A 114851-nucleotide genomic window follows, 5' to 3' on the forward strand; every position below is an offset into this window, starting at 1 on the left:
CGCGTGCAGAGACACGGCCAGCGCTACCGGCAGGTCTTTCGACAGACGGTCCATCATCGGCACCACGCCGGAAGTGGACAGCGTCACGCGGCGGCGCGACAGGCCATACGCGTTATCGTCGAGCATCAGCCGCATGGCCGGCACGACGGCATCGTAGTTCAGCAGCGGCTCGCCCATACCCATCATCACCACGTTGGAGATGACGCGGTCGTCCTTGGGCCCACGGCCCAGCTGTTCGCGCATGGCGAATTCCGCCATCCACAACTGGCCAATGATTTCGCCCGTAGTCAGATTGCGCGAGAAACCCTGCTTGCCGGTCGAGCAGAACCGGCAGTTGACAGCGCACCCCGCCTGCGAGGAGACGCACAGCGTGCCGCGCGTTTCCTCGGGGATGTACACCGTCTCCACCGCGTTGCCGTTACCGACATCGAGCAGCCACTTGCGCGTGCCGTCAGCCGACAGGTTGTCGGTGATGGCGGCCGGCGAACGGATCTCGGCGCGCGTCGCGAGCTTTTCGCGCAGCGACTTGGCGAGGTCCGACATGGCGTCGAAACGGCTGGCACCAAACTGGTGGATCCAGCGTTGCAGCTGCCGCGCACGAAACGGCTTCTCGCCGAGCTCGCCGCAATAGGCAGTGAGCGCGTCCGCATCCAGGTCGAGCAGGTTGACGAGATCGTTCATGACGGCAAACTCAGCTTCCGTGTCTGTCTAGTCTTGGAATTGACCAGACAATCAACGGGTATAAACGTTCATGCCCGGGAAGAAGAAGGCAATTTCCACAGCGGCAGTTTCAGCAGCGTCCGAACCGTGCACGGCGTTCGCGTCGATGCTGTCGGCGAAGTCGGCGCGGATGGTGCCCTTGTCGGCCTTCTTCGGGTCGGTGGCGCCCATCAGGTCGCGGTTCTTGGCGATGGCGCCTTCACCTTCCAGCGCCTGGATCATGACCGGGCCGGAAACCATGAAGTCGACGAGGTCCTTGAAGAACGGACGCTCCTTGTGGACAGCGTAGAACTGCTCGGCTTCGCCGCGCGACAGGTGCACCATCTTGGCAGCAACGATCTTCAGGCCGGCGGCCTCGAAACGGGCGTAGATCTGGCCGATAACGTTCTTGGCCACGGCATCCGGCTTGATAATCGACAGGGTGCGTTCGATCGCCATGAAAAACTCCGAAAAATGAAGGGGTTACAAATGGATTAAACGTGCAATTCTAGCACGAGACGATGACGGTTTCGAGCGCAGCCAGCCTTTCGCGAAAGTGCAGCTGCATGAGCGGAAAACGCCATATCCGGGGCGTCGAAACCGACACCTTCCGTTGACCACACAATGCACGGAACGCAATACATATAAAACCGTCCAACGTGAGCAACAAATCTGGCCTTTACCGCATGGAAGTGGCCCATGCGACACTTTAATCCTCTTGCAATTCCGCAGACGCGGTGCCACATTGGCGTTGCGTCGCTCCGGGTCGCTCCGGCGCCTCACCATTCAGAAACAGGAGTCACCATGGATAACAAGCTGAACACCTACGGTTTCGGCAATGCGTCGACGGTCAGCGATGTCGTCGTGCGTAATCGGGTATTGCGCAACACCTACTGGCTGCTCGCCATTTCGATGATCCCGACCGTGCTCGGCGCATGGATCGGCGTGGCCACGGGCTTCAGCTTCATGGCCGGCAGCCCCGGCTTGTCGCTGATCCTGTTCCTCGGCATCGCATTCGCGTTCTTCTACGGCATCGAGAAGACCAAGAACAGCAGCATGGGCGTGGTCCTGCTGCTCGCCTTCACGTTCTTCATGGGCCTGATGCTGTCGCGCCTGATCGGCGCGGTGCTGCAGTTCTCGAATGGGCCGGCGCTGATCATGTATGCCTTTGGCGGCACAGCGGCGGTGTTTGGCGCCATGGCTACCATTGCGACGGTCAGCAAGCGTGATTTCTCGGGCCTCAGCAAGTTCCTGTTCGTCGGCCTGATCCTGCTGATTCTGGCGAGCGTGGCCAATATCTGGCTGCAACTTCCGTCGCTGATGATCACGGTGTCGGTGATCGCCATCGGCATTTTCTCGGCGTACATCCTGTTCGATGTGCAGCGCGTGGTAAATGGCGGCGAAACCAACTACATCACGGCCACGCTGGCGATCTACCTCGACGTCTACAACGTTTTCACGAACCTGCTGGCCCTGCTGGGCATCTTCGGCGGCAGCCGCGACTGACGCAGTCCTGCGTAAAACAAGAACGCCGGCCACTTGGCCGGCGTTTTTCATTGGGCGCTAGCGTTGTCGCGCGCTCAACGCCGCTCGAAGACGGCAATCGATTCGACGTGCGACGTATGCGGGAACATGTTCACGACGCCCGCCCCTGCCAGGCGATACCCGGCCTCATGCACCAGCAGGCCCGCGTCGCGCGCCAGTGTTGCCGGGCTGCACGACACATAGACGATGCGTTGCGGCAGCACGTCGCTGCCCTGCTGCGACAGCTCGCCCAGCGCCTTGCACACCGCCAGCGCACCTTCGCGCGGCGGGTCGATCAACCAGCGATCGAAGCGGCCCAGCGCGGCGATATCTTCGGCGGTCACTTCGAACAGGTTGCGGCAGGCGAATTCCGTCTTTTCCGCCAGGCCGTTGTAGCCGGCATTCGCCAGCGCCCGGGTCGTCAGCGCCTCGCTGCCTTCAATGCCCATGACCGAGCGGCCCTGCGTGGCGAGTGGCAGCGTGAAGTTGCCGATGCCGCAGAACAGGTCGAGCAGGCGGTCTTGGGGCTGGACGTCCAGCAGGCGCAGTGCGCGGCCGATCAGTACCCTGTTGATGTGGTGGTTGACCTGCGTGAAGTCGGTCGGCTTGAACGGCATACGGATGCCGAACTCGGGCAGCGTATAGGCCAGCTCACGGTCGAGCGGATAGAAGGGCACAACGGTATCCGGGCCCTTGGGCTGGAGCCAGAACTGGACATTGTGCTGGTCCGCGAAGGCGCGCAGCAGGTCCTTGTCCGCGTCGGTCAGCGGTTCGAGGATGCGCAGCACCAGCGCCGTAACCTCATGGCCCACCGCCAGTTCGATCTGCGGCATGCGGTCGCGAATGGACAAGCCCGTCACCAGTTCGCGCAACGGCACCAGCATCGCCGAGATATGTGGCGGAAGGATCTCGCAGCTCGTCATGTCCGCCACGTAGCTGCTCTTGCGCTCGTGGAAACCCACCAGTACCCCACCCTTCTTAGCCACATACCGCACCGTCAGCCGTGCGCGGTAGCGATAGCCCCAGTCCGGCCCGGCGATCGGCCGGAACATCACTTCCGGACGAACCTTCGACAGGTGCCAGAGGTTGTCTTCGAGTACCCGCTGCTTGATCGCAAGCTGCGCGCGCGAGTCCAGGTGCTGCATGGAGCATCCGCCGCACACGCCAAAGTGCTTGCAACCTGGCTTGACACGCATCACCGATTCTCGACGCACTTCCAGCAGATGGGCCTGTTCGTAGCTCGGCTTGCGGCGGAAGCTCTTGTAGCTCACGGTTTCGCCGGGCAACGCACCTTCGACGAAGATGACCTTGCCGGGAGTGCCGTCTTCATTGACCAGGCGCCCGACGCCGCGCGCCTCCATGTCGAGGCTGTCAATGGAAACCACGGGATCGGAACCGGGCGCGACGGCAGCCGGAGAGGCAGATGCCGCACGCGGCGCTGCCGGCATTTCTTGTGGGGAGGACACGGCTTGGGACACCAGACGAAACCTGACGTATTGTTTTGCGAAAGCGCGATTGTAGTCCAGACGCGCGCTCCGACGCCCGGGTAATGGTGCCGCATCGCGCAAAGGAGTGATGCAATGGAACTGATTTCATGGAACATTCAATGGGGCCGCGGCGCTGACGGACGCGTGGACCTGTCCCGCAGCGTGGCCACCATGCGGGCGATGGCCGATGCCGACGTCATCTGCCTGCAGGAAGTCACACGCGGCTTCGGCGAGCTGCGCGGCGCGCCCGGGGCAGACCAGGTGTCCGAACTGTCCGCGCTGTTGCCCGGCTATCGGCTGCTGTTCGCGCCGGGCGTCGACCGCTTCGGCAGCGACGGTGGCCCGCGCCAGTTCGGCAACCTGATTGCCACGCGCCTGCCCGTGCATGAAGTCTTCCGCCACGCGCTGCCGTGGCCGGCGGACCCCGACGTAGCGTCCATGCCCCGCGTCGCGATCGAAGCGACGCTGCAGGCCGGCAGCCGGCCGTTGCGCGTCATCTGCACACACCTGGAATACTACTCGGCGCATCAGCGCGCCGCCCAGGCAAACGCCCTGCGAGACTGGCACGCGGAAGCATGCGGCCATGCGCTGCGTCCCGGGCGCAGTGAATCGACGCCGGGGCCATTCACGCCGGCGGTGCGGCCAACGGAAGCCGTCCTTTGCGGCGACTTTAACAGCAAGCCCGACGACATCGCCTACCGGCGAATGCTCGAACCGTTCGACGACGACACCACGCCGTGGCGCGATGCCTGGATGCACATCCATCCGGGCCAGTCGCATGCGCCGACCTGCGCGATGTACGACAAGGAGCAATGGCCCGAGCCGCCCTTCGCGTGCGATTTCGTCTTTGTCACCGAGAACCTGGCGGAACGCGTCAGGCGTTGCGAAGTCAATGCAGCGACGAAGGACTCGGATCACCAGCCCATCGTGCTGTCACTGGATATATGAAAAGGCCCGCGGGATCGCCGACCGTTCGCCAACTTACTCGATCTCTTCGTCTTCTGGCGTCAGGCGCTTCAGGCGGAATGCACGCAGGTATTCCATCCACTGCTCGCCTGGCAGCTCGGCCAGCGATTCCTGCACGAGTTCCATCTCGAGATCGAACTCGCGCGGCAGCAGGCCGCCGCGCATGAGCTGGAAGCGGCAGTACATCAGGTAGGTGTTGACAACGTCGGTCTCGCAATAGGCGCGGATCGCGTCGAGCTGACCTTCCCGGTACGCCTGCCAGACTTTGCTGCCATCCATCCCCATCTTGCCTGGGAAGCCGCACAGCTTGGCCAGGTCATCCAGCGGCGCGCTTGCGCGCGGCTGGTACATGGCAAGGAGGTCCATCAGGTCCAGATGCCGCATGTGGTAGCGGCTGATGTAGTTGTTCCACTTGAAGTCGCGGCTGTCGTCGTCGCGGCCCTCGCCCATTTCCCAGTATCGCGGCGCGGTCACGCCATGGACCAGGCCACGATAGTGCAGCACGGGCAAGTCGAAGCCGCCACCGTTCCACGACACAAGCTGCGGGCTGTAGCGCGCAATCAGTTCGTAGAACTTCTGGATCAGCGTGGCCTCACCATCCTCGAGCGTTCCCAGCGAGCCGACATGGAACACGGCCGAGCCGTCGCGCTGCGTCCGGCGCAACACGCACGAGATCGCCGCGACGCGCTGCAGATAGTGCGGCAGGAAATCGCTTCCGGTCTTTTCGCGGCGGGCTGAGAACGCTTGCTCGGCGACTTCCTCGTCGCTCATCGATGCGGGATGGTCATGCAAACGGCGCAGGCCGTCGACATCGGGAATGGTCTCGATGTCGAATACCAGCACAGGGGTCATAGAACAGCGTCCTTCCTGACACCTTGCGATGCGAAATGCCGCTTGAGCTTGACCAGGGCTTCCTGTTGGATCTGGCGCACGCGTTCGCGCGTCAGGCCCATCTCTTCGGCCAGCTCTTCAAGCGTGGCCGGTTCGATATGGTTGAGGCCGAAGCGGCGCTCCACCACATAGCGGTGCTTTTCCGACAGGCGGGCCAGCCACAGCTTCATCAGGCCTTCGAGCTCGCGGTGCGCGACTTCCTGGTCCGGGGCGGCGTTGTGCTCGTCGGAAAGGAAGTCCAGCAGGCTGGAGCCCGGGTCCAGGTCAAACGGCGTATCGAGCGAGGTGGTATGTTCGTTAAGCGCCAGCACGTCCTGCACCTCGTCAGGCGTCTTGCCCAGCAGGTGGGCAATGTCTTCGAGACTGGCGTCGCGGCCGTCGGTGCCGCCTTTTTCGAGATGCCGCTTGGCGCGCAGCACCTGGTTGAGTTCACGGATCACGTGGACCGGCAGCCGTACCGTGCGCGCCTGGTTCATGATGGCGCGCTCGATGCTCTGGCGGATCCACCAGGTCGCGTAGGTAGAAAAACGGAAACCGCGTGACGGATCGAATTTCTCGATCGCGTGCATGAGACCAAGGTTGCCTTCCTCGATCAGGTCCAGCAGCGGCACGCCGCGATTGAGATAACCCTTGGCGATGCTCACGACCAGGCGCAGGTTGCGTTCGATCATGACCTGCCGCGCGGAAAAATCGCCGTCCTTGGCCAGCGTCGAGAAATGCAACTCCTCAGGAGCGGACAGCAGCGGCTTGATGCTGATGCGATTCAGATAGTGCTGGACCGTATCGGCAGCCAGCTCGGTATGCAGCACGGTACGGAAGTCGTCATGCTCGGGCGCCGCTTCGGCGACGTTCTCGCTTTCGGATTCCTCTTCCTCCTCTGCCTCATCCTCGTCATCATCGCGCAGCTGACGGTCGTTGTCGTCGCTGAGCAAATCGGCTTCGCGCAGGCCGACCGTTGTCGTGGTCGAGATCGGCTCGTCGGTCGGGGGAATCAGGTCGGCACCGACATCCTTGTCGAATGCATCCAGTTCAACGCGATCGTCGGTTTGGGCCACACCAGCCTTCACTTCCGGCTGCTTGGGACGGCGAGCCCTGCTGACGGTTCCGGAGGAGACAGTTTTCTGGCGTGGCATGAACCCTCACTGTGGTGGCAGATACCGCATCGGATCAACCGGCTTTCCGTTCTTGCGAACTTCGAAGTGAAGCTTTACCCGGTCGGTATCACTATTGCCCATCTCCGCAATCTTCTGCCCCTTTCGGACCGTTGATTGCTCTGCCACGAGCACCTTGTCGTTGTGGCCGTAGGCAGTAAGAAATGTCTCGTTGTGTTTGATGATGACAAGATTCCCGTAGCCGCGCAAGGGGCCAACGTGAATCACCCGACCGTCGTCGGCGGCGAGCACGGCATCGCCTTTCTTGCCCGCAATATCGATGCCTTTATTGCTCTTGTCATCAAATTTACCGACCAGTTGGCCGGTTGCCGGCCAAGCAAGTTTCATCGCGGTGTCCGCAACCGGGCCTGACGTGCCCGCGGACGCTGCGGCACCTGCCGCAGGCGCGGTGGTGGCTGCAGGCGGCGGCACCGGCGTGCCGGCCGGCCGCGCCTGATCGATCGGCTGCGACTGGATCGCGCCCGGCGCCACCGGCGTCGTGGTCACGCCCTGGCCGGCGTTGACGTCGGCGCCTGGCGGCACGACACGCAACAACTGGCCGACCTCGATCTGGTTGGCGTTGCTGATATTGTTCCAGCCCGCGACATCGCGGTACGACTGGCCGTTCTCGAGCGCGATGCGGTAAAGGGTATCGCCTCGCTTGACCCGATAGTACCCAGGGGGTGCCGGCTCCAGCGGGGCTGCAGGGGCAGTGCCGGCAGTGGAAGTCCGGTCCACCACGGGTGCCGGCATCGGCGAGTTGGCGCAGGCTGCCAGCATCGCCACCAGCGTGGAAGCCGCCACAAGCTGGCCTGCGCGTGCAAATTGTTGCGAATTCACGATCTTGTGCATAGTTCGACTCAGATGGTGCCCGATTTTAAGGGCACAAAGAAAACGGCTTCAAGCGCGGTCCGGTGAAAACGATGCCGATTGAGCCGCTCGATCAGCAGCAACTGCTGCGTGACCGTCTGGCCCGATCCGCCCGCTGGCGGAACCACCGCCACGGGCGCGATCAGCCTGCCGCCGATGGCAAGCTGCTCGAGCAGGGCCTGCGGCACCTCCATGCCGGCGGCGGCAAGGATGATGGCCGAAAACGGCGCAGCCTGCGGCAGGCCTAGCCTGCCGTCGCCATAGTGCAGCCGCAGGTTCGGCACACGCAGCGGCCGCAGGTTCGCCTTGGCCTGCTCGTGCAACGGTCGGATGCGCTCGATGGAAAAAACTTCACGCGCCACCAGGCTCAGCACCGCGGCCTGATAACCGCAGCCGGTGCCGATCTCCAGCACGCGCTCGACCGGCGTGTCCGCCGAAAGGCCCTCGCGCAGCAGTTCGATCATGCGCGCCACCACGGAAGGCTTCGAGATCGTCTGCTGATGGCCGATGGGCAGCGCTGCATCTTCATACGCCTGCGATGCCAGCCCGGGCTCGACAAACAGATGGCGCGGCACAGTGCCAATGGCGGCCAGCACGCGTTCGTCGCGGATACCCGAGGCGCGCAGCCGCGCCGCCAGCGCGCCGCGCGCGCGGTCCGATGCCATGCCCCCCCCGCCCGCCGTCGCCGCCGAGGCACGCGCCTCTACGGCGCTGGCCGCAGCCGTGGGCGCCGACGGCTGCTTGTCGCGGGCTTTGGCCTGCGCCTGCGCAGGGCCCGGCGCACCGACCGCGGGCATGCCGGCGGTACGCGCCGGTGCTGGCTTGCGCTGGACTACCGCATCCAGCGGCAGGGGAAACTTGCTGCGAGGGGGTGTGGGACTCATCGGCGCTGAGGCACTGCGGCGGGAATGGCTAGTTCAGCCACTGGGCAAGCGCCTCGAGCTGGCCACGATGTGTGAGGTCGAGTTGCAACGGCGTCAGCGAAACATAGCCTTCGGCGGTCGCGTGGAAATCCGTGCCCTCGCTCGCATCGCGTGCGTCCCCGGCGGCGCCGATCCAGTAATTGAGATCGCCGCGCGGATTGACCTGCGCGATCACCGGCTGCGACGGATGCCGCTTGCCGAGCCGCGTGGCACGATAGCCCTTGATGTGTTCGAACGGCAGGTTCGGGATATTGACGTTCAGCAGGAACGGTTCGACCGGCGGCGTCGCAATCGCGCGTTCGACAATGTCGCGCGCCACGCGGGCGGCGGCGTCGAGATGCTCCCAGCCCTTGTGCAGCTGCGAGAAAGCAATGGAAGGAATGCCGAGCAGGTAGCCTTCGATAGCGGCGGCGACCGTGCCGGAGTACAGCACGTCCTCGCCCATGTTCTGTCCCTGGTTGATGCCGGACACCACCAGGTCGGGTTTTTCGTCGAGCAGGCCGGTCAGCGCGATATGCACGCAGTCGGTCGGCGTGCCGTTGACGAAGCGGAAACCCTTCTGCACGCCTTCCCGCGCTTCATAGATCGAAAGCGGTCGCTGCAGCGTCAGCGAATTAGAAGCACCGCTGTGGTTTTGCTCGGGCGCGATCACCGTAATGCGGCCCAGCGGCGCGAGCGCGGCATGCAGGACGGCCAGTCCCGGCGCGAGATAACCGTCGTCGTTAGCGAGAAGAATGTGCATCCCGCGATTGTACCTGACGACGACTGTGCAAGCGGCCTCTCAAGGCACTGCCAAACCGCTCTGCCAGGCGTCGCCGGCGCGTCGGCAAACTCGCGCAAACGGGTGAAAGCCCATAACAGAACGATCGTGCTATTTGCGTTACACTTGGTCTTGCCGTCTCGCCGCGCGCGGCGGCACACGGCACGATTACCCGCCCATACATATCACCGGAGACATGATGAAAGCCGTACTGTGCAAGGCCTGGGGGCCGCCCGATTCCCTGACCGTCGAAACCCTGCCGGATCCGGTGCCGGATCAGGGCGAAGTGGTCATCGAGGTAAAGGCCGCCGGCGTGAATTTCCCGGATGTGCTCATCATCCAGAACAAATACCAGGCCAAGCCGGAACTGCCGTTCACGCCGGGCTCGGAACTGGCGGGCATCGTGACTGCCGTTGGCGCGGGCGTCACGCACGTCAAGCCCGGCGACAACGTCATTGCGTATCTCGGCAACGGCGCATTCGCTTCGCACGTGAAGGCGCCGGCCAACAAGGTCGTGCCCATGCCGCCCGGCGTGGATTACGAAACCGCGGCAGCATTCACCCTTACCTACGGCACCTCGCACCACGCCGTCGTCGACCGTGGCGAACTCAAGGCCGGACAGACCATGCTGGTGCTCGGCGCAGCTGGCGGCGTGGGGCTTGCCGCGATTGAAATCGGCAAGGCCATCGGCGCGCGCGTCATCGCGGCGGCGTCGACCGATGAAAAGCTCGCAGTTTGCAAGGAACACGGCGCCGATGCGCTGATCAACTACAGCACCGAAGACCTGCGCGAACGCGTCAAGGCGCTGACCGATGGCAACGGTCCGGACGTGATCTACGACCCTGTGGGTGGCGTCTATGCCGAACCGGCGTTCCGCTCGATCGCATGGCGGGGCCGCTATCTGGTGGTGGGCTTCGCCAATGGCGAGATCCCGAAGATTCCGCTGAACCTGGCGCTGCTCAAGGGGGCTTCGCTCGTGGGCGTGTTCTGGGGCGATTTCGTGCGGCGCGAACCGCGTGCGAACCAGGCCAATATGGCGCAAATGCTTGGCTGGATGAAGCAAGGCAAGCTGCGCCCGCACATCTCCGCGCGCTACCCGCTGGAGCAGGCTCCGCAGGCGCTCAAGGACATGGAAGCGCGCAAGGTGACCGGCAAGGTGGTGATCGTTCCCTGAACAGGCGCCACAAAAAATAAGGACGCAGAGCGTGCGGCAACGCTCTGCATCCCCTGCTGGGGCAATACGCCCCAAGCTGTCTTCCACCTTCACGCACACCCCTACTGGCAGCGGAAGACAGTTCCCAATCAGGTCAGCCACTCCAACAGTCGCTGACTCGACATGACACTCTCTGATCAGAAGCGGTGCTGCAGGCCGGCCATCACGCCGGTCTGGCTGTTGGCGTACCCCACGAAATCGCGCGACAGGCTGACGTTCTGGCCGTTGCGGGCCTTGGCATAGCCGGCCGACAGATAGGCCAGCGTGCGCTTCGAGAACGAGTACTGCGCGCGCAGCGAGAACAGGATCGGATCGGCGTCGTTACCGCCCTTGATGTTCTGCTTGTAGACCGCGCCGTACAGCGTGAACGCCGGCGTGAAGTCATAGCTTGCGCCGCCCCAGTACATATCGCTGCGCTCCGACGCCGCGCCGGTGGTCAGCGTGCGCTTGTAGTTGCGGTAGCCGGCAAACAGCGACAGGCTGCCGAAGTCATAGCTCGCGCCCGCGTGGATGCCCTGGATATAGTCCGTGGTATCGGCCGGCGTGGTGCTGCTGCCAGCCCCGTTCTGGCGATCCCAGGTCGCCGCGGCGGCGAACTTGCCCGCGTTGTAGCCGACGCCGAGGGCATACTTGGACGCGGTCTTGAAGTCGCCCGCCACTTCCCCCATGGCCGCGGTCGCGCCCAGCTTCAGGCCGCCAAACTTACCGTCATAGCGGACGGCATTCGATGCACGCGAGAACAGGCCGTCCTTGCGACCGCCGGTCGCCGTGGACGACGTCGCCCACGAATAGTTCGGCGCGTAGCCCATCGGGTCGAACGGCAGCATGAAGTCGTACGTCGTGGTGAACGTGCGGCCCATGACCACCTGGCCATAGTTGCTGCTGAGGCCGACCGTGGCGCGGCGATCGAACAGCGTGCCGCTCGTATCGAGATTGCCGGTGTCGATGGCAATGCCGCTTTCCAGGTTGAACACCGCCTTCAGGCCGCCGCCGAGATCCTCGACGCCGCGCATGCCCCAGCGCGAGGTATTGCGCCCGCCCGAGGTCAGCTTGACCACTGAGCCATTGGGCCCGGCATGGTTGACATACTCGACCCCCGCGTCGACCAGGCCATACATGGTCACGCTCGACTGGGCGCAGACCGAACCGGTGCCCGTCAGACCGATGCAGGCCAGAGCCAATGCCGTACGTTTCATTCTTCTCTCCTTGCTTTGCTTGTTGTGGTTTGTGGTAACAGCCATCGCGTTCGCCTGAGGATCGTGCCCGCCGGTAAAGCCGGCGGCGAATCGCGGTGGCATGACGGCCGCCCCGCGTCGGCCGCAGTACCGGCACGACCGCATGCCGGCACACCCACCACAACCTGTCCCCTGGTCGTTATGGCGCTCCATCCGCTGGCGGTGGAACACTCGAATGAGCGGCATCGTAGGGGACCGGCACTTTCAGTTCGCTTTCGTGCGAAGACGGATTGGCGCGTGATGCACCAACCCGGGGTTGGGAGTTTCCCTAGTTTCAAAGACCGTGCACTTGGCTGTATCTGTCTGGGCCATTCCATCCATTGAATTGCCCCCGGGCTGTGCGCCGTGGCGGGACACGGACATGCACGCCTGGGCGCACGGCTATTGGGCCGGTGCAGCAAGCGCCGCCTTGCCCGTCCCGCAGCGCTGCCTGCCTTGCCGCTTTGAATTACCCCGATGCGTATCCTGCTTGCCGAAGACAACCTGATGCTGGCCAACTCGCTGACCCAGGCCATGACCCAGGCCGGGTTTACCGTCGACTGCATGCACGACGGCCGTAGCGCCGACCACCTGCTGGCCACGCAGGACTATGCGTTGCTGATCCTCGATCTCGGCTTGCCACGGCTGGACGGTCTTGAAGTGCTGCGCCGGCTGCGCCAACGCCGCAACCGCATGCCTGTGCTCATCCTGACCGCGCATGGCTCGGTGGAGGACCGCGTGCGCGGTCTGGACCTGGGCGCCGACGACTACCTGGCCAAGCCCTTTGACCTTTCCGAGCTAGAAGCGCGCGCACGCGCGCTGATCCGCCGCAGCCACGGCCATGAATCCACACAGCTGAGTTGCGGCCCCCTGCACTACGACAGCGTGAGCCGCGCGTTCACGATCGACGGCGAACTGCTGCAACTCACGCGGCGCGAGCGATCGGTGCTCGAAGTGCTGTTGCTGCGTAATGGCAAGGCCGTCAACAAGTCAGCCCTCTCCGAGAAGATCTTCGGCATTGACGAGTCGGTCAATCCGGATGCCATCGAGATCTACATCCACCGCCTGCGCAAGAAGCTCGATGGCAGCGGCGTGGCGATCGTCACGCTGCGTGGGCTCGGCTATCTGATCGAAGCGCGGCCACAGCCTGCGCCATGAACATGTGGGGCAGGACACCGAGCCTGCGCCTGCAACTGTCGCTGTGGCTGCTACTGCCGCTGCTGGGATTGCTGGCGCTCGATGCCTGGCTGACCTATGAGCGCGCCATGTCGGCTGCGCACACGGCGTTCGACCGCACGCTCGAGGCATCGCTGCGCGCCATGCGCGAGGGCATTGCCCTGCGCGACGGCCGGCTCGAGATCGACGTGCCGAACCTGGCACTCGAACTGTTCGACGACAAGGCAGGCCCCCACGTCTTCTATCAGGTGCGCGACGAGCACGGCGAGACGGTCACCGGCTACACCGATCTGCCGGGACCGCCCGGCACGCGCCCGCCGCTCTACCGAACCGTGTTCTACGACACGGTGTTTCGCGAACAGCCATTGCGCATGGCCGCGCAGGCGCTGCCAATCCATGACGTGGGCTCGGCCCGCAGCCAGCTGGTGTGGGTCGTGGTGGGCGAAACCATCGAACCGCGCCAGGCGTTGGCGCGCGAGATCCTGGTGGGCTCGCTGCTGCAGGAACTGGTGCTGGTAGCGCTGGCGCTCGGCATCGTCTGGCTGGGCGTGCGCCGCGGGCTGCGGCCACTGCATCGCTTGTCGGATACGGTGGCGGCGCGCAGCGCGAGCCAGCTCGACCCGATCGAGCATCGTGACCTGCCGTCCGAAATGAAGCCGCTGGTGCGCGCGCTGAACCAGTACGTGGATCGCCTGCACCGCATGCTGCAGGCACGCAAGCGCTTCTTCGCCGATGCCGCGCATCAGCTCAAGACGCCGCTCGCCGTGATCCAGGCCGAATCCGAACTGGCGTTGCGCGAGCCCGATGGCGAGCGCGTGCGCGAACACATGCGCCTGCTGCACGGCACCGTGCGCCATGCAGCCAAGGGGGTGCAGCAATTGCTGTCGCTGTCCAGGCTCGATCCGGACAGCGGCTACGCGCCCACGCTGCGCGACGTGCCGCTCGATGCCGCTGCGCGAGCGGTGGCACTGGAATGGGTGTCGGTCGCACGCCGGCATGGCGTGGACCTGGGATTTGAAGGCGATGACACCGTCACGGTGCAGGGGCAGATGGAACTGCTGCAGGAACTTACCGGCAACCTGATCGACAACGCGATCCGCTATGCGGGCGACGGATCGACTGTCACGGTTCGGGTGGCGCAGGAAGCGGACGGCACCGCCCAGCTGCAGGTGATCGACGACGGTCCCGGCATTGCCTCCGCCGAACGCGAAGACGTTTTCCGACGCTTCTACCGTGGCGAAAGCGGCCAAGGCGTGGAAGGCACCGGGTTAGGGCTGCCGATTGTCAGGGAGATCGCCAGGCTGCATCAGGCCACTGCCGGCCTCGACGACACGCCCGGCGGCGGGCTCACCGTGACGGTGCGCTTTCCCGCGCCGGGTGGCGAGCCGCAGGCCTAGTCCATCTTCAGAGCTTCTCGGTCTCGCCGATCTTCGGCTGCCATTTCATCAGCCGCTTTTCACCGGCGCCGACCATCCAGTCCAGCACCAGCGCAAACGCCGTCAGGACCACGATGCCCGCGAACACGGTGTTGATGTCGAATGTGCCCTCGGCCTGAAGAATCAGGTAGCCCACGCCGCGCGCGGAGCCCAGGTATTCACCGACCACCGCGCCGACAAAGGCCAGGCCGACCGACGTATGCAGCGACGAAAACACCCAGCTCGTCGCGCTCGGCAGATAGACATGGCGCAGCAGTTGCTGGCGATTGGCGCCGAGCATGCGCGCATTGGCCAGCACCACCGGGCTGACTTCCTTCACGCCCTGGTAGACGTTGAAGAACACGATGAAGAACACCAGCGTCACGGCCAGCGCCACCTTGGACCAGATGCCCAGCCCGAACCACACCGCGAAGATCGGCGCCAGGATCACGCGCGGCATCGAGTTCATCGCCTTCACGTAGGGGTCGAGGATCGCCGACGTCAACGGGCTCAGCGCGAGCCAGAGGCCGACACCCAGGCCGGCCACGGTGCCGATGCCGAAAGCCAGCACCGTCTCCAGCAGCGTCACGCCGAGATGCAGGTAGATATCGCGCTCGACGATGAACCAGTTCCAGATGCGCTGCGCCACCATCAGCGGCTCGCCAAAGAAGAAGGCGACCTCCTGCGACCGCGTGGCAAAGTGCCACACGCCGAGGATCACCACGAGGACGAGCAGCTGCCAGACGCGCAGCATGCCCTTGGAGTCAGGACGGAATGCCATGGAAATTCGGATTCGATGTCAGGTTGAACGCAGCAATCAGGCCGCGTTGCGCTGCTGCGCATAGCCCTTCAGGACCTCTTCGCGCAGCACGTCCCAGATCGCGGCGTGCAGTTCGACGAAGCGCGGATGGTTGCGGATCTCGGCTACGTCGCGCGGGCGCGGCAAATCGATCGCGAACTCGCCGATCGGATGCGTGCCCGGCCCTGCCGACAGCACCACCACGCGGTCGCTCATGGCGATCGCCTCATCAAGGTCGTGCGTGATGAACAGCACAGCCTTGCGCTTGGCGGCCCACAGGTCCAGCACCTCGTTCTCCATCAGCTGGCGCGTCTGGATATCGAGCGCGGAGAACGGCTCGTCCATGAGAATGATGTCCGGATCCAGCACCAGCGTCTGTGCCAGGCTCACGCGCTTGCGCATGCCGCCCGAAAGCTGGTGCGGATAGCGGTCGCCGAAGCCGCCCAGGCCTACGCGACGCAGCCACTCCTCACCTTGCTTCACGGCCTCGGCGCGCGGCACGCCGCGGAATTCGAGACCGGCCACGACGTTGTCTAGAGCGCTGCGCCATGGCATCAGCGCCTCGGCCTGGAACATGTAGCCGGCGCGTTGGTTGATGCCGCGCAGCGGCTCACCGAACACGCGGACCTCGCCGCTCGACGGCTCCAGCAGCCCGGCGCCGACATTGAGCAGCGTGGATTTGCCGCAGCCGGTCGGGCCGACCACCGATAGAAACTCGCCCGGCTGGATGGCCAGGGTAACGTCCTTGACCGCCGTATAGCGCTGGCTGCGGTCGTCGCGCGAGACAAAGGTGCAGGTGACCTTGTCGAGGGAAAGTGCGGGAATGCTCATGGGAAACCGTCTCGTTCGCCGCGCCATGGCGCGCATCGAGGGTGATGATGGCCGCCGGCCCCGCAATGCAAAGGCCGGCTGCACACAGCAGCGGGCCCGGGACGCACGCGGCGCAGGCTTACTTGTACTTCGCGTTGGCCTTCTGCACGAACGCGTTGGTGTACGTGTCTTCGAGCTTGACGGACTTGCCCTTCAGCTCGGCGTCAAATTGCTGCAGCATGCTCAGCGCGGTGCGCGGACCATCGGCCGGCATCATGCCGTCCGGCGAGATCGCTTCCTTGACCTTGTCCCACGCAGCCAGGTACAGCGCGCGATCGCCGAGCAGGTAGCTTTCGGGCACGGTCTTGACGATGTCGGACGGGCCAGCCTTCTGCAGCCACTTCAGTGCGCGGACCATCGCGTTGGTCAGTGCCTGGGTGGTGTTGGGGTTCTGCTGGATAAACGCTGCCGACGCGTACAGGCAGCCCGACGGCATATTGCCGCCGAACACGGTCTGCGTGTCCTTGAGCGTGCGGGTATCCGAAGCGATGCGGACCTCGTTCTTCTGCGTCAGCATCGAGATCACCGGATCCAGGTTGGCCATGGCGTCGATCTGGCCCGAACGCATCGCAGCCACCGCGCCGGCGCTCGCGCCCACGCCGATGAACGACACGTCGGACGGCTTGAGCCCGGCCTTGGCCAGCACGAAGTTCGCCATCATATTCGTCGACGAGCCCGGCGCGGTCACGCCGATCTTCTTGCCCTTCAGGTCGGCGATCGATTTGAACCCCGGCATGGTCTTGTTCGAGACCACCAGCACGATTTGCGGCGCCCTGCCCTGCAGCACGAACTCCTGGTAGCGCTGCCCCTTGGCCTGCAAGCCGATGGTGTGTTCGAACGCGCCGGACACCACGTCCGCGCTGCCGCCCACCACGGCCTGCAGCGCCTTGGCACCGCCGGCGAAGTCCACGATCTCGACGTCCAGCCCTTCTTCCTTGAAGTAGCCCAGCCGCTCGGCAATGGTCAGCGGCAGGTAATAGAAAAGGTTCTTGCCGCCGACGGCGATCGTCACCTTGGTTTTCTCGGGCTTGCCCTGAGCCTGTGCCTGACCGAAGGTGAACCACCCGGCCAGAAACAGCGCCAGCGCGATCAGGAACTGTTTCCAGAATTTCTTGTTATACATTCGATTCTCCTACCCGTTGGGATCTGCAAACGGCGTGCCGCGCTGCGGCCCAGTGCGATGCTAGCGGACCTTTCACCGACCCGCATCGGTGCGAATACCTAAAGCCGGCCAGATTGCTGCCGGCTTCAGCATACGCCCCATTGCTTTCGATCGGCTTGCCGTCCGCGCTTATTCGGCGTGGATGTCCGCGGACTTGATCACCTTGCCCCATCGCGCCAGTTCTGCCTTCTGATACTGCGCCAGTTGCTGCGGCCCCATGAAGACAGCCTCGGCACCCAGCTCCTCGGCTTTCTTGCGGAACGCATCGGTGCGCATGATCTTCTCGATCTCGCCGGCCAGCTTGTCGATCACGGGCTTGGGCGTGCCCGCCGGCGCGTACATCGCGAACCACGACGACACGTCGAGGTCGGGATAGCCGGCTTCCGGCGCCGACGGCACGTCCTTCAGGCTTGGCAGACGGGTCTTGCTGGTCACCACCAGCGGACGCAGCTTGCCCGCGGCGATATGGCCCATCAGCGGCGGCGGCGTGGTCATGGTCAGGTCCACATTGCCGCCGAGCAGATCGGTCATGGCCGGGCCGGTGCCCTTGTACGGCACGTGGGTTATGCGGATGCCAGCCATCTGGTTCAGCAACTCCGTCGAGACGTGCTGCAATGAACCGTTGCCCGACGATGCGTAGTTCAACTTATCCGGATGGCTCTTGGCATAGGCCACCAGTTCCTTGAGCGACTTCACCGGCAGCCCCTGGCGGACCACGAGCACCTGCGGAGCGGACAACAGATTGGCGACCGGTGCGAAATCCTTGACCGGATCCCACGGCAGGTTCTTCACCAGCAGCGGCGTGATAACGTGGAAGCCGGAGTACTGCACCAGCAGCGTGTAACCGTCCGGCTTGGCACGCGCGACGACCTGCGCCGCAATGCTGCCGTTGCCGCCGGGGCGGTTGTCCACCACGACGGCCTGGCCCAGCGCCTTGGCCAGCGGCTCCGAAATCATGCGTGCCGCCAGATCGGTGGTGCCGCCAGCCGCGGCCGAGACCACCAGCGTGACAGGTCGAGTCGGGTAGCTGCCGTCCTGCGCAAAGGCGCGCGGCGCAGTGGTGACGATAGCGCCGCCAAGGGCGAGCATGGCTGCGGCCATGAGCTTGCGGCGCGCCGGCCGTAGGGAAAAGGCTTGCTTCATGGAATGTCTCCGGTATCGGTAAAAGTCTTTTTTTGTCGTCGCGCCGCTTGCCCCGGCGCGCGCATGCCTCAGGAACCTAGTCCTGTCCGGCGAAATGCTCTGCCAGCCAGGCTGGCGGCTGATGCGTGCGCAGGCGCGGGCCGGCGCGCAGCAGTTGGCTGCCGATGTCGCGTTCCACCAGCGCGGGAATGCCGGCGACGACATCGAGCAGCGCAGGCAGGTCCACGCCGGTCTGCACGCCCATGCAGGCAAACATGTGCACGAGCTCCTCAGTACTGACATTGCCGCTCGCACCGGGCGCATAGGGGCAGCCACCAAGGCCGCCGGCCGCGGCATCGAAGCGTGTGACGCCGGTTTCCCAGGCTGCCACGGCATTCGCCAAACCCATGCCGCGCGTGTTGTGAAGATGAATGGTCAGGCCCGTATCCGGCAGGCGTTGCTGGAACTGCTCGCACATCTGCGCGACCTGGTTCGGAAAAGCCATGCCGGTGGTATCGCACAGCGTGATGCCTTGCGCGCCGGCCTCCGCAAAGCTGTGAGCCAATGCCATCACGGCGTCAGTGCTCACCTCGCCCTCGAACGGACAACCGAACACCGTCGACAGCGACACGTTGACCGGCACACCGGCCGCGCGGGCCTCAGCGATCATCGCGAGCAACTGCGCCTCCGATTGCGCACGCGTCATGCGCAGGTTCGCGCGGTTGTGGGTTTCGCTGACCGACATCACCAGGTTGACCTCATCGGGCCGGCACGAAAGCGCGCGCTCCAGGCCACGGAGGTTCGGCACCAGCGCGGTATAGCGCACGCCGGGCCGGCGATGCATGCGGTGCATCAGCGCTTCGGCATCCGCAAGCGCCGGGATGGCCTTGGCCGATGTGAACGATGTGGCTTCGATGCGCGCGAAGCCACAGGCGGACAGCGCATCGACAAAGGCGACCTTGGCATCGGTAGGCACCACGACCGGCTCGATCTGCAGGCCGTCGCGAGGCGACACTTCGTTAATCTCGATACGGGCTGGGCCGCGCAAGGCCGGGGAGTTGAATTCGGCGGCGCTCATGCGATTACCTTGCGTGCGCGCAGATCGGCGATGGCTGCCGCGTCAAACCCTGCCTGTTCCAGCACCGTGTCGGTGTGCTCGCCCAGTGTCGGCGCGCGGTCATGGATCGCGCCGGGACTGCCCGACAGTTTCGGCATGATGCCGGGCACTTCCACGGTCAGGCCGCCGGCCGACGTGACGGATTCGATCACGCCACGCGCACGGTAGTGCGGGTCTTCAGCGATGTCCTTGACGGTGTAGATGCGCCCAGACGGTACCTCGGCCTCGCGCAGCACGGCGAGCACAGCTTCCACGCTTTGCGTGCTGGTCCAGGCAGCGATCGCGGCATCGATTTCCTCGACACGCTTCACACGGCCATCGTTCTGCGCGAGCGCCGGGTCCTCGGCCAGGTCGGCGCGGCCGATCGCATGCATCATGCGCTTGAAGATGGCATCGCCGTTGGCCGCCACCAGTACATACTCGCCGCTCTGGCACGGATACGCGTTCGATGGCGCAATGCCGGGCAGCGCGCCGCCGGCTGGCTGGCGCACCGCGCCGAATGCCGAGTATTCCGGCAGCAAGCTTTCACTGAGATTGAACAGCGACTCGTACAGCGCCACGTCGATGACCTGCCCTTCCCCGCCACGCGCATCGCGCTGGTAGAGGGCCAGCAGCACGCCCATCGCACCGTGCAGTCCGGCGATCGTGTCGCCCAGCGACAGGCCGGCACGTACGGGAGCCCGGCCCGGCTCGCCGGTCAGGTGGCGCAGGCCGGCCATGGCTTCGGCCACGGCGGCAAACCCCGGTTCGTCCTTCTTCGGGCCCGTCTGGCCATAGCCAGACACACGCAGCATGATCAGGCGCGGATTGTCGGCGTGCAGCACGTCCCAACCGAGGCCCCACTTTTCCATGGTGCCGGGGCGGAAATTCTCGATCAGCACATCGGCTTCGGCGGCCAGCTTGCGCACCAGCGCCTGGCCTTCGGGCTGGCGCAGGTCGATGCAGACTGATTCTTTATTGCGCGACTGCGCTTCCCACCAGACCGATGTGCCCTCATGCAGCATGCGCCATTTGCGCAGCGGATCGCCCAGGCCCGGCGGCTCGATCTTGACCACGTGGGCGCCGAAGTCGGCCAGGGTCTTGGCGGCAAAAGGGCCGGCAATCAGTTGCCCGAGTTCGAGGACGCGGATGCCCTCGAGAATCTGTTGCGCCATGGTTGTCTCCGTACGGTGCGGCCCGCTGAGCGTTGCGGGCGTGTTTGCGTTTCGACGGAGTTTGCCCCAGCGGCGGGCTGGCCGGAATCGGCAATCGGTGAAGCGGGCTTTCTCCGAATGCGAAAGGCCTGCGGCTTGCAGATGTGATTAGAACGGCGCGCGGTCGCCGCAAAGATGTGAAATGAGCAGCCGCGCCGAAACCGTCAGGCCGGCCGGGTCGCGCATGCCGATCAGCAGCGAGCGCTTCGCCCAGGCATCCTGCAGCGACACCAGCGATAGTCCCATCGACTTCACATGCGGTTCGGCCGCGATGCGCGGCAGCACGCCCACGCCAAGGCCGGCCATCACCATGCGGCACATGGCGTCAAAGCTGCGCACCTGGATGCGCAGCCGGAACGGGCGGTCCAGCCGGCTGCTTTCCTCGAGCAGGCGCGCGGCAAGGGAAGTCACCTGCGGCAGGCTGACAAAGTCGAATTCGAGGGTGTCGGCGTAGCGCACCGGCCCACGCTCGGACAAGGGGTGGCCCGGCGGCGTGACCATGACCAGTTCATCCTGGCGGTACTCCACGGTCACCAGGCCCGCGCACGGCGTGCGATCGGCAAAGATGCCGACGTCGGCGCGATTCTCGACCAGCGCCGCGACGATGTCGCTGCTGTTCTGCTCTTCGAGCTCGATGCGAATGGTCGGATGCAGCCGCATGAAAACCGCCAGGTCGTCAGGCAGAAACTGCGTGATGGCGGAGGTATTGGCGCAGACGCGCACCTGGCCGCGCACGCCGCTTGCATAGTCGGACATCACCCCGGCCATGCGCTCCACGTCCTGTAGGATCGTCAGCGCATGGTGGTAGCAGGCCTGCCCGGCTTCGGTCAGCTGCACGCCCGCGGCATGACGGAAAAACAGCGGGGCGCCCACTGCTGCTTCCAGATCCGAAATGCGCTTGCTTGCGGCGGCCACGGCCAGGTGCGACTGCCTCGCTCCCGCCGAAATGCTGCCCTGCCGGACGACGGCCACGAACAAGCCGAGCGTGACAAGATCGAAGCGGGCCAGGTTCATTGCGGGCAGTGCAGGAGTCGGTTAGCGAGAGGCAGTTCGGAGCAGGTCATGATGCGGAGTGCGCCAGCCTCAGAGATTGCGGCGGTCCATCACCGCGCGGGCAATGGTGCCGGCATCGACGTACTCGAGTTCGCCACCGACCGGCACGCCGCGTGCCAGGCGCGATACCTTGAGGCCGCGCGCCTTGAGCATCTCGCCGATGTAGTGCGCGGTGGCCTCGCCTTCGCTGGTGAAATTGGTCGCGACGATGACTTCGCCCACCGGCCCGCCCATCTCCGTATCGGTGGCTCGCGCGAGCAGGCGGTCCAGATGGATTTCCTTCGGGCCGATGCCGTCAAGCGGCGACAGCCGGCCCATCAGCACGAAATACTTGCCGCGATAGGTCAGCGTCTGCTCGATCATGATCTGGTCCGCCGGGGTTTCCACCACACACAGGATCGAACCGTCGCGCCGGTCATCGAGGCAGGTCTCACAGATTTCCTGCTCGGTGAACGTATTGCAGCGCGCGCAATGGCGGATATGGTCAGCCGCCCCGCGCAGTGCATCGCCGAGTTTGCGCGCGCCCTCGCGGTCGTGTTGCAGCAGGTGGTAGGCCATGCGCTGGGCGGACTTCGGACCCACGCCGGGCAGCACCCGCAGCGCCTCGATCAGCGCCTGCAGCGAGGTGGGCGGCGCAGCCTTCACGGCCGCCCTCCCACGTACCGCATGGACATTGCGCGCGTCTTGATCATGCCGTCGGCGTGCCTCAGAACGGCAGCTTGAAGCCCGGGGGCAGCGGCAGGCCCGAGGTCATCGAGCCCATCTTTTCCTGCGTGGTCGCCTCGGCCTTGCGCACGGCGTCGTTGAACGCGGCGGCAACCAGGTCTTCGAGCAGATCCTTGTCGTCGGCAAGCAGGCTCGGATCGATGGTGACGCGCTTCACGTCGTTCTTGCAGGTCATGACCACCTTCACGAGGCCGGCGCCGGACTGGCCCTCGACCTCGATCTGGGCGAGCTGCTCCTGCATCTTCTTCATGTTTTCCTGCATTTGCTGGGCTTGCTTCATCAGCCCGGCCAGTTGACCTTTCATCATGATGGAATGCTCCTGGATTCGATAGAAAGCGGTTGGAAGGCCGCGCCCCGCGCGGCCCGGAAAATTCAGGCCACGCGCGGCTGGATCGAGCCCGGCACGATCTGGCCGCCAAAGTCACGCAGCAGGCCTTGCACGAACGGGTCGGCTTCGATATTGGCCTCCGCCTCGCGCTGGCGCTCGGCACGGGCCTGCGCATCGGCCGCGGCGGCCGTCTCGGAGACCGCGCCGATTTCGCACTGCACGCGCACCGGCACACCGAAGTGGTCCGACAGCACTTGCTGCAGGCGCTCGGCAACGCCGTTTTCGCCGAGCGCCGCAACTGGAATACGCAGGTTGAAGGTACGCCCGACCACCTGGGTCAGTTCGCTCTGGTAGGCCAACTGCTGCGGCAGGCCCTTGAGCGGCAGGTTGGCGGCCAGCGTAGGCCACTCCCCCGTGAACACCGGCGGCGTACCGTCTTCCGCAGCTGCGGGCGGACGCGGCGGAACAGCCTTTGCCACAGGCCGCGGGCGGGGCGCCTCGGGGGCCGGAGCTTCCGGCTTCGACGCGCGCGCCGGCGCTGCTGCCTTCGTCGGCAGGCTCACGGGCTCGTTGTCATAGGGGCCAAAGACCGGCAGGTCAGGAGGCAGGTCTTCCCACGGAGGGATGTCGCTGCCGCCCGACGCCTCCCACGGCGGGGCACTTTCGGCTTGCGGGGCGGGCTTGCGGGCCGGTGCAGGCGCTGCGGCCGGCGGCACCGGCCTTGCCGTGGGCGCAGGCGCAGGGCGCGACGCGGCGGCGGCGGGTGCCGGCGCGCGCAGCGGCTGGGCCGGCTGGCGTGCGGCACCGCCTGCCGGGGTCGACATCGGCGCCGCGGCAAGCGCCCGGCCGCTACCACTACCACCGCCGCGAGCGGCAGAAGCCTGCCGCGCTGCCGCGAGGGCGGCCCGGGCAGGCGACATCGGTGCATCCCCACCAGCGTCCTGCCTGGCCGGCGCAGCCACCGCAGGGGCCTGCGCTGCCGGAGCGGGCGCAGGGGCAGGCGTCGGCGACGCAGCAGATTCCGCGTAGCGCGCCACGGGTTCAGCCACGACCGGCGCGGACGCTGCCACAGTACGGGCACGCGGCGTAGCGCCACCGCCCTGCCCCGGCGCTGATGCAGGCAGCGGTTCCGGCGTCGACGACGGGCGGAACGCCAGCATACGCAGCAGCGTCATGGTGAAACCAGCGTACTCGTCAGGCGCCAGCGCCAACTCGCTGCGGCCAAGGTTCGCGATCTGGTAGAAGAGCTGGACTTCCTGCGCATCGAACACGCCCGCCAGACGGCGCACATCGCCAGCTTCCGGCCATTCGTCCTGCACCGAAGCCGGTACGGCCTGGGCCAGTGCGATCTTGTGCAGCAGCGAGCCAAGGTCCTGCAGCGCGCCGGCGAACGACAGGCTGCGGTCGGCCATGGCGTCGGCAATGCCGATCAGCGCGGCGCCGTCCTCGGCTGCCAGCGCGTCGAGCAATTGCACGAGATAACCCTGGTCGATTGCGCCGAGCATGCCGCGCACGGCTTCCTCGGACACCTCGCCGGCGCTGTAGGCAATGGCCTGGTCGGTCAGCGACAGCGCGTCGCGCATCGAGCCGTGGGCCGCCTGGGCCAGCAGCCGCAGCGCATTGCCGTCATGGCCGATGCCTTCCTGCCCGAGGATATTGTCCAGGTGGGACACGATCTGCGCGGGCGGCATCTGCTTGAGATTGAACTGCAGGCAGCGCGACAACACCGTGACCGGAATCTTCTGCGGGTCGGTCGTGGCCAGGATGAACTTGACGTGGCCGGGCGGCTCCTCCAGCGTCTTCAGCATCGCGTTGAAGGCGTGGTTGGTCAGCATGTGCACTTCATCGATCATGTAGACCTTGAAGCGCCCCGCCGTCGGCGCGTACACCGCCTTGTCCAGCAGCTGCGCCATTTCGTCGACGCCGCGGTTCGAGGCCGCGTCCATCTCGATATAGTCGACGAAGCGGCCGCTATCGATTTCGGTGCATGCCTTGCACTGGCCGCACGGCTGCGCCGTGATACCGCCGTTGCCGTCAGCACCGGTACAGTTGAGGGCCTTGGCCAGGATCCGGGACAGCGTGGTCTTGCCGACCCCGCGCGTGCCGGTGAACAGGTAGGCGTGGTGGAGCCGTTGCTGTTCCAGCGCGTGCGTGAGCGCGCGGACCACGTGCTCCTGGCCGACCAGCGTGGTGAAATCCCTGGGGCGCCATTTGCGCGCTAGAACTTGATAACTCATGCCGGCGATTGTAGCAAAAGGCGGGGCCGCGACGGCGGCCGCCACGGCAACCGCCGCCCCCGCCAGCCTTGGCGCCGACTGGGCTAGCGCCGGGCCCGGTCAGCCGCACTCGCCCACGTATCCGCAGTTGGCGCACTTGGCGCAGCCGTCCACCTTGTGCAGGGCGTGCGCGCCACACTCCGGGCATGGTTTTCCGGTGCCGAGGGCCGGGTTGACAGGGGCAGCGGCGACCGTGTTGCCCTTCCCGCTCTCCGCCCCGGCGGCGCCATTCTCGCGGCGGGCCAGGCGCGCTGCCAGTTCGGCCACCGGCACCTGGATACCTTCGGCATCAAGAAAGCCGCGCTTGATCAGGATGCGCTGGAGCGCATAGCCGATGGCCGCCACCTCGGAATCATGGAAACGCGGCACCTCGGTGCCGTCCTGCCGCGCCAGCGTACCGTAGCGGACCGTGCCCTTGTCCCATACGACATTGCGCATGTCGGCCAGCGCCTTCGCCACCGAGCCGCCGGAGCGCGCCACCATGGACAACAGGCGCATGGTCGACGTGATCCACTGCTGCCCCTCGCTGCGCTGCCCGGCCGGCATGAAGAACTCGATCGGCCGCTCGATCTCGACCGGCTTGCCGTCCACCATGCCGCTGACCCGCATGAAGTTCACGGTCAGGTAGACGGTCTTGTGCCCCTCGTAGGTCATGTAGTCGAGCTTGGAAGTCACCCCTTCGAGGTCGCCCACGGGGCGGCTGCCATACGGCCGCACCAACGGGTCGTCAACGGTCGTCGCCGTCGAGGAGGCCGCGACAGCCGGCACACTGACCGACAACACTGCACCGAGCACGCTATTGGGCCGATAGGTCGCCAGCCCCTTGAGCCCGGCCTTCCAAGCCTCCAGATAGAGGTTCCGGAACGCCTCGTACGGGTAATCCTCCGGCACGTTGACGGTCTTGCTGATGCTGGTATCGATATACGGCTGCACGGCCTGCAGCATGCGCATATGGTCCAGCGCCGACATCTGCAGCGCCGTGACGAAGGCATCCGGCAACTTGTTCATGTCCGCACCCGTGTGACGGTAGCGCCGCCATGCGTGGTCGGCCACTTCGTACGTGCGGTACGTGTTGTCCGGCATGCGCTTCTTGCGCTGGTACGTCCACGAGAACGCCGGTTCGATGCCATTCGAAGCGTTGTCGGCAAAGGCCAGCGTGATGGTGCCGGTTGGCGCGATCGACAGCAGGTGCGAGTTGCGCAGGCCATTGCGCATAATCGCCTGGCGCACAGGCTCGGGCAGCCGGCTCGCAAAACCGCTTTGCAAATAGGCATCGGCGTCGAACAACGGGAAAGCGCCCTTCTCCGCAGCCAACTCCGTCGATGCAAGGTACGCCTCATCCCGCATGCGTTCGGCGATGCGAGCGGCCACCACCCGCGCCGGCTCGCTGTCGTAGCGCAGGCCAAGCATCACGAGCGCGCTGCCCAGGCCCAGAAAACCCAGCCCCACGCGGCGCTTGGCCTGCGCTTCAGCCTGTTGCTCGGGCAGCGGCCAGAAGGTCACGTCGAGCACGTTGTCCAGCATGCGCGTGGACACCCGGACGACTTCCGCGAACGCGTCGAAGTCGAAATCGCTGTCCGGCGTGAACGGCTGCCGCACGAAGCGCGTCAGGTCGATCGAGCCCAGGCAGCAGCAACCGTATGGCGGCAGCGGCTGCTCGGCACACGGATTGGTCGCTTCGATGGTCTCGCAGTAATAGAGGTTGTTGTCGGCGTTGATGCGGGACAGGAACAGGATGCCGGGCTCGGCATGGTCGTAGGTCGCATGCATGACCTGATCCCAGAGCAGGCGGGCAGGCATGCGCCGGTAGACCCACTGGCCGTCGTCGCGCCGGTAGGCGCCGCCGGCGATCAGGTCGGCACCGGGCTCGGCCTCGTGCACGAGTTCGACTTCCTCGTCACGCTCGACCGCGCGCATGAACTCGTCAGTAACGCCGATCGAAATATTGAAGTTGCTGAGATCGCCCTTGTCCTTGGCGTGAATAAAGCTCTCGATATCGGGGTGGTCGCAACGCAGCACGCCCATCTGCGCGCCGCGCCGTGCGCCGGCCGACTCGACCGTCGCGCACGACGCGTCGAACACCTTCATGAACGACACTGGGCCCGAAGCGCGCGAATGCGTCGCGCGCACCAGCGCACCGGCCGGCCGGATGGCCGAGAAGTCATAGCCGACGCCGCCGCCGCGCCGCATGGTTTCGGCTGCCTGCGCGACCGCCGTATAGATACTGGGCCTGCCACCGCGCGGCTCCGACACCGAATCGCCCACGGGCTGCACAAAGCAATTGATCAGCGTGGCCTGGATGCCGGTGCCCGCGGCCGAGTTGATGCGCCCAGCCGGCACAAAACCGCTCTCCTGCGCCCAAAGAAAACGCGCGGTCCAGCCTTCGCGCTGATCCTCCGTCTCGGCCTGCGCGAGTGCGCGCGCCACGCGCTTGCGCACGTCCGTGACGCTCTGCTCCTCGCCTTTGGCGTATTTCTCCAGCAGGACTTCGGTCGAGATTTCCTGCGGCGCCAGCGCGCCGCGCAGGATCTGGTCGTTTGCGTTCATGTCTTGGCTCACCATTCATGTCCGATTGGGCAGCCGGTATGCTCCAGCCACGGCAGGCAAACGCGCCTGCGCAAGATCAATCCGATGCAAGTTCGACGCAGTGCGCCACTCTGGGGTACAATAGCGGTCGGACGGGCCTCCTCGCATGGTGGCGCGGTCAACCTGGTCAGGTCGGGAACGAAGCAGCCATAGCCGTTTTCCACCAGTGCCGAGGGCCAGGCTCGTCCACCTCATTCCTTCCGCTTCCCCCTGCCTCGGTCCGGCTTCACGGGCTGTCCGGCAAAAAAATCCCCTACTTTTCTCAGGCCTTTCCGATACGTCGTCGATACGTCGTGCGTTCGTCCACGCAGGGCATCCCGTCACTGTAGTACAGCAACGCCACGGGCGCCGTCCTCGCCATTCTGCACCGATTCCGGCGAGATGGGAGGACGCGCCCGGCTCTGCTTTCAGAACAGCGAACCCTGCACTGGCTCCGCTGCCGGCACGGACAGCGCTTCGACGGGGATCCATTCCCCCTTCGCCGTGACCACCCCAGCGTCCACGCGCTTGCCGCGGAACATCGGCGTCACGGCCACCACGTAGCGCATGAGCTGGCTGCGGTAAGCGGCATGTTCCTGCGGCAGCAAACGCAGCTTGTAGTCGATGATGACGACCCTGTCGTCGAACTCCACCAGCCGGTCGATACGCAACAGGCGGCCGCGGCCATCGTACAGTTCGACCTCATTGCGCGCGGACACTGCGTCGGCGCTCCGTAGCAGCGGGAAAAGCGCCTCGGCCGACAGCATCGTGCGCACCGCCTCCACCGCCTCTTCGATCTGCGCCTGCCATGCCTGCTTCGCGCCTGGCGAGCCAGCGCCCGCAAGCGGAAACCAGCGCAGCACGGTTTCCACGTCCGGCACGGCATCAAACGCGTCCGGATAGCGTGTAATCCGCTCCAGCAACGCGTGGATCAGTTCCCCGTGGCGCGCCGCGGCGGCATTGAAGACGATGCCTTCGGTCTCGTCGCCCGATGTCTCAAGCAGCGGCGCGTCCAAGTCGTCCGCATCTTCGGCAAACCGTGCCACGTCAGCCGCATCGCGATAGCGCAAGCGGAAATCCGTGAAGCGCACGGGCTCGCTCGCGCGGGAAACCGCTGGCACGTTGCCCGCTTCCACCGGAGGACGATCGGCCACGGCCTCGCCTACGCCGGCCGCCTGCAGCCTGACATACCAGCTTCCCGAAATCTCGCTGCCCGACTCCGCCTCGGCATTGCGGCTGGCGCGCCCCTTGACGCCGCTGACGAGCAGGCCTTGCTGGGCCCGCGTCATCGCCACGTAAAGCAGATTCCAGTTCTCCCGCTCGCCCAGCGCGGCCTCGGCTTCGAACAGCGGCGCTCGGGCCAGCCCGCGCTCGCTGCGCTTGCCATATGCGGAAAAATGCCGCGGCACCCGCGATTCCGGCGACCAGTCGATCAGGATGCCGCCGCGATCCGGTGCGGGATCGCTATGGTTCGCGTCCAGCAGCACGACGAACGGGGCCTCCAGGCCCTTGGCGGCATGGACGGTCAGGATATGCACCGCATCGAGCCCGGCCTGCGAAGGATCCTCATCAGTTGGCTCGGCATCTTCGGCCATGCCGCCTTCATCCGGGCTCTCCTGCTCGTCGCCGCGTCGGATTTCCTGCAACTCGTCGATGAACTTCGGCAGGCTCGGATAACGGCCGCCGTCGAGATCCAGCGACAGTTTCAGGAAGGCATCGAGGTTCGCCAGCACCTGCTCGCGGATGTCTGGCGGCGCGGCCTCGGCATAGCGCCGTCGCACTTCGCCGCCGTGGAAAATCTGGTCGATAAGATCGTGCACGGGCTGGTGCGGCGCGAGCCGCAACCAATGCCGCAGCCGCGCCACGCCATCGCGCACGGCGTCCGAGCATGATGCCGGAACACCGCTCGCCTCAATGCGCGTCCACCAGCCGCGCTCGCCTTCCAGCTGCGACAGCGCGATCAGGTCATCGTCCGTGGCGCCAACCAGCGGGCTCTTGAGCACGTGGGCGAGGTCCAGGTCCGACTCGGGCGTCATCAGGAATGCCAGCAGCGCCGACAGATCGAGCGCCTCCAGCGTAGCCAGCAGGCCGCCGCGGCGCGGGCTCAGGCACGGGATGCCGGCCTCGCGCAACGCGCGTTCGTAGTCGGCCAGATGGGTTTTGCGCCGGACCAGCAGGTGCATGTCGCTCCAGCGCGCTGGCCGCTGTTCGCGGCCTTCGTGCACGGGGACAGTGTCATGGATGTGCCGCAGCCATGCCGCTACGCGCCGGCCTTCTTCGAGGCGCAGCGAATCGCCCTCCTGCCGCCGCGGTTGCAGCAGCGTGTCGCGGTGGCCGACTTCGGATGTAGCGTCATCTGCCGATTCCGATGCGTTGGCGAGCGCCTCATCTCCTTTGTCCTCGGCCTCCACGAGAGGCAGCAACCAGACCGGCCCGCCCCCTTCCGGCAGCGCCGTGGTCTGCGTTTCGTAGAGCGGATATCGCCCCTCAGCACGCGCAGAGTCAAACACCGCATTGACCCATGCGAGCACTTCCGCGCGATTGCGCCGCGTGCGATTGGTGCGCAGCACAGTAGCGCCGAACTCCGCTTGCAGCATGGTGCTGGCCGCGCCAAACAGGCGCGCGTCGGCACGGCGGAACCGGTAGATCGACTGCTTCGGGTCCCCGACCAGGAACACCGTCGGGCGCTCGCCAAGACCTGCGTACCCGGCAAGCCAGCCTTGCAGGATGCGCCACTGCAGCGGGTTCGTGTCCTGGAATTCGTCGAGCAGCAGATGGCGGTAGCGCGCGTCGAGACGCACCTGCAGATAGGTGGCGGTTTCCTCGTCAGCCATCAGGCAGGCGGCCTGCCATTCGAGGTCGGCGAAATCCATCGCGCGCTGCTCGCTCTTGTACTGCTGGTAGCGTTCCAGCAGCGCATTGCCCAGCCGGTAGAGCGCAAGATTGACAGCCAGCACCGCGGCTTCGCAGCGTCTGGCGCTGATCTCTTCGAGCATCGCGCACAACTCGCCGTGCTCGGCCAACAGTGCATCCGCCTGCGATTCCCCGCCGGCCGACTTGACCAGCGCGCTGGTCCGGCGTAGCGAGCGCGCACTGCCCGCCGCCGTGAAGAACGCTGTGCGCAGCAGCGCAAACGCCTGCTCGCATGGCTTGCCGGACACCGCGCCGGCTTCGCGCCAATTGCCGATGGCGATCAACGCATCCTGGATGCGGCCCGCATGGGTCTGCTCTGTCTTGCCAGCCGTACCGAGCCGCGATGCCAGCGACTGGCACCGCTCCAGCGAGACTTCATCGCACAGGGCCTGCACAAGCACCTCGCCCTGCGCATCTTCTCCGAGGCACTCGGCCAGGGCCTCGGCCGGATCGCCGCCTTCGCGCATGGCCCACCATTCGCTGCGCGCGTGGAACATCGCATCAAGCAGGCCGCGCGCCTGGAATTCGCCGACCGCATCGACCAGCGCTTCATAAGCCTGCCTGAGTTCGGCGTACTTCGGCGTCGCCAGCGAGCGCCAGACTGGCGCCCAGGCTTCACGCTTCATGCGCAGCGCATCTTCGCGCAACGAAGCGCCCGGCACGACACCTGAGGCGAGCGGCGCGCCGCGCAGCAGCGTGCCGAACCAGCCGTGAAACGTGTCGATGGCCATGCGGCCCGGCGCGGCGAGTACCTGAGCGTGCAGGCGACGCGCGCGCGGCAGCGATTCATGGGCGGCCTGCGCGGTCATGCCACGCATGACAAGCGCTTCGACCACGGCCTCGTCGCTGTCGCGCGCGAGTTGTGCGAGCACTTCCAGCAGACGCTCGCGCATTTCCTCCGCGGCCTTGCGCGTGAAGGTAATCGCCAGAATTTCGTGCGGGGCGGCGCCGGCCAGCAGCAGGCGCACCAGACGTGCCACGAGCAGCCAGGTCTTTCCGCTGCCGGCGCAGGCCTCAACCACGACGGAACTGGCGGGATCGCAAGCGGCGCGGGTGAAATCGGCCTCGGCCACCGGCTGGCCGTCGCGCAGGTAGGCGTGAACTGTCATGTTGTCAGCGCTGGCACGGCGGTGGATTCCCAAAAGCCCTTGCGACACAGGCCGCGGGCACTGCAATACATACAGGCGGATGCGTCGCCGAACGCCGGCAGCCGCGCGCCTTCGCGCAGGCGCATGACGTCGTCGCGCAACTGCCGCTCGAGCCACGCAACGGCGGCGTCGAAATCAGGCAGGTCGACTTCGCGCTGCAGGCTGGCGGCGCCGTCGCGCACGCCCTCCAGCGCCACCCAGCTTCCGCCGACCGCATCCGCGCGCAACAGGCCATAGAACGGCAGCTGGCAGTCCTCCTCGACCTCGCTGGTCTTGCGCTTGAGGCGCGCGGCGCTCTGCGTCTTGTAGTCGAGCACGGCATGCGCGCCGCCCGGCCCCTGGTCGAGCCGGTCGATGCGCCCGTTCAAACGGATCGGCTTGCCGTCCGGCATGGGCAGGTCCACGCCGGCGTCGATTTCGCCGCCCCGCCAGAACCATCCTTGCGCTTCGCGCTCGGTCTGCCAGGTCACGTAGGACGGCAGGACTTCACACCAACGCCGGTAGTAACCGATGGCATTGCCGTCCTCGGCCATCAGTGCGCCAAAGACGTCGTCCGAGATTTCGCGCAGCCGGTCAAGGCGCTCCGCCTCCGGCACGGTCTCGCCGCGCTCACGGCGCGCCAGCAGTTCGCGATGGTAGCGCAGCAGCACGCGGTGCAGCAGCTCGCCGATATCGCGTTTCTCGAGATCATCGCTGACAGCGTCAAGCCCGGCCAGGCCCAGCATGCGGCCGGCGAAGAATTGATACGGGCAGCGCCGCAGCATGTTGTAGGCCTGCGCGCTCCAGCGTGCCGGCACCAGCTGGGGTGCAGCCGGTGCGGGCATGCCCTGCGTTTCGGCGAAGGTCTGATGAACCAGCGGTGCCATGCTGGCTTCAATGGCGACACCAGCGCGCGCGCAGCATGCGGAAAGGCGCTCGATCCAGCCGGATACGTGCTTGGGCTCGCCGCGGCCGCCCAGGCGCTGCCAGGTCAGCACCACGTCGTCGTTGTTAAGCAGGACTTCGGCTAGGTCGCGCGCCTGCTGCGCAAAGCGTGACTCGCGGTCCTCGAGCTGCAGTTCGCGGCGCATCTGGTTGGAAAAGAACATCAGTTCCGCCGCACTCGACGGCAGTTGCGCGTCATCGCAGCCCACCACCACCACGCCGTCGAAACGGCGCATGCGTGCGCCGTTCAGCGGCAAGATGGTGATGCGCGCCGCGCTTGCCGCCGATGGCTCCTTGTACGCCACGGACTCCAGCAAGGCCGACAGCATCGCGCGGAACTCGGCCTGGCTCAGCGTGGCGTGCGAACTGGTTTCATCCGAAGGCAAGTCCTGCAAGCGCGCGAGTGCATCGAGCAATTGCCGACCGGCTTCATCGGCAGCGAGCGCGGCGCGCATGCCGAGCGCGTCAAGCGTGCCGTCCAGGCAACCGAGCCACATCGACAACGGATGCTGCGCGAGGCCACGCGGCCAGCGTGCCGCCTCGTCAGCAAGGATGGTGAGCAGCTCGCCCGCACTGCGGCGCACTGCCTCGGCGCGCTTGATTTCGGTGTCGTCAGCATCGGCGTCGGCCAACGCAGCGGGCAATGCGCGCGGCAGATGGCGCAGCCGGTCCCAACCGCCACTGACATTGTCGCGGCGGACCTGGCGCTCGATCAGCGCGATGGCGGCACCGCGGTCCGGGAAATCGGGCAGGCAGAACGGACTTTTCAGCAAGTCGAGCAGCGCGGCGGTGTCGCCATCGCGCACGAGCAGGTCGAACCAGCGCATCAGTGCCGCGGCCGCACGCGTGGTCGACAGCTTCCAGCCGGTCTCGTCCCGCACCGGTGCACCGGCGCGCGCCAGCAAAGCACGCACGCGCCTGGCCACGACGCGGTCGTGTGCGACCAGCGCGATATTGCGGCGCCCGGCGTTGAGCCATTGCACGAGCTGGTCCGCCGCAGCGGCCGCTTCATCCTCGAAACGGGCGGTACCGATGACGCGGATAGCCGGGCGCGCTTCGGGCAATGTGGGCAACGCTGGCGTGAATGCCGGGGCGTCGGCGGCATCGGAGATCCGTGCCTCGGGCCACAGCGAGATCAGAGTGTCATACCAGCCCGGCTCTTGGGCTTCGGCGGCGCCAGACCAGTCGTAGCCGATCTCCAGCACTGGCACGAGCTCGTCGGCATCACGCAGGAAGGCGCCTTCGATAGGCGTCGGCGGCGTCGGGGCGATCCATACGACCGGCCCGGACAGTTGCTGCGCGAGCCGGCGCAGCGCACGCCGGCGCGATGGCAGCGGATCGTCGGGTCCCGACAGCGCCTGCCAGAACGCGAGCACGATGCGCGACTCCTCGCCCAGCATCCGCTCGGACAGGTGCGCATAGGTACGTTCGAGCGCCCCCTGCAGCAGCGCCGCGCGGTCAGTGCCATCCATGGCTTCGCCGTCGCTCACGGCGACGTCTTCGAGCCAGCGCGTATTGAGTTCGTCGCAGATCGACAGCAGCGTCTGCGCGAGGCCCCACGCGGCAGATTCCGTCTGGGCGCCAAACGATCGCCTGAGCCAGTCCTGCGCGCGCACGGCCTGCTGCACGGCCAGCAGCCTCGCGGCATGGCTGCGCACCGGCGCGCCTTCAGGCGGCAGGTCGAGCAGCCAGTGGCCGAGCGTGAGCACGCGCGGCAGCAGCCGCGGCTGGCCGGCGGCGCGCGCTGCAGCATCGAGCGCCATGCGTACGCCGGGGATCTGCGCCGCCGTGGGAACGATCACGTGCGCGCCCGCTTCGGACACACCGCAGCGGTCAAGGAAAAACCAGGCAGCCGCAGCTGCCTGGTCGAGGAAATCCGGGCCGGGACGAAAGCGCAGCGGCGTCATGGGCGCACCTGCCGCGTGCTACGCGGCCTGCGTGGAGAAAAGGGATACGACAACGAAGGAAAAAACAACGGCAATGGCAAAAACAACAAAATCCCCATGGTCCCCGCCGCAAATGTCGGCGGCGGCTCTGTACAAAAGCCCGGGATCTGCGCGGTCGGGTACGGGCTGGCTCAGTGCGGGCCGCCTTCGATCCGCGCTCGGATTTCGCGAGCGGTTTCCAGCAGGCCTTCGTAGCCAGAACGGGCGTGTTCGGGCAGATCCGGGTCGCCGACCAGCGTGCCAAGGGTCTCGATGATGCTGTACACCAGCCCCTTGGCTGCGCCGCTGGCAATGCTGTTGGTCTCGACCGCGCTGCTGATGTGATCCAGCGCGTCGCTCAGGTGTTCCACATCCGGGGACGGCTGTCCGGCGTCGGGCTCTGTGGGCTTGCGGGAATCGGGAGTCATGTCGATGGCCTTGTCGATGGCGCATGGCGCGCAGGAAGTGCTGCCCTTCCATTCTACGCGTGCGGCCTGCGCATCAGGCACATATGCGGGCAAATCCGGCGCCAGCTGTCGATTCTGACATATGCCGTATGAATCACATCTACGATTGACGGAATCTCTTGGCATCATTGAAACAAGCATTCATGTAAATGCGGGATTCAAGGCAGAATATCCCCACGCCGACGATTTTCCGGAAGGTTTTGAGCCCCTTGCAGACGGGCGCTTGAAAATCCGCAAACTGGTACCATATCCGCGAAACAGAGGCGACCGAGGCCCTGCCGAATCCCGCCGGAGTGCCTCAGGCGAATTCGGGGATTCTCGTGTAAGGTAACGGTTCGGCCATTCCCAGCCATTGACAAACTGAGCGAAACCAGAGGTTTTCCGCCATGAGTGAACAAATCAAGTATGTGAGCGACGCCTCGTTCGATGCCGACGTCCTCCAGTCCGACAAGCCGGTCCTGCTCGACTTCTGGGCGGAATGGTGCGGCCCGTGCAAGATGATCGCCCCGATCCTGGACGAAGTGGCCAAGGACTATGGCGACAAGCTGCAGATCGCCAAGATCAACGTCGATGAGAACCAGCAAGTGCCGGCCAAGTTTGGCATCCGCGGCATCCCGACGCTGATCCTGTTCAAGAACGGCGCGGTGGCGGCCCAGAAGGTCGGCGCACTGTCCAAGTCGCAACTGACGGCGTTCCTCGACGGCAACCTGTAAGCGATTGCCTGCCGGAGCCCTGACGACGCGGGCTCCGGGTTTCCCACGATCCGATGTGCGTGCGCCACGTCCTGGCGCGCCGGTCGGATTGTGCTAAGATGCCACCAACAACTTCCCCGAGCGTTCGCTCATTTCTTCCCCCTTCCCTCTAGGTCTCGCCCGTCCGGGCCTTCTGTACCCTTTGTCTATGCACCTGACAGAACTCAAATCGCTTCACGTGTCTGCGCTTCTCGAAATGGCGGCAACGCTCGAGATCGACAACGCACAGCGGATGCGCAAACAGGAACTCATGTTTGCGATCCTGAAGAAGCGCGCCAAGATGGGCGAAACCATCTACGGAGACGGCACCCTGGAAGTTTTGCCAGACGGCTTCGGTTTCCTGCGCTCGCCGGAAACGTCGTACCTGGCCAGCACGGACGATATCTATATCAGCCCGTCGCAGATCCGCCGCTTCAACCTGCATACCGGCGATTCGATCGAAGGTGAAGTCCGCACGCCGAAGGACGGCGAGCGCTACTTCGCACTGGTCAAGGTCGACAAGGTCAACGGCAATCCGCCGGAAGCGGTCAAGAACCGCATCATGTTCGAGAACCTGACGCCGCTGCATCCGAACCGGCCGCTCCAGCTCGAACGCGACATCAAGGCGGAAGAAAACATCACCGGCCGGATCATCGACATGATCGCGCCGATTGGCCGCGGCCAGCGCGCACTGCTAGTGGCCTCGCCGAAGTCCGGCAAGACCGTGATGCTGCAGCATATTGCGCACGCCATTGCCAACAATCATCCGGAAGCCGACCTGTTCGTGCTGCTGATCGACGAGCGCCCGGAAGAAGTGACCGAAATGCAGCGCTCGGTGCGCGGCGAAGTGGTCGCCTCCACGTTCGACGAACCGGCCATCCGCCACGTCCAGGTGGCCGAAATGGTGATCGAGAAGGCCAAGCGCCTGGTCGAACTGAAGCGCGACGTGGTGATCCTGCTGGACTCGATTACGCGTCTGGCCCGCGCCTACAACACCGTGGTGCCGGCCTCCGGCAAGGTGCTGACCGGTGGTGTCGACGCCAACGCGCTGCAACGCCCGAAGCGTTTCTTCGGTGCCGCGCGTAACCTGGAAGAAGGCGGTTCGCTGACCATCATCGCCACCGCGCTAATCGAAACCGGCAGTCGCATGGATGACGTGATCTACGAAGAGTTCAAGGGCACCGGCAATATGGAAGTGCACCTGGAACGCCGACTCGCCGAAAAGCGTGTCTATCCGTCGATCAACCTGAACAAGTCCAGCACGCGCCGCGAAGAACTGCTGATCAAGCCGGACATCCTCCAGAAGATCTGGATCCTGCGCAAGTTCATCTCGGACATGGACGAAGTGCAGGCGATGGAATTCATCCTGGACAAGATGAAAGCGACGAAGAACAACGCAGAGTTTTTCGATATGATGCGCAGAGGCGGCTAAGCCTCGGCATCTTCGCCCTGCGAACAAAAGGCGTGCCGCGGCACGCCTTTTTGTTTTTTGTCGTGTGGCCCGCGGCAACGTTGCCCCCTAGCACCATGCTCGGCAAACTGACCCAATTCCTGCGCACCCGCTCGAAAGCCCGCAAGCTGGAGCACTACGCGATTCCCGATGCGCTGTGGGACCACACCGTGTCGGCACTGCCGTTCGTCCAGCGCTACCCGGAAGATGATCGGCGTGCGCTGCGTGAACTCGCCACGCTCTTCATCGCCGAAAAGGAATATTCGACCGCGCACGAACTGCCGCTGAGCGACGACATGGTCGTCAGTGTCGCCGTGCAGGCATGCGTTCCCATCCTCCGGCTTGGCATCGAGTGGTATCGCGGCTGGCATGGCATCGTGCTGTACCCGGGCGAATTCATCATCCGGCGTACGGTGGAAGACGAGATCGGTCTCGTGCATGGCATCGTCGAAGAGGCGAGCGGCGAAGCCTGGGAACACGGCCCGGTCATCCTGTCCTGGCCCGACGTCGAATCCCCAGGCGGGGGGCTCGATACCGAGCACGACGTTCCCGCAGACACGTACAACGTTGTCATCCATGAATTCGCCCACAAGCTCGACATGCTCGACGGCGAGCCGGACGGCGTGCCGCCGTTCTCGCGGGTGTTGCACCCTGGCGTCGATGCCGAAGCGTGGGCCGAGACATTCCTGACTGAATACGACCGTTTCGCGGAGACCTGGGACCGGCATCCGGTCGAAGCCTGGGAACACCCCGAGCGCTTGCCCGCCGCCTTGCGGCTGATCGACCCGTACGGCTGCGAGGCACCGAGCGAGTTCTTTGCAGTGACGGCCGAAGCATTTTTTGTCGAGCCCGTGGGCCTGAAGCGCCACTGGCCGGTGGTGTACCAATGCCTCGCAACGTTCTTCCGGCAGGACCCGGCTGGAACTTCCGCATAGCCAGCGCCGACGAGCAGGAGACGGTCGGCCGCGAATTGTGGTTGCGCTTCCCCAAGCCATTGTTTTTCTGCCATAATTCCGGTTTGCCCGTAATCGGCAAGTGGTTCGTTGGCCGCCGCGGCATTGTGCCGGCAGCGCGCAGCGGACTGGCTACCCAACCAGTAAGGAATCACCATGAAAGAAGGCATCCACCCGAATTACCGCGAAGTCGTGTTCCAGGACATGTCCTGCGACTTCAGCTTCATTACGCGTTCGACCATCCAGACCAAAGACACGATCGTGAAGGACGGCAAGGAATACCCGCTGGCCAAGATCGAAGTCTCGTCGGAATCGCACCCGTTCTACACCGGCACCCAGAAGATCATGGACACGGCCGGCCGCGTCGAGAAGTTCCGCCAGAAGTTCGGCAGCAAGCTGGGCAAGGTTGCGAAGTAATCGCTCCGGCGAACTTCCGTTTGCGTGGTGCCTGGGGACGGATGTTCCGGTACCGTGCAAACCCGCAAAAGAGGCAGCCGCGGCTGCCTCTTTGCATTTTTACCCTCTGTCATGACAATAGCGCCGCCGTTTCGCTTGCGGCAGCGGCTCGCGCCGCATTGCTGACCCGACCCGCCGATGCGTGAAGCCAAGACTTCCCCCGTCCAGTTGACTGCCGCCGCAACCGGTGCGCTGCCCCGCGTCCTGCTGCTGGCCATCTGTCTCATCTACGGGCTGACCGGCCTGTTCGACCGCGACCCATGGAAGAACGAGGATGCGGCCGGGTTCGGCGTGATGTGGCAGCTTGCAACGGGCGGCGTGCATGACTGGCTGATGCCGAACATCGCCGGGCGCCCGTTCACCGAAGACGGGCCGCTGGTGTTCTGGATCGGTGCCGCAATGATCCGCTTGTTCGGCGGCTGGCTCGGCGCCCCCGATGCGTCGCGCCTGGCCACGGCGCTGTGCTTCTTCGCCACCTGCGCCTTTATCTGGTACACGACTTACCTGCTCGGACGCCGCGACGAGGTCCAGCCCTTTGCTTATGCCTTCGGCGGACAACCGAGCGCGCGCGACTATGGCCGCACGCTCGCCGACGGTGCGCTGCTCGTGTTCCTGGCCTGTGTCGGCCTGGCTGTCCGCGGCCATGAAACGACCGCCCAGGTCGGCCAGGTCGCGCTGATCGCGATGATCCTGTACGCGCTGGTCCGCAGCCTGGACAAGCCCGTGCAGGGCAGCCTGTTGTTCGGCATTGGCCTCGGGGCCCTGACGCTCGCCAGCGGCCCCATCCTGCCGCTGGCCTTGCTGCTTGCGGGCGCGGTCTGCGCGGCGATCTGCGCTCAGCTCTCCTGGCGGCGCCTGGCCGCGATTGGCCTGCCCATGGCGCTCGTGATCGTCGCGGCGTGGTTAGCGGCTGCCTATTTCAGCGTGGCAGACCGGACTGAAGCGGTGAGCTACATCCGCGAGTGGGCACGCTATGACCGCCGCAGCTACGGCGCGCCGAACATGCAGACCTTCGGCTTCAACATGCGCAACTTGTTCCTGTATGCGTGGCCGGTCTGGCCGATCGCAGGCTGGGCCTGGGTTGCCTGGGCCGGCATGCGCCGCGCCCCGCATGTGGCGCTGCCGCTCGCACTGTTGTTGCCGACACTGGTGTTGCTGTTCCTGCAGACCAACGCCAGCGACGTGCAATTCATCCTGCTGCTGCCGCCGATGGCGATTCTCGGTGCCTTTGCGCTGCCGACGCTCGCGCGCGGCGTGATCAACGCGATCGACTGGTTCGCCCTGCTGTTCTTCACCATCTTCGGCGGCACGGTGTGGTTCCTGTGGATCGCCAAGACGACAGGATGGCCGCCGCGCATCGCCCGCAACGTGTTCCGGCAGTTGCCCGGCTTCCAGCACCACTTCACGCTTTCCGCGGTCATCTTCGCGCTGCTCGCGACGGTGGCGTGGGTGCTGGTGGTACGCTGGCGCCTGTCGCGCGCGCCCAAGCAGATCTGGCGCCCCGTCGTGATTTCCGCAGCCGGCACCACGCTGATGTGGGTCATGGCCATGACGCTGTGGCTGCCGTCGATCAATTACGGCAAGACTTACCGTGATGTCGTCGAAGCCGCGTCCATGGCGCTGCCGTCGACCTATGAATGCGTGCAGCCGATCCGCATGGGCAATGCGCAGCTCGCTTCGTTCGCCTACTTTGGACATTTCCGCTTCGGTGGCCCCGAGGATGGCTGCGACATCCTGCTGCGGCACGACAGCGCCGATTACGGCGAGCCGAGCAAGATCTCGCATTTCGAATGGCGGCTGATCTGGGAAGGCCGTCGCCCGGCCGACCGTGACGAACGTTTCCGGATGTATCGCCTGGTCGATACTTCGCACGCCACGCACACACGCCCTGAACTGCCGCGGCGCCGTCTGCCCCAGTAACCCTGAACCCTCCTGTCGGCGGCATGGCTGGCGGCCGCGCCGCCGCTGCCGGCTGACCTATGCGCTCTCTCGCGCTCGTATGAATCCGGCATGAACCTGCTCCACGATCTGCGGCGCATCGCCCATCTTGCCGCACCAGTTTTGGTTGGCCAGCTAGCCGTTATAGCGTTCGGCGTCATGGACACGGTCATGGCCGGTCGCGCGTCGGCCAGCGACCTCGCAGCGGTCGGCCTCGGCGGCTCGATCTATATCACCGTCTACATCAGCCTGATGGGCGTCCTGCAGGCGCTAGCGCCGATTGCCGGCCAGCTATATGGCGCGGGACGCAGCGACGAGATCGGCAGCGAAGTCCGGCAAGCCGCGTGGCTCGGGTTGGCGCTATCCGTCCCTGGCGTCCTGCTGCTCGCCTTCCCGGAACCGCTGCTTGCCTTCGCCAAGGCGCCACCGGAATTGGTCGGCAAGGCGAGCCAGTATCTGCATATCGGCGCGTTCGGCCTGCCCGCCGCGCTGGGCTTTCGCATCTATTCGGCGCTCAACAATGCGCTGTCGCGCCCGGTCATGGTGACAATGCTGCAGATCGTCGGCCTGGCCCTGAAGGTGCCGCTCAATGCGTGGTTTATCAACGGTGGCTTCGGCGTGCCGGCCATGGGCGGCCCCGGCTGCGCGCTCGCTTCGACACTGATCAGCTGGACCTGGTGCATCGCGGGGCTACTGATCCTGCGCTACAGCGCGGTCTATCGGTCCCTGAAGATTTTCTCGGCCTGGAGCTGGCCCGTGGCCACACAGTTGCGGGCACTGTTGCGGCTGGGCGTGCCGATGGGGCTGACTTACCTGATCGAGATCACATCGTTCACGCTGATGTCCATTTTCATCACGCGCATGGGCACCGTCATGCTTGCCGGACACCAGATCATCGCCAACCTGGGTGCCGTGGCCTACATGCTGCCACTTTCGCTGGCCATCGCCACCTCGACGCTGGTTGCCCAGTCGATTGGCGCGCGCGACATGGCTGGCGCCAGCCGCCTCGCGTGGCGCGGCATCTGCCTGGCAGCAGCCTTGGCCATGTTGACCGGCTGCCTGCTATGGCTGCTGAGGGAGACTGTGCTGCACGCTTATACGAAGGATGGTGCTGTCGTGGCCGCGGCACTGCCACTGGTGCTGTTTATCGCCTTCTATCAGGCTTTTGATGCCGTCCAGGTCATGACAGCCTTTATCCTGCGCGCCTACAAAATTGCGCTGATTCCGACGCTGATTTACGCCGGTTCGTTGTGGGGCATCGGAATTGGTGGGGGGTATGTGCTGGGATTCGGGCTGATCGATACCCTGCCCCCGTTCACGCGCGGCGCCTCCGGCTTCTGGATCGCCAACAGCGCGAGCCTGGCAGTGGCCGGCTTTTTCCTGGTTCGGTATTTCATGCGTATCAGTGCAGCGGAACGGCACTGAGCATTATTGGGCGGGTATTGGCTCTCTGCCCGGATGGAGAGTGAATGGCCCGCGCTATTGGCACTGATCCGGTATTTGATATTGAGCCAAGTACAAAAGAAAAAACCCACATGGCATTAACCATGTGGGTTTAGTTTTGGCGGAGTGGACGGGACTCGAACCCGCGACCCCCGGCGTGACAGGCCGGTATTCTAACCGACTGAACTACCACTCCTTAGTCGGCTGCTACCTCGAGCTTCGCTCGACGCAGCATATTCAGGCATTTGATTACGCCCGATGTTATGGCGTCCCCTAGGGGATTCGAACCCCTGTACTCACCGTGAAAGGGTGATGTCCTAGGCCTCTAGACGAAGGGGACAGAAACTTGTCTCTCAACACGTTCCGTCTCGCGCTGATTAGTCCGGTATTCTAACAAACTTCTCTGCGCTTTGGAAGCATCTTTTTTTACTGCGATGCTTCCTGAATTCTGGTGGAGCTAAGCGGGATCGAACCGCTGACCTCTTGCATGCCATGCAAGCGCTCTCCCAGCTGAGCTATAGCCCCGTATTACGGCATTTACTTCGCTACTGCATTTCACCGTCTTCGGTATTAACACCGCGTTCAGCGAATAAAAGGATTATATACAGCTTCGATATAAACCGCAACAGTTATTTGCCATTACGGTGATTATCAGATAATCCTCTCACTTATAAGAAAAAACCCACATGGCATTAACCATGTGGGTTTAGTTTTGGCGGAGTGGACGGGACTCGAACCCGCGACCCCCGGCGTGACAGGCCGGTATTCTAACCGACTGAACTACCACTCCTTAGTCGGCTGCTACCTCGAGCTTCGCTCGACGCAGCATATTCAGGCATTTGATTACGCCCGTTGTTATGGCGTCCCCTAGGGGATTCGAACCCCTGTACTCACCGTGAAAGGGTGATGTCCTAGGCCTCTAGACGAAGGGGACAGAAACTTGTCTTTCGACTTGTTCCGTCTGGGAACATCCAAACTGCAGATAATCCCGAAAATCTTGGTGGAGCTAAGCGGGATCGAACCGCTGACCTCTTGCATGCCATGCAAGCGCTCTCCCAGCTGAGCTATAGCCCCATGGTACTGCCATTTACTACTTTCTGCTCATTCGCCTGAGTCGGCATTAATCCACCGTTTCAAGCGAAGCCGAGATTATATATCAACCTCGATTTTTTGCAAGCACCCAATCTGTCTTTTTCTTGCCTGCTTTTCGCAGTTTTCAGCCTCACGACGCAAGATCTTTTCCAGACCGCCCGCTTGATCACTGACCGCGCTGCAGGGAGAACGAGATTATGGCGAACTCCGGGCCGGAGCGCAAGCCCCTGCCAGGAGTTTTTCGCAGCTTTTTACGCTTCGACGCCCGCGCCGATACGGCGCAGCACAGCTTCCCGGCCGAACAGCTCGAGCACCGCGTCGATGCTCGGCGTCTGCAACTGGCCAGCGACCAGCAGGCGCACTGGCATGGCCAGCTTGGGCATCTTCAGCCCAAACTCCGCAAGCACCGCCTTGAACGTAGCGCTGATGGCTTCGCGCTTCCATTCGGGCAAGGCGCCCAGTTGAGTCGCCAGCGCCTTCAGTGCCGGCTGGATTTCCGGCGTCAGGTGCTCGGCCTTCAGGGCAGCATCAGCCTGTGGCTCGCCGCGGTAGAACAGCAGCGCCGTCTGCGCAACGTCCTTGAGCGTATTAGCCCGGTCCTTGACGAGTGCGATCACCCCAACCAGGTCCGCACCCTCCACCTTGCCGCCGAGCGCCTCGATGAATGGACGCGTCAGCTCGGCCAGGCGCGCATTGTCGCCCACCTTGATGTAGTGGTTGTTCAGCCAGGCCAGCTTTTCCGGGTTGTACTGCGCCGGCGACTTGCCCAGGTGTTCGAGGTCGAACCACTCCACAAACTGCTCGCGGCTGAAGATTTCCGCGTCGCCATGCGCCCAGCCCAGGCGGGCCAGGTAGTTCACCACGGCTTCCGGCAGATAGCCTTCATCGCGATAGCCAGTCACGCTCATGGCGCCATGACGCTTGCTCATCTTCTCGCCGCTCTCGTTGAGCACCGTGGGCAAGTGCGCGTAGACGGGCTGTGTGCCGCCAAGCGCGCGGATGATATTGATCTGACGCGGCGTATTGTTGACGTGGTCGTCACCACGGATCACGTGCGTGATCTTCATGTCGAGATCGTCGACCACCACGCAGAAGTTGTAGGTGGGCGTGCCGTCCGGCCGCGCAATGACGAGGTCGTCCAACTCCTCGTTCGAGATCTCGATACGGCCCTTGACCGCGTCGTCCCAGACTACGCTGCCGTCAAGCGGATTGCGGAAACGCAGCACCGGCTTCACGCCGGCCGGCGGCTGCGGCAAGACCTTGCCCGGCTCGGGGCGCCAGAAACCGTTGTAGCGCGGCTTTTCGCCGCGCTCGCGCTGGGCTTCGCGCAGCGCGTCCAGTTCTTCCGTGCTCATATAGCACGGGTAGGCCAGGCCGCTGTCGACCATCTGGGCCAGCACCTCGCGGTAGCGGTCCATGCGCTGCATCTGGTAGAACGGGCCTTCGTCGATATCCAGGCCGAGCCACGCCATGCCTTCGAGGATCACGTCGACGGCTTCCTGCGAGGAACGCTCGACATCGGTATCTTCGATGCGCAGCACGAAATCGCCCTTCATCCGGCGGGCGAACGCCCACGGATAAAGCGCGGATCGAATATTGCCGAGGTGGATAAAGCCGGTCGGGCTCGGCGCGAAACGGGTGCGGACGCGTTGGGTCATGGCGGTCGGGGAACAAACAAAAAAGCCCGCGCGGACGCGCGCAGGCTGGAATATGTCGGTGCTGCATTATAGCAAGCGAACCCGCTGGCCCACGCCCGCCAGGATGCTCGCCAGCCGACCCGCCACCCTCCCGGACGGAATCATTTATGCTTCGGGCGGTCACAAGAACGGCCAGTGCAAGAATTCCCCATCACTGAGCCGGCCAAGTCACATTTCCGATTCCGCCTGCCTCTGCTTATCCACTGGCACCCGATTCATGCAACGACGTCATTTTCTCGGCGCCTCCGCAGTCGCCTTGCTCTCCGCGTGCTCGTTCGGCCCGCGCCCTTCCACACCGGTTGAGCCCGCTAATCCGGTGGCCACACAGCCAGCGCCACGACCCATCAAGATCGGCCTGGCGCTCGGCGGTGGCGCCGCGCGTGGCTTTGCCCATATCGGCGTGATCAAGGCGCTCGAAGCACAAGGCATCCACCCGGACCTGGTCACGGGCACCAGTGCGGGCTCGGTGGTCGCAGCACTCTATGCCACCGGCATGAGCGGCTTCGAGCTCAACAAGCTCGCCCTGACCATGGATGAAGCCGCCATCGCCGACTGGGCCCTCCCCTTCGGCACCCGCTTTGGCGGCTGGCTCAAGGGGGAGGCCCTGCAGAACTACGTGAACCGGCTGGTTTCGAACCGCCCGATCGAGGCGATGAAGCTGCCGCTGGGCATTGTGGCAACCGACCTCAAGACCGGTGAGCGCATCCTCTTCCGGCGCGGCAATACGGGCCAGGCCGTGCGCGCGTCCAGCAGCGTGCCAGGCGTGTTCCAGCCGGTTTCCATCCAGGGCCGCGATTATGTAGATGGCGGTCTGGTCGAGCCCGTGCCGGTCGATTCGGCGCGCAGCATGGGGGCCGATTTCGTCATCGCCGTCAACATCTCGGCAGACCCGTCCAGCCAGAAGAATGGCGGCCAGAGCGGCGTGTTGCTGCAGACCACGACCATCATGGGCCAGTCGATCAACAAGATGGCACTCGCGCGTGCGGACGTGGTGATCCGCCCTGAACTGCCGGACATGGGCAGCGGCGATTTCAACGCCCGCAACCGCGCCGTACTGGCAGGAGAACAGGCCACGGCGGCGATGATGGCGACCTTGCGCCAGAAGCTGGAACAGGCCCGGCTGCGGCCGGCCGGTACCGTGGCGGCGCAATAGCCGGACTGCCGCACAAAACAAAAGGACTGCCGGGGCAGTCCTTTTGTTTTGGCGCATGGCTGACGATCAGCCGCCGTACAGCGTGCGCGTGCTCGCGTTCGGGTCGAATCGCTTGAGCGTCTCGACCATGTTGCCGAGGCTGTCGCCGCGGCTCGACGACTGGTTGTCGTCGATGCGGCGTGCGCCGTTGTAGCGCGTCACCCAATAGGCGGCGCGCATGTCGTCGACACGGATCTTGCTGCCCGTGGACGGGGCATGCACGAACTTGTTGTCGCCGATATAGATGCCGACGTGCGAAAACGTCTGGCGCATGGTGTTGAAAAACACCAGATCGCCGGGGCGAAGGTCGCTGGCGGCCACGTTGGTGCCGACCTGGCTGATTTCGACGGAACGGCGCGGCAGCATGAAGCCGAAGGTGTCATGGAACACGTAGCGGACAAAGCCGCTGCAGTCCAGGCCGGATTCGGGGCTGTTGCCGCCGAAGCGGTAACGCACGCCGATCAGGCCAAGCGCGTTCATGACCAGGTCACCAGCCTTGCTGGCGACATTGCTGGTGGAAGTCACGACCGACGACAGCAAGCCACGCTTGCCTTCCGCATGCGTGTCCGCGCCCAGTTGGGCCGAAGCGTCGATGCGGGCATCGGGATCCTTGAAGACCGTATCCGCCAGCACTCCATTCGACACAGTCGCACCGCAGGCAATGGCAATCCCTGCGGCAACGCGTGCCAGGGAATGAAGTACCGATCGCTGCATTGGTTCTCCTGATGAATCGTTCGAATCATCCCCATCACGCCGGACGAATACCGCGGCGCGGATGGTGATGCCTGAATCATTGCGGGGATGAACCGAACGCAAGAAGCGCGCCGGTCATATGGGCACAAAAACCGTGCAGGTCTCGCCGCAAAGCGGACGAGCGACCACCCCGAAAAATAGTCCTCGCGGGATGGTATAGGCTTGTCACCCGCCTGTCAAAGTTCGTTACAAATTTGACAGAAAGCGCTTTGCAATCAATGACCTACTTCATTTTTCGCATCTGGATTGTCGTTTTTTTCATCACAAATGCGTGACACCGCCGGGAGGCGGTGTCTTGCTGCACGGCAATGGAGTCAGGCTGCACCAATCTGGGCAGCAGCCATCAGCTTGCGCGTATAGGGATGTTGCGGCGCACCGAGAACGGCCTCGGTCTCCCCTGCCTCCACCACCTCGCCGGCCTTCATGACGATGACCCGGTGGGCCATCGCCCGGATGACCGCAAGATCGTGGCTGATGAACAGATAGCTGAGGTTGTATTTGTGCTGCAACTGGGAAAGGAGACCCAGCACCTGCTGCTGGATCGAGACATCGAGCGCCGATGTGGGCTCGTCGAGCACCAGGATCTGCGGCTTGAGGATGAGCACCCGCGCGATCGCGATGCGCTGGCGTTGTCCGCCCGAGAATTCGTGCGGATAGCGGCCGAGTGCAGTCCGGTCCAGTCCGACCTCGCGCAGCGCTTCGATAACCCGCTCGCGCGTGGTCTCGCGCTTCAGGCCCGGCTGGTGCAACGCCAGCCCTTCCCCGACGATCTGCTCGATCGTCATGCGCGGCGACAGCGACCCGAACGGATCCTGGAACACCACCTGCATGCGCGCGCGCAACTTGCAGCGGTCCTTGCTCGTGGCGTCGTCGAAGCTGCGGCCCAGGAAATGGATCGTGCCCGCGCTCTTGCGCTGCAGCGCCAGCACGGTATGGGCCAGCGTGGTCTTGCCGGAGCCAGATTCCCCGACGATGCCGATGGTTTCGCCTTCGCGCAGCTGAAAATCGACGTCCTTCACCGCAGCGAACTGGTCCTTGCCGAACCAGCCGGCGATGCCCTTGCGCTTGCGCGCGTAGTTGACGCACAGGCCGCGCGCCTCCAGCAGCGTCGGCGCCAGTGGCACGAGCGGCAGCACCTCGCGCCGCGGGCGACTGTCGATCAGCTTGCGCGTGTAGGGATGCTGCGGCGAGGCGAACACCTGCGCGGTCTCGCCGGTCTCGACCAGCACGCCCTTCTCCATGACACCGACACGCTGTGCGAACGAACGCACGAGGTTCAGGTCATGGGTGATCAGCATCACCGCCATGCCGAACTCGGCCTGGAGATCACGCAACAGGTCCACGATCTGCGCGCGAATGGTGACGTCGAGCGCCGTGGTCGGCTCGTCCGCGAGCAGCAGCTTCGGGCGGCAGGCGAGCGCCATGGCGATCATCGCGCGCTGGCGCTGCCCGCCGGAAAGCTGGTGCGGGAAACTGTCGAAGCGGTGTGCCGCATCGCTGATGCCGGTGCGTTCCAGCAGTGCAATCGCGCGTTCGCGCGCAGCGCGCCGGTCGAGCCCTTCGTGGAGCGCCAGCGTCTCGACAATCTGGTTGCCGATCGTATACAGCGGGTTCAGCGCGGTCATCGGCTCCTGGAAGATCATGGCGATCTCCGCACCGCGGATGGCGCGCATGTCACGGTCCGATACGTCGAGCAGGTTGCGGCCCTCGAACCGGATCGCACCCTGGTAGGCAGCGTCCTCGACGAGCCGCAACATGGCAAGCGCGGTGACCGTCTTGCCGGAGCCCGACTCACCCACCAGCGCATAGCGCTCGCCGGCACGCAGGTCGAAGCTGACCTCGCGCACGGCGCGGGTAGCGTCGTCGCCGTGACCAAACGTCACCGACAGCTTGTCCACGCAGATCAGCGTACTGCCCGGCGCCGGGGACGGCGTCGGCTCGAGCGGCATGGCCTCCGCTTCCCGCAGCTTCGGTACCACGTTCATGGCGTCACCCCTGCCGGCGCGCCGGCCGGCACCTTCGGCGCCACGCGGCCGCGCAGCGCAGCCAGGCCCAGGCGCGTATCGAACGCATCGCGCAACGCGTCACCCATGAACGTCAGCAACAGCAAGGTGACCACGAGTACCGTGAAGGTCGACAGCGAGATCCACCAGGCATCGAGGTTGCCCTTGCCCTGCGCGAGCAGCTCGCCAAGGCTCGGCGTAGTCGGCGGCACGCCCAGGCCCAGAAAGTCCAGGCTGGTCAGCGCAAGGATCGCAGCACTCATGCGGAACGGCAGGAACGTGATCACCGGAGTCAGGCTGTTGGGCAGGATATGGCGCCACATGATCTGCACATTGGACAGACCAAGCGCCCGCGCCGCCTTCACATAGTCGAGCGAACGATTGCGGTAGAACTCCGCGCGCACGTAGTCCGACAGGCCCATCCAGCCGAACAACGACAGCAGGATGATCAGCAGCGCCAGGCTCGGCTCGAAGATCGACGCAAAGATGATCAGCAGGTACAGCTCCGGCATGGAACTCCAGATCTCGATGGCCCGCTGAGAGAACAGGTCGAAGCGCCCGCCGAAGAAGCCCATCAGCGCCCCAGTCAGCGTACCGATCAGCACGCCGATCAGCGTGAGCGCAAGCCCGAAGAGCACCGACACGCGGAAGCCATAGAGCAGGCGCGCCAGCACGTCGCGGCCGCGATCGTCGGTGCCAAGCCAGTTCTCGGCCGACGGCGGCGCCGGATTGGGTTCCTTGGCGAAGTAATTGAGCGAATCGTACGAATAGTGGTTCAGCGGGAATACCGCGAAATTGCCGTTGGTGGTGATGCGGTCGCGGATGTACGGATCCAGGTAATCGGCCGGCGTGGCGAAATCACCGTCGAACGCGGTTTCCGGATAGACCTTGACGATCGGGAAATACCACGCGTCCTTGTACCGCACCACCAGCGGGCGATTGCTCGACAGGACTTCCGCGCACAGGCTGAGCACGAAGATCGCGACGAACAGGATCAGGCTCCAGTAGCCCAGGCGATTGCGCCGGAAACGCTGCCAGGCCCGCTGGCGCGGGGACGGCGAATGCGGCAGGCCGTTCGGCACCGATTGCGAGAGGACTTTCATTTGTGCAGGGCCTCGAAGTGGATGCGCGGGTCGACCAGCACGTAGCAAACGTCGGAAATCAGCCGGGTCACCAGGCCGATCAGCGTAAACAGGTAGAGCGTGCCGAGCACGACGGGATAGTCGCGCCGCAATACCGCTTCATAGGACAACAGCCCGAGGCCATCAAGCGAGAAGAGCGTTTCGATCAGCAGCGAGCCCGTGAAGAACGCGCCGATGAACGCAGCCGGAAACCCCGTCACGAGCGGGATCAGCGCATTGCGGAACACATGCTTCCACAGCACGCGGCGCTCCGACAAACCCTTGGCCCTTGCCGTCAGTACATACTGCCGGCGGATCTCGTCCAGGAACGCGTTCTTGGTCAGCATGGTCACCACGGCAAAGCTGCCCACCACCGATGCGGTGATCGGCAGCACCAAGTGCCACAGGTAATCCATGACCTTGCCCATCAGCGAGAGCTGGTCCCAGTTGTCGGAAGTCAGGCCGCGCAGCGGGAACCACTGAACGAAGGTGCCGCCGCCGAACAGCACGAGCAGCAGCACGCCCAGCACGAAACCCGGAATCGCGTAGCCGACCAGCACGATCATGCTGGTCACCACGTCGAAGCGGCTACCCGCCCGGATCGCCTTCGAAATACCGAGCGGCACCGATATCAGGTAAGTCAGGAAGAACGTCCATAGCCCCAGGCTGACCGAAACCGGCAGCTTGGACTTCACCAACTCCCACACACTGCGGTGCTGGAAGTAGCTCTGGCCGAGATCGAACCGCGCAAAGCGCTTGAGCATCAGGAAGTAGCGTTCGAGCGGCGGCTTGTCGAAACCGTACAGCGCCTGGATTTCCTTGATCTTCTCGGGATCGACCCCGCGCCGGCCACGGTACTCGGCACCGCCGCCACTCGCCTCGCCGCTGCCGCCGCCACGCCCCTTCAGTTCCAGCATCATCTGCTCGACGGGGCCACCCGGCACGAACTGGATGACGACAAAGGTCAGCGTGATGACGCCGATCAGCGTCGGGATCATCAGCAAAATGCGCTTGAACAGATAGGCAAGCATCGGCCGTTCCTTTTGCTCAGCGAGCCTTCGGTTGCACGTCGGTGCGCCACCAGTTGCTCAGAATCCAGCCTTCGGCAGTGTAGTAATAAGGCAGCCGGTCCTTGGGATAGCCCAGCTCCTTGCGATACGCGACCCGATGCGACGCACTGTACCAGTTTGGCACGATGTAGTACCCATGCATCAGCACGCGGTCCAGTGCCCTGCCCGCGGTGACGAGTTCTTCACGCGTGTTGGCATGCAGCACGTTATCGACAAGCTGGTCCACCTGCGGCGACTTCAGCCCGAACAGGTTGTCCGAGCCCGGCGTGTCGGCCGCTTCGCTGGAAAACCGGTCGCGCAGTTCGTTGCCGGGGCTCTGCGAATCGGGGAAACGGATCGACACCATGTCGAAATCGAAATCTTCGAGCCGCTTCTGGTACAGCGCGTAGTCGGTGGTGCGCTGGTTCACCTGGATGCCGAGCTTCTCGAGATTTCGGACATAGGTGGTAATCACGCGGCTCATCGCGCCGCCATCATCGAGGAACTCGAACACCATCGGTTCGCCCTTGGCGTTGCGCAGTGCATCATCGGTATAGGTCCAGCCGGCCTGCGCCAGCAGGCGGCGTGCTTCGCGCAGGTTGTCGCGCAGCGTTCGCGGGGGGTTCGTGGACGGCTGCACGACGTCGGGGCCGAAGACTTCGGGCGCCAGCTTTGCGTGCATCGGCTCCAGCAATTTCAGTTCGCTCGGCCCCGGCTTGCCGTCGAACGTGGCGCTGGCCGCCAGTTCGCTATTGGAGAACCAGCTGTCCAGGCGCTTGTATGCGCCATAGAAAAGCTGGCGGTTGAGCCATTCGAAATCCAGCGCGAGGATCAGCGCCTGCCTGACGCGCACGTCCTTGAAGATGGGCTTGCGCATGTTCATGACAAAACCCTGCATGCCCGCGCCGTTGCGGTGCGGGAACTCCGTCTTGATCAGCTCGCCCTTGGTGAACTTCGTGCCCTGGTAGCTCTTGGCCCAGTTCTTGGCACGGTACTCGACGATCGCATCGAACTCGCCCGCCTTGAACGCTTCGAGCTTGGCGGTTTCGTCCTTGTAGAGCCGGTAGATGACGCGGTCGAAATTGAAGGTGCCGCGCCGCACGGCCAGCTTCTTGCCCCAGTAGTTCGGATCACGCTTGAAGATGATGCCGCGGCCCGCGTCATAGCGATCGATGATGTACGGGCCGCTGGTCACCGGTTCTTCGAACGTCAGCTTCTCGAAGGGCACGGCCTGGGTCCATTTCTTCGAGAACACCGGCAACGAGCCGACGATCAGCGGCAGTTCGCGGTTGCGTTGCTTGAAATCAAAGCGCACGCTGCGTTCCCCCGTGACCACGACCGACTTCACGTCCATGCACATGCTGCGGTAGCCCGGGCTGGACGCCTTGCTCATCAGCATGTCGTAGGAATATTTCACGTCCGATGCGAGGACCGGGTCGCCGTTGGCGAAGCGCGCTTCGGGGCGGATATGGAAGACGACTGAAAGCTCGTCCGGCGCCACCGTGACATCGTCAGCCAGCAGCCCGTAGGCGCTCGCGGTTTCGTCGGCGCTGCTGATCAGCAGCGACTCGAACATCAAGGCGTTCAGGCCGGGCGCGGCGGTACCCTTCAGCGTGAACGGATTGAACTTGTCGAAGCTCGTGCGGCGGTCCGGGTTGGCCAGCACCAGCGTGCCGCCGACCGGAGCGTCCGGATTCACGTAATCGAAATACTTGAAATCGGCCGGGTACTTGAGATTCCCGTGCAAGGCAAAGCCATGCGCCGCATTCGCCGTTGCGGGAATGCCCGCAGCGAGCGCCAGCGCCAGCCCAAACCGCAGTACCGTGTCTCGACGGAAGCACTGCCATGCCGCCTGAAGCGGCCAACGTGCTTGTATAGGCATCCCGCTGGATTCCTCCAATATGACGCTGAGGTCCGGCGTTCTGCAGCCGGGCCAAGTTGTGAGACAATTTTACATGCGTCCGGGTAGGCTCCAGCCATCCGGACATTCCCTCTACACGGCGCAATAAAGTGGCCGTCGGACACCGGGGCATGCCCACGGCCGCGTGGCCGCAGCAGGAAGCGTGCCCGATACAACACCTTGGAGAACTTATGGGATTTCTGGCAGGTAAGCGGATCCTCATCACCGGCTTGCTATCGAACCGTTCGATCGCCTATGGCATCGCATCGGCCTGCAAACGCGAAGGCGCCGAACTCGCCTTCACCTACGTCGGCGAACGGTTCAAGGACCGGATCAGCGACTTTGCCAAGGAATTCGGCACCGATCTCGTCTTCGAATGCGACGTCGGCAGCGACGAGCAGATCGCCGCAACCTTCGACGGTCTCGGCAAGCGCTGGGAAAAGCTCGACGGCCTGGTGCACTCGATCGGTTTCGCCCCGCGCGAAGCCATTGCCGGCGATTTCCTGGAAGGCCTGTCGCGCGAAGGCTTCCGCATTGCCCATGACATCTCCGCATACAGCTTCCCGGCGCTGGCCAAGGCCGCGCTGCCGATGCTGTCGGACAAGGCTTCGCTGCTGACGCTGACCTATCTCGGCGCCGAGCGCGTGGTCCCGAACTACAACACCATGGGCCTGGCCAAGGCCGCGCTTGAGGCGAGCGTGCGCTACCTGGCGGCGTCGGTCGGCCCGCGCGGCATCCGCGCGAACGGCATTTCGGCCGGCCCGATCAAGACCCTGGCTGCGTCCGGCATCAAGGACTTCGGCAAGCTGCTCAATGCCTTCGAAAACTCGGCCCCGCTGCGTCGCAACGTGACCATCGAGGAAGTCGGCAATGTCGCGGCCTTCCTGCTGTCCGACCTCGCCAGCGGCGTGACCGGCGAGATTACCTACGTCGACGCCGGCTTCAACATTGTTGGCGCGGGTCTGCCGGAGTAATCAGCGCAAACAGCGCAAGCTCAAACCCGCCAACCGGCCCTGAAGGGGTGCCAGCGCTTGCTGGCACCCCTTTTTCATTGGGTCAGCCCGGGCGCGTCCGCTGGCGTCAGCGTCCCATGCGCCGATCGTAGCGATTCGAGATACGGCCCAGCAGGTTAGGATCGCGCGAATCGCTCGCATCGAACTGCACCCGCACCGAGCCGTCGGCCTGCCGCTGCACACTGGCGCGGACGACCGTGTTGCCGTAGTTCCCCGCGATGGAGCCGCTCGCGTAGTCCTGCACGCTGACGGCCACGCCTTCATCGCGCATGGCGCCCGCCGCGGCATCGAAGGAACGATCGAAACTCGCCGGCGTCCCTGGAGCGGGAACGCCATAGTATGTACACCCGCCCTGCAGGAGCAGCAGGACGACGGCAAACACTGCCAGCACGATGCGTTTCATGGCGCCACCTTCGTCCGGACCGGACCGAGTGATGTTCCCGATACGACCTTAGTGCGTCGCTGCCACATTTTCAATTTCTACTGCAACAACGGGATCTGCCGCGGCGCAAACGACGCGCCGTTCCTACCCAATCCCAGTCGCCGCCGTTTGCCTGCCATGTGCCTTTCCTCTGCCTAATATGGGGAAACACCGGGTCGCCTAACGCTTCGCGACCTTGGCGCCATGGCTCTTTCCGCACGCCTCAGACCGCCGCCGCTCGCGCTCTACGCGTTTTCCCCGACTGTCCCGAGATGCAAACAGGTTGTCCCGCATAGTCAAACCGCGACCCGCCAATCTCCGATACTTCGCCAGTCGCTTCCGAGACCATGTCACGGTCCCGGGCCGCCCGATACCGGCATGACCAAAAGGGCGTTCAAGATTCTCAGGAGAAGCATTCATGCTTGGACATTCTTCCACTCAACCCGCCATGGTGACCGGCACGCAAACCGTGGCCGCATCCCGCTTCTATCCATGGCTGGTTTTCGCGCTCAGCTTTGGCCTGCTGCTGTCGGACTACATGTCGCGCCAGGTGCTCAACGCAGTATTCCCGTTGCTGAAAGCGGAATGGGCACTCTCCGACACCGAACTCGGCGCCCTGGGTGGCATCGTGGCGCTGATGGTCGGCCTGCTGACGTTTCCGCTGTCGATCCTTGCCGACCGCTGGGGCCGCGTCAAAAGCCTGACGCTGATGGCCGCGCTCTGGAGCGTGGCGACGCTAGGCTGCGCGCTGGCCAACAACTTCGGCGAAATGTTCATCGCCCGCCTGTGCGTCGGCATCGGCGAAGCGGCCTACGGCAGCGTGGGCATCGCCGTGGTGCTGTCGGTGTTTCCGCGCCACCTGCGCGCCAGCCTGAGTTCGGCCTTCATCGCTGGCGGCGCGTTCGGCTCCGTGCTTGGCATGGCTGCAGGCGGCACGCTGTCGGCCCAGTTCGGCTGGCGCTGGGCGTTCGCCGGCATGGCCATCTTCGGGCTGGTACTCGTGGTGATCTATCGTGCGCTGATCACGGAGCCGCGCCTGCAGGCACAGCGCCGCGCATTGGGCGAAGACGCGGCACCTGAAGTGCAGCGCGAGAGCATGACCATTCGTCCGCTGCTGTCGGCCCTGTTCTCCGCGCGGTCCATCCTTTGCGCCTACGTAGGCAGCGCCCTGCAACTGCTCGTGATGGGCGCACTGCTCGCGTGGATGCCCAGCTTCCTGTCGCGCTACTACGGTATGGCGACGGACCGTGCAGGCATTACCGCTGCGGCGTTCGTCCTGGCCGCCGGTGCGGGCATGGTGGTGTGCGGCGCGCTGACCGACTGGGTCGCCCGTCATTCCCCGTCGCGCAAGTGGCTGATGGCCATCGGCTACAGCGTCACCTGCTGCGTGCTGCTGGCTGTGGCGTTCCGGCTGCCGGCCGGTACGGCGCAGCTTGCGCTGATCGGTGCAGGCATGCTGCTGGTCGGCGGCACGGCTGGTCCCGCCAGCGCCGTTGTGGCCAATCTGACTCGTCCCGCTATCCACGCGACCGCGTTTGCCACGCTCACGCTGGCCAACAACCTGCTGGGCCTGGCCCCGGGCCCGTTCGTCACCGGTGTGCTTGCCGACCGCATCGGCTTGCTTGGCGCGCTGCAGTGGATTCCGCTGACCGGCCTGCTCGCCGCAGTGTGCTTCATCGCCGGCCGCCGCTACTACACGGCGGATCTGGAGCGCCTGGAGCGCCAGCGCGGCGCAAAGTAAACCACTACCTGACCTACTGGAATTCTGGAACTCCAATGAGCCTTACTACTGACACCACCGTCCTGCTGGTTCCCGGCCTGCGCGACCACGTCGCCGAGCACTGGCAGACCCTGCTCCAGGCGCAACTGCCGAACGCCCGCTCCGTGGCGCCGCTGGAACATGACAAGCTGAGCCGGGATGCGCGCGTGGCCGCCCTGGACGCCGCGCTCGCACAGATCGACGGCCCCGTGGTCCTGGTTGCGCATAGCGCCGGCGTGATGATCACCGTGCATTGGGCCGCGCAGCACCACCGCAAGATCCGCGGTGCACTGCTAGCGACGCCCGCCGATCTCGAAACCCCGATGCCGGCCGGCTATCCGCAGCCCGAGGCACTCGCCGACCACGGCTGGCTGCCTGTGCCGCGCAAGCCGCTGCCCTTCCCGAGCATCCTCGCGGCCAGCCGCAATGATCCGCTGGCGAAGTACGAACGCGCCGTGCAGCTGGCAAGCGACTGGGGCAGCGAACTGGTCGACCTTGGCGAAGTCGGCCACCTCAATCCGGCCGCCGGCTTCGGGCCGTGGCCGCGCGCCACCGCGCTGATCGATCAGCTGCTCCGCAAGAACTGAAGCCGGCGCGCAACACGCCGGCTGCAGACCGCAGGGGCCGCTCCGGCCCCGCAAGCTCCCATGCAATCCCCAGCAGTACCCAGCAGTACCCATTTCGACGGGCAGTTCCGCCTTGCAACCCCATCCCCAAAGGAAAAGAAGGAGATTTACCCCATGAAGCTCAGGAGCATGGCCCTGGCCACCTTGCTTGCCTGTTCTGGTAGTGCATTCGCGCAGTCGACAGTGACGCTCTATGGCGTCGCTGACATCAACATCGAGTATGTGAACCACGTCGGCGCCATTCCGACGGCAGCCAACCAGTTCAATCCGGGCGCGGCCCACAGCGTGTTCCGCATGGACTCGGGCGGCGTTTCCGGATCCCGCTGGGGCCTGCGCGGCACCGAGGATCTCGGCAACGGCGTGAAGGCGCTGTTCGTGCTGGAAAACGGCTTCAGCCTGGATTCGGGCGCGCTGCAGCAGCAAAGCCGCCTGTTCGGCCGCCAGGCGTACGTCGGCGTGCAGAGCAGCAGCCTTGGCCAGATTACGCTCGGCCGCCAGTACACCTCGATCTTCGAAGCGCTCGCCAACTTCGTGCCGGGCGCTTATGCCACGCAGTACGAGCCCGCAGCACTGCTGACGGGCGCGAACTTCCGTGAAGACAACACGGTCAAGTACACCGGCCAGTTCGGTCCGGTCACGGCGCTGGCGCACTACTCGTTCGGCACCGGCCTGGCACTGCCGGCCTTTGTCGGCGTGGCAACGCCGATCGGCGGCAACGGCGAAGTCCCGGGCCAGGCCCGGCGCGACAGCGCGTACGGCGCTGCACTGGCCTACACGCAAGGTCCCTTCGGCGTGACCGCAGGCTATGACCAGTGGAATCCGACCATTGGCACCAGCAGTGGTACCGCCAAGAAGGCTGTCATCGCCGCCAGCTACACCTACGGTCCCGCCAAGGTCATGGGCGGCTACCGTTGGGGGCAGAGCAAGAATGCGGCAGACGTCCTGATCGGGCGTGACGACTTCTACTGGATCGGCGCCGCCTATCAGGTGACGCCCGCCGTCGCCCTGTCGCTCGAGTACGACTACGACAACCTCAAGAATCAGTTCGGAAATACAAGCCTCGCCAACCCCTGGCAGGTTGCGTTTATCGCGAACTACGCATTCTCCAAGCGTACCGATGTGTACCTGAGCACGGCTTACGCCAAGAACGCCGGCCTCGCGCTCGATTCGGCGTCCAACTTCTATGCCACCAGCCTTGCCACGGGCAACAGCTACGCGCTGCCCAATGGCAAGAACTCGATGCTGGGTGCGGCTGTAGGCGTGCGCCACAAGTTCTGAGCGCACAAGGATTCAACTGATGCTCGTTTGGCCATGCCAGGGAAACCTGGCATGGCGTTTTTTTTTGGACCTCGCGGAATTGCGAGGGATCAGCCGACACGCGCTACATCTTCTCCGGCATGGCCGACGAGTGATGACTCGTAATCAGCCACTGCGTGCCATCCCACCGATACGTGTATGTATAGCGTGCCTTGACCACAGCCCCCGTCCGCGCGAAGGTGAACGTGTAGAGGCCGGCGTCCACGGCAGAGTTGCATCCGATTTCGATGGTGCGGAAGTCGATCTTCCCGGATGGCCTGTCTTGCAGGAAGTGATGGAAGTAGTCTTCCTTCTCCGCGACCGTCACGCGGGGCTTGTTCGATACCGTGGGAAGAAGAATGGAGCGCTCTGCATAGTTGGCTGCGACCTTGCGCGGGTCGCCTGTCTGCAATGAGCGGTTCCATCGATCAAACAGCGCCGAAATCTCCTGCTCCGATGTCGCCTTGCAGCTTTCCGTGCGCGACGCCTGCGTACTCCCTGTCGCGCCTGTAGTAGCGGTGGTACCTGCGGTGCCTGGCGTGCCCTGGTTCATGGCACATCCCGCGAGTACCAGCGTCAACGCTGCAATGCGATTGGGGTTCATGACAGAGCTCCTCAATTTCAGTTCTTGGTATTGAGAATGGAGCCTGGGCTCAACGCATGGAGTATGGTACATCCCGACAGCGTTAGCCATTTCCATCTGCCGTCCGCAACGCCAGCCGCCCGCAATGGGGTCTGAGCACCACTCCGGATGAACCGTGCAGATTGGGAGCGAAATTTTTCGCTTGCCGGCATTGCGGCGCACCGCCCCCTCGCTACCGGGCCTGAAAGCGAAAACGCCCCGTCATGGACGGGGCGCATGGACGGGGCGCCGTGTCAGCGGCCTTCTCGCAGGAACTCTCCCACCACCCGCGCCGATTCGCGTGCCGCGGTCAGAAGAAAGAGATGGCCATCGTCGTGGAACACATGCAGAGCCGAGTCCGGAATGCAACCGGACAGGATCTTTGCGTTGATCAGCGGCACGATCGGGTCATCGCTGCCATGCAAGACCAGCGTGCGCTGCTTCAGCGCCCGCAACCACGGCAGGCTGCTCCAGCCCCATGCGGCCAGCAGTTGATACAGGTAGCCGCGCCCGCGCGGCGGACGCATATGCCCCCCATGGACATCGAGCAATGACGGGTCGTCGCGAAAGGCGCCGCCGTAGATGTCCCCACCGACTCGCCGCAGGTACTCCGCATCGGTGTAACGTCGAATGCCGATCATCTTGGTGAGGACGGATGGGCTGCCCGGCACCATGAGCACGCCAGGCGATGTGGCAGCCAGCACCAGGCGGCGGCAGCGCTGCGGATACAGCCGCGCGAATTCCTGTGCCAGTGCGCCGCCCCATGAAACGCCGAGCGTATCGACCGGTCCGGCATAGCCGAGGTGCGACAGCAGCTTGTCTGCCATCACGCAAAGATTGGAGAAACGATAGGGGAACAGGGGCGCCGGAGAGCCGCCGGCACCGGGGATGTCGAAGATGATCACTTCCACATCCGGCAGCGCATCGACGAAGGGTTCGACGAGTTCAAGGTTTGCGCCGATGCCATTGAACATAAGCAGCGGCGGGAGATCGCCGCTGCCGGGCCGGATGCCGACCCTGAGTACCTGCCCGTCTAGGTCTACCGTACGGGTCTGCATGATATGTCCAGCTTCGGGGCTGGCATTGTTAGTTGTCATCAAGTCGTCCCGGAGAGGTTGGCGGTGAAGCATGGCCACCGGGGCCATGCTTCCTTGCGCTTACTGCCTGGGACGCAGGATCCCTTTTGCCTCTTCGACGTTTTCCGCCAGTCGCTTGCCGACCGTGGCAATGCTGTCCGCCTGGACCTTGTACACGGTGTCCGTCACGTTGCGCAGGCCATCGACGGCCTTCTGCAGCGAACGCGGCAGCACTTCCGACACCTTGACGGCCTGGCCTTCTGCGCCCTGGTCGCGACGGGCGAGCGATTGCAGCTCGGCAGCGGTGTCAGTCAGGAACGCAGCCTGCTGGCGAACCAGCGATTGCAGGCCGCCGAGCAGCGCAGCGTTGATGCTGGCGATTGCCTCGATATCCTTGCGGCGCGATTCCAGGATCGCGGCCGGATCCAGGCGGTTCTGCTTGACGAAGTCGAACAGCTTGCGGGACGCAGCGGCTGCGGCATTGGTGGCTTCCATTTTTTACTCTCCTTACAGATTACAGTTGGCGTTACAGAAATCGGTGGCCGGGCTTACGCCTCGGTCACATAGCGTCCCGGCGCGTCGGCGCATGGCGCATGGCGGTCGCTGCCCAGGCGGGACGGCGCGGCGTTCAGGGGGCCAGAACGCGTTTTCAGCCACTCGCTCCAGTGCTCCCACCAGGACGACGGGGTGACCGTGGCACCCTCGAGCCACGCTTCCGGGTCCGCCATCTGCGCGTCGTTCAGGAAGAACTTCGCCTTGGCATTTCCCGGCGGGTTGATGAGGCTCTGCACATGACCGCTGGAGCTGAGCACGAACTCGGTCTTGCCGCCGAACGCGCGCACCGAGCGGTACACGCCCTTCCACGGCGTGATGTGGTCGGTCATGCCGGCAAGCACATACTTGTCGCAATCAACAGCCGAAAGGTCGATCGGCTGGCCAAGCACGCGCAGCGCGCCCGGTGTCGACAGCTGGTTCAGCGTCAGCATGTCCAGCAACTGGCCGTGCAGGCCGGCGGGCAGGCGCGTGGTGTCGTTGTTCCAGTAGAGGATGTCGAACGCCGGCGGCGCCTTGCCCAGCAGGTAGTTGTTGACCCAGTAGTTCCACACCAGGTCATTGGGCCGCATCCAGGCGAACACGCGCCCGAGTTCCCCGCCATCCAGCACACCGCGCGCCTGGCTGCCCTGCCGCGCGGCATCGATGGCTTCCGGCGTGGCAAACAGTCCGAGCTGGGACTGCGAGTCGAGGCCGAACACGGACACCATCAGCGTGGCGGCATTCACGAGCTTTTCGCCGCGCGCTGCGCAGTACCCCATGAGCGCGGACATCGTCATCGCGCCCGAGCACGCGCCATGCAGGTTCACGTCGGGGCTGCCAGTGATGTCGCGGATCGCGTGGATCGCTTCGATCAGCGCACCGACATAGGTGTCGAGGTTCCAGTCGCGGTGCAACGTGGTGGGATTGCGCCAGCTCACCATGAACACCTGCATCTCATTGCGCACCAGGTACTCGACCATGCTCTTGCCCTGCGACAGGTCAAACACATAGAACTTGTTGACCTGCGGCGGCACGATGAGCTGCGGACGGGCATGCACGTTTGCCGTGGTCGGCGTGTACTGGATCAGCTCCAGGACATCGTTGCGGAAAACCACCGCGCCTGGCGTGGCGGCCAGATCCTTGCCGATACGGAACGCGCTCTTGTCCACCTGGGACGGCATGCCCTGGTTCGTCAGCGTATCGGTCAACAGGTTGACCAGGCCGCTGACCAGGTTCAGACCACCCGACTCGAACGTCTTCCGCAATGCAGCCGGATTCCCCAGTAGCGTATTGGTCGGCGCCACGGCGTCGATCAGCAGGTCGGTGAAGTACTGCGCGCGTTCCTTGCTGCGACCGTCCATGACCGAGCCGGTGACGAAGCCGGTCAGCGCATCGCGCCAGGCCTGATATCCCTGCAGGGCCATGCGATAGACCGGGTTATCCTGCCATGCCGGATCGCCGAAGCGGCGGTCACGCGTGCACGGCGGCGGCGCCGAGCCGTCCACGACCGCGAACAGGTCCTGCGCGAGCTTGGTCTGCTGCTGCAGCAGCAAGGTCGGTTCCTGCACGCACTGCGCGCCGATCTGCTGCGCGGTGCTGACCATATCTTCGGGGCGCAGCCCCACGAACGGGTTCGGTCCCGTCATGGCCGGCGCGCTGTCAAAAATTGCCTCCGGAGCGACAGCACTGGCTGCCGGCTTCTTCGCCTTCTTTGTCGTCTTCGCCAGCGTTCTCGTACCCACGGCTGTTGTCATGCTACTACCCTCGTCTTCTTGTTCGTACCTTGTTTGATCCTCAGGCGACCAGCAGCGCAAGCGCTTCAGCCACCAGCGCGGGCTTGCCCTCGCCTTCGATTTCCACCGTGCACTGCGTCCTGACCAGCACGCGGCCATCGCCCTTGCTGTCGGCAGCCAGCAGGACCACGCGGTTGCGCACGCGCGCACCGGCCTTCACCGGCGTCAGGAAACGCGTCTTCTCCAATCCGTAGTTCACCGCAGCGCTTGCGTCATGCGGGACCACACCCATTTCGGTGAGCTGGCTCGCCACGAGCGAAAGCGTCAGGTAGCCGTGAGCGATGGTGCCGCCGAACGGGCTTTCCCGCCGGGCACGCTCCACGTCCACGTGAATCCACTGGTGGTCGCCGGTGCACTGCGCGAATGCGTCGATGCGCGCCTGGTCGATGTCTTCCCACGCCGATACGCCGAGTTCCTTGCCAACGAACGCGCCGAGCGTGGCCATGTTGTAGCCTTCGATTGCCATCTTTATTCCTTCCTGATCTTGTGTGCCGAGCGCTGCGTCAGAAGCAGGCTTCGTCCAGACCCAGGAACCCGTCCTGGCCAGTCGTGCTGATGACGGCTGCTTCGAACGCCGAGGCGCGCGGCAGGACGTGGTTGGCGAAGAACTCGGCCGTCGCGATCTTTGCGCCGTAGAACGCTTCGTCTTCACCGCGTTTCTGCATGGCGACGACCAGCGCCCGCGCCATTTGCCAGCCCGTCAGCACGATGCCAGTCAGCTTGAGATAGGCAACGCTGGCGCCGAACACCGCATTCGGGTCCTTGCGGCCCTTTTCGACTACGTGATCCACCGCATTGCCGAGTGCCAGACGTGCAACACCAAGGCGCATGAGCATGGCGCTGCACGCGCCGTTGCGGCAGCCGTCGGCGTATTCCTTGAGTGCCTCGAGCGTCTTGTCGATGTCCGCGAGGACGGCTTGCGCTGCCGCGCCGCCGTCGCGCATGGTCTTGCGGCCGATCAGGTCATTCGCCTGGATCGCCGTCGTGCCTTCGTAGATCGGCAGGATGCGCGCATCGCGGTAATGCTGGGCCGCGCCGGTCTCTTCGATGAAGCCCATGCCGCCGTGCACCTGCACACCAAGGCTCGTCACCTCCAGCGACATCTCGGTGCTCCAACCCTTGATGACGGGCACCAGGTATTCGTACGCGGCACCATAGTGGGCGCGAGTCTCGGCATCCGGTGACTGGTGCGCCAGATCGGAATAGCCCGCCGCCACCAGTGCCAGTGCGCGTGCGCCTTCCGTCAGCGCACGCATCTCGATCAGCATGCGGCGCACGTCGGGATGCTGGATGATCGTCACAGCGTCCTTCGACGAGCCGTCCACCGGGCGGCTCTGCACGCGCTCCTTCGCATAGGCGACAGCCTGCTGATAGGCGCGGTCCGAGATGGCGATGCCCTGCACGCCTACGCCGAAGCGCGCAGCGTTCATCATCACGAACATGTACTCGAGGCCACGGTTCTCTTCACCGATCAGGTAGCCGATGGCACCGCCGTTGTCGCCGAACTGCAGCACCGCGGTCGGGCTCGCCTTGATGCCGAGCTTGTGCTCGATCGACACGCACTCGACGTCGTTGCGCGCGCCCAGCGAACCGTCGTCGTTGACCAGGAACTTCGGCACCAGGAACAGCGAGATGCCCTTCACGCCTTCGGGCGCGTCCGGCGTGCGCGCCAGCACCAGGTGCACGATGTTCTCCGCCATATCGTGCTCGCCGTAGGTGATGAAGATCTTGGTGCCGGACACCTTGTAGGAACCGTCCGCCTGACGCTCGGCGCGGCTGCGCACCAGTGCCAGGTCCGAGCCGGCCTGCGGCTCGGTGAGGTTCATGGTGCCGGTCCACTCGCCGGCGATCAGATGCGGCAGGTAACGCTGCTTGAGTTCGTCCGAGCCCGCCGTGAGCAGCGCTTCGATGGCGCCATCGGTCAGCAGCGGGCACAGCGCGAACGACATATTGGCCGCGTTCATCATCTCGATGCACGGCGTCGCCACCAGCTTGGGCAGGCCCTGGCCGCCAAACTCGGCCGGATGGACGATTCCCTGCCAGCCGCCTTCGCCGAACTGGCGGAAGGCATCGCGGAAGCCCGCGGTGGTGGTGACCTGGCCATCGTGCCAGTTGCTGGGCTGCCGGTCGCCGGCAGCGTTCAGCGGAGCCAGCACCTCGCCGTGGAATTTCGCAGCTTCCTCCAACACGGCCTCGACCGTCTCGGGGGTGGCGTCTTCGTAGCCGGGCAGCGTGGCAATCTTTGTCAGTCCGGCCAGTTCGCGCATGGCGAACAGCATGTCCTTGGTGGGCGCGGTATAGCTCATCTCATTCCTTTCGCGGAGATGCAGCGTCGGCTCCGGCTTCATGCCCTGCGGCGCTGCGACATCATTGATGGTCCTGATCGTAAGGGTCATCAACGCGAAAGCTATTACCCAAACCCGCCCTTTGAATGACAAATCTTGCCGCATTGCACCATGCCACGGCCGACGCACGTTAAGTGCGGCGTTACAGGCGCTTGATGTGGCAGGATTTGTCAGTCGGCGGCCAGCCTTGCCAGCCGCCTTACACGCTTACAACGCGCGTCGGTAGGCGTTTGGCGTGCTGCCGGTCCAGTGCCGGAAGGCGCGATGGAAGGCGGTGGGATTGTCGAAACCCACATCGAACGCAATGGCAGCGATGGGGTCTTCGGAGCGCGTGAGGCGCCGGATGGCGATATCGCGCCGGACTTCGTCCTTGATGGCCTGGAAGGTGGTGCCTTCGGCCGAAAGCCGGCGGCACAGCGTGCGCACCGAATGGTGCAGCGCCTGCGCCACCTCTTCGATGGTCGGCGATGCCGGCAGGCAATCGGCCACGTGTTGGCGGACCCGGTGGCAGGTCATCTCCTCGGCGAACGAGACGAAGATCCAGTCCTCCGGTGCGCGCGCGAGGAACTTCTCGAGATCGGGCTTGCGCTGCCGGACCGGCAGATCGAGATAGGCGACATCAAAGACGATGCGCGTGTGCTGCCGATCGAAATGGACGGGTCCCGGAAACAGGTAAAGATGGTCGCTGGCGAGCGCCGGCCGCGTATCGGGCAACTCGACCGCCTGCAGCGGTATGCGCTGGCGGATCAGCCACGATGCCACGCCATGCACGAGCTTGAGCATCAGCTCGCGCCCCAGCATGCTCGCGGCCGGTCCGGCCGGGTTGTCCACCAGTTCGACGATGCCGCTCGCACCATCGCGCCGGGATTCCATGCGGAAATCGTCGAGGATCAGGTGGAAGAACTGCCCGAAGCGGCGCAGCGCGACTTCCAGTCTTGGCGCGTCGAGCAGGCTCAGGCACAGGTACTTGAGCACGCCATTGCGCAAGGGCCGGCTGAAGATGCCGGGCATTTCGTCGTCCAGTTCCTTCGCGAGCAGGCGATAAAGCGTCGAGAACTGTTCCTGCGTGACCCGTGCGGCTGGCTCTGCCAGCAATTCGGAGGCAATGCCGGAGCACTCGGCAAGCCGTGCCATGGCCGCAGGATCGGCCCCGGACAAAAAACCGTTGACGACGGAGATGGGGACGGTCGCAGAAAAGTCGTTCACGTCATTCACACGGGACTCTGGCAATGCGTGCGATGAAAAGGTGGCGGCTGGTGCATTCTGTCACAGCCGCCGCGCGGTGAGAATCCGTCAGCGGATCCCTCAACTATGCGGTGTTCCTCCCCTGGCCCTCATGCTGCAAGCGCCATTTCGACACGCTGCAGCCGAACTGGCCGCCGAACCAGCGCGAAAACGCGCTCAGCGACGAGAAGCCCAGCAATGTGGCCACTTCCGACAGCGGCCGCTCACGGTTGTCGATATAGCGCACGACCAGGCTCGCACGCGCTGCGTTGACGATATCGGAATAACTCGTGTTCTCCTGCGCCAGCCGACGGTGTACCGTGCGGCGGTCCACACCAAGATGCTGCGCCACGCGGTCGACCGAGCACATGCCGGACGGCAGCAGCACGTGGACGAGTTCGCGCACCTTGTCAGGCAACGTGGTGTTTGCTTGCGCCAGCAAGGTACCGAGATAGCGCTTGACCTGATGCGCCATGACCGGATCATACGAAGGCAGCGGCGCTTCAAGGTCCGCAGCCACACAGACAATGCCGTCGAAGTCCTGGTTGAACACGCACGGCATGCCGAACACGCGCTGAAAAGTCGCCTGGCTGGCGGGCGCCGCGTGCGTGAAGCAGATGCTGCGCGGTCGCCACGATGCCCCCAGACACACGCTCAGCAGGCGGTAAACCACGCCGACCGCAAGGTCCGTGGCCTGGCGTAACGTACCCGGTTGGTCGTTGAGGATATGCAGCCGAATCATCAGCAATCCTTCGGACTCCTCCATGCGCATCGCCAGCGCTTCATTCTGGACGCCCATGTATCGCACCATCGACTCCAGCGCGCGCCGCAACGTCGGCTGCTCGCGCACGACGAAAGCGAGCGGCCCGAGGTTGGAGACCTGGCGCAGTTCCGCCATGCGCAGGCCGAAATCATCCACGTGTGCAGCGCGCGCGGAGTCGTCCAGCAGGCGGCCGACCTTCTTGGCCGGTATGCGGATATCAGGATCGAGCAGCACATCGCGGCTGATCTTCGCCGCGCGCAGAAACTGATGCGGATCCAGGCCCACGGCGCGGGCCACTTCCACGTAATTGGTAAGGCTGGCACTGCGAAGGTAGTAGGACATCGCGTTTTCCCTGACTGTCCCGAAATGTAAATCGTGCGTCCCGGATCGTCAAATTTCCCTACACCATTCGCCGATACTTTGACCATCGGAACAACGGTTCCCACGACAAGGCAAAAACGGCAGCATACATAGCCGGCAGCCAACACATTCAGGAGCAACGCAATGCAATTTCTCGACGATTCCCTGCACCCCGAGAACCAGGACAAAGTGGTCATCACCGTGGCCCCGTACGGCCCCGAGTGGATGCCGCAGGACTTCCCGGAAGACATTCCGGTGACCATGGAAGAACAGGTGCAGAAGGCCGTGGATTGCTACAACGCGGGCGCCACCGTGCTGCACCTGCATGTGCGCGAACTGGATGGCAAGGGCTCGAAGCGGCTGTCGAAGTTCAACGAACTGATTGCCGGCGTGCGCGCTGCCGTGCCCGACATGATCATCCAGGTCGGCGGTTCGATCTCGTTCGCACCGGAAGATGACGGCCAGGCCGCCAAGTGGCTGTCGGACGACACTCGGCACATGCTGGCCGACCTCGACCCGAAGCCGGACCAGGTCACGGTGGCGATCAACACCACGCAGATGAACATCATGGAACTGCTGTACCCCGAATACCTCGAGGGTACGTCGCTGTCCCATCCGGCCTACGTCGAGGCCTATCGCGAGATGACCGTGCCGGCCGGCCCGGGCTGGGTCGAAGAGCACCTGCGCCGCCTGAGCAACGCTGGCATCCAGCCGCACTTCCAGCTTACCGGCATCCATGCGATGGAAACGCTGGAGCGCATGGTTCGCGCCGGCAAGTACAAGGGTCCGCTGAACCTGACCTGGATCGGCATCGGCGGCGGCTTCGATGGTCCCAATCCGTTCAATTTCGTCAACTTCGTGCATCGCGCACCGGACGGCTGCACGCTGACCGCAGAGTCGCTGCTGAAAAACGTGCTGCCGTTCAACATGATGGCGATGGCCATGGGCCTGCACCCCCGCTGCGGCATCGAAGACACCATCATCGACCAGCACGGCAACCGCATGACCTCGGTGCAGCAGATCGAGCAGTGCGTGCGCGTGGCCAGGGAACTGGGCCGCGAGATCGCCTCCGGCAAGGAAGCGCGCGAGATCTACCGCATTGGCACGTGGTACGACAGCGCCGAAGAAACACTGGAAGCGCACGGCATGGCGCCGAACCGCAAGGCCGGCCAGAAGAACCTTCCGCTGCGCAAGGCAGCCTGACGCGCACAGACTGTGCCGACCTGGGGCACATCGCCCCGGGTCGGCCTTTTGCCGCAAACGGCGTCTCACGCAAAGGACATCATGAACCCATCTACTTCCGTCGCGAACCCCTGCATCAACATCTGCCGTATGGACCAGGCGGGCAAGTATTGCCAGGGTTGCGGCAGGACCCTGGTCGAAATCGGCCGCTGGGAGCAGATGACCGAACCCGAGCGTGCCGAGGTGATGGCCGCGGTGTCGGCGCGTCGCCCACGGCGCAGCGCCCCGGTGTCCTGCGCCTGAGCGCCGCGCGCACATTTCCCTGCGCCATCCCGCAGTAGCCATGACCCATTCCAATATTCTCTCGGTCGAAGCGTATTTCGACCTGATCTGTCCGTGGTGCCTGATCGGCAAGCGGCATCTTGAAACCGCCATCGACCTGCTCGCGCGCGAACGCCCCGACGTTACCGTGCAGCTGGAGTGGCGCTCTTACCCGTTGATTCCTGCCACACCGCCGGATGGCATTCCTTACCGCGATTTCTACGTAGCCCGACTCGGCAGTCCGCAAGCCGTGGCTGTGCGCCAGGCGCAGGTCATTGCCGCGGCACGCGAAGCCGGCCTCACGCTCGCACTGGACCGCATCGAGACCTTCCCCAACACCATGCTGGCCCATCGCCTGGTACGCTTCGTGCGCGAACAGGACGGCGCTGCCGCGGCTGCCACGCTGGTCGACAACCTGTTCATGCGCTACTTCATGCGCGGTGCGAACATCGGGGATGGACAGGTGCTCCGGGAAGCGCTGACCGAGTGTGGCATTCCGTCCCCGCTGGAACAAGGTACGCCCGTGCAGCACGACATGGACTGGCTGCCGCCGCTGAACGGCCCTGATGATCCGCCACCGCGCGCCGGTCTCGGCGTACCGCATTTCATCTTCAACGGCACGCATAGCGTGTCGGGTTCGCGGCCGCCTGCGGCGCTGCTTGAAGCCATGCTGCGTGCGCTCGCACGGGCCAAGCAAATCGCCACGCGGGCGGTTGCCTGAGTCGCTTCCACGGGGACAGGACCACGTCCGCCCTGCTTCCTGCATCGATCGATTCCGGAGTACCCTGCGCTCGCCTGTCATAACGGCGGGGACATTGAAATCGCCCTCCAATGTGGAGGGCGATTTCGTTGGGGCTTCTGGGTGCGGGTGTCTATCGCGCGTATCTATCGCTCGTAGCAAGCGCCGATGTTTTCGCCGGTGTAGCCCGCGCGGGTTTTGTGGTCGGGATTAAGGCGTCGCTCTTGGCATGCGCCGCTGTTTCGCCGGCGTAGCCGGCGACCTACTTTTGTCCGAGCGACAAGAAGTAGGCAAGAAGCGCGTCGCCTGGCGGCTGGCCATCAACGATGCGCTTCTTGTGTTCAAGCGGCCTTGGTCTCGCGAGACGTGATCGACGTTCGACCCGGCTCACGCTATGTGAGTCAGAACCTGTGCCTGGCGCGGCACGGCTTTTGAACGATCCCCAAGTTGGACTCGGGTACAGCGTTTCAACAACGTCAGTGGTGGGACGCCTTCGGCTGCGCTGGGCGCGTCCTAGTCTGGGTGCAAGCTCATCAACGTCGCTCGCGCCCGTGGTTCGTTCCGAAGCCCCTTTCCTCGACTTCGCGCATGCAATGCGCGGGCCTCGTCACTGAGGCGGACGAACTCTGAAGCCCATACCCGTACAACACCCTCAGCCCACTACGATCAATATTCGCCCGTTAGGGCAAGCCTGACGCGCTTTTGCCTACTTTTGCCGCTCGGGCAAAAGTAGGTCGCCGGCTACGCCGGCGAAACAGCGGCGCTCGCCAAGAGCGACATCCCCTCAAAAACCCCAGACCTCTAAATCCAAACCAAAAAAAAGCGCTGACTCCCCCTTCAAAGAGCCAGCGCACAATCCCTTCCTACCTTTGCCTTCAGGCTGCCTTTTCCCGCAGCTGCTTCTTATTGATCTTCCCGACACTGGTCTTCGGTATCTCCGCCACGAAGGCGATACGTTCCGCTTCGGGCACCGCGTATTTGCTGATGCGACGCGAATCGACATGTCCCAGCAGCTTTTCGCGGATGCTGTCCGCACCGACTTCCGCGCCGGCCTTGCGGACGACGAAGGCCATCGGCCGCTCGCCCCACTTGTCATCCGGTACGCCGATCACCGCGCATTCCTGAACGCCCGGCACTTCGGAAATGAGATTCTCGACTTCGATCGACGACACCCATTCGCCACCGGTCTTGATGACGTCCTTGATGCGATCGACGATCTGCACGAAGCCGTCTTCGCCCATGACCGCGACGTCCTGCGTATGCAGATAGCCGCCCGCCCACAACTCTTCCGAAGCGCCAGGCTTCTTGAAGTACGACTGGGTCAGGTAAGGCGCACGCAGCACGATCTCGCCACGGTTCTTGCCGTCGCGCGGCAGGTCCTGCATGTCTTCGCTGACGATGCGGAAGTCCGCCATCACCACCGGTCGGCCCGTGGAGCAGCGCATGCGAACTTCGTCGGCGCGATTTGCCGGCTTCACATTGGGCGGCAGCTGTGCCAGCGAGACGATGGGGCCGGTCTCGGACATGCCATATCCGGCGAAGATGTCGATGCCGCGATCAAGCGCTGCTTCGCACAGTGACGGCGGCAGTGCGGAGCCACCGATGATGATCTTCCAGCCGGAGAGATCTTGCCCACTGTCCTGCGAGGACTGCAGCAGCATCTGCAGGATAGTCGGCACGCAGTGCGAGAACGTGACCTTTTCCGCTTCACGCAGCTTCAGCAGCACGTCCGGCGCGTAGCGGCCAGGCAGCACGGTGCGCAAACCCAGCGTGACGGCCAGGTACGGTATGCCCCAGGCCAGCACGTGGAACATCGGCGTGATCGGCATGTACACGTCTTCGCGATGCATGCGCTGCCCGTCGCGCGGCGAGCAGAGGCTGGCCGACGTGGACAACGTGTGCAGCACGATGTCGCGATGACTGTAGCAAACGCCCTTCGGGTCGCCGGTGGTACCGGTGGTGTAGAACGTTGCCGCCTTGGTGTTCTCGTCGAACTCGGGAAAGTCGAAATCCGGCGAGGCATCTGCCAGCAGCGCTTCATACTCGCCCGCGAACTGCAGTTCCGTCTGCGGCGCAGCGTGGCCGTCGGCCAGCAGCACGAAGCGCGGATTGCAGGTGAGCTCGTTGCGGATCTGGTCGAGCACCGGAACGAAATCCGGATGGACCAGCACGATGTCCGCGTCAGCATCGTTGAGCGTGTACAGGATCTGCTGCGGCGACAGGCGCACGTTCACGGTGAACAGCGTCGCGCCCATCATCGGCACGCCGAAGTAGCACTCGAGATAGCGATGGCTGTCCCAGTCCATCACGGCCACCGTGGAACCATGCTTGGCGCCGAGCGATGCGAGCGTCGAGGCAAGCTGGCCGACGCGACGACGGAAATCGCGGTACGTGTAGCGCATTTCGCCGCGGTAGCTGATTTCCTGGTCGCCATAGAGGCTCATCGAGTGAATCAGCAGCTGCTTGACCAGCAGCGGATACGAGTACGCCGAGGGCGTCGATACGATCAGGTTTTGCTGCATATTGTTTTCCTCTGGCGTTCGGTCAGTACGGCTTGCTGCCGATGATGCCGGCACGCTCCATCTTGCGGTGGCAAGGCGGGTAATCCATCACGGCGTAGTGCTGCGTGGCGGTGTTGTCCCAAATTGCCATGCTGTTGGGTTCCCAGCGCCAGCGCACCTGGTACTCGGGGATATACGCCTGGCTGATCAGGTAGCGCAGCAGGTCGGGCGCGCCCGGGTTCGCGTCCTGGCCGAAACGCACGCGATTGGCCGTATGGAAATTGGTGAAATGCGTCGTGAACGCGTTCACGTAAAGGATCTTCTCGCCGGTCTCCGGATGCGTGCGCACCACCGGGTGCTCGGCATCGGGATACTGTGCCTTCAGGGCCAGGCGCTTTTCGATCGGCATGGCTGCGCCAAAGCTTGCCTCGATGCTGTGGCGGGCGCGCAAGTCGGCAATCTGTGCCTTGATGTGTTCGGGCAGGCGCTCATAGGCCAGCGCCATGTTCGCCCACATGGTGTCGCCGCCTACCGGCGGACATTCCACGCAGCGCAGCACGGCACCGAACTGCGGCGCCTCGCGCCACGTGGTGTCAGAGTGCCACGCGTTCTCGTAGCGGTCGTTGGGCTGGTCGGGCGTCTTGTAGATGCGAACCAGACCCGGGTGCTCCGGATCGCTGCCGGCAACGGGGTGGTCTTCGAGTTCACCGAAACGGCGCGCGAACGCGACGTGATCGGCACGGCTGATGTTCTGGTCGCGCAGGAACAGCACGCGGTGCTGCAGCAGCAATGCGCGGATTTCCGCGAACAGGCCATCGTCCCTGACGGCGTCAGCGAGGTTCACGCCGACCAGTTCCGCACCCAGCGAGCAGGTGATTTGCTTGACTTGCATGACGCGCTCCCTCAGATGACAAAGATCGACGAACCGGTGGTCTTGCGCGACTCCAGGTCCCGATGGGCTTGCACCGCGTCCTCCAGGGCATAGCGCTGGTTAATCTCGATCTTGATCCGGCCTGCGCCGACATGGCCGAAGATCTCGCCGGCCAGCTCGGCCTTCTCGGCGGGATCCGCGATGTAGTCGGCCAGGGCCGGGCGCGTCAGGAACAGGGAGCCCTTCATTGCCAGCAAAACGGGATCGAACGGCGGGATCGGGCCCGAGGCCGTGCCCACGCAAACCAGGGTGCCGCGGCGCTTGAGCGAATCCAGCGACGCCATGAAGGTGTTCTTGCCCACGCTGTCAAAGACGACCGACACGCCGACGCCGTCGGTCAGTTCACGCACGCGCTTGGCCACGTCTTCGTGGCTGTAGTTGATGATGTAGTCGCAGCCATGGGCACGCGCCACTTCAGCCTTGGCTTCGCTCGATACCGTGCCGATCACCGTCAGGCCGAGCAGCTTCGCCCATTGCGACACGATCAGGCCGACGCCGCCGGCGGCAGCATGCAGCAGGATGGTATCGCCCGCCTTGAAGTTGTAGATGCGGCGCATCAGGTACGCCGAGGTCAGTCCGCGCATGGTCATGGCGGCAGCAGTCTCGAAGCCGATGGTCTCCGGCAGCCGGATCAGTGGCGCGGCCGGCACCAGGCGTTCGGTGCTGTATGCCCCCAGCGTGTTGATGAAGCCGGTATAGGTCACGCGGTCGCCCACGGCAACATTGGTGACGCCCGGCCCGATGGCCTGTACCACGCCGGCCGCTTCCACGCCCATGCCGGCAGGCAGCGGCACCGGATACGTGCCATTCCGGAAGTAAGTGTCTGCGTAATTCAGGCCGACCGCCACATGGCGGATCCGAACCTGTCCCGGCCCCGGCTCGCCAACGTCCATGTCCTCATAGCGAAGGACTTCCGGGCCACCGGTTTCATACATGCGCACGACTTTTGCCATCTTACTTGTCTCCGAAATCTGTGTCGGCGCGAAGGGGCGCCGCTCATGCAGTGAAATGTAGGTGGTGCCGGAACGCACCGCTTTGCATTGGCTTCCGCCAACTTTGCATTTCATGCCACGGCCGCCTATCATGCGGCTGCATGGGACAAAGCAGGCGCAACGCAACGGCGCGCGCTGCACAAAGAACGAGATGGAGACATGCCTTGGACACACTGGTGCGCGCGGGCGCGCTGACCAATTTCTTTGAAGTCGCCCGGGACCTGGGTCTCAACCCACAGCCATTGCTGAGCGAGGTCCGTCTGAGCCGCGCACTGCTCGGCGATCCGGACCAACGCGTGTCGGTCAATGCCTGCGCCAGGCTGCTCGAACGTGCGGCGCAAGCGGCGAACTGCGAGACCTTCGGCCTGCGCATGGCCGAATCGCGCCAGCTGTCCGACTTCGGCGTGATGAGCCTGCTGATCAGCCAGCAGCCGACGCTGCGCGCGGCGCTGGCCACGATCATCCGCTACCGGCACCTGGTCAACGAGTCTCTTGCGATCCTTCTCGAAGAGACGGGCAAGATCGTCACCATCCGCCAGGAAGTGGTGCTCGATACGCCTTCGCGCCAGGCCAGCGAGCTGGCGGTCGGCGTGGCGTTCCGCCTGTGCCGCGCGCTGCTTGGGCCGCACTGGCACCCCCTCAATGTCAATTTCACGCACGCGCCGCCGGCAGACCTGCAGGTCCACCGGCGCCTGTTCGGCTGTCCAATTGAGTTCGAAAGCGAGTTCAACGGGATTTCCTGTCTCGCGGCGGACCTTGATGCCGCCATCCCGACTGCAGACCCTGGCATGGCTCGCTATGCGCAGCGCTTCGTCGACACGCTACCGCGCGTCAATGCGCCGTCGATCGGACGCGACGTGCGCAGTGCCGTCTACCTGATGCTGCCCATGGGGCGCGCCACTTGCGAAGGCGTGGCTCAAGGCCTCGGCCTGAGCCTGCGCACCATGCAGCGACAGCTTGACGATGCCGGCGAAACCTTTACCGACATCCTCAACGAAGTCCGACGCGAGCTGGCGCAGCGCTATGTGGAGAACCCGCAGTATTCCTTGCTGCGCGTGGCCGAATTACTGGGCTACGGCTCGGCAAGTTCGTTCACGCGGTGGTTCTCCGCCCAGTTCGGCGAAGCGCCGCTGGTCTGGCGGCGCCGGCATGACAGCCGCGCTCCGCAGGGAGCGCAGCCGGCGCACGGCACGCTGTAACGCCGGCAGGCGCCGAGCGTCAGCGGCTGGCCTTGGGTGTCACGGAAACAGCCAGCGCTTCGGTGTAGACGGCCTGCACCTGGTCACCCTTGCGGATGCCCTTCAGTTGAGCGGGATCGTCGACATGCAGGTCCACCGTCTTGCCCTTAGGGCCCTTCAGGGTGACCTTGCCGGTCTTCTGGTTCACGGCGACGACATCGGCCGTGACGGTCACTTCGCGCCCGACCATGCCGCCGGGCTTGGCGCCCGGCGCGGCCCGGTCCTCAATCTGCCGCTCGGTGCTGGACCGCACGCCGGTCTGCTTGCTCAGGTTGACCGACAGGGCCTCCTTGTATTCGGCCGTGACCACGTCGCCAACCCGCAGCTGGTCGAAGTTGCGCACCTCGTCGCCGACCTGCAGATCCGTCACCTTGCCCTGCTTGTTCTTGAGCGACACCGTGCGCGTGGCGGCATCGATCGCGGTAATGGTCGCCGTGGATTTGACGGTGCCGGTCACCATCGCGGCCCCGACGCCCGATGCCATTTCCACGCGGGCTTCCGGCTGGGCCATGGCCAGGTGGGATGCCGCGGCCAGGGCGGCTGCTACCAGTAGCTTGCTGGAATTCATGCTTTTGCTCCTTGCGGGAGTTCAGGAAAACCGCGGCGGCAGGTGCCCGCGGGGCTACAACATGCGTGCTGCCTCGTCCAGCAGCGTAGCCTGCGACAACATGTCGGCCCGCGCGTACCGCACAAGGGAAAACCAGCGCACGAGCGGCGGATCGCCAGGCACGTGCGCGCACAGCAGTTCGAGGTCTTCGCCCGGCACGGTACTGTCCGCGGACAACAGCACGTTTACCTGGCTGAGCCGCACCGTGCGGCTGTCGACGTGCATGCGGTTGGCCGCGTCCGCCAACACCTCGCCCAGGCATTCGAGCTGCCGCTCGAGCGTATCGCCACCGTGGCCCAGCGCCGCGAGTTCTCTGTCGTTGCTGGCGATCTCGTCCTTGACGGCCTGGATTGCCGACGCGTCGGCGACCTCCCCGCCCACCATCGAGCGCAGGCCCGTGCCCTGGCGCTCGTAGAGCTTGAGCTGCGCTTTGAGCAGGATGAGTTCGCGCTCCAGTGTGTCGCGCCGCCCCTTGCCCGCTGCAAACTGCGCAATGGCCTCGATGGCAAGCTGATCCAGCATGCGCAGCAGGATCTCGGCACGGAGTGCCGTATCCGAGGCGGCGCAGATCCTTACCTGGTGGTCGGTGAACGACACGAGGGTCTGGGGAACGTCGGCGCGCATGACATCGCCCTCCAGCGCCACACCGAGCGTGCGCCGCTCGTTCATGGCCATGCCAAGCACTGCATAGGCGTGGTCCGCTTCCGGCGTACGCTCGAAGAATTCACGCAAATCGGGGCAGCGGCTGAAGGCGCGAGGGACATCTGCAGGCGTGCCGAAGTACGCATGGATATGCGGATCGGTCGCCCACGCGGCTTCGCTCGCCTCGCGCGGCGCGGGCAGGCTCGTCACGGTCGGACGAATGGTTTCGAGCGCGGTGGAGAGCCGGGACGCCAGCCGCTTCTCATAGTGCGGGACGAGGCGCAAGCGCGGGCTGAGCGCTGTCAGGCGCTCGGTGAGTGCGGCCAGTTCCTTGTCGTCGCGGCGCCGGGGGGGATCGCCTCGTCGCTGGATCCACTGCAGAAAGCCCATGGCGCGCGTAACGTGAGAACTCGCGATCAGCGGAAACGCTCGGCCATCACCATGGCGTTGATCTTGTGTCCCTTCCAGAACATACCGTGGATACGGGGCTGGAGCTTGCGCAGCGCATCGGGGTCGAGATCGTTGAAGACCACCGTCACGCCAGGATGCGTGCCGTCGCCCGCGACATGCTCGATTTCGTCATAGGCGGGCAAACCGTACTTGACCAGGAAATCCCGGACCTCCTCGTCGGTGGCGGCAGCGTCAACATTCCCGAGAAACAAGACAGCCATGATGAGCTCCCATTCGCAGCGGCGCACGCGGCCGCGTCCTCGTATGTTCTAGATCATCCTTGGTGAAGTACAAGGCTGTTTTGGTGGGGTGGCCGCATTCCGCGGCAACGCACGCCGCTTTGACAGACCGAGCCCGGCATCGCTACCCTTCGTCTTGTCCGACGGTTTTACCGCCGGCGCTGTCACATTTCGGAGAGCCTATGCGCAAGCACTTGCCGCTGTTGCTGACCGCCCTGATGACATTGGGCGTGGCCACCACTTCCCTGGCGCAGTCGGCCCCGAGCGCGGGCGGAGGCGCGGCGAACGCCATATCGGAAGCCGTGCAGGGAGGATCCAATCCCTATCGCCCGCCGTCAGGCGGCAGCACCGATCCGGAGGAAGCCAGGCGCGCCAAGTGCGAGGCACTGAAGGAAGAGTTCAACGCGACGTCAAAGCAGCGTGCCTACGAGTCGTCGGGAACGTCAACGCATAACGCACAGGGGCGGCCCGTCCCGAAGATCGAGCGGGACACGACACGGAAGGATCTGCAGGAGACATACCGGGCCAATTGCACCTGATGGTACGGGCGCGTCGCGCTGGCCAGTCGCGGGCCGGCTTTATGGCCGCAGGGATTTGCGGTGCGGGAGATGGCGCGTCCTAGAGGACTCGAACCTCTGACCGCTCGCTTAGAAGGCGAGTGCTCTATCCAACTGAGCTAAGGACGCGAAGGGCAGCATTCTACCGCAGTGCGATGCCGCACGGCGGATCAGGATGCCGCCCGCCGTTGCCACTGCGCGGAGCCGCCAAGGGTTACGCCATGCGACGGCTTGGTCGCGCGATGCAGCGAAACGCAGTTGCGACCCCGCTGCTTGGCATCGTAGAGCGCCTGGTCGGCGCGGCGCATCAGACTGTCCACACTCTCCCCTGGCTCTCGCTGTGCCATGCCGATGCTGGCGGTATAGGCAATGGCATCGGGCTCGGACGGGCACGGGGTGTTTCTCACGGTCGTGCTGAGATGCATGCTGACCGCGCGGCCGCGCTCGATTGTGGTGTCCGGCATGACCACGGCGAACTCCTCGCCGCCGAGCCGGCCGATGATGTCCTCTGGCCCCGCCGTCTTTCGTAGCAAGCCGGCGAAATGCCTCAGGACACTATCGCCCGCCAGATGTCCGTACACATCGTTGATGGCCTTGAAGTGGTCCAGGTCGATGAAGGCGACCGTCAACGGCTTGCCGTGCCGGTCCACATGCGTGCTGGCTGCCTCGAGCGCCTGCCAGAATGCGGTGCGTGCCAGCAGGCCGGTGAGATCATCGTGGCTGGCCTTGTGCTCCAGCATCCGGCGCAGACGGTCATGAGCCATCAATGCAAAGCTCACGGACAACCCCACCACGGCAAACACATTCAGTACGACGAGCGATCCGTCCCGCAGCAACGGGCCGGCAACGGCGGGCTGGCCGATCGAACCGGCGAGCTTCCAGGCGTTCAACCCGGCGCAAGCTGCGGCGATCACTACCAGCGACAGCGCAGCCAACCTGCCCGTTCCGCGCTTTTGGGCAAGCAACGGCGCAACGCTGCGCGCGAGATCGAGCAGCAGCAGGACATGCCCGAGCCTGAGCACTGCCGGCATCCATGGACGCAACGGCTCCAGCCAGTCCGCATGCGTCAACCATGTGCCGCCGGCGATGGCCGCAACCAGCAGCACGTTTGCGGCGATGAGCACGGAGGCGCGCCCCGGCTTTCCCGCGAAATGCCGCGTGCCCACCACCATGAGGGAAACAGCCGAGAACAGGCCCATATCGACGGCATCTGCCGCCAGCCAGTAGCCGGCGAACCCCGCCGCGACCGGCATTACTGCCGCCAAGGCGGCCATCAGATCGCCGAGCGCCCAGGAAGTCAGGCCGCTCATCGCCATTCCCGGCGTGCGGCGCAGCACGGCGCAAACCACCGCCATCTGCAGGGCAAACACGCCTGCAATGAGCACAATCATGTGCGACTGAAACATCTTCATTCCCGTCCAGCAACAGGCAGCGCCCCGCACAACGCCACCGTCCCTTTTGTCGGTCCTGCTTTGGGACCGTTGTTTTCAATTTGCCGCCACACCGGGGTCCGGACGTTCCGCGCAAGGGCGGTCATGCGTCCGGATGCGCCCTTCTAAAAGGAGGCGCTTTCTTGATGATGGTCAGATCAGTCCGTCCGGAAATGGCCCAGCCCTCGAACACAGCGACGACGACGGATTCCGACGGTCTGGCGATTATCGCCGGGCGCGAAGGCAAGTCAAGCCGCAGTTGGCATGCCACAAGGCGGGCCGTCCTGCCAGCCGGCATCTGGGCGCCGCAGAAGGCACCTTTACGCATGGATTGACCGTTTGATGAGAACCCAGCTACAATCGCCGGCTTCGGAGCGTAGCGCAGCCTGGTAGCGCATCTGATTTGGGATCAGAGGGTCGTAGGTTCGAATCCTATCGCTCCGACCAGTATTTGCTTGATGGAACAACGGCCTGGACAGCAATGTCCAGGCCGTTTTTCTTTGCCTCCAAGGAATACGCCACCTTAGTATCGCGGCCCTCCTTGCCAATGGTCCCTGTCTCCGTAGTCGCGATGATCACCCCGGTCATGGTCCCAATGACCGCGGTCGTGGTCCACCCGACCGTCTCCGTGGTAATACCCGTCCCGGTATCCGTCCTGATCAGGTGCCACAACGCAGCCGCTCAGCAATGCAACGGACGTGGCAAGCAAAACAAGAATGGTCTTCATAAGGCTCTCCTGTTCGTCCTTCGATCCCTATTTTCAGCTTAAGCTCCAGAGTCAGGCTCGAATGTAGGAAAGCAGGCTCCCGTTGCAGGCTCGATTCCTACAAACAAGGGGTGCACTCTGTTTTGTAATCAGCCCACCGTGAACGAACAAGAACGGCTTACGTCGCAAAGACATAAGCCGTACTTCTCTTGCCGCTTTCGGGTTTCTTTTGCTGATCGCCTCGCCTTTACGGCGGCGGACTGCTCTGTGGGGCTCCCGCCGCCGCGTTGCGCCGCTCGAAATGGCAATAGGCATCCGCAGCCACCAGCCCGAACAAGGCGTGGGCAAACAGGCTTTCCCAACCGCGTGCCTCATCGAACCAGTTGAAGTAGCGGCCCAACACGTAGAAGTTCAGCAAATAGGCCGCCACGCCGAACACGATGCCAACGACGGACGCCAGGCCCATGCTGGAATCCAGTCGGAAAGAGCCGAGGATCAGCGCCAGTGCAGCGGCCAGGATGATGGAAAGCGCGTAATGGACAGTCGCTGCCGCCAGCACAATGGTCCAGTTGAAGGCGTCTGGTGACGACAACGCTTCCCGGCCAAGAATAATGGCCGCCACCATTTTCACGGTGTCCCAGGCACCCAGGTAGAACAGGAAGCGCGCTGTCAGCAGTTCCAGCACCATGTAAGCGGTGCCGGCGATCAGGCCAGCGACGACAGCGGCCCGCCAGTCAGGCCGGCAGCGCACATAATGGTGCGATTGCATGTGGAGTTCCATGGATGCCTCCGTTTGCAAAAGGGAGCCTTTACATGCAGGCCCGTGAGTTAGTTCTAGTTCATATGGCTCAAATGCCAAGGCTACCGCGCCCCAATAAGCGATCTACAGATTGCATTCAGCGATTCCCAGCGCCCGCAGACGGCTGAATGCACACTGTTCGCTTTCACGCAACACCGCGCTCATTGAAAATTGCTGCACGTGCTACAATGTATCGTTAGCCCGGGATGTTCCGCGCATCCCTGTCACCGGGCGTTCTCTCCAGCGTGAAGGCCGGCCCTTCAGATCCTTCCGCAACGCTACACCTATGGCGAGCGACCGGTAACACGGTGCCCCCGCATCCGCGACTCGCACGGCCGAGGTTCTGCGGCCGCAATCGGCAAGACAGATCGGCCGGGCAGACTGCGCCCCCTGGACGATTCCCTAACCGGACCGGATGGCACGTGGCCTGTTGCGTCGCCTGGCCCTGTCAGCTTGCCGGGGACCATCCAAGGCGCGACCCGCCGCCGTGCGGCAAACCCGTGCACATGTGCTGGACCGGCATGCCCGCGCGTCGCGTCACATCGGATCGGTAAAACGTAACCATTGCAGCCCCCGGGCTGCCGAAAGAGGAAGATAGATTGGCTAAGGAAGAACTCATTGAATTTGGCGGTGTGGTGTCGGAAGCCCTGCCCGACAATCGTTACCGAGTCCTGCTGGAGAATGGCGTCGAGATCTGGGCCTATGCATCGGGCAAGATGCAGAAGCACCGAATCCGCATTCTGGCGGGCGACCGCGTCACCCTGGAAATGTCGCCGTACGACCTGACCAAGGGCCGCATCAACTTCCGCCACAAGTCCTGAGTCATTGCCAGCGCCGGCGGCAGCGGAACAGCGTCCGCGCCGGCGTCAGCACATTGAGTGCGCACCAGCGTGTGTCACGCGCCTGACACCACGCTCGGAGACACTTGCGGGCTGCCCGACCGGCAGCCCGTATTGTTTGGGCCACGCGCCACCGCGCCCCGCCCCGCTTGCGCCTGTCGGACGGCTTCACCATACTCGAAGCTCGAACTTTGCCTCGTTCCGACATGAACCTGATCCTGTGGCGTCACGCTGAAGCCGAAGAACTCCCCGATCCGCTCAGCCTCAGCCGGCATGCGGACCTGCAGCGTCCGCTTACGCGTCGCGGGCGCAAGCAAGCGGACGCCTCCGCCGCATGGCTGCGCGCCCAGTTGCCAAGCGGCACACGCGTGCTGTGCAGCCCGGCGCTGCGCACGCGCGAGACGGCAGCGGCATTCAGCAGCCACAGCGAGGTCTTGGATGACCTGGCTCCCGGCGCCGACGTCAGCGCCGTGCTTGGTGCAATTGGCTGGCCACAGGGCGACGAGAATGTCGTCGTCGTAGGCCATCAGCCATGGATCGGACGGCTCGCCAGCCTGCTGCTGGCCGGCACGGAAATGGACTGGAGCGTGCGCAAGAGCGGTATCTGGTGGCTGACCAGCCGCACCCGCGAAAGCGAAGCGCAGACCGTGTTGCGAGCGGTCATCAATCCCGAGTTCCTCTGACGCGTTCGATAAGCGAGTGATTCGATAAGCCAATTCCGAATTCCCGCCCACGGCGACGTGGGCGGCCCGGTGGCCACTGTACCGTCCAGGAATATCAAGAAAGTGCGATAGCCCCCTGTTTCTCCGCTCAATAGAGTCGCGTGGTTCGCCGGCCTGTCCGGCACTGGTGACCCGGAGAAGCAAGCATGCCCCACTCGTCCGTCCCGCCCGTTTGCCCTGCCGAGGCCGAGCCGTCGCCGGCGGCCGGGCCACGCGCCCACACCGGGGCGTGCGTCATGGAAGCGTCATCACCGGGTCACGGCACTGTCACCGCCACTGACTACATTGCTTCGCAGCAGTTTCGTCACCAAAAGGACACACTGATGCGAGACCTCCCGACGCCTACCCAGCCGCTTTTCGACTCCCTGCCCAATGGCCTCGGCGGCCAGTCGGCGCGGAGGCGTCTTCATCGCCCGTCGGATACAACGGCAAGTGAATCGCCTGTTCTCAGCGTGGCGTGGGCGCGCCACCAGGATGAAGTAGTCGAAGCGCAACGCCTGCGCTACAAGGTGTTTGCCGAAGAGATGGGCGCACGCCTGACGTCGAAGGTGCCTGAGCTGGACGTCGACATGTTCGACGCCTTCTGCGATCACCTGATCGTGCGCGACATGGCGACGCTCAAGGTGGTCGGCACCTACCGCGTACTCCCGCCGCACCAGGCTAAGCGCATCGGCTGCCTGTACGCCGAATCGGAGTTCGACCTGGTCCGCCTGTCACACCTGCGCCCGAAGATGCTCGAGCTTGGCCGTTCCTGCGTCCATCGCGACTACCGCTCGGGCAGTGTCATCATGGCACTGTGGGGCGGCCTGGGCGAGTACCTGCAGCGCTGGGGCATTGAGTCGATGCTCGGCTGCGCCAGCGTGCCGATGAGCGATGGCGGCCACTATGCCGCAAGCCTGCACCGCCTGTTCAGCGAGCGCTTCTTGGCGCCGATCGAATACCACGCGTTCCCGCGCCTTCCGCTGCCCGTAGAAGACCTCAACCAGCAACTCGATGTCGAGCCGCCCGCGCTGATCAAGGGCTACCTTCGCCTCGGCGCGCGCATCTGCGGCCTGCCGGCCTGGGATCCGGACTTCAACGTGGCCGACTTCCTGACGCTGCTGCGCGTGGGCGACATGAACCCGCGCTACGCCCGCCACTTCCTGGGACTGAACAACAAGACCGCCTGAAACAGGCATGCCTGAAGCGCTCCGGCGAAATGAAAACGGCGGCCCTTGGCCGCCGTTTCCGTTGACGTTCGGCGCCGCGACTCAGGCGTACACGACCTTGTAGCGCTTGCCGATGCGCTGCCATTCATCGGCTTCCTGCGCCAGGCTGTATTCGACCAGCGGATTGGCTTCGATCCAGACCTTGGGCACACGCACCTCGAAGCCCTCATCCAGCGCATCCGAGCGCTGCGAGACCTTGATGTCGGGCAGCGGGGAGTCCGAGCGCCGCCGGCACAGCACGAAGGCAAGCCGAAGGCTGAATAGCATGCGCCAGTCGAGGAACTTGCCGCTGCCAGAAAGCTTGCCGAGCTTCCCCGCATGGCCAAGCAGCAGTGCCGCCAGGCGAGCCTGATCCGTCTTGGAGAAGCCCGGCATATCCGCATGCGTCGCGATATACGCCGAGTGCTTGTGGTAGCCGCTATGGGAAATCGACATGCCAACTTCATGCAGGCTCGCGGCCCAGCCCAGCAGCCCGAGGTTGTCCTCGCGCCGCTCATGGCGCGGCTGCGGAAACTGCGACAGCAAGATGGTCGCCGCGCGGCGCACGCGAGTCGCCTGAGCCCGGTCTACTCCGTAGCGTCGCATGAACTGGTCCACCGTCACGGTGCGCATGTCCTCGTGATGACTGCGTCCCAGCAGGTCATAAAGCACGCCGAGCCGCAAAGCGCCGTCGGTCACGTCCATACGATCGATGTCGAGTTCGGCGAATACGCCCAGCATGATCGAGAGCCCGCCTGGCAGCACCGGAATACGGTCGGCCTTCAGGCCGGTCAGCTTGACGCGGTTCGCGTTCTCGGCCTTGACCAACGCGCGCTTGAGCCGTTCGAGCCCTTCGCGCGTGATGCCATGCTCGGCCGCGCTGTCGTTCATGCCATTGAGCTCGATCAGTTCGGCCAACGCACGCGCCGTACCCGATGAACCGACCGCCTGCTCCCATCCCGCCGCGCGATACTGGCGCACCAGCACCTGGATCTCTCGGCGTGCGGCGAGTTCGGCCTGCTTCATCGCATACTCGTCGACGTTGCCGCTCGGAAAGAACTGGCGGCTGTGCGACACGCAGCCGATGTAGAGGCTTTCCATCAGCTTCGACTGGTAGCCGCTGCCGATGATGAATTCGGTCGAACCGCCACCAATGTCCACGACAAGGCGATTGCCCTGGCACACCGGTGCATCGTGCGATGCGCCCAGGTAAATCAGGCGCGCTTCTTCACGGCCTGCGATGACTTCGATCGGGAAGCCAAGCGCCGCTTCCGCCTCGATCAGGAATTCCGATGCATTCTTGGCCACGCGCAGCGTGTTGGTCGCCACGGCACGCACCTGATCCGGGGAGAAGTCGCGCAGCCGGTCGCCGAAGCGGCGCAGCGCGTCGATGCCGCGGCGCCGTGCCGGCTGGTCGAGATACTTGTCCGGTGTCAGGCCTGCTGCGAGCCTCACCGGCTCGCGCAGCGCGTCGACCTGGAAGATCTGGCTGGCCGGGCCGTTGCTAGTGGGGGTTTCGTCCACCCGCCCGATCATGAGGCGGAAGCTGTTCGAACCCATGTCGACGGCGGCCAGCAGGCGTGGAGTGTTGTTCATTCGGTATCTGGAAAACTGAAACGCAGAGGGCGCCGGGAGGCCGCATCAGACGAGATGGACGCTCCGCCCGGGGGCGGCTGGCACCCCAGAAAATTATGTCCTCGGCATGTCCGCATCATGACAAAATCGTAGTGTCATAAAAGTGACATGAATGTATGAAAAAGTCGCCACATTACCAAAAGAAGGTCATGCCCATGTCGACGACACCGTCCAGCACGCTGCTCAATCGCGAGCTGGGCATTCTGGAATTCAATGCACGCGTTCTGGCACAGGCTGCCGACTTCCAGGTACCGCTGCTGGAAAGACTCAAATTCATCTGCATTGTGTCCAGCAATCTGGATGAGTTCTTTGAAATCCGCATGGCCGGGTTGAAGGAACAGATGCGGGACAACGCCTCCGGCCTCACCCCCGACGGTCTTTCCTTCCAGCAAGCCTACCAGCTGGTCACGGCGCGGACGCAGCAACTTGTTGCTTCGCAGTATGACATGCTGCAGAACGTCATTTTTCCCCTTCTTGAGAAGGAAGGCATCTTTTTTCACCTGACAACCACCTGGACCGATGCGCAGCGCGAGTGGGCCAGGGATTTCTTCGTGCGCGAGCTTGGGCCGGTGCTCACACCGATCGCCCTGGACCCCGCGCACCCTTTCCCGCGGGTACTCAACAAGAGCCTGAACTTCGTCGTCGAACTTTCAGGCAAGGATGCGTTTGGCCGCGAGGCGGATCTGGCCATCGTGCAGGCGCCGCGCGCGCTACCGCGCGTCGTGAAGATGCCCGAAAAGCTGTCGGGCTATCCGTTCGGTTTCGTGATGCTGTCGTCGTTCATGCAAGGTTTCGTGCATGAACTGTTCCCGTCCATCGACGTCCGGGGCTGCTATCAGTTCCGCGTCACGCGCAATTCCGACCTCTTCGTTTCCGAAGACGAAATCACGGACCTGCGCGAAGCACTGCAAGGCGAGCTGCCGACGCGGCACTTCGGCGATACGGTTCGGCTCGAAGTCTCGTCAGACACACCACCCGCGCTGTCGCGCCGCCTGCTGCTGGAATCGGGCCTGGGCGAACAGGACCTGTACCGCGTGTCGGGTCCGGTGAACCTGGTGCGGCTTATGCAGATCCCAGACATGGTCGACCGCCCGGCGCTGAAGTTTCCGCCGCATGTGCCGGCACCGGTCAAGCCTTTCACCAGTGGCGCACCGATCTTCGATGTCATACGCCAGCAGGACGTGCTGCTGCACCATCCATACGAAAGCTTCAACTCTGTACTGGACTTACTGCAACAGGCGGCGACCGACCCCAACGTGGTGGCGATCAAGCAGACGGTGTACCGGACCGGCAACGAATCGCTGGTCATGGAAGCGCTGATGACCGCAGCGCGCAATGGCAAGGAAGTCACAGTCGTGGTGGAACTGCTCGCACGCTTCGACGAAGAAACCAACATCAACTGGGCCGAGCGGCTGGAGTCGGCCGGCGCCCACGTCATCTACGGCGTGGTCGGCCACAAGTGCCACGCCAAGATGCTGCTGATCGTGCGCCGCGAACTGGCCGGCGCCAAGGCCAAGCAGGTCAAGCTCCGCCGCTATGCCCACCTCGGCACCGGCAACTACCATCCGCGCACGGCACGCCTGTACACGGACTTCGGCCTTCTGACCGCGAACGAGGCCATCTGCGAGGATGTCCATCACGTCTTCCAGCTGCTGACGGGCACTGCCGGCACGATACGGCTGAACCACCTGTGGCAGTCGCCGTTCAGCATGCATAGCAACCTGGTCGAGCATATCCGTGCCGAAGCGCGCAATGCGCGCGCCGGCAAGCCTGCTCGCATCATCGCAAAGATGAACGCGCTGCTGGAACCGTCCATCATCGATGAGCTCTACAAAGCGTCGCGCTCGGGCGTGAAGATCGACCTGATCGTGCGCGGCGTCTGCGCGTTGATGCCCGGCGTGCCCGGCATGTCAGAGAACATCTCGGTGCGCTCGATCGTCGGTCGCTTCCTGGAGCATCATCGCGTCTACTACTTCCTGGCCGGCGGCGAGGAAGTGCTCTACCTGTCGAGCGCCGACTGGATGGACCGTAACCTCTACCGCCGCGTGGAAGTCGCCTTCCCGGTCCTGGACAAGGCGCTCAAGGCACGCGTCATCAAGGAAAGCCTGCAGGTGCACCTGCGCGACAACGCCTCGGCGTGGATCATGCAGCCCGACGGCAACTATGTACGCAAGCAGACGCGTTCCAAGCATCCACACGTCAGCCAGAACGACCTGCTGGCATCGTTCGGAAACGCATAAGCCAGGCTCCGCCAGAAAGAAATGGCCCGCTTGTGCGGGCCATTTTTCCAAGGGAAAGGATGGTTGCCAGCGGCAAATAGCCGCCAGCAGCGCTCAGGCAGCGCGGCGCGAAGGATCGGCAGTGTCCGCCACCTCGCGCACGCTGCGCTCGATCGGAAAAATGATCCGAAACACGCTGCCCCGCCCCACTTCGCTGTTCACGCGCAGCTCGGCATGATGGCGCGAGACCACATGCTTGACGATTGCCAGGCCAAGCCCGGTACCGCCGGTGTCACGCGACCGGCTGCGGTCGACACGGTAGAAACGCTCGGTTAGCCGGGGAATATGCTCGGGCGCGATGCCCAGCCCGGTATCCGCGACCGAAAACACGGCATGTCCATCATCCCAGCCGAGCCGGACCGTGATTCGCCCGCCGGCGGGCGTATAGCGCACGGCATTCGATACCAGGTTGCCCAGCGCCGACATCAGTTCGGACTCGGTGCCGCGCAGCTCCACGGTCGGATCGATCTCCGCAGCGATATGATGGCGGCCTTGTGACAGCGCCTCCGCATCGTGGACGAGATGATCCACCATCTCGCGGACCGGGACGAGATCCTGCCCGGGCGGTTGCGCATCGCTTTCCAGCTTGGCCAGCGCCAGCAGGTCTTCCACGATGCTCTGCATGCGCATGGACTGCACCAGCATCATGTCGACATAGCGCTGACGGTCTTCCTCGGAAACCGGCAGGTCACGCACGGTTTCCAGGAAGCCGGTCAGCACGGTGAGCGGCGTCTTCAACTCATGCGAAACGTTGGCGACAAAGTCGCGCCGCATGGCTTCCGTATTCTCGAGCTTGGTGATGTCCTGCGTGATGACCAGCTTGCGGTTGTCGCCATACGGCAGCACCTGCACCGAGATCACGCCCTGCTTGTGCTCGCCCATGTCGCGCATGGCCAATGGCTCATCAAAGCGCTGGCGTGTCAGGTAGTGAACGAACTCGGGACGGCGAATCAGGTGCGTAATGCGCTGGCGCACATCGCGCCGTGCATTCAAGCCGAGGTGCAGTTCAGCCACGCTGTTGCACCACTCGATCTGGTCGGCGTCGTCCAGCATCAGCACGCCGTTGGGCGAAGCCTGGATCGCCTGGATAAAGCGCGTGTGCTGCTGCTCCACTTGCAGTACCTGCAGGCGCCAACGCTTGACCAGCCGGTGCAGGCGGTAATAGACCTCGCCCCACAGGCCCGGCGCGCTGGGAATTTCACCATACGCTGGCGCGTCCAGCACTTTCCACAGCCGGTTGATCTGGTACAGGTGGAATGCCACCAGGCAAAGCAGCGACACACTCATCACCGCCAGCGCAGGCACCGCCCCCGCCAGAAGATAGACCCCGACGGCAACCACCACCAGGCTGATCAGGATGGCCACGGAGCGGGCCCAGATGACATTCATGCGCGCAAAGGAGACTCAGGAACCCGCGGTGCGGGCAAGTGGCGGGGGAACCGCCGTTGCGGCAGAGTTTGCCACGAATCCGTGACAACTGGCCACGCAAAGGATGGCCAGGGCCAATCTCAATTGCCTGGCGTGCGAGCCAGCCGGTAACCGCTGCCGCGTACGGTTTCAATCATATTGCTGTAGCCGCCCGGCGTCAGCGCAGCACGCAGGCGCTTGATATGCACGTCGACCGTACGTTCTTCGACGAACACGTGATCGCCCCACACTTGATCCAGCAGTTGCGAACGGCTATGCACGCGCTCCGGATGCGTCATCAGGAAGTGAAGCAACCGGAACTCTGTAGGACCGAGGTCGAGCTTGATCGGGCCGGCGTTGTCTTCGCCGGTCACGCGGTGCGTGGCCGGATCCAGACGCAGGCCATTGATGGCCACCACATCATCGGTGAGCTGCGGCGCACGGCGGCGCAGCACGGCTTTGATGCGGGCAAGCAGTTCCTTGGGCGAAAACGGCTTGGTGACATAGTCGTCCGCACCGGCTTCGAGCCCCATCACCTTGTCCTGCTCTTCGCTGCGGGCGGTGAGCATGATGATGGGAATCTGCTTGGTGCGGTCGTTCGCACGCAACTCCTTGGCGAAGGTGGCGCCTGACTTGCCCGGTAGCATCCAGTCCAGCAGCACCAGGTCTGGCAGCACGTCGCTCATCAGCGACAGCGCCTGTTCGGCGTTGTAGGCCCGGATCGGATAGTGCCCCGCGTGCTGCAGGTTGACGGCGATTAGTTCAGCGATCGCCGGTTCATCTTCGACAACGAGAATACTGCTTGGCATGTGTATGTTTCTCCGGAGATAACGCCGCTCAGCTCAGGGCCTCACGCTCCATGTCCTCGCGCGAGGCGTGGCGGACATCCGTCCCCTTGACGATGTAGATGATGAATTCCGCAATATTCTTGGCATGGTCGCCGATGCGCTCGATCGCCTTGGCCACGAACAGGAAGTCCAGCGCGACCGAGATCGTACGCGGATCCTCCATCATGTAGGTAATCAGCTTGCGCACGAAGCCACGGAATTCCTCGTCGATGGCCTTGTCGTCCTTGACGATGCGCGCGGCCGCCACCGTGTCCAGGCGCGCAAACGCATCCAGTGCCTGGCGCAGCAGCGTGATTGCCATTTCGCCCGACAGCTTCACTTCGGCATAGTTGATATTATGCGCCGCCGCATCTTCCATGATGTGCTTGGTGCGCTTGGCGATTTTCTCGGCTTCGTCGCCCGCGCGCTCCAGGTTCGTGATGGTCTTGGAGATGGCCATCACCAGGCGCAGGTCGCGCGCGGTTGGCTGGCGGCGCGCGATGATGTTGCCGCAGTCGGCGTCGATCTCGACTTCCAGCGCGTTGAGCTGCTGTTCGCGCGCGATGACCTGGTCGGCCAGCGAGGTGTCAAAATCGGCGAGCGCACGCATCGCGAGTTCAATCTGCGATTCGACCAGGCCACCCATCTGCAGCAGCTTGGTATTGATGGCGTTGAGGTCGGCGTCGAATTGCGTTGACAGGTGCTTGTCAGTCATGGGTATCTCCAGACCGCTGTGGGTTTCCGGGGCGTTGGCGTGGCACGGCGGACGGCATCAGCCGAACCGGCCAGTGATGTAGTCTTCGGTTTCCTTGCGGTGCGGCTTGATGAAGATCTTCTCGGTCTCGCCGAACTCGATCAGCTCGCCCAGGTACATGTAGGCCGTGTAGTCCGAGCAGCGGGCAGCCTGTTGCATGTTGTGAGTCACGATCACCACCGTATATTCGTCCTTGAGCTCGGCGATCAGTTCCTCGATGCGGCCCGTGGAGATCGGGTCCAGCGCGGAGCACGGCTCGTCGAGCAGCAGCACTTCAGGGCGGATCGCAATGCCGCGCGCGATGCAAAGGCGCTGCTGCTGGCCACCCGACAGGCCGTAGCCCGACTGGTGCAGCTTGTCCTTTGCCTCGTTCCACAGCGCAGCCTTGGACAGCGCCCACTCCACGCGATCATCCATTTCCGAGCGCGACAGTTTCTCGAACAGGCGCACGCCGAACGCGATGTTGTCGTAGATGGACATCGGGAACGGGGTCGGTTTCTGGAACACCATGCCGACCTTGGCGCGCAGCAGCGCGATGTCCTGGCGGCTGGTCAGCAGGTTTTCACCGTCCATGTTGATCTCGCCCTCGGCGCGCTGCTCCGGGTAGAGGCCGTACATCTTGTTGAACGTGCGCAGCAGCGTGGACTTGCCACAGCCCGACGGGCCGATGAACGCCGTGACCTTGCGGTCCGGGATCGACATATTGATGTTCTTCAGGGCGTGGAACTGCCCGTAGTAGAAGTTCAGGTTACGCACGTCGATCTTGGCGCGCACCGAGTCGGGGATGTCGATGACAGTCGAAGTCATGCTGGTATCTCGCTAAATATTCGGGTTCCGGTCCGATTCCTGGAATCGCGCGCCGGTTACTTCTTGAACAGCATGCGCGCCACGATATTGAGCGCAAGCACACCGATCGTAATGAGGAACACGCCTGCCCAGGCCAGTTGCTGCCATTCCGTGAACGGGCTCATGGCGAAGCGGAAAATCGTCACAGGCAGGTTTGCCATCGGCTTGTTCAGGTCACTGGTCCAGAACTGGTTGGACAGCGCGGTGAACAGCAGCGGTGCAGTTTCGCCGGCAATACGCGCCACGGCCAGCAGCACGCCGGTAACGATGCCGGCGTAGGACGACTTCACCGTGATCGACAGCACCATCTTCCATTTCGGCGTGCCAAGCGCGAAGGCGGCTTCACGCAGAGCGTTGGGCACCAGGTTCAGCATGTTCTCGGTCGTACGGACCACGATCGGAATCTGCAGCAGTGCCAGTGCGCATGCACCCGCCCAGCCCGAGAAGTGCCCCATGCGGGTCACCACCAGGGCGTAGACGAACAGGCCGATCACGATCGACGGCGCCGACAGCAGGATGTCGTTGATGAAGCGGATGAAGCTGGCCAGCGGCGACGCCTTGCCATATTCGGCCAGGTAAATGCCGGCCAGGATGCCCAGCGGCGTGCCGAACAGCGTGGCGACACCAACCATCACGAAGCTACCGAAAATCGCATTGGCGAGGCCGCCACCGGCGGTATTCGGCGCGGGCGTCATCTGCGTGAAGAGGTCCAGCGACAGGCCGCCGACGCCCAGCGTGACCGTGGTGAACAGGATCCAGGCCAGCCAGAACAGGCCGAAACCCATGGCGCCCAGCGACGCGGCCAGTGCAATCAGGTTGGTGCGGCGGCGGCGCGCTTGCAGGCGCGTGCGCACAGCGTCGGCGTCGGGCCGTACAGCGGGAATCGATGCGGAAGACACAGCGTGGCTCGCCTGGTTCATTTTGCACCCTCATTCTTTGCCAGTCGCAACAGCAGCAGCTTGGAGAGCGCCAGCACCACGAACGTGATGAAGAACAGAATCAGGCCCAGTTCCATCAGCGCAGCCGTGTGCAGGCCGGCGCCGGCTTCCGCAAACTCGTTGGCCAGTGCGGACGTAATGCTGTTGCCCGGCGAGAACAGCGACGCGCTGTCAAGCAGGTTGGTATTGCCGATCACGAAGGTGATGGCCATGGTTTCGCCCAGTGCGCGTCCGAGGCCGAGCATGACGCCGCCGAGCACGCCGGCGCGGGTGTAGGGCAGCACCACTTTCCACATCACTTCCCAGGTCGTGCAGCCCACGCCATAGGCGGATTCCTTGAGTAGCACCGGCGTCACTTCAAACACGTCGCGCATCACCGAGGCGATGTACGGAATGATCATGATCGCGAGGATCACGCCCGCGCACAGCAGGCCGATGCCGAGCGGCGCACCCTGGAACAGCTTGCCGATCACCGGCACCTGGCCGATGGTGGCAGCCAGCGGCTTCTGGAAGTACTCGCCGAAGATCGGCGCGAACACCAGCAGACCCCACATGCCGTAGACGATCGACGGCACGGCGGCCAGCAATTCAATAGCAGTGCCGAGCGGACGGCGCAGCCAGGCTGGCGACAACTCGGTCAGGAACAGTGCGATGCCAAAGCTCACCGGCACGGCAATGATCAGTGCAATCAGCGAAGTCACAAGCGTGCCGTAGATCGGCACAAGTGCGCCATAGACGTCAGCGGGAGGATCCCATTCCGCAGTCCAGAGAAATCGGGCGCCGAATGTCTGGATCGAAGGCCATGCGCTGATAGCCAGGGACACGATGATGCCGCCCAGCAGCAGCAGCGTCACGATGGCGGCCCCGCGGGTCAGGCCGCCGAACAGGATGTCGCCAGTGCGGCTTGGTGGCCGGACGGCTGAAATTTCGGACGAAGTCGCCATGGTGCAGAGAATACGGATCGATGGTTTGGCAGGCACCGGCGGCAAGCGCCGGGCCACTCAGCCAGCCGCCGCGCATGCCGCAGCCAGCTGCCATGCGGACAGTAGCTTAGTACTTAGTACAGCGCCTTGCCCGACGCGTCCTTAACGCTCGTCTTCCAGGTCGTGCGAATCTGGTTCACGACCGCATCCGGCAGCGGCACGTAGTCCAGGTCGGCGGCCATGTTGGTGCCGCTCTTGTAGGCCCAGTCGAAGAACTTCAGCACTTCCGCGCCTTGCGCAGCCTTTTCCTGGTTCTTGTGGACCAGGATGAAGGTCGCGCCGGCGATCGGCCATGCCGCCTTGCCCGGCTGGTTCGTCAGGATCTGGTAGTAGCTCTTGCTCCAGTCCGCACCGGCGGCGGCAGCCTTGAAGGCGTCGTCACCGGGCTGAACCACGGCGCCGGCCGCGTTCTTCATGTTCACGTGCGTCATCTTGTTCTGCTTGGCGTAGGCGTACTCGACGTAGCCGATCGCGCCATTCAGACGCTGCACGAAAGCGGCAACGCCTTCGTTGCCCTTGCCGCCCGTGCCACCGCCCGGCCAGTTGACGGTGGTGCCTTCGCCCACCGACTTCTGCCATTCGGGGCTGACCTTCGACAGGTAGTTCGTGAAGATGAAGGTGGTGCCCGAACCGTCAGCGCGGCGCACCGGCAGGATGTCCTGGTTCGGCAGCTTGGCGTGCGGGTTCAGTGCCTTGATGGCCGGATCGTCCCACTTCTTGATCTTGCCCAGGTAGATATTGGCCAGCACTTCGCCCGTGATGGTCAGGTCGCCCGGCTTCACACCTTGCAGGTTGATCACCGGCACCACGCCGCCGATCACAGTCGGGAACTGGACCAGACCCTGCTTGTTCAGATCTTCGTCCTTCAGCGGGGCATCCGAAGCGCCGAAATCGACCGTCTTGGCGCCAATCTGCTTGATGCCGCCCGACGAGCCGATGGATTGATAGTTGACCTTGTTGCCCGTTGCTTTTTGGTATGCGTCGGCCCACTTGGAATAGACGGGCGCCGGGAAGGAAGCGCCTGCACCGGTAATTTCCGCCGCGAACGCAGTACCCGCTACGACCATCGAAACGATGCCTGCCACGGCAGTCTTGACCAGCTTCATATGTCCTCCAGAGAACATTGGTTGGGAATGACAAATTTTTGACAAGACGAACTGTATGCTCCGCACATGACAATTCCGTGACATCGCAGAATCTTCTTGGAAGCCTGTATGGACGCGGCCAAATCCGGTGTGCGCATCCCCTCCGGTAGTGGGGAGAGCCCCTCGGTTAATTGCGCAACGGCGCAAAAAAACGCCGGGCAAGCCCGGCGTGATGACGTTGAGGTGCGGTCCCGCCTGGTTGGTCAGGCGCGCAATGCCTCCGCGAGCGTCTGTGCGGCGCGTTCGGCCGTCTCGGCGTGCTCTGCCTCTACCATCACACGCACCACGGGCTCGGTGCCGGAAGCTCGAATCAGCACACGGCCGCGCCCTGCCAGTTCAGGCTCCACGACCGCGCGGGCCGCTTTCAGACCGGCATGCGATTGCCAGTCGAACCCCTTCTCAACCCGAACGTTGATGAGCTTCTGCGGAAACAGGCTGACACCGTCAAGCAAGCCGGCCAGCGTCTTGCCGCTACGGCGCAGCGCCGCCAGCACCTGGAGCGCCGAGACAATACCGTCGCCCGTGCTGTGCCGGTCAAGGCACAGCAGATGCCCCGAGCCCTCGCCACCGAGCGTCCAGTGACGCTTGTTCAACTCTTCCAGGACATAGCGGTCGCCGACCTTCGCGCGCACGAATTCCACGCCGATGCGCTTGAGTGCCAACTCCACGGCCATATTGGTCATGAGCGTGCCCACCGCGCCTTCGACCGCAAACCCTGCCGCCATGCGATCGCGCACGATCAGGTACAGCAGTTCGTCGCCGTTGTAGAGGCGACCTTCGCTGTCCACCACCTGCAGCCGGTCCGCATCGCCGTCGAATGCAAGTCCCAGGTCGGCGCCGTGCTCCCGGACGGCTTCGATCAGCTTGCCGGGCGCGGTAGCACCGTAGCCGTCGTTGATGTTGCGGCCGTCCGGCTGGTTTCCGATCGCGATGACGTCCGCGCCCAGTTCATGGAAGACGTGCGGCGCAATGTGGTAGGCGGCGCCATGCGCGCAGTCCACCACCAGCTTGAGACCGCGCAGGTCCTGGCTGTTCGGGAACGTGCTCTTGCAGAACTCGATATAGCGACCCGGCGCGTCGTTGATGCGCCGCGCACGGCCCAGATCATCGGACGGCGCGCAGGTCATCGGCTCTTCAAGGGCCGCCTCGATCTTGGCCTCGACCTCGTCGGGCAGCTTGTCGCCATCGGCCGAGAAGAACTTGATGCCGTTGTCGTAGTACGGATTGTGGCTAGCCGAAATGACCACGCCCGCCGACAGGCGCAGCGCGCGAGTCAGATAGGCAATGCCAGGGGTCGGCAACGGTCCGGTCAGCAGTACGTGCACACCTGCCGAAGTAAAGCCGGCTTCAAGTGCCGCCTCAAGCATATAGCCCGAAATCCGCGTATCCTTGCCAATCAGCACGGTGGGCCGTCCCTGCCCGGTACTCGCACCATGTGCCAGCACCTTCCCAGCGGCATGTCCCAGCCGCATGACGAAATCTGGCGTGATCGGCGATTCGCCGACTTTGCCGCGTACGCCATCAGTCCCGAAATACTTGCGCGTCATTCCCTTAAATCCTTTCTTGCTTGCTCTGTCTGGCAACTATGAATGTGACTACTGCCGTTCCACTCCTGTCACGGCTTCATTCCGGACTGCCCACCAGGTCTTGAGGGCATCCACCGTATCCTGCACATCATGCACGCGCACGATATACGCTCCGCGCTCTGCCGCACATACCGCTGCGGCAATGCTGGCCGCCACACGCTGCAGCGGCGGCCGGCCACCCAGGATCGCGCCAAGCGTTGACTTGCGGGACAGGCCCACCAGCAAAGGCAGCCTGGCTTTCGCAAGGGCTGGCAATTGCCCAAGCAGGCGCAAATTATGATCCGGAGTCTTGCCGAAGCCAAATCCCGGGTCGAGCGTGATGCGGGCCGTGTCGACGCCAGCCTGGCGCAGCACGGCCACGCGTTCATCGAGGAAAGCAGCGACCTCGGCCACCACATCGGTGTACTGCGGGTCCTCCTGCATTGTCTGCGGGTCCCGCTGCATGTGCATCACACACAGACCGGCCTGCCCCTGCGCCACCGCCTCGACGGCGCCGGGCATGCGGAAGCCCCAGATATCGTTGATGAGATCTGCACCGGCCGCGAGCGATGCGCGCATGACCTCCGGCTTGTAGGTATCGATCGATAGCGGCTTGCCGCAATCGCGCAGCGCCTCGACGATGGGAATCACGCGGGCCAACTCTTCATCCAGCGGCAATGCGTCGGAACCCGGACGGCTCGACTCGCCACCGATATCGATGATGTCCACACCTTCTGCGATGAGCTGCTCGGCGTGCCGCAGGGCAGCGTCCCGGGTGGCATGCATGCCGCCATCGGAGAATGAATCAGGCGTTACGTTGAGAATGCCCATGACAAGCGGGCGGCGGTCCAGCGCAAAGCGAAAGCGGCCGCACTGGAAATACGTGGATGGCGAAGTCTGCTGCAAGGTAGAAGCCGGAAACAAAAATAGAAGATCTGCGCACGCTCCGCGCAGAAACGAAAAAGCCGGTGCCAAGGGCACCGGCTTGTCGGAACAGCTAGGTCGTCACCGTCTCGCTGACAGTGCGATCCGTGCCATCAGGCCGTGGCAGGCGCGTTGGTCGGCGCCACCGGCGAACCACCGGACGGGGCATTGCCACCACCGTTCGGGCCCGACACACCACGCGGCGGACGTGGCGGCTTGCCAGCCATGATGTCGTTGACCTGATCGGCGTCGATCGTTTCCCACTCCATTAGCGCCGAAGTCATGGCCTCGACCTTGTCGCGGTTCTCTTCGAGCAGGCGCTTGGCCAGGCCATATTGCTCGTCGATAATGCGGCGGATCTCGGCATCGACCTTCTGCTGCGTAGCCTCGGACACCGTCTTCGACGACAGCTTGCCGAACATACCGTCCTGCTCGGTGTCGACGTAGACCATGGCGCCGAGTTCGTCGCTCATGCCGAAGCGGGTCACCATGTCGCGGGCAATCTTGGTCGCACGCTCGAAGTCGTTGGACGCGCCCGTGCTCATGGCGTTGAGGAAGACTTCTTCCGCCGCACGGCCGCCGAAGAGAATGGCGATCTCTTCGAGCATGTTGTCCTTGTACTTCGAGTACTTGTCATGCTCCGGTAGCTGCCAGGTCACGCCCAGCGCCCAGCCACGCGGCATGATGGTGACCTTGTGGACCGGATCGGCCTTCGGCAGCAGCTTGGCGACCACTGCATGGCCTGACTCGTGGTAAGCCGTGGCCTTGCGCTCTTCCTCGCGCATGACCGTCGACTTGCGCTCCGGGCCCATGTAGATCTTGTCCTTCGCGTCTTCGAAGTCCTGCATGTCGACCACGCGCTTGCTGCGGCGGGCGGCGAACAGGGCAGCTTCGTTGACCAGGTTGGCCAGGTCGGCGCCAGAGAAGCCCGGGGTACCGCGCGCGATCACCGAAGCGTCCACATCGTTGCCGATGGGCACCTTGCGCATATGGACCTTGAGGATCTGCTCACGGCCGCGAATATCCGGCAGGCCAACGTAGACTTGGCGGTCGAAACGGCCCGGACGCAGCAGCGCCTTGTCGAGGACGTCGGAACGGTTGGTCGCGGCGATCACGATCACGCCTGAGTTGGCTTCGAAGCCGTCCATCTCGACCAGCATCTGGTTCAGGGTCTGCTCGCGCTCGTCGTTGCCGCCGCCCATGCCGGCGCCACGATGACGGCCCACCGCGTCGATTTCATCGATGAACACGATGCACGGCGCCTGCTTCTTGGCGTTTTCGAACATGTCGCGCACGCGGGCCGCGCCCACGCCAACGAACATTTCCACGAAGTCCGAACCCGAGATGCTGAAGAACGGCACCTTGGCTTCGCCGGCAATGGCACGTGCCAGCAGCGTCTTGCCGGTACCCGGAGGGCCGACCAGCAGCACGCCGCGCGGGATGCGGCCGCCCAGCTTCTGGAATTTCTGCGGATCCTTCAGGAAGTCGACCAGTTCGACCACTTCTTCCTTGGACTCATCGCAGCCGGCCACGTCCTGGAACGTGACGGCATTCTGGTTCTCGTCGATCAGGCGCGCACGCGATTTGCCGAACGAGAAGGCACCGCCTTTCCCGCCGCCCTGCATCTGCCGCATCATGTAGAACCAGAACACGATGATCAGCAGGGTCGGCCCGAGGTAATAGAGGGCCTGCACCAGCACGTTGGGTTCGTCGTCAGCCTTGCCGGTCACCTGAACGCCGTACTTCATCAGGTCGCCGACCATCCAGATGTCGCCCGGCGAGATGATGGTGTACTTGGCGCCCTCTTTCGGCGACACCACGAGGTTGCGGCCCTGCACGTCGACACGCGACACCTTGCCGTTCTTGGCGTCATCCATGAACTGCGAGTAGGTGACGCCGTCCTGTGCACGGGGCTTGTCGAACTGCTTGAAGACGGTAAACAACACCAGCGCGATCACGAGCCAGATTGCCGCCTTTTGAAACAGGTTGTTATTCAAGGCCGAACTCCTTTGCGATTGCCTTGCCAACGGATAGCTGCATTGTAATGCAGTGCCCGCCCCGAAGGGGAAACAGCGAAACTATGAAGCCGATAGCCCCGAGCCAGTAACTGCCCTGCACCTGCCGGATCCGTCAATTCACCACTTTCAGGTAACGCCCAAGGATAAAAGTTTCAGAGGATTTGTCGCGCGACGCCTTGGGCTTGCGTGGGGCGACCACCTTGAACTGTCGTTTGAACTTCTCGACGATCTGGCTGTAGCCACTGCCGTGGAAACACTTTACCAGCAATGCGCCGTCCGGCTTCAGGTGGGTCTGGGCAAAATCCAGGGCCAGATCACACAGATATTCGATGCGCGCAGAGTCGGCTGAGGCTACACCAGACAGATTGGGGGCCATGTCCGACAATACAAGATCGATTTTTGCGCCACCAGAAGCGGCCATGACCACTTCCTCCAACTGGCGGAATACGTCTTCCTCGCGAAAATCGCCCTGGATAAACGTGACGTCCGCGACAGGCTCCATTGGGAGGATATCAATGGCCACTACGGCGCCGTCAGGCTTGCCGCCAGTTGCGCGCGGCGACGCAGCCAGCTTGTTGCGCGCGTACTGGCTCCAGCTTCCCGGCGCGGCGCCCAGATCCACGATGACTTGGCCGGGCTGGATCAGCTTGTCCTGCTCGTCGATTTCCTTGAGCTTGTAGGCTGCGCGCGCACGATAACCTTCGCGCTGCGCCATCTTCACATACGGGTCGTTGATGTGGTCGTGCAGCCACGACTGGTTGAACTTGTTCTTGGACTTGCCTTTGGCCATTCTGATTACGCCTGTTTCCTGTCTGCCGTCCCCGCGAAGGCGGGCGCGCCGCAATTTCTTGCCTGTTTTGCCGTTTTTTGCCGCCAACCTGTACTGGTTTGGCGGATAATACGCGCCAATCGCATGCCAGCGGCGGCCACTCCGGCCCGCCATTTGCCCGTTCGGGCCGCTGGCAGCACTTATTGCCTGCGCTGTCAGCGCCTATTTATGTCCGCACTCCAACTTATTCCAGCCCAGCGCTCCGAACTCCGCTCCCGTGCCCATGGCCTCAATCCGGTCGTGATGATTGGCGCGGAAGGCCTGACGCGCGCGGTCCTGGCCGAAATCGACCGCAGCCTGGCTGCCCACGACCTGATCAAGATCCGCGTATTCGGTGATGACCGCGAAGCCCGCATCGCCATCTACGAAGCCATTTGCGATGAACTCGACGCCGCGCCGATCCAGCATATCGGCAAGCTGCTGGTCGTCTGGCGCCCGGGCGAGGCTCGCCTGAAGGAAAACCAACCGCAAGACCTGGGCCGCCACACCCCCGCTCGCCGTGGCGCCGCGCCGCGTACCGTCACGGTGAAAAAGCCGAGCGGTGCACCGAACCGCCGCCCGACCCGCAAGGATGTGACCGTGCTCGGCAACGAACGCGTCACGGCGGGTGGCAACGTCAAGCGCTCGCGCGCCCGGCCCACCAGCCAGAAGAAGAAGGCACTCGCCTGAAACCACGGCGGCCCTGTGCGGGCCGCCTGCCCTTCCACGCCGGCTATTCGCCAGCCGAGCGCGGCGCCGAAGCGCGCCACACCAGCGCCAGTGCCAACAGGCTCTGCAGCAGATAGAAGGCGCTGGACACGCCGTGCAGCATGCCGAACTGTGCACGGAACGGCGACTCCGACACTCCAACGCCGAGCGCAGTCGCCTTCTCCTTGAGGCTGCCCATGAATGGCTGGGTGCCGAAATATCCCACGAGCACGCAAACGAGCATGGCAAGCACCAGCCAGCGCAAGGCCCTATAGCGGTTGGCGCCACGGCGGATCAGCACATTGCACAGCACGAGCTGCAGCACACCGATGGTCACGCCGAGAATGGCCTCGGTCTGGAACAGGTGGCCAGCGATCATGCCTGCCGTCTCGCGGCTGGGCAGCACGGAAAACAGCGTGGGGGCCACCATGTAGCCCACCGTCCAGAGGCTGCCGGCCCAGACGACCGTCAGCAGCAGGAAAATGCGGTGGGGCAGCGGCGGCAGACTGGAGTAAGAGGACGAAAACACTATCCGGTTCCGTGAGCCTTGCAGCCTCAGACGTAACGGACGGTGATGACTTCGTACTCTCGTTCGCCGCCCGGCGCCAGCACCGTGGCCACGTCGCCTTCGAACTTGCCGATCAGCGCGCGCGCGATCGGCGAGCTGACGGAGATCTTGCCGCTGTCCAGATCGGCTTCATCGTCGCCGACAATCTGGTAGCTGACGGGGCTGCCCGATTCCAGGTCTTCCAGGTCGACCGTGGCGCCGAATACGATGCGGCCGTCCGTGTCGAGCTGGGTCGGGTCGATCACCTGTGCGGCCGACAGCTTGGATTCGACTTCCAGGATACGGCCCTCGATAAAGGCCTGCTTTTCCTTGGCGGCGTCGTACTCGGCGTTTTCGGAGAGGTCGCCCTGTGCACGCGCTTCGGCGATGGCATTGATCACCGCAGGACGTTCGACGGCCTTGAGGCGGTGCAGCTCTTCCTTCAGGAGCTCGGCGCCACGCTTGGTAATCGGAATGGTGCTCATGTCTTCGATTCAACAAAAAAATGAGCCGCAGCGGAGCTGGAACTGTGCCTGGCAACTGGCCAGGGCACTCCCGCTCAACCGCGGCTTTCGGATGGGAAAGGCGCCCGGAATACGGGCGCCGATCGACGAATTCGGAGTAGTTTAGGCCAAGAAGCCCGCCGACAGCAACACCGGCGGACTTGGTGGCCTTGACGGAGCGCAAGCGCCCCGCCCCATCGAAATGTTATGCCAGCGACGCATGCAAGCCTTGCAGGTCGTAGACCTCCAGGCTTTGCATGTGCTTCAGGCCCTCCACCGCGGCGCTCGCGCCGGCAATGGTGGTGTAGTACGGCACGCGGTTGGCCAGCGCCGAGGTACGGATCGAACGCGAATCGGCAATCGCGCCACGGGTCTCGTCCACCGTGGTGAACACCAGCGCCAGTTCGCCGTTCTTGATCATGTCCACGATATGCGGACGGCCGTCCTTGACCTTGTTGACCACCTTGACCGGGATGCCGGCGGCTTCAATGGCCGAAGCCGTGCCGCGCGTGGCCACGATCGGGTAGCCCATGTCGTGCAGCATGCGGGCCACCGCGACGGCGCGGACCTTGTCGCTGTCCTTCACGGTGATCAGCACGGTGCCCCTCTCGGGCAGGCGCGAACCGGCGGCGAGCTGGCTCTTGAACAGCGCTTCGCCGAAGGTCTTGCCCACGCCCATCACTTCGCCGGTGGAACGCATTTCAGGTCCGAGGACCGGATCCACGCCCGGGAACTTGTTGAACGGGAACACCGCTTCCTTGACGCTGAAGTACGGCGGCACCACCTCGGCGGCGACACCCTGCGAGTCCAGCGACTGGCCAGCCATGCAGCGCGCGGCGATCTTGGCCAGCTGCAGGCCGGTTGCCTTCGACACGTACGGCACGGTACGCGACGCACGCGGGTTCACTTCCAGCACGTAGACGGTGTCGACACCGTTGTTCTGCTGGATCGCGAACTGCACGTTCATCAGGCCGACCACGTTCAGCGCCTTGGCCATGGCGGCAGTCTGGCGCTTCAGCTCGGCCACGGTCTCGGCCGACAGCGAGTACGGCGGCAGCGAGCAAGCCGAGTCGCCCGAGTGCACGCCAGCCTGCTCGATGTGCTCCATCACGCCGCCGATGAACACGCGCTTGCCGTCGCTCAGCGCGTCGACGTCGCATTCGATCGCGTCGTTCAGGAAGCGGTCCAGCAGCACCGGCGAGTCGTTCGACACCTTGACGGCCTCGCGCATGTAGCGCTCGAGGTCACGCGGCTCGTGCACGATTTCCATCGCGCGGCCACCCAGCACGTACGACGGGCGCACCACCAGCGGGTAACCGATTTCCTCGGCCAGGCGCAGCGCTTCGTCTTCGGCACGCGCGGTACGGTTGGGCGGCTGGCGCAGGCCCAGGTCCTGCAGCAGCTTCTGGAAGCGCTCGCGGTCTTCCGCCGCGTCGATCATGTCCGGGCTGGTGCCGATGATGGGCACGCCGTTGCGCTCGAGGTCCAGCGCGAGCTTCAGCGGGGTCTGGCCGCCGTACTGCACGATCACGCCGACCGGCTTCTCGATCGCGACGATTTCCAGCACGTCTTCCAGCGTCACCGGCTCGAAGTACAGGCGGTCGGAGGTGTCATAGTCGGTCGACACGGTTTCCGGGTTGCAGTTGACCATGATGGTCTCGTACCCGTCTTCGCGCAGCGCCAGCGCGGCGTGCACGCAGCAGTAGTCGAACTCGATGCCCTGGCCGATCCGGTTCGGGCCACCGCCCAGCACCATGATCTTCTTCTTGTCGGTCGGGTTCGCTTCGCACTCGCCATGCTCGGCCTCGTAGGTCGAATACATGTACGCGGTGTTGGTCGCAAACTCGGCCGCGCAGGTGTCCACACGCTTGTAGACCGGACGCACGTTGTTGGCGATGCGCGCTTCGCGCACGGCCTTGGCCTTCGTCTTCAGCAGCTTGGCCAGGCGGCGGTCCGAGAAGCCCTTCTGCTTCACGTAGCGCAGCTCGGCAGCCGACAGGGTTTCCAGCGTACGCGCCTTGATCTGGCCTTCCGTCTTGACGATGTCCTCGATCTGGGCAAGGAACCACGGATCGATATCGGTCTCGGCGTACACCTCCTCGAGCGACATGCCGATACGGAACGCGTCGCCCACGTACCAGATGCGGTCCGGGCCAGCCTCGCCGATTTCCTCGACGATCTCGTCGCGGTCGGTCGACTTCTCGTCCAGGCCGTCGACGCCGACTTCCAGGCCGCGCAGCGCCTTCTGGAACGATTCCTGGAAAGTACGGCCCATGGCCATCACTTCACCGACCGACTTCATCTGGGTGGTCAGGTGGCTGTCGGCCTGCGGGAATTTTTCGAAGGCGAAACGCGGCACCTTGGTGACCACGTAGTCGATCGACGGCTCGAACGACGCCGGGGTCGCGCCGCCGGTAATTTCGTTCTTGAGCTCGTCCAGCGTGTAGCCAACGGCCAGCTTGGCCGCGACCTTGGCAATGGGGAAGCCCGTGGCCTTCGAAGCCAGTGCCGACGAACGCGACACACGCGGGTTCATCTCGATCACGATCATCCGGCCATCCTTCGGATTGATCGAGAACTGCACGTTCGAACCGCCGGTGTCCACGCCGATCTCGCGCAGCACGGCCAGCGAGGCGTTCCGCAGGATCTGGTATTCCTTGTCGGTCAGCGTCTGGGCCGGGGCCACGGTGATCGAGTCACCGGTGTGGATGCCCATCGGGTCCAGGTTCTCGATCGAGCAGATGATGATGCAGTTGTCCGCCTTGTCGCGGACCACTTCCATCTCGTATTCCTTCCAGCCCAGCAGCGATTCTTCGATCAGCAGCTCGCGCGTCGGCGACAGGTCCAGGCCGCGCTTGCAGATCTCTTCGAACTCTTCGCGGTTGTAGGCGATGCCACCGCCCGTGCCGCCCAGCGTGAACGACGGACGGATCACGATCGGGTAGCCGCTGGTGCCGGTGTCCTGCGCAATGCGGGTCTGCACGGCCAGCGCTTCTTCCATCGAGTGCGCGATACCTGACTTGGCCGAACCGAGACCGATCTTGGTCATCGCGTCCTTGAACTTCTGGCGGTCCTCGGCCTTGTCGATAGCTTCCGGCGAAGCGCCGATCAGTTCGACCTTGTACTTGTCCAGTACGCCGTGGCGATGCAGGTCCAGCGCGCAGTTCAGCGCGGTCTGGCCGCCCATGGTCGGCAGGATCGCGTCAGGACGCTCTTTCTCGATGATGCGCTCAACCACTTCCCAGGTGATCGGCTCGATGTATGTCACATCGGCCGTGGCCGGGTCGGTCATGATGGTCGCCGGGTTCGAGTTGACCAGGATGACCTTGAAACCTTCTTCACGCAGCGCCTTGCAGGCCTGGGCGCCGGAGTAGTCGAACTCGCACGCCTGGCCGATGATGATGGGGCCGGCGCCGATAATCAGGATGCTCTTGATGTCTGTGCGTTTTGGCATTGCACTATCTCTTTTTTGGTCCGGCGGCCATCGGGGCCGCCGTCCGGAAAATCAGGAATCCAGCAGGATTCGGAAAGTTCAGCTCAGGGTGGCCGTCGCCAGCTTCGCGCCGAAGCCGATGAACATGGCGCCCACGCCGCTCGACACGCCCGCCGACAGGCGTCGGCGGCGGCGGAACGCGGCGGCCAGCTTCACACCGACGAAGATCAGCGTCGTCAGGTACAGGAAGCTGAATATCTGCACGACCACGCCCAGCGCCAGGAACGACAGCGCCGCATAGCCGAAGCCCGGATCGACGAACTGGATGAAGAACGAGATGAAGAACAGGATGGCCTTGGGGTTCATCAGGCTGATGACCAGCGCCTTGCGGAACGCGTTGGACTGGTCCGCCGGCGCGGCAACGGCGGCTTCCGCCGCAGCCCGCTCCGTCTTGCCGGCGCTCGTCCAGTTACGGACCGCGCCGCGCAGCATGTTGAACCCGATCCAGCCGAGGTAGGCCGCGCCGATGTACTTCACCACGTAGAACAGTGCGGGGCTTGCCTTGAGCAGCGAGGCCACGCCCGCGGCCGACAGCACCATCAGCACCGCATCGCCAAGGAACACGCCGCACGCACCCTTGTAGCCCGCGCGAACACCGCGCTGCGCCGCCACGGACAGCACATACATCGAGTTCGGCCCCGGCAGCAGCACGATGAAGATCGTGCCCAGCACATAGGTCCAGAAATCGGTGATGCCGAAGGCGGTATGCATAAAGGCGTTCATGGCGTGTCCTTGTTCCCTGCTCGTCTCTGTTCTTCGCTGCTCGTGATGGGCCGCGCTTACTTGCGCGCGTCCGCCATCATCTTCGTGAAGCGGTCGAACAGGTAAGCCACGTCGTGCGGGCCAGGCGACGCTTCCGGGTGGCCCTGGAAGCAGAATGCCGGCTTGTCGGTCAGCGCAAAGCCCTGCAGCGTGCCATCGAACAGAGACACGTGCGTCGCGCGCGCATTGGCCGGCAGCGTTTCCGCATCCACAGCAAAGCCGTGGTTCTGCGACGTGATCATCACGCGACCGTCATCGAGATCCTTGACCGGATGGTTGGCGCCGTGGTGTCCGGCCTTCATCTTCAGCGTCTTGGCACCGATGGCCAGCGCCATGATCTGGTGGCCCAGGCAGATGCCGAAGGTCGGGATGCCGCGCTCGATGAATTCGCGCGTGGCCTTGATCGCGTAGTCGCACGGTTCCGGATCGCCGGGGCCGTTGGACAGGAACACGCCATCCGGATTCAGCGCCAGGGCGTCGGCCGCAGTGGCCTGCGCCGGCAGCACCGTCACCTTGCAGCCGCGCTCGGCCAGCATGCGCAGGATATTGAACTTGACGCCGTAGTCATAGGCGACCACGTGGAACTGCGGCTTGTCCTGCTTGCCGTAGCCCTGGCCGAGTTCCCACTCCGACTGCGTCCAGTCATACGGCTCCTTGACCGACACCACCTTGGCCAGGTCCATGCCAGCCAGGCCGGGGAACGAGCGCGCCAGGTCGATGGCCTTCTGGACGTTGTCCTCGCCAGCCAGGATGCAGCCGTTCTGGGCGCCCTTCTCGCGCAGGATGCGGGTCAGCTTGCGGGTATCGATGCCGGCAATGGCGACGACCTTTTCCTGCTTCAGGTAATGGCCGAGCGTATGCTCCTTGCGGAAATTCGAGGCCAGAATCGGCAGATCCTTGATGATCAGGCCGGCGGCATGGACTTTCGTGGCTTCAACATCCTCACGGTTGACACCGTAATTCCCGATGTGCGGATACGTCAGCGTGACGATCTGCCGGGAATAGCTCGGGTCGGTGAGGATTTCCTGATAACCGGTGATGGCGGTGTTGAACACCACTTCGCCGATGGTATGGCCGGAAGCGCCGATGGAATAGCCACGAAAGACCGTGCCGTCTGCAAGCGCGAGAATGGCGGACGGGAAAGACGGTAACACGGGTAGGCTCCTGCTGGACTCACCCCGTGACCGACCTGATCAACGCCTCGTGCCCCATTGAGATCCCGGTACGGCTGCATTGGCACTGTGCCAAGCGGCGCGACTCGGTCGCTGCATGCTCTTTGCATCACATATCTCAATGCTGGCGAAGGCTGCGCGGACGGGGGCGGCGGAAGGTGGAAAGCGGTTGGCGCTAGGGTGAAGGGTTCTGAAAGCGAAACTTTCGAATTATATCCCGCGCCGACCAATTTCTCAAGTTTTCAAGGACTTGCGTGCGACCGGGCCGCGCCTGCACCGCCCGCTCCGGTCGTCGTCGCCCCGGCACCCGGCCCTATGCCGCCGGCGGCACAACCGCCGTCACCTCTATCTCCACCTTTGCGCGTGGCTCGACCAGATCGGCCACTTCCACCGCGGTCATTGCCGGGAAATGACGGCCGATGATATCCCGGTAGTGCTGCCCGATGACCGGGTACGCGCCAACATACTCCGCCTTATTCTTCACGTACCAGGTCATGCGCGTGATGTGTTCGGCCCGGGCACCGCCGGCTTCCAGCACGGCGACGATATTGCGCAGCGCCTGCGCGACCTGCAGGCCGAAGTCGTCCGTCTCGAACTCGCACTGGCCATTCCAGCCGATCTGGCCTCCGACGAAGATGAGCCGGCTGCCGGCCTGCATCTCAGTCATGATGCCGTTGGAATAGCCGCGCGGAGCGGCCCAGTCGGGCGGCTGCAGAATTTTCATGATTTTGCTTCCTGATAGTTCGGTTACTCGAATTGCCTTGAATCTTCAGAGGCCCGGGCTGCCAGTTGCCGCCAGAGTCTCATCCACGTAGGTCGCCATCGCCTGTCGCACGGGATCCGGCAGCGGCCGTGGCGCGATCTTGTCCGTATCGACGCAGACCAGCCGCTGCGTCACTTCCAGCCGCAAGTCACTGTCGGGGCCCATGAACCGTACCTGCACTGTGAAGCTGGACTGCCCGAGCTTGACCACGCGAAGCTCCCGTGTGAGCGTCTCCCCGAGGCGGCTCGGCGCGACAAAGCGGCAGTGCAGGTCGGCGGTCGGCACGCCAGCCTGTCCGGCGCCATGCATGGCATCGAAGGGCCAGTCCAGCGCTTGAGCGAACCAGTCCTCGATGAAGTCGTTGAGCATCTCGAAGTAGCGCGGATAGAACACGATGCCGGCGGCGTCACAGTGCTTGAAGCGCACCAGCACGGTATTGCGGAATACGGCAGTCATGGCTGCTCCGCCATCTGGCGCAGCCGGAACCGCTGCAGCTTGCCAGTCTCCGTGCGTGGCAGTGCCGGCACGAAGACGATGCGCCGCGGATACTTGTATGGCGCGATCTCGCGCTTCACATAGTCCTGCAGCGCGGCGCGCGTGGCGTCGCTGGCCTCCACCCCTTCGCGCAGCACGACGTAGGCCGTGACGACCTGCCCACGCTCCGCATCCGGCGCGCCGACCACGCCGCATTCCGCCACGTCCTTGTGCTGCATCAGCGTGCTCTCCACCTCCGGACCGGCGATGTTGTAGCCGGCCGAGATGATCATGTCGTCGGAGCGCGCCTGGTAGAAGTAGTAACCATCCTTGTCCATGACGAAGGTGTCGCCGGGCAGGTTCCATCCAGCCTTGACGTAGTTGGCCTGACGGGGGTCGTCCAGGTAGCGGCAGCCGGTCGGCCCGCGCACCGCCAGCTTGCCCACGGTGCCGGGCGGCACGGGCTGCATGTTCTCGTCGACGATCTGCGCGATGTAGCCGGGCACGACCTTGCCGATGGAACCCGGCTTCACATCGGCACCCGCGCTGGAGATGAAGATGTGCATCATCTCCGTGCCACCGATGCCGTCCGTCATCTCAATGCCGGTAGCCGCCTTCCACGCCTGGCGCGTGGCATCGGGCAGCGCCTCGCCGGCCGACACGCTTTTCTTCAGACTGCGCAAGTCGTAACGCGACGCCAGCGCGGCCATCTGACGGTAGAAGGTCGGCGCGGTGCACACGATGGTTGCGCGGAAGTCCGCGATCAGCTGCAGCAGGCTGTCCGGCGTGAGCTTCTCCGCCAGCACGGTGCTGGCGCCGATGCGCCATGGGAAGCACAGGATGCCGCCTAGCCCGAACGTGAAGGCGATCGGCGGCGTGCCGCAGAAGATGTCGTCCGGTTCCGGGCGCAGCACATGGCGCGGGAATAAGTCGCACATCGCAAGCACATCGCGATGGAAGTGGACCGTGCCCTTGGGCTGGCCCGTGGTGCCGCTGGTGAAGGCGATCAGGCAGATGTCGTCGGTCGCCGTATCGCAGGCATCGAAGGTGTCCGGCTTGCCCGCCATGGCGGCTTCCAGCGAGCCTTCGCCTTCGCCGTTGAAGTACAGCGCCTGGGCCAGGCTCGGGCAGTGATATTCCGCGCCCGGCTGCCGGTTGGCCTCCAGCTCCTCGCGCAGGCGCACGTCGCACAGCGCCGCAGTGACCTGCGCCTTGTCGATGATCTGCTTGAGCTCCTTGGCGCGCAGCAACGGCATGGTCGGCACCGCGATCAGGCCCGCCTTGATGGTCGCTAGCCAGCTCGCCGCCATCATCAGGTTATTGGGCCCGCGCAGCAGCACGCGATTGCCCGGCACCAGCTTCATATCCTCGGTGAGCACATGGGCAATGCGGTTGCTCAGCGCCGCGAGCTGCGCGAACGTGATCGTCTCGATGCCGTCGCCGCGCCGCTGGCGGATGGCCACGCGCTCGCCGCGCCCTTCGCGCACGTGCCGGTCAACCAGTTCCACGGCGCAGTTCAGGCGCTCGGGGTAGTCGGTATCCGCATTGAAGCGGAACTCGGGCCACGCCTCGGGCGGCGGCAGCCGATCCTGGGCGAAGGTATCGAGGTGGGCGGTGTTCGCCATGACTTGTCTCCTGTCTGCTGTGTCGCTGACTTGATGATGTGTGTCGGGCCGTGCCGCTTCAGGCGACCTGCGCCGCCAGCGTTTCGCGCGCGATGATGAGCTTCTGGACCTCCGTCGCGCCTTCATAAATGCGCAGCGAGCGGATCTCCCGATAGAGCCCTTCCACGCGCGTGCCGACCTTGACGCCGAGGCCACCGAACATCTGCACCGCGCGGTCGATGACCTGCTGCGCGTTTTCGGTGGCCACCATCTTGGCCATGGCCGCTTCGCGCGTGGTGCGCACGCCCTTCACGTCACGCAGCCACGCCGCGCGGTAGGTCAACAGCGCCGCGGCATCGATGGCCGTGGCCATGTCGCCAATGGCCGCCTGCGTGAGCTGGAGGTCCGCCAGCACGCCGCCGAACATCGGCCGTGCACGCGCACGTGCCAATGCTTCATCGAGTGCAGCGCGGCCGAAGCCAAGCGCGGCTGCCGCCACTGACGCGCGGAAGATGTCCAGCGTCATCATTGCCACCTTGAAGCCCTGCCCCGCTTCGCCCAGGCGATTGCCTACCGGCACGCGGCAGTTGTCGAAGCGCAGTGTGGCGAGCGGATGCGGCGCCATGACGTCGATGCGCTCGGCAATGCTCAAACCCGGCGTGTCGGCATCGACCACGAACGCGGAGATGCCGCGCGCGCCGGGCGCCTCGCCGGTACGCACGAACACGCAGTAGAAATCGGCAATGCCGCCGTTGGAGATCCACGTCTTGGCCCCGTCGATCACATAGTGGGTGCCGCCTGCGTCGAGCTGCGCGCTGCACCGCATCGCCGCCACGTCCGAACCGGCGTCCGGCTCGGACAGCGCAAACGCCGCGATGGCTTCGCCACGGGCAACGCGCGGCAGGTAGCGTTTGCGCGCGGCGTCGCTGCCGGCGAGCGAGATCGCGCCCGATCCAAGCCCTTGCATGGCGAATGCAAAATCGGCCAGCCCATCGTGACGGGCCAGCGTTTCACGCAACAGGCACAGCGAACGCGAATCGAGCGCCGGCAACGCGCCGCCATGCGCGGCCGGCACGCAGTAGCGAAGCCAGCCGGCTTCGCCAAGCTGGCGCACCAACGTGCGACATGCGGCATCGGTATCGCTGTGGTCCACCTTCAGGTTCGCCTCGCACCACGCATCCAGATCGCGTTCGAGCATGCGGTGCGAATCGTCAAGCAGAGGCAGCTCGAGGTAAGTCTTGTCGGACATCGAAAATCCTTTTGGTTGCGCCTTCGTTTGCGTTCAGTCGCCCTCGAACACCGGCTTGTTCTTCGCCACGAATGCCTCGTAGGCGCGCCGGAAATCACGCGTCTGCATGCAGATAGCCTGCGCCTCGGCTTCGGCCTCGATCGCTTCGTCGAGGCCCATGTTCCATTCCTGGTGCAGCAGCTTCTTGGTCACGCCGTGCGCGAAGGTTGGGCCAGCAGCGAGCTGCGCGGCTAGCACATGGGCCTCGGCCAGCACCTTGGCAGACGCATGCAGCGCGTTGAAGAAGCCCCACTGCAGTCCTTCTTCCGCGGTCATCACGCGGCCGGTGTAAAGCAGTTCGCTGGCCCGGCCCTGCCCGATCACGCGCGGCAGCAACGAGCACGCGCCCATGTCGGCGCCGGCCAGCCCTACGCGCACAAACAGGAAAGCGGTCTTGGCCTGCGCCGTGCCCACTCGCATATCGGAGGCCAGTGCCATCATGGCGCCAGCGCCGGCGCAGATGCCGTCGATCGCGCTGATGACCGGCTGCGGGCACGCACGCATGGCCTTGACGAGGTCGCCGGTCATGCGCGTGAAGTCGAGCAGCTCCGGCATGGTCATCTTCGTGAGCGGCCCGATGATCTCGTGCACGTCGCCGCCCGAGCAGAAGTTGCCGCCGGCGCCCGTGACCACCACGGTCTTGATATCGCTCGCATAGCACAGCGCACGGAACAGGTCGCGCAGTTCGGCATACGAGTCGAACGTTAGCGGGTTCTTGCGCTCCGGGCGGTTGAGCGTGATGGTGCCTACCTTTCCATCGTCGGAGACGGACCACAGGAAGTGCTTCGGCGAGTAGTCCGCGAACTTGCGCTTGTGATGGCGCATGTGGAGTGCGATGTCGGTCATGGTTTCTCTCTGTCTTGTCTGATTCGGTGTTCTGGTGCTGCCGCTTGCTCTCAGCACGCAATCATCCTGTCATGACTTCGCCGCCTGCCACGGCGATCGCCTGTCCCGTCATCGAGCTCGCCGATGGCTGGCACAGCCAGGCCACCGCGTCCGCGACTTCGTCGGGTTGCACCAGCCGGCGCTGCGGGTTGCGTGCCGCGAGTTCCGCGCGCGCTTCGGCCTCGCTGCGGCCGGTCTTGTCGACGATATTGGCGACAGCGTCGCGCACGATGTCGGTTTCGGTGTAACCGGGGCAAACCGCGTTGACGGTCACGCCACTGCGCGCTGTTTCCAGCGCCAGTGAGCGCGTGAGGCCGATCACGCCATGCTTGGCCGCGCAGTAGGCACTGACGTAGCCATAGCCGATCAGGCCCGCGGTGCTGGCCACGTTGACGATGCGTCCCCAGCCAGCCGCCATCATCGCAGGCAGCGCGGCCTGCGTGCACAGGAAGGTGCCGGTCAGGTTGACATCCATCATGCGTTGCCACAACGCCAGGCTGGTCTTGCCGAACGGCGCGCTGTGCGCCTGGCCGGCGTTGTTCACAAGCACGGTGACCGGGCCAGCTTTGGCCTCGGCTGCGGCAAATGCCGCCGCCACGCTGTCGGCATCGCTGATGTCGGCAGGCACTGCAGCCAACACGGCATCACCGATCAGCAGCGGACGCAGTTCCTCGACTGCGCGTTCCAGTACCTGCACGTCGCGTCCGACCAGCGTGACGCTCGCTCCGTCAGCCAGCAACCGGCGCGCGATTGCCGCGCCGATGCCGCGCCCGCCGCCGGTGACCAGTGCGTGCCGGCCTTGCAGGGAAAACTCCGCTGCCATCATCAGTGCTCCACCACGGCGCGGGCCAGGGCCGCGGCGCGTTCCAGGTTGGTTTCGAGCTGGCGCTTGCCCGCCTCATACTGCCGCGGCCAGCTTACGTCGCGGTAGCCAAGTTTTGCGGCCTCGTGCAGCGTCCATGCCGGGTCGGCCAGATGCGGCCGTGCCACGGCGCACAGGTCGGCACGACCCGCGGCGATGATGCTGTCGACATGGTCGGCTTCGAAGATCGCACCAACCGCAATCGTAGGAATGTCCGCCTCGTTGCGAATGCGGTCCGCGAACGGCGTCTGGTACATGCGGCCGTAGACCGGCGCCTGGTCCGGGCTCACCTGACCCGACGAACAGTCGATCATGTCCGCACCGACTGCCTTGAAGGCGCGCGCGATCTCCACCGCATCATCGGGCGTGATGCCGCCTTCGACCCAGTCGTGCGCCGAGATGCGCACCGACATCGGCTTGTCCGCCGGCCATACTTCGCGCACTGCCGCGAAAACTTCAAGCGGGTAACGCAAGCGATTGGCGAGCGTGCCGCCGTATTCGTCAGTGCGCTGGTTGCTCAGCGGCGAGATGAAGCTCGACAGCAGGTAGCCGTGCGCGCAGTGCAGCTCAAGCCAGTCGAACCCCGCCTCCGCGGCGCGACGGGCAGCAGCGACGAAATCATCGCGCACGCGGTCCATGTCTTCGCGTGTCATTTCGCGCGGCACCTGCGACTCGCCGGGCAGGTAGGGAATCGGCGAGGCCGAAAACAGCGGCCAGTTTCCGTGCGGAAGCGGATGATCCATCTTCTCCCAGCCGAGCTGCGTCGAGCCCTTGCGCCCGGCATGGCCGATCTGCATGGCGATGCGCGCATCGCTGTTCGCATGCACGAAATCGACAATGCGTTTCCACGCATCGCGCTGCGCGTCGTTCCACAAACCCGGGCACGCCGGCGTGATGCGCGCATCGGGCGACACGCAGGTCATCTCGGCCACGACCATGCCGGCACCGCCGAGCGCGCGCGAACCGAGATGCACCAGATGGAAATCGCCCGGCACACCATCCACGCTCGAGTACATCGCCATCGGCGACACGACCACGCGGTTCTTCAACGTGACGCCGCGCACGCGGTACGGCGTGAACATCGGCGGCACGGGCTTGTCTTCGCGCAGCCGCAGCGATTCGGCGGGCACACCGGCCTCTCCGGCCAGCCAGTGCTCGAACTTTCGCACGTAGCCAGCATCACGCACGCGCAGGTTCTCATGCGAGATGCGCTGCGAACGGGTCAGCAGCGAATATGCAAACTGCTCGGGCGCAAGGCTTGCATAGCGCTCGACATTCTCGAACCACTCGGTGGAATTGCGCGCCGCGTTCTGGATCTTCAGCACTTCCACGCTGCGGGTAGCTTCGTAGCGCTCCAGCGCCGCGGGAAGCGCGTCATGCGCAGACGGGCCCGAAGCTGCGATCTCGGTAGCCAGGTCGATTGCGTCTTCCAGCGCCAGCTTGGTACCCGAGCCGATGGAGAAGTGCGCCGTGTGCGCGGCATCACCCATCAGCACCACCGGCACGCGCCGGCCGTCGGGCAGCGTGTTCCAGTGCACCCAGTGCTTGCAGATCACGCGCGGGAAGCGGATCCAGTTTGCCGAGCCGCGCAGATGCGTCGCATTGCTGATGAGCTTGTTGCCGTCGAGGTATTTCGCGAAGAGCTTCTCGCAGTACGCGATGCCCTCTTCCTGGCTCATCTGCTCGATGCCTGCGGCGCTCCACACTTCTTGCGGCGTCTCCACGATAAAGGTCGAAGTGTTGTCATCGAAGCGGTACGCATGCGCCTGGAACCAGCCGTGCTCGGTCTTCTCGAACGCAAACGTGAAGGCATCGAACAGCTTGTGCGTGCCGAGCCAGACGAAGCGGCACTGGCGCGTGTCGATGTCCGGCTGGAAGGTACCGGCGTAGCGGGTGCGGATGCGGCTGTTCAGGCCGTCCGAGGCAATGACGAGATCGGCCTGGTACTGCATCGCCAGCGCCTGGTCGTCCGAGACATCCGTCTCGAACACCAGCTTGACGCCAAGCGCTTCGCAGCGCGCCTGCAGGATGTTGAGCAGACGCTTGCGGCCGATGCCGATAAAGCCGTGGCCCCCCGAGCGGATGGTGCGGCCGCCGATATGGACGTCGATGTCGTCCCAGTGGTTGAACGCCTCATTGATTTCGGCGGCGCTGACGGGATCGGCAACCTTGAGGTTGTCCATGGTGGCGTCGGAGAACACCACGCCCCAGCCGAACGTATCGTAGGGCCGGTTGCGCTCCGCCACGATGACCTCGTTGGCCGGATCCTGCAGCTTCATCAACAGCCCGAAGTACAGTCCCGCCGGGCCGCCGCCAATACAAAGCACTCGCATCTGTCGTCTCCTGCCGAGCCCCCTCGCATCGGCAGGGAGCGCATCTAAATCATGTTTAAATATTTTATGCTTCAAATATTAGTCTGCATGCGCTGGCGTTGCAAGATGAATCTGCAATGTGCCCCGATCGGCGCACATTGCAGATGCCCATTAACCGGACGCGGCCGCCCGGCCCGCTTCAGCCCTTCAGGGCGGATACCAGTTGTTCCAACGCTGCAGGGTCTTCGATCGTCGTAAGGTCCCCCGGATCTCGCCCTTCCGCGACAGCCTGGATGGCGCGTCGCAGCAACTTGCCGGAGCGCGTCTTGGGCAGGACGTTCAGGAAGAACACGCGTGCCGGGCGCGCCACCGCGCCAAGCTGCTGCTCGACCGTCTTCATCAGCTCGCCCTCGAACGCCAGCCGGGCCTCCGGCGTCGCCGTGCGCGCGGCGTCGCGGGCAATGCAGAAACCCATTGCCACTTGCCCCTTGAGCGCGTCTTGCACGCCCACTACCGCAACTTCGGCCACGCCGGGGTGCGATGACAGGCTTTCCTCGATCTCCCGCGTCCCCAGACGGTGGCCGGCGACGTTGATGACGTCGTCAGTCCGGCCAAGGATAAACACATAGCCATCCTCGTCGCGCACGCCCCAGTCGAAGGTCGAATAGCAGAGCCGGTTCGGCACCGCCGACCAGTAGGTACGCACGAAGCGATCATCATCGCCCCACACCGTACTCATGCAGCCAGGAGGCAGCGGACCGTCGATGGCGACCACGCCCT

97 protein-coding genes, 8 tRNA genes and 1 other RNA gene (2 of these 106 cut by a window edge) are annotated in these 114851 nt (G+C 64.3%); 28 read left to right on the forward strand and 78 right to left on the reverse strand.

Features of this window, described 5'->3' with window-relative positions:
* Positions 1 to 681 carry the 5' portion of a dual-specificity RNA methyltransferase RlmN gene (rlmN, locus tag K2O51_RS23865; protein ID WP_011298250.1) on the reverse strand. The gene continues 474 nt to the left of window position 1, outside the view, so 681 of the gene's 1155 nt are visible here — the first part of the coding sequence; it begins with the start codon at positions 679 to 681; the stop codon falls past the left edge of the window.
* 51 nt (positions 682 to 732) lie between these two features.
* Complete coding sequence (ndk, locus tag K2O51_RS23870; protein WP_011298251.1) at positions 733 to 1158, reverse strand: nucleoside-diphosphate kinase; 426 nt, start codon at positions 1156 to 1158, stop codon at positions 733 to 735.
* 345 nt (positions 1159 to 1503) lie between these two features.
* Between ndk and K2O51_RS23875 the strand changes: the two genes are divergently transcribed.
* Positions 1504 to 2205: a Bax inhibitor-1/YccA family protein gene (locus K2O51_RS23875; RefSeq protein WP_011298252.1), complete on the forward strand. Its 702-nt coding sequence runs from the start codon at positions 1504 to 1506 to the stop codon at positions 2203 to 2205.
* A 74-nt stretch (positions 2206 to 2279) separates the two neighbouring features.
* Here K2O51_RS23875 and rlmD read toward each other — a convergent pair whose 3' ends face one another.
* Positions 2280 to 3671, reverse strand: a complete 1392-nt coding sequence (rlmD, locus tag K2O51_RS23880) for a 23S rRNA (uracil(1939)-C(5))-methyltransferase RlmD (protein WP_011298253.1) — start codon at positions 3669 to 3671, stop codon at positions 2280 to 2282.
* Between the two features lie 132 nt (positions 3672 to 3803).
* Here rlmD and K2O51_RS23885 point away from each other — a divergent pair, with 132 nt between their 5' ends.
* Positions 3804 to 4658, forward strand: coding sequence for an endonuclease/exonuclease/phosphatase family protein (locus tag K2O51_RS23885; protein ID WP_011298254.1), 855 nt, complete (start codon positions 3804 to 3806; stop codon positions 4656 to 4658).
* Between the two features lie 33 nt (positions 4659 to 4691).
* Here the strand turns inward: K2O51_RS23885 and K2O51_RS23890 are convergent, their stop codons facing one another.
* From K2O51_RS23890 to surE, 5 genes are read right to left on the reverse strand one after another with little or no spacing between them, the layout of a single operon-like run.
* The gene (locus K2O51_RS23890; RefSeq protein ID WP_011298255.1) at positions 4692 to 5528 is read right to left on the reverse strand and encodes a 3'-5' exonuclease; all 837 of its coding nucleotides are present in this window, start codon (positions 5526 to 5528) and stop codon (positions 4692 to 4694) included.
* A complete protein-coding gene (rpoS, locus tag K2O51_RS23895) occupies positions 5525 to 6700 on the reverse strand; it encodes an RNA polymerase sigma factor RpoS (protein WP_011298256.1) in 1176 nt (391 codons plus the stop codon). The genes K2O51_RS23890 and rpoS overlap by 4 nt, the downstream gene beginning before the upstream one ends.
* Before the next feature lie 6 nt (positions 6701 to 6706).
* Positions 6707 to 7570: a peptidoglycan DD-metalloendopeptidase family protein gene (locus K2O51_RS23900; RefSeq protein ID WP_140950592.1), complete on the reverse strand. Its 864-nt coding sequence runs from the start codon at positions 7568 to 7570 to the stop codon at positions 6707 to 6709.
* An 8-nt stretch (positions 7571 to 7578) separates the two neighbouring features.
* A complete protein-coding gene (locus K2O51_RS23905; RefSeq protein ID WP_140950593.1) occupies positions 7579 to 8472 on the reverse strand; it encodes a protein-L-isoaspartate(D-aspartate) O-methyltransferase in 894 nt (297 codons plus the stop codon).
* A gap of 28 nt (positions 8473 to 8500) precedes the next feature.
* Positions 8501 to 9253, reverse strand: coding sequence for a 5'/3'-nucleotidase SurE (gene surE / locus K2O51_RS23910; RefSeq protein ID WP_140950594.1), 753 nt, complete (start codon positions 9251 to 9253; stop codon positions 8501 to 8503).
* Positions 9254 to 9470: 217 nt separating this feature from the next.
* Here surE and K2O51_RS23915 point away from each other — a divergent pair, with 217 nt between their 5' ends.
* A complete protein-coding gene (locus K2O51_RS23915) occupies positions 9471 to 10445 on the forward strand; it encodes an NADPH:quinone oxidoreductase family protein (RefSeq protein ID WP_140950601.1) in 975 nt (324 codons plus the stop codon).
* A 176-nt stretch (positions 10446 to 10621) separates the two neighbouring features.
* Here K2O51_RS23915 and K2O51_RS23920 read toward each other — a convergent pair whose 3' ends face one another.
* The gene (locus K2O51_RS23920; protein WP_041679645.1) at positions 10622 to 11680 is read right to left on the reverse strand and encodes a porin; all 1059 of its coding nucleotides are present in this window, start codon (positions 11678 to 11680) and stop codon (positions 10622 to 10624) included.
* Positions 11681 to 12175: 495 nt separating this feature from the next.
* On the opposite strand from K2O51_RS23920, the gene K2O51_RS23925 reads away from it, so the two are divergent.
* Positions 12176 to 12856, forward strand: a complete 681-nt coding sequence (locus K2O51_RS23925; protein WP_011298262.1) for a response regulator — start codon at positions 12176 to 12178, stop codon at positions 12854 to 12856.
* Positions 12853 to 14271: a sensor histidine kinase gene (locus K2O51_RS23930; RefSeq protein ID WP_011298263.1), complete on the forward strand. Its 1419-nt coding sequence runs from the start codon at positions 12853 to 12855 to the stop codon at positions 14269 to 14271. Before K2O51_RS23925 ends, K2O51_RS23930 begins: the two co-directional genes overlap by 4 nt.
* Positions 14272 to 14278: 7 nt before the next feature.
* Here the strand turns inward: K2O51_RS23930 and K2O51_RS23935 are convergent, their stop codons facing one another.
* From K2O51_RS23935 to K2O51_RS23985, 11 genes are all read right to left on the reverse strand, one after another.
* Complete coding sequence (locus tag K2O51_RS23935; RefSeq protein ID WP_011298264.1) at positions 14279 to 15070, reverse strand: ABC transporter permease; 792 nt, start codon at positions 15068 to 15070, stop codon at positions 14279 to 14281.
* A 36-nt stretch (positions 15071 to 15106) separates the two neighbouring features.
* Positions 15107 to 15919, reverse strand: a complete 813-nt coding sequence (locus K2O51_RS23940) for an ABC transporter ATP-binding protein (protein ID WP_041679646.1) — start codon at positions 15917 to 15919, stop codon at positions 15107 to 15109.
* Between the two features lie 118 nt (positions 15920 to 16037).
* Positions 16038 to 17081: an ABC transporter substrate-binding protein gene (locus K2O51_RS23945; protein ID WP_011298266.1), complete on the reverse strand. Its 1044-nt coding sequence runs from the start codon at positions 17079 to 17081 to the stop codon at positions 16038 to 16040.
* A 168-nt stretch (positions 17082 to 17249) separates the two neighbouring features.
* Entirely contained in the window at positions 17250 to 18263 is a 1014-nt protein-coding gene (locus K2O51_RS23950) for a Bug family tripartite tricarboxylate transporter substrate binding protein (RefSeq protein ID WP_011298267.1), read from the reverse strand.
* Between the two features lie 76 nt (positions 18264 to 18339).
* The gene (locus tag K2O51_RS23955) at positions 18340 to 19320 is read right to left on the reverse strand and encodes a hydroxymethylglutaryl-CoA lyase (RefSeq protein WP_011298268.1); all 981 of its coding nucleotides are present in this window, start codon (positions 19318 to 19320) and stop codon (positions 18340 to 18342) included.
* Positions 19317 to 20513: a CaiB/BaiF CoA transferase family protein gene (locus K2O51_RS23960; protein WP_220630888.1), complete on the reverse strand. Its 1197-nt coding sequence runs from the start codon at positions 20511 to 20513 to the stop codon at positions 19317 to 19319. Before K2O51_RS23960 ends, K2O51_RS23955 begins: the two co-directional genes overlap by 4 nt.
* 147 nt (positions 20514 to 20660) lie before the next feature.
* Positions 20661 to 21566, reverse strand: a complete 906-nt coding sequence (locus tag K2O51_RS23965) for a LysR family transcriptional regulator (protein WP_011298270.1) — start codon at positions 21564 to 21566, stop codon at positions 20661 to 20663.
* A gap of 69 nt (positions 21567 to 21635) precedes the next feature.
* Entirely contained in the window at positions 21636 to 22250 is a 615-nt protein-coding gene (gene recR, locus K2O51_RS23970) for a recombination mediator RecR (RefSeq protein WP_011298271.1), read from the reverse strand.
* A 61-nt stretch (positions 22251 to 22311) separates the two neighbouring features.
* Entirely contained in the window at positions 22312 to 22638 is a 327-nt protein-coding gene (locus K2O51_RS23975) for a YbaB/EbfC family nucleoid-associated protein (RefSeq protein ID WP_008647477.1), read from the reverse strand.
* Positions 22639 to 22703: 65 nt separating this feature from the next.
* Complete coding sequence (locus K2O51_RS23980) at positions 22704 to 24896, reverse strand: DNA polymerase III subunit gamma/tau (protein ID WP_011298272.1); 2193 nt, start codon at positions 24894 to 24896, stop codon at positions 22704 to 22706.
* A 99-nt stretch (positions 24897 to 24995) separates the two neighbouring features.
* Positions 24996 to 27482 carry an adenosylcobalamin-dependent ribonucleoside-diphosphate reductase gene (locus K2O51_RS23985; RefSeq protein WP_140950597.1) on the reverse strand — a complete coding sequence of 829 codons (2487 nt, stop codon included), beginning with the start codon at positions 27480 to 27482 and terminating at the stop codon, positions 24996 to 24998.
* A gap of 130 nt (positions 27483 to 27612) precedes the next feature.
* On the opposite strand from K2O51_RS23985, the gene ffs reads away from it, so the two are divergent.
* Positions 27613 to 27711, forward strand: an RNA gene (gene ffs, locus K2O51_RS23990) — signal recognition particle sRNA small type.
* 217 nt (positions 27712 to 27928) lie between these two features.
* On the opposite strand, the gene K2O51_RS23995 is transcribed toward ffs, so the two are convergent.
* The 3 genes from K2O51_RS23995 to K2O51_RS24005 form a co-directional block, all read right to left on the reverse strand.
* A complete protein-coding gene (locus tag K2O51_RS23995; protein ID WP_220630889.1) occupies positions 27929 to 31522 on the reverse strand; it encodes a UvrD-helicase domain-containing protein in 3594 nt (1197 codons plus the stop codon).
* The gene (locus K2O51_RS24000; protein ID WP_220630890.1) at positions 31519 to 34392 is read right to left on the reverse strand and encodes a PD-(D/E)XK nuclease family protein; all 2874 of its coding nucleotides are present in this window, start codon (positions 34390 to 34392) and stop codon (positions 31519 to 31521) included. The genes K2O51_RS23995 and K2O51_RS24000 overlap by 4 nt, the downstream gene beginning before the upstream one ends.
* Before the next feature lie 170 nt (positions 34393 to 34562).
* Positions 34563 to 34838 carry a hypothetical protein gene (locus tag K2O51_RS24005; protein ID WP_011298276.1) on the reverse strand — a complete coding sequence of 92 codons (276 nt, stop codon included), beginning with the start codon at positions 34836 to 34838 and terminating at the stop codon, positions 34563 to 34565.
* Positions 34839 to 35263: 425 nt separating this feature from the next.
* On the opposite strand from K2O51_RS24005, the gene trxA reads away from it, so the two are divergent.
* The 6 genes from trxA (at position 35264) to K2O51_RS24035 (ending at position 41830) form a co-directional block, all read left to right on the forward strand.
* On the forward strand, positions 35264 to 35590 hold the full coding sequence (gene trxA / locus K2O51_RS24010; protein ID WP_010814265.1) for a thioredoxin TrxA: 327 nt from the start codon (positions 35264 to 35266) through the stop codon (positions 35588 to 35590).
* 187 nt (positions 35591 to 35777) lie between these two features.
* Positions 35778 to 37040: a transcription termination factor Rho gene (rho, locus tag K2O51_RS24015; RefSeq protein WP_011298277.1), complete on the forward strand. Its 1263-nt coding sequence runs from the start codon at positions 35778 to 35780 to the stop codon at positions 37038 to 37040.
* Positions 37041 to 37135: 95 nt separating this feature from the next.
* A complete protein-coding gene (locus tag K2O51_RS24020; RefSeq protein WP_220630891.1) occupies positions 37136 to 37993 on the forward strand; it encodes a M90 family metallopeptidase in 858 nt (285 codons plus the stop codon).
* 174 nt (positions 37994 to 38167) lie between these two features.
* Entirely contained in the window at positions 38168 to 38428 is a 261-nt protein-coding gene (locus tag K2O51_RS24025) for a type B 50S ribosomal protein L31 (protein ID WP_011298279.1), read from the forward strand.
* A 177-nt stretch (positions 38429 to 38605) separates the two neighbouring features.
* Positions 38606 to 40387 carry an ArnT family glycosyltransferase gene (locus tag K2O51_RS24030; protein ID WP_011298280.1) on the forward strand — a complete coding sequence of 594 codons (1782 nt, stop codon included), beginning with the start codon at positions 38606 to 38608 and terminating at the stop codon, positions 40385 to 40387.
* 90 nt (positions 40388 to 40477) lie between these two features.
* On the forward strand, positions 40478 to 41830 hold the full coding sequence (locus K2O51_RS24035) for an MATE family efflux transporter (protein ID WP_011298281.1): 1353 nt from the start codon (positions 40478 to 40480) through the stop codon (positions 41828 to 41830).
* 137 nt (positions 41831 to 41967) lie between these two features.
* Here K2O51_RS24035 and K2O51_RS24040 read toward each other — a convergent pair.
* The 7 genes from K2O51_RS24040 to gltX form a co-directional block, all read right to left on the reverse strand.
* Positions 41968 to 42044: transfer RNA gene (locus tag K2O51_RS24040), tRNA-Asp, on the reverse strand.
* Between the two features lie 68 nt (positions 42045 to 42112).
* Positions 42113 to 42188 (reverse strand) — tRNA-Glu (locus K2O51_RS24045).
* A 109-nt stretch (positions 42189 to 42297) separates the two neighbouring features.
* Positions 42298 to 42373, reverse strand: a tRNA-Ala gene (locus K2O51_RS24050).
* Between the two features lie 188 nt (positions 42374 to 42561).
* Positions 42562 to 42638, reverse strand: a tRNA-Asp gene (locus K2O51_RS24055).
* 68 nt (positions 42639 to 42706) lie between these two features.
* Positions 42707 to 42782, reverse strand: a tRNA-Glu gene (locus K2O51_RS24060).
* A gap of 64 nt (positions 42783 to 42846) precedes the next feature.
* Positions 42847 to 42922, reverse strand: a tRNA-Ala gene (locus tag K2O51_RS24065).
* Between the two features lie 269 nt (positions 42923 to 43191).
* The gene (gltX, locus tag K2O51_RS24070) at positions 43192 to 44598 is read right to left on the reverse strand and encodes a glutamate--tRNA ligase (protein WP_011298282.1); all 1407 of its coding nucleotides are present in this window, start codon (positions 44596 to 44598) and stop codon (positions 43192 to 43194) included.
* Positions 44599 to 44854: 256 nt separating this feature from the next.
* Here gltX and K2O51_RS24075 point away from each other — a divergent pair, with 256 nt between their 5' ends.
* Positions 44855 to 45790 (forward strand): patatin-like phospholipase family protein, encoded by a 936-nt coding sequence (locus K2O51_RS24075; protein WP_011298283.1) that lies wholly within the window; start codon positions 44855 to 44857, stop codon positions 45788 to 45790.
* A 66-nt stretch (positions 45791 to 45856) separates the two neighbouring features.
* On the opposite strand, the gene K2O51_RS24080 is transcribed toward K2O51_RS24075, so the two are convergent.
* The 5 genes from K2O51_RS24080 to K2O51_RS24100 all read right to left on the reverse strand — a co-directional run bounded on the left by K2O51_RS24080 (position 45857) and on the right by K2O51_RS24100 (position 52637).
* Positions 45857 to 46543, reverse strand: coding sequence for a C40 family peptidase (locus K2O51_RS24080; protein ID WP_011298284.1), 687 nt, complete (start codon positions 46541 to 46543; stop codon positions 45857 to 45859).
* 353 nt (positions 46544 to 46896) lie between these two features.
* On the reverse strand, positions 46897 to 48531 hold the full coding sequence (locus K2O51_RS24085) for an ABC transporter ATP-binding protein (protein ID WP_049796465.1): 1635 nt from the start codon (positions 48529 to 48531) through the stop codon (positions 46897 to 46899).
* A 32-nt stretch (positions 48532 to 48563) separates the two neighbouring features.
* On the reverse strand, positions 48564 to 49688 hold the full coding sequence (locus K2O51_RS24090) for an ABC transporter permease (protein WP_011298286.1): 1125 nt from the start codon (positions 49686 to 49688) through the stop codon (positions 48564 to 48566).
* Positions 49685 to 50737, reverse strand: a complete 1053-nt coding sequence (locus tag K2O51_RS24095; protein WP_011298287.1) for a microcin C ABC transporter permease YejB — start codon at positions 50735 to 50737, stop codon at positions 49685 to 49687. Before K2O51_RS24095 ends, K2O51_RS24090 begins: the two co-directional genes overlap by 4 nt.
* 16 nt (positions 50738 to 50753) lie before the next feature.
* The gene (locus tag K2O51_RS24100) at positions 50754 to 52637 is read right to left on the reverse strand and encodes an extracellular solute-binding protein (RefSeq protein WP_011298288.1); all 1884 of its coding nucleotides are present in this window, start codon (positions 52635 to 52637) and stop codon (positions 50754 to 50756) included.
* Between the two features lie 209 nt (positions 52638 to 52846).
* Between K2O51_RS24100 and fabI the strand changes: the two genes are divergently transcribed.
* Complete coding sequence (fabI, locus tag K2O51_RS24105) at positions 52847 to 53629, forward strand: enoyl-ACP reductase FabI (protein ID WP_011298289.1); 783 nt, start codon at positions 52847 to 52849, stop codon at positions 53627 to 53629.
* Between the two features lie 106 nt (positions 53630 to 53735).
* Here the strand turns inward: fabI and K2O51_RS24110 are convergent, their stop codons facing one another.
* Positions 53736 to 54071: a hypothetical protein gene (locus tag K2O51_RS24110; RefSeq protein WP_011298290.1), complete on the reverse strand. Its 336-nt coding sequence runs from the start codon at positions 54069 to 54071 to the stop codon at positions 53736 to 53738.
* Positions 54072 to 54507: 436 nt separating this feature from the next.
* Here K2O51_RS24110 and K2O51_RS24115 point away from each other — a divergent pair, with 436 nt between their 5' ends.
* The 3 genes from K2O51_RS24115 (at position 54508) to K2O51_RS24125 (ending at position 57752) form a co-directional block, all read left to right on the forward strand.
* Positions 54508 to 55830: an MFS transporter gene (locus tag K2O51_RS24115; RefSeq protein WP_011298291.1), complete on the forward strand. Its 1323-nt coding sequence runs from the start codon at positions 54508 to 54510 to the stop codon at positions 55828 to 55830.
* 35 nt (positions 55831 to 55865) lie between these two features.
* Positions 55866 to 56435, forward strand: a complete 570-nt coding sequence (locus K2O51_RS24120) for an RBBP9/YdeN family alpha/beta hydrolase (protein ID WP_011298292.1) — start codon at positions 55866 to 55868, stop codon at positions 56433 to 56435.
* A 153-nt stretch (positions 56436 to 56588) separates the two neighbouring features.
* Complete coding sequence (locus K2O51_RS24125) at positions 56589 to 57752, forward strand: porin (protein ID WP_011298293.1); 1164 nt, start codon at positions 56589 to 56591, stop codon at positions 57750 to 57752.
* Between the two features lie 103 nt (positions 57753 to 57855).
* Here K2O51_RS24125 and K2O51_RS24130 read toward each other — a convergent pair whose 3' ends face one another.
* The 8 genes from K2O51_RS24130 to K2O51_RS24165 all read right to left on the reverse strand — a co-directional run bounded on the left by K2O51_RS24130 (position 57856) and on the right by K2O51_RS24165 (position 66469).
* Positions 57856 to 58374, reverse strand: a complete 519-nt coding sequence (locus tag K2O51_RS24130; RefSeq protein WP_245001878.1) for an SgcJ/EcaC family oxidoreductase — start codon at positions 58372 to 58374, stop codon at positions 57856 to 57858.
* Positions 58375 to 58646: 272 nt separating this feature from the next.
* The gene (phaZ, locus tag K2O51_RS24135; RefSeq protein ID WP_011298295.1) at positions 58647 to 59489 is read right to left on the reverse strand and encodes a poly(3-hydroxyalkanoate) depolymerase; all 843 of its coding nucleotides are present in this window, start codon (positions 59487 to 59489) and stop codon (positions 58647 to 58649) included.
* Between the two features lie 60 nt (positions 59490 to 59549).
* Positions 59550 to 59963, reverse strand: coding sequence for a phasin family protein (locus K2O51_RS24140; RefSeq protein WP_011298296.1), 414 nt, complete (start codon positions 59961 to 59963; stop codon positions 59550 to 59552).
* A 53-nt stretch (positions 59964 to 60016) separates the two neighbouring features.
* Positions 60017 to 61756 carry an alpha/beta fold hydrolase gene (locus K2O51_RS24145; protein WP_373460956.1) on the reverse strand — a complete coding sequence of 580 codons (1740 nt, stop codon included), beginning with the start codon at positions 61754 to 61756 and terminating at the stop codon, positions 60017 to 60019.
* A 40-nt stretch (positions 61757 to 61796) separates the two neighbouring features.
* Positions 61797 to 62261, reverse strand: coding sequence for a MaoC family dehydratase (locus K2O51_RS24150; protein WP_011298298.1), 465 nt, complete (start codon positions 62259 to 62261; stop codon positions 61797 to 61799).
* 37 nt (positions 62262 to 62298) lie between these two features.
* Positions 62299 to 64101, reverse strand: coding sequence for an acyl-CoA dehydrogenase (locus tag K2O51_RS24155; RefSeq protein ID WP_220631681.1), 1803 nt, complete (start codon positions 64099 to 64101; stop codon positions 62299 to 62301).
* A 246-nt stretch (positions 64102 to 64347) separates the two neighbouring features.
* A complete protein-coding gene (locus K2O51_RS24160) occupies positions 64348 to 65346 on the reverse strand; it encodes an AraC family transcriptional regulator (protein WP_258234662.1) in 999 nt (332 codons plus the stop codon).
* A gap of 103 nt (positions 65347 to 65449) precedes the next feature.
* Complete coding sequence (locus K2O51_RS24165) at positions 65450 to 66469, reverse strand: AraC family transcriptional regulator (RefSeq protein WP_011298301.1); 1020 nt, start codon at positions 66467 to 66469, stop codon at positions 65450 to 65452.
* Positions 66470 to 66631: 162 nt separating this feature from the next.
* On the opposite strand from K2O51_RS24165, the gene K2O51_RS24170 reads away from it, so the two are divergent.
* From K2O51_RS24170 to K2O51_RS24180, 3 genes are all read left to right on the forward strand, one after another.
* Positions 66632 to 67690 (forward strand): beta-keto acid cleavage family enzyme, encoded by a 1059-nt coding sequence (locus K2O51_RS24170; protein ID WP_011298302.1) that lies wholly within the window; start codon positions 66632 to 66634, stop codon positions 67688 to 67690.
* Between the two features lie 81 nt (positions 67691 to 67771).
* Positions 67772 to 67972, forward strand: a complete 201-nt coding sequence (locus K2O51_RS24175; RefSeq protein WP_041679648.1) for a DUF1289 domain-containing protein — start codon at positions 67772 to 67774, stop codon at positions 67970 to 67972.
* Positions 67973 to 68012: 40 nt separating this feature from the next.
* On the forward strand, positions 68013 to 68711 hold the full coding sequence (locus K2O51_RS24180) for a DsbA family oxidoreductase (protein ID WP_011298304.1): 699 nt from the start codon (positions 68013 to 68015) through the stop codon (positions 68709 to 68711).
* Positions 68712 to 69604: 893 nt separating this feature from the next.
* Here K2O51_RS24180 and K2O51_RS24185 read toward each other — a convergent pair.
* From K2O51_RS24185 to K2O51_RS24195, 3 genes are read right to left on the reverse strand one after another with little or no spacing between them, the layout of a single operon-like run.
* Positions 69605 to 71251 carry a fatty acid--CoA ligase gene (locus K2O51_RS24185; RefSeq protein WP_011298305.1) on the reverse strand — a complete coding sequence of 549 codons (1647 nt, stop codon included), beginning with the start codon at positions 71249 to 71251 and terminating at the stop codon, positions 69605 to 69607.
* Positions 71252 to 71273: 22 nt separating this feature from the next.
* A complete protein-coding gene (locus K2O51_RS24190; protein ID WP_011298306.1) occupies positions 71274 to 72122 on the reverse strand; it encodes a TauD/TfdA dioxygenase family protein in 849 nt (282 codons plus the stop codon).
* An 11-nt stretch (positions 72123 to 72133) separates the two neighbouring features.
* Positions 72134 to 73114, reverse strand: coding sequence for a quinone oxidoreductase family protein (locus K2O51_RS24195; protein WP_140949092.1), 981 nt, complete (start codon positions 73112 to 73114; stop codon positions 72134 to 72136).
* Between the two features lie 203 nt (positions 73115 to 73317).
* Between K2O51_RS24195 and K2O51_RS24200 the strand changes: the two genes are divergently transcribed.
* On the forward strand, positions 73318 to 74352 hold the full coding sequence (locus tag K2O51_RS24200; protein WP_049796420.1) for an AraC family transcriptional regulator: 1035 nt from the start codon (positions 73318 to 73320) through the stop codon (positions 74350 to 74352).
* 19 nt (positions 74353 to 74371) lie between these two features.
* Here K2O51_RS24200 and K2O51_RS24205 read toward each other — a convergent pair whose 3' ends face one another.
* The 3 genes from K2O51_RS24205 to K2O51_RS24215 are packed head-to-tail and all read right to left on the reverse strand — an operon-like array spanning position 74372 to position 76311.
* A complete protein-coding gene (locus tag K2O51_RS24205) occupies positions 74372 to 74959 on the reverse strand; it encodes a hypothetical protein (protein WP_011298309.1) in 588 nt (195 codons plus the stop codon).
* 54 nt (positions 74960 to 75013) lie between these two features.
* Positions 75014 to 76030: a hypothetical protein gene (locus tag K2O51_RS24210; protein ID WP_011298310.1), complete on the reverse strand. Its 1017-nt coding sequence runs from the start codon at positions 76028 to 76030 to the stop codon at positions 75014 to 75016.
* Positions 76031 to 76056: 26 nt separating this feature from the next.
* Positions 76057 to 76311: an RNA-binding protein gene (locus K2O51_RS24215; protein WP_011298311.1), complete on the reverse strand. Its 255-nt coding sequence runs from the start codon at positions 76309 to 76311 to the stop codon at positions 76057 to 76059.
* A 200-nt stretch (positions 76312 to 76511) separates the two neighbouring features.
* On the opposite strand from K2O51_RS24215, the gene K2O51_RS24220 reads away from it, so the two are divergent.
* On the forward strand, positions 76512 to 76868 hold the full coding sequence (locus K2O51_RS24220; protein ID WP_011298312.1) for a hypothetical protein: 357 nt from the start codon (positions 76512 to 76514) through the stop codon (positions 76866 to 76868).
* Positions 76869 to 76938: 70 nt separating this feature from the next.
* Here K2O51_RS24220 and K2O51_RS24225 read toward each other — a convergent pair.
* Both K2O51_RS24225 and K2O51_RS24230 read right to left on the reverse strand, forming a co-directional pair.
* Positions 76939 to 77015, reverse strand: a tRNA-Arg gene (locus K2O51_RS24225).
* A gap of 41 nt (positions 77016 to 77056) precedes the next feature.
* The gene (locus tag K2O51_RS24230) at positions 77057 to 78292 is read right to left on the reverse strand and encodes a GGDEF domain-containing protein (protein ID WP_011298313.1); all 1236 of its coding nucleotides are present in this window, start codon (positions 78290 to 78292) and stop codon (positions 77057 to 77059) included.
* 394 nt (positions 78293 to 78686) lie between these two features.
* Here K2O51_RS24230 and K2O51_RS24235 point away from each other — a divergent pair.
* Positions 78687 to 78763 (forward strand) — tRNA-Pro (locus K2O51_RS24235).
* 506 nt (positions 78764 to 79269) lie between these two features.
* Here K2O51_RS24235 and K2O51_RS24240 read toward each other — a convergent pair.
* Positions 79270 to 79803, reverse strand: a complete 534-nt coding sequence (locus tag K2O51_RS24240) for a hypothetical protein (protein WP_011298314.1) — start codon at positions 79801 to 79803, stop codon at positions 79270 to 79272.
* A 617-nt stretch (positions 79804 to 80420) separates the two neighbouring features.
* Between K2O51_RS24240 and infA the strand changes: the two genes are divergently transcribed.
* The 3 genes from infA (at position 80421) to K2O51_RS24255 (ending at position 82551) form a co-directional block, all read left to right on the forward strand.
* Complete coding sequence (gene infA, locus K2O51_RS24245) at positions 80421 to 80642, forward strand: translation initiation factor IF-1 (RefSeq protein ID WP_006578938.1); 222 nt, start codon at positions 80421 to 80423, stop codon at positions 80640 to 80642.
* Between the two features lie 224 nt (positions 80643 to 80866).
* Positions 80867 to 81343, forward strand: coding sequence for a SixA phosphatase family protein (locus K2O51_RS24250; RefSeq protein WP_011298315.1), 477 nt, complete (start codon positions 80867 to 80869; stop codon positions 81341 to 81343).
* Positions 81344 to 81705: 362 nt separating this feature from the next.
* Entirely contained in the window at positions 81706 to 82551 is an 846-nt protein-coding gene (locus K2O51_RS24255) for a GNAT family N-acetyltransferase (protein ID WP_011298316.1), read from the forward strand.
* 81 nt (positions 82552 to 82632) lie between these two features.
* Here the strand turns inward: K2O51_RS24255 and ppx are convergent, their stop codons facing one another.
* Positions 82633 to 84165 (reverse strand): exopolyphosphatase, encoded by a 1533-nt coding sequence (gene ppx, locus K2O51_RS24260; RefSeq protein WP_011298317.1) that lies wholly within the window; start codon positions 84163 to 84165, stop codon positions 82633 to 82635.
* A gap of 155 nt (positions 84166 to 84320) precedes the next feature.
* Here ppx and ppk1 point away from each other — a divergent pair, with 155 nt between their 5' ends.
* Positions 84321 to 86444 carry a polyphosphate kinase 1 gene (gene ppk1, locus K2O51_RS24265; RefSeq protein ID WP_084791908.1) on the forward strand — a complete coding sequence of 708 codons (2124 nt, stop codon included), beginning with the start codon at positions 84321 to 84323 and terminating at the stop codon, positions 86442 to 86444.
* Positions 86445 to 86537: 93 nt separating this feature from the next.
* Here ppk1 and phoR read toward each other — a convergent pair whose 3' ends face one another.
* The 11 genes from phoR to K2O51_RS24320 all read right to left on the reverse strand — a co-directional run bounded on the left by phoR (position 86538) and on the right by K2O51_RS24320 (position 98680).
* Positions 86538 to 87872 (reverse strand): phosphate regulon sensor histidine kinase PhoR, encoded by a 1335-nt coding sequence (gene phoR, locus K2O51_RS24270; protein WP_011298319.1) that lies wholly within the window; start codon positions 87870 to 87872, stop codon positions 86538 to 86540.
* Positions 87873 to 87991: 119 nt separating this feature from the next.
* A complete protein-coding gene (gene phoB / locus K2O51_RS24275) occupies positions 87992 to 88699 on the reverse strand; it encodes a phosphate regulon transcriptional regulator PhoB (protein ID WP_011298320.1) in 708 nt (235 codons plus the stop codon).
* Positions 88700 to 88727: 28 nt separating this feature from the next.
* Positions 88728 to 89432 carry a phosphate signaling complex protein PhoU gene (phoU, locus tag K2O51_RS24280; RefSeq protein WP_011298321.1) on the reverse strand — a complete coding sequence of 235 codons (705 nt, stop codon included), beginning with the start codon at positions 89430 to 89432 and terminating at the stop codon, positions 88728 to 88730.
* A gap of 57 nt (positions 89433 to 89489) precedes the next feature.
* Positions 89490 to 90278 (reverse strand): phosphate ABC transporter ATP-binding protein PstB, encoded by a 789-nt coding sequence (gene pstB, locus K2O51_RS24285; protein WP_011298322.1) that lies wholly within the window; start codon positions 90276 to 90278, stop codon positions 89490 to 89492.
* A gap of 56 nt (positions 90279 to 90334) precedes the next feature.
* The gene (pstA, locus tag K2O51_RS24290; protein WP_011298323.1) at positions 90335 to 91237 is read right to left on the reverse strand and encodes a phosphate ABC transporter permease PstA; all 903 of its coding nucleotides are present in this window, start codon (positions 91235 to 91237) and stop codon (positions 90335 to 90337) included.
* Positions 91234 to 92199: a phosphate ABC transporter permease PstC gene (gene pstC, locus K2O51_RS24295; RefSeq protein WP_011298324.1), complete on the reverse strand. Its 966-nt coding sequence runs from the start codon at positions 92197 to 92199 to the stop codon at positions 91234 to 91236. Before pstC ends, pstA begins: the two co-directional genes overlap by 4 nt.
* A gap of 113 nt (positions 92200 to 92312) precedes the next feature.
* Positions 92313 to 93344, reverse strand: coding sequence for a phosphate ABC transporter substrate-binding protein PstS (gene pstS / locus K2O51_RS24300; protein WP_011298325.1), 1032 nt, complete (start codon positions 93342 to 93344; stop codon positions 92313 to 92315).
* 242 nt (positions 93345 to 93586) lie between these two features.
* Complete coding sequence (gene glmM / locus K2O51_RS24305; protein ID WP_011298326.1) at positions 93587 to 94930, reverse strand: phosphoglucosamine mutase; 1344 nt, start codon at positions 94928 to 94930, stop codon at positions 93587 to 93589.
* Between the two features lie 48 nt (positions 94931 to 94978).
* Positions 94979 to 95779: a dihydropteroate synthase gene (folP, locus tag K2O51_RS24310; RefSeq protein WP_084791934.1), complete on the reverse strand. Its 801-nt coding sequence runs from the start codon at positions 95777 to 95779 to the stop codon at positions 94979 to 94981.
* 206 nt (positions 95780 to 95985) lie between these two features.
* Positions 95986 to 97869 carry an ATP-dependent zinc metalloprotease FtsH gene (ftsH, locus tag K2O51_RS24315; protein WP_011298328.1) on the reverse strand — a complete coding sequence of 628 codons (1884 nt, stop codon included), beginning with the start codon at positions 97867 to 97869 and terminating at the stop codon, positions 95986 to 95988.
* Between the two features lie 133 nt (positions 97870 to 98002).
* A complete protein-coding gene (locus K2O51_RS24320) occupies positions 98003 to 98680 on the reverse strand; it encodes an RlmE family RNA methyltransferase (RefSeq protein WP_011298329.1) in 678 nt (225 codons plus the stop codon).
* A 207-nt stretch (positions 98681 to 98887) separates the two neighbouring features.
* Between K2O51_RS24320 and K2O51_RS24325 the strand changes: the two genes are divergently transcribed.
* Complete coding sequence (locus K2O51_RS24325; RefSeq protein ID WP_011298330.1) at positions 98888 to 99388, forward strand: YhbY family RNA-binding protein; 501 nt, start codon at positions 98888 to 98890, stop codon at positions 99386 to 99388.
* Positions 99389 to 99431: 43 nt separating this feature from the next.
* Here the strand turns inward: K2O51_RS24325 and K2O51_RS24330 are convergent, their stop codons facing one another.
* The 13 genes from K2O51_RS24330 to K2O51_RS24390 form a co-directional block, all read right to left on the reverse strand.
* Positions 99432 to 99935 carry a DUF4149 domain-containing protein gene (locus K2O51_RS24330; protein WP_011298331.1) on the reverse strand — a complete coding sequence of 168 codons (504 nt, stop codon included), beginning with the start codon at positions 99933 to 99935 and terminating at the stop codon, positions 99432 to 99434.
* 26 nt (positions 99936 to 99961) lie between these two features.
* Positions 99962 to 100438: a transcription elongation factor GreA gene (gene greA, locus K2O51_RS24335; RefSeq protein ID WP_011298332.1), complete on the reverse strand. Its 477-nt coding sequence runs from the start codon at positions 100436 to 100438 to the stop codon at positions 99962 to 99964.
* Positions 100439 to 100661: 223 nt separating this feature from the next.
* Entirely contained in the window at positions 100662 to 103910 is a 3249-nt protein-coding gene (gene carB / locus K2O51_RS24340) for a carbamoyl-phosphate synthase large subunit (RefSeq protein WP_011298333.1), read from the reverse strand.
* 78 nt (positions 103911 to 103988) lie between these two features.
* Positions 103989 to 104672 (reverse strand): leucine efflux protein LeuE, encoded by a 684-nt coding sequence (leuE, locus tag K2O51_RS24345; protein ID WP_011298334.1) that lies wholly within the window; start codon positions 104670 to 104672, stop codon positions 103989 to 103991.
* 56 nt (positions 104673 to 104728) lie between these two features.
* Positions 104729 to 105865, reverse strand: a complete 1137-nt coding sequence (carA, locus tag K2O51_RS24350) for a glutamine-hydrolyzing carbamoyl-phosphate synthase small subunit (RefSeq protein ID WP_011298335.1) — start codon at positions 105863 to 105865, stop codon at positions 104729 to 104731.
* Between the two features lie 331 nt (positions 105866 to 106196).
* Positions 106197 to 106607 (reverse strand): RidA family protein, encoded by a 411-nt coding sequence (locus K2O51_RS24355; RefSeq protein ID WP_140949088.1) that lies wholly within the window; start codon positions 106605 to 106607, stop codon positions 106197 to 106199.
* A gap of 45 nt (positions 106608 to 106652) precedes the next feature.
* A complete protein-coding gene (locus K2O51_RS24360) occupies positions 106653 to 107102 on the reverse strand; it encodes an acyl-CoA thioesterase (protein ID WP_220630892.1) in 450 nt (149 codons plus the stop codon).
* Complete coding sequence (locus K2O51_RS24365) at positions 107099 to 108745, reverse strand: AMP-binding protein (RefSeq protein ID WP_220630893.1); 1647 nt, start codon at positions 108743 to 108745, stop codon at positions 107099 to 107101. The genes K2O51_RS24360 and K2O51_RS24365 overlap by 4 nt, the downstream gene beginning before the upstream one ends.
* Positions 108746 to 108803: 58 nt before the next feature.
* The gene (locus tag K2O51_RS24370) at positions 108804 to 109973 is read right to left on the reverse strand and encodes an acyl-CoA dehydrogenase family protein (protein WP_220630894.1); all 1170 of its coding nucleotides are present in this window, start codon (positions 109971 to 109973) and stop codon (positions 108804 to 108806) included.
* A 33-nt stretch (positions 109974 to 110006) separates the two neighbouring features.
* The gene (locus tag K2O51_RS24375; RefSeq protein ID WP_220630895.1) at positions 110007 to 110858 is read right to left on the reverse strand and encodes an enoyl-CoA hydratase family protein; all 852 of its coding nucleotides are present in this window, start codon (positions 110856 to 110858) and stop codon (positions 110007 to 110009) included.
* Between the two features lie 61 nt (positions 110859 to 110919).
* On the reverse strand, positions 110920 to 111723 hold the full coding sequence (locus K2O51_RS24380) for an SDR family NAD(P)-dependent oxidoreductase (protein WP_011298341.1): 804 nt from the start codon (positions 111721 to 111723) through the stop codon (positions 110920 to 110922).
* Positions 111723 to 114092 carry a bifunctional salicylyl-CoA 5-hydroxylase/oxidoreductase gene (locus tag K2O51_RS24385; protein ID WP_220630896.1) on the reverse strand — a complete coding sequence of 790 codons (2370 nt, stop codon included), beginning with the start codon at positions 114090 to 114092 and terminating at the stop codon, positions 111723 to 111725. The genes K2O51_RS24380 and K2O51_RS24385 overlap by 1 nt, the downstream gene beginning before the upstream one ends.
* A gap of 178 nt (positions 114093 to 114270) precedes the next feature.
* Positions 114271 to 114851, reverse strand: partial view of a propionate--CoA ligase gene (locus K2O51_RS24390; RefSeq protein ID WP_011298343.1) — the end only. 1312 nt of this gene lie beyond the right edge of the window; 581 of the gene's 1893 nt are visible here — the last part of the coding sequence; the start codon falls outside the window, past its right edge — the gene reads right to left on this strand; its stop codon occupies positions 114271 to 114273.

Source organism: Cupriavidus pinatubonensis (assembly GCF_019602855.1).
GTDB lineage: Bacteria > Pseudomonadota > Gammaproteobacteria > Burkholderiales > Burkholderiaceae > Cupriavidus > Cupriavidus pinatubonensis.

Bases quoted from the DNA above. Each gene is read 5' to 3' on its own strand.
- K2O51_RS24385 (WP_220630896.1), bottom strand. From the start codon at position 114,092: ATGCGAGTGCTTTGTATTGGCGGCGGCCCGGCGGGACTGTACTTCGGG.
- K2O51_RS24195 (WP_140949092.1), bottom strand. From the start codon at position 73,114: ATGGCAAAAGTCGTGCGCATGTATGAAACCGGTGGCCCGGAAGTCCTT.
- K2O51_RS23905 (WP_140950593.1), bottom strand. From the start codon at position 8,472: ATGAGTCCCACACCCCCTCGCAGCAAGTTTCCCCTGCCGCTGGATGCG.
- K2O51_RS24005 (WP_011298276.1), bottom strand. From the start codon at position 34,838: ATGACTCCCGATTCCCGCAAGCCCACAGAGCCCGACGCCGGACAGCCG.
- glmM (WP_011298326.1), bottom strand. From the start codon at position 94,930: ATGACGCGCAAGTATTTCGGGACTGATGGCGTACGCGGCAAAGTCGGC.
- trxA (WP_010814265.1), top strand. From the start codon at position 35,264: ATGAGTGAACAAATCAAGTATGTGAGCGACGCCTCGTTCGATGCCGAC.
- phoB (WP_011298320.1), bottom strand. From the start codon at position 88,699: ATGCCAAGCAGTATTCTCGTTGTCGAAGATGAACCGGCGATCGCTGAA.
- K2O51_RS24205 (WP_011298309.1), bottom strand. From the start codon at position 74,959: ATGAATTCCAGCAAGCTACTGGTAGCAGCCGCCCTGGCCGCGGCATCC.
- ppk1 (WP_084791908.1), top strand. From the start codon at position 84,321: ATGAAAAAGTCGCCACATTACCAAAAGAAGGTCATGCCCATGTCGACG.
- K2O51_RS24030 (WP_011298280.1), top strand. From the start codon at position 38,606: ATGCGTGAAGCCAAGACTTCCCCCGTCCAGTTGACTGCCGCCGCAACC.
- K2O51_RS24095 (WP_011298287.1), bottom strand. From the start codon at position 50,737: ATGCTTGCCTATCTGTTCAAGCGCATTTTGCTGATGATCCCGACGCTG.
- K2O51_RS24080 (WP_011298284.1), bottom strand. From the start codon at position 46,543: ATGCAGCGATCGGTACTTCATTCCCTGGCACGCGTTGCCGCAGGGATT.
- K2O51_RS24240 (WP_011298314.1), bottom strand. From the start codon at position 79,803: ATGGAACTCCACATGCAATCGCACCATTATGTGCGCTGCCGGCCTGAC.
- fabI (WP_011298289.1), top strand. From the start codon at position 52,847: ATGGGATTTCTGGCAGGTAAGCGGATCCTCATCACCGGCTTGCTATCG.
- K2O51_RS23925 (WP_011298262.1), top strand. From the start codon at position 12,176: ATGCGTATCCTGCTTGCCGAAGACAACCTGATGCTGGCCAACTCGCTG.
- K2O51_RS24365 (WP_220630893.1), bottom strand. From the start codon at position 108,745: ATGGCGAACACCGCCCACCTCGATACCTTCGCCCAGGATCGGCTGCCG.
- ndk (WP_011298251.1), bottom strand. From the start codon at position 1,158: ATGGCGATCGAACGCACCCTGTCGATTATCAAGCCGGATGCCGTGGCC.
- gltX (WP_011298282.1), bottom strand. From the start codon at position 44,598: ATGACCCAACGCGTCCGCACCCGTTTCGCGCCGAGCCCGACCGGCTTT.
- K2O51_RS24120 (WP_011298292.1), top strand. From the start codon at position 55,866: ATGAGCCTTACTACTGACACCACCGTCCTGCTGGTTCCCGGCCTGCGC.
- K2O51_RS24185 (WP_011298305.1), bottom strand. From the start codon at position 71,251: ATGCAGCAAAACCTGATCGTATCGACGCCCTCGGCGTACTCGTATCCG.
- rpoS (WP_011298256.1), bottom strand. From the start codon at position 6,700: ATGCCACGCCAGAAAACTGTCTCCTCCGGAACCGTCAGCAGGGCTCGC.
- K2O51_RS24025 (WP_011298279.1), top strand. From the start codon at position 38,168: ATGAAAGAAGGCATCCACCCGAATTACCGCGAAGTCGTGTTCCAGGAC.
- pstS (WP_011298325.1), bottom strand. From the start codon at position 93,344: ATGAAGCTGGTCAAGACTGCCGTGGCAGGCATCGTTTCGATGGTCGTA.
- carB (WP_011298333.1), bottom strand. From the start codon at position 103,910: ATGCCAAAACGCACAGACATCAAGAGCATCCTGATTATCGGCGCCGGC.
- K2O51_RS23960 (WP_220630888.1), bottom strand. From the start codon at position 20,513: ATGGCGCAACAGATTCTCGAGGGCATCCGCGTCCTCGAACTCGGGCAA.
- ppx (WP_011298317.1), bottom strand. From the start codon at position 84,165: ATGAACAACACTCCACGCCTGCTGGCCGCCGTCGACATGGGTTCGAAC.
- K2O51_RS24000 (WP_220630890.1), bottom strand. From the start codon at position 34,392: ATGACGCCGCTGCGCTTTCGTCCCGGCCCGGATTTCCTCGACCAGGCA.
- K2O51_RS24250 (WP_011298315.1), top strand. From the start codon at position 80,867: ATGAACCTGATCCTGTGGCGTCACGCTGAAGCCGAAGAACTCCCCGAT.
- K2O51_RS24180 (WP_011298304.1), top strand. From the start codon at position 68,013: ATGACCCATTCCAATATTCTCTCGGTCGAAGCGTATTTCGACCTGATC.
- K2O51_RS23915 (WP_140950601.1), top strand. From the start codon at position 9,471: ATGAAAGCCGTACTGTGCAAGGCCTGGGGGCCGCCCGATTCCCTGACC.
- K2O51_RS24125 (WP_011298293.1), top strand. From the start codon at position 56,589: ATGAAGCTCAGGAGCATGGCCCTGGCCACCTTGCTTGCCTGTTCTGGT.
- K2O51_RS23965 (WP_011298270.1), bottom strand. From the start codon at position 21,566: ATGAACCTGGCCCGCTTCGATCTTGTCACGCTCGGCTTGTTCGTGGCC.
- K2O51_RS24320 (WP_011298329.1), bottom strand. From the start codon at position 98,680: ATGGCCAAAGGCAAGTCCAAGAACAAGTTCAACCAGTCGTGGCTGCAC.
- K2O51_RS23930 (WP_011298263.1), top strand. From the start codon at position 12,853: ATGAACATGTGGGGCAGGACACCGAGCCTGCGCCTGCAACTGTCGCTG.
- K2O51_RS24190 (WP_011298306.1), bottom strand. From the start codon at position 72,122: ATGCAAGTCAAGCAAATCACCTGCTCGCTGGGTGCGGAACTGGTCGGC.
- K2O51_RS24090 (WP_011298286.1), bottom strand. From the start codon at position 49,688: ATGAAAGTCCTCTCGCAATCGGTGCCGAACGGCCTGCCGCATTCGCCG.
- K2O51_RS24375 (WP_220630895.1), bottom strand. From the start codon at position 110,858: ATGACCGACATCGCACTCCACATGCGCCATCACAAGCGCAAGTTCGCG.
- phoR (WP_011298319.1), bottom strand. From the start codon at position 87,872: ATGAATGTCATCTGGGCCCGCTCCGTGGCCATCCTGATCAGCCTGGTG.
- K2O51_RS24085 (WP_049796465.1), bottom strand. From the start codon at position 48,531: ATGCCGCTCGAGCCGACGCCGTCCCCGGCGCCGGGCAGTACGCTGATC.
- greA (WP_011298332.1), bottom strand. From the start codon at position 100,438: ATGAGCACCATTCCGATTACCAAGCGTGGCGCCGAGCTCCTGAAGGAA.
- surE (WP_140950594.1), bottom strand. From the start codon at position 9,253: ATGCACATTCTTCTCGCTAACGACGACGGTTATCTCGCGCCGGGACTG.
- K2O51_RS23975 (WP_008647477.1), bottom strand. From the start codon at position 22,638: ATGATGAAAGGTCAACTGGCCGGGCTGATGAAGCAAGCCCAGCAAATG.
- K2O51_RS24020 (WP_220630891.1), top strand. From the start codon at position 37,136: ATGCTCGGCAAACTGACCCAATTCCTGCGCACCCGCTCGAAAGCCCGC.
- leuE (WP_011298334.1), bottom strand. From the start codon at position 104,672: ATGAACGCCTTTATGCATACCGCCTTCGGCATCACCGATTTCTGGACC.
- pstA (WP_011298323.1), bottom strand. From the start codon at position 91,237: ATGAACCAGGCGAGCCACGCTGTGTCTTCCGCATCGATTCCCGCTGTA.
- K2O51_RS24145 (WP_373460956.1), bottom strand. From the start codon at position 61,756: ATGACAACAGCCGTGGGTACGAGAACGCTGGCGAAGACGACAAAGAAG.
- K2O51_RS24165 (WP_011298301.1), bottom strand. From the start codon at position 66,469: ATGTCCTACTACCTTCGCAGTGCCAGCCTTACCAATTACGTGGAAGTG.
- K2O51_RS24035 (WP_011298281.1), top strand. From the start codon at position 40,478: ATGAACCTGCTCCACGATCTGCGGCGCATCGCCCATCTTGCCGCACCA.
- K2O51_RS23920 (WP_041679645.1), bottom strand. From the start codon at position 11,680: ATGAAACGTACGGCATTGGCTCTGGCCTGCATCGGTCTGACGGGCACC.
- K2O51_RS23935 (WP_011298264.1), bottom strand. From the start codon at position 15,070: ATGGCATTCCGTCCTGACTCCAAGGGCATGCTGCGCGTCTGGCAGCTG.
- K2O51_RS24175 (WP_041679648.1), top strand. From the start codon at position 67,772: ATGAACCCATCTACTTCCGTCGCGAACCCCTGCATCAACATCTGCCGT.
- K2O51_RS23945 (WP_011298266.1), bottom strand. From the start codon at position 17,081: ATGTATAACAAGAAATTCTGGAAACAGTTCCTGATCGCGCTGGCGCTG.
- K2O51_RS24150 (WP_011298298.1), bottom strand. From the start codon at position 62,261: ATGGCAATCGAAGGCTACAACATGGCCACGCTCGGCGCGTTCGTTGGC.
- K2O51_RS24230 (WP_011298313.1), bottom strand. From the start codon at position 78,292: ATGTTTCAGTCGCACATGATTGTGCTCATTGCAGGCGTGTTTGCCCTG.
- rho (WP_011298277.1), top strand. From the start codon at position 35,778: ATGCACCTGACAGAACTCAAATCGCTTCACGTGTCTGCGCTTCTCGAA.
- K2O51_RS23890 (WP_011298255.1), bottom strand. From the start codon at position 5,528: ATGACCCCTGTGCTGGTATTCGACATCGAGACCATTCCCGATGTCGAC.
- K2O51_RS24370 (WP_220630894.1), bottom strand. From the start codon at position 109,973: ATGTCCGACAAGACTTACCTCGAGCTGCCTCTGCTTGACGATTCGCAC.
- K2O51_RS24115 (WP_011298291.1), top strand. From the start codon at position 54,508: ATGCTTGGACATTCTTCCACTCAACCCGCCATGGTGACCGGCACGCAA.
- K2O51_RS23985 (WP_140950597.1), bottom strand. From the start codon at position 27,482: ATGAACGCAAACGACCAGATCCTGCGCGGCGCGCTGGCGCCGCAGGAA.
- K2O51_RS24325 (WP_011298330.1), top strand. From the start codon at position 98,888: ATGTCCGCACTCCAACTTATTCCAGCCCAGCGCTCCGAACTCCGCTCC.
- K2O51_RS24380 (WP_011298341.1), bottom strand. From the start codon at position 111,723: ATGATGGCAGCGGAGTTTTCCCTGCAAGGCCGGCACGCACTGGTCACC.
- K2O51_RS24360 (WP_220630892.1), bottom strand. From the start codon at position 107,102: ATGACTGCCGTATTCCGCAATACCGTGCTGGTGCGCTTCAAGCACTGT.
- phaZ (WP_011298295.1), bottom strand. From the start codon at position 59,489: ATGACAACTAACAATGCCAGCCCCGAAGCTGGACATATCATGCAGACC.
- phoU (WP_011298321.1), bottom strand. From the start codon at position 89,432: ATGACTGACAAGCACCTGTCAACGCAATTCGACGCCGACCTCAACGCC.
- K2O51_RS23955 (WP_011298268.1), bottom strand. From the start codon at position 19,320: ATGAGCGCCGCCGAATTCAACTCCCCGGCCTTGCGCGGCCCAGCCCGT.
- K2O51_RS24100 (WP_011298288.1), bottom strand. From the start codon at position 52,637: ATGCCTATACAAGCACGTTGGCCGCTTCAGGCGGCATGGCAGTGCTTC.
- K2O51_RS24155 (WP_220631681.1), bottom strand. From the start codon at position 64,101: ATGAGCTATACCGCGCCCACCAAGGACATGCTGTTCGCCATGCGCGAA.
- K2O51_RS24220 (WP_011298312.1), top strand. From the start codon at position 76,512: ATGCGCAAGCACTTGCCGCTGTTGCTGACCGCCCTGATGACATTGGGC.
- K2O51_RS24130 (WP_245001878.1), bottom strand. From the start codon at position 58,374: ATGAACCCCAATCGCATTGCAGCGTTGACGCTGGTACTCGCGGGATGT.
- K2O51_RS24210 (WP_011298310.1), bottom strand. From the start codon at position 76,030: ATGGGCTTTCTGCAGTGGATCCAGCGACGAGGCGATCCCCCCCGGCGC.
- K2O51_RS23950 (WP_011298267.1), bottom strand. From the start codon at position 18,263: ATGAAGCAAGCCTTTTCCCTACGGCCGGCGCGCCGCAAGCTCATGGCC.
- K2O51_RS24140 (WP_011298296.1), bottom strand. From the start codon at position 59,963: ATGGAAGCCACCAATGCCGCAGCCGCTGCGTCCCGCAAGCTGTTCGAC.
- K2O51_RS24255 (WP_011298316.1), top strand. From the start codon at position 81,706: ATGCGAGACCTCCCGACGCCTACCCAGCCGCTTTTCGACTCCCTGCCC.
- K2O51_RS24215 (WP_011298311.1), bottom strand. From the start codon at position 76,311: ATGGCTGTCTTGTTTCTCGGGAATGTTGACGCTGCCGCCACCGACGAG.
- K2O51_RS24170 (WP_011298302.1), top strand. From the start codon at position 66,632: ATGCAATTTCTCGACGATTCCCTGCACCCCGAGAACCAGGACAAAGTG.
- folP (WP_084791934.1), bottom strand. From the start codon at position 95,779: ATGGGCATTCTCAACGTAACGCCTGATTCATTCTCCGATGGCGGCATG.
- K2O51_RS23885 (WP_011298254.1), top strand. From the start codon at position 3,804: ATGGAACTGATTTCATGGAACATTCAATGGGGCCGCGGCGCTGACGGA.
- rlmD (WP_011298253.1), bottom strand. From the start codon at position 3,671: ATGCCGGCAGCGCCGCGTGCGGCATCTGCCTCTCCGGCTGCCGTCGCG.
- pstB (WP_011298322.1), bottom strand. From the start codon at position 90,278: ATGACTTCGACTGTCATCGACATCCCCGACTCGGTGCGCGCCAAGATC.
- K2O51_RS23875 (WP_011298252.1), top strand. From the start codon at position 1,504: ATGGATAACAAGCTGAACACCTACGGTTTCGGCAATGCGTCGACGGTC.
- K2O51_RS23995 (WP_220630889.1), bottom strand. From the start codon at position 31,522: ATGACAGTTCACGCCTACCTGCGCGACGGCCAGCCGGTGGCCGAGGCC.
- K2O51_RS23940 (WP_041679646.1), bottom strand. From the start codon at position 15,919: ATGAGCATTCCCGCACTTTCCCTCGACAAGGTCACCTGCACCTTTGTC.
- K2O51_RS23980 (WP_011298272.1), bottom strand. From the start codon at position 24,896: ATGAGTTATCAAGTTCTAGCGCGCAAATGGCGCCCCAGGGATTTCACC.
- pstC (WP_011298324.1), bottom strand. From the start codon at position 92,199: ATGGCGACTTCGTCCGAAATTTCAGCCGTCCGGCCACCAAGCCGCACT.
- K2O51_RS23900 (WP_140950592.1), bottom strand. From the start codon at position 7,570: ATGCACAAGATCGTGAATTCGCAACAATTTGCACGCGCAGGCCAGCTT.
- K2O51_RS24075 (WP_011298283.1), top strand. From the start codon at position 44,855: ATGCAACGACGTCATTTTCTCGGCGCCTCCGCAGTCGCCTTGCTCTCC.
- K2O51_RS24110 (WP_011298290.1), bottom strand. From the start codon at position 54,071: ATGAAACGCATCGTGCTGGCAGTGTTTGCCGTCGTCCTGCTGCTCCTG.
- K2O51_RS24355 (WP_140949088.1), bottom strand. From the start codon at position 106,607: ATGAAAATTCTGCAGCCGCCCGACTGGGCCGCTCCGCGCGGCTATTCC.